Origin of the sequence: Halobacillus sp. B23F22_1 (genome assembly GCF_043497005.1) — a bacterium.
GTDB lineage: Bacteria > Bacillota > Bacilli > Bacillales > Halobacillaceae > Halobacillus_A.
In genome coordinates this window covers 112323-206443 of sequence record NZ_JBIEKE010000004.1, presented here as the reverse complement: position 1 = coordinate 206443, position 94121 = coordinate 112323, and the positions used below count along the sequence as shown (strand labels likewise).

General features: G+C 40.9%; 84 protein-coding genes, 10 tRNA genes and 1 rRNA gene (1 of these 95 only partly in view). 57 read left to right on the top strand and 38 right to left on the bottom strand.

What is annotated here, in order from left to right; translation table 11 throughout:
* Positions 1–12: 12 nt before the first annotated feature.
* The 14 genes from rrf to rocF all read left to right on the top strand — a co-directional run bounded on the left by rrf (position 13) and on the right by rocF (position 8127).
* Positions 13–126 (top strand): 5S ribosomal RNA (gene rrf, locus ACGTNH_RS20040).
* Positions 127–156: 30 nt separating this feature from the next.
* Positions 157–231, top strand: a tRNA-Asn gene (locus tag ACGTNH_RS20035).
* 3 nt (positions 232–234) lie between these two features.
* Positions 235–306 (top strand) — tRNA-Thr (locus ACGTNH_RS20030).
* A gap of 708 nt (positions 307–1014) precedes the next feature.
* On the top strand, positions 1015–5364 hold the full coding sequence (locus tag ACGTNH_RS20025; protein WP_394588806.1) for a S8 family serine peptidase: 4350 nt from the start codon (positions 1015–1017) through the stop codon (positions 5362–5364).
* Positions 5365–5533: 169 nt separating this feature from the next.
* Positions 5534–5608 (top strand) — tRNA-Glu (locus ACGTNH_RS20020).
* Between the two features lie 7 nt (positions 5609–5615).
* Positions 5616–5691 (top strand) — tRNA-Val (locus ACGTNH_RS20015).
* 4 nt (positions 5692–5695) lie between these two features.
* Positions 5696–5771 (top strand) — tRNA-Thr (locus ACGTNH_RS20010).
* A 17-nt stretch (positions 5772–5788) separates the two neighbouring features.
* Positions 5789–5874 (top strand) — tRNA-Tyr (locus ACGTNH_RS20005).
* A 58-nt stretch (positions 5875–5932) separates the two neighbouring features.
* Positions 5933–6007: transfer RNA gene (locus ACGTNH_RS20000), tRNA-Gln, on the top strand.
* Positions 6008–6235: 228 nt separating this feature from the next.
* A tRNA-Lys gene (locus ACGTNH_RS19995) sits at positions 6236–6308 on the top strand.
* Between the two features lie 66 nt (positions 6309–6374).
* Positions 6375–6449, top strand: a tRNA-Gly gene (locus tag ACGTNH_RS19990).
* A 10-nt stretch (positions 6450–6459) separates the two neighbouring features.
* Positions 6460–6535 (top strand) — tRNA-Ala (locus ACGTNH_RS19985).
* A gap of 82 nt (positions 6536–6617) precedes the next feature.
* Entirely contained in the window at positions 6618–7136 is a 519-nt protein-coding gene (locus ACGTNH_RS19980) for an HAD-IIIA family hydrolase (RefSeq protein ID WP_394588805.1), read from the top strand.
* An 88-nt stretch (positions 7137–7224) separates the two neighbouring features.
* The gene (rocF, locus tag ACGTNH_RS19975) at positions 7225–8127 is read left to right on the top strand and encodes an arginase (RefSeq protein WP_394588802.1); all 903 of its coding nucleotides are present in this window, start codon (positions 7225–7227) and stop codon (positions 8125–8127) included.
* 16 nt (positions 8128–8143) lie between these two features.
* Here rocF and ACGTNH_RS19970 read toward each other — a convergent pair whose 3' ends face one another.
* Complete coding sequence (locus tag ACGTNH_RS19970) at positions 8144–8335, bottom strand: Spo0E family sporulation regulatory protein-aspartic acid phosphatase (RefSeq protein WP_394588801.1); 192 nt, start codon at positions 8333–8335, stop codon at positions 8144–8146.
* Positions 8336–8493: 158 nt separating this feature from the next.
* Here ACGTNH_RS19970 and sigW point away from each other — a divergent pair, with 158 nt between their 5' ends.
* The 6 genes from sigW to glmS all read left to right on the top strand — a co-directional run bounded on the left by sigW (position 8494) and on the right by glmS (position 15316).
* Complete coding sequence (sigW, locus tag ACGTNH_RS19965) at positions 8494–9057, top strand: RNA polymerase sigma factor SigW (protein WP_394588800.1); 564 nt, start codon at positions 8494–8496, stop codon at positions 9055–9057.
* Between the two features lie 15 nt (positions 9058–9072).
* Positions 9073–9717: a zf-HC2 domain-containing protein gene (locus ACGTNH_RS19960; RefSeq protein ID WP_394588799.1), complete on the top strand. Its 645-nt coding sequence runs from the start codon at positions 9073–9075 to the stop codon at positions 9715–9717.
* 140 nt (positions 9718–9857) lie between these two features.
* A complete protein-coding gene (cdaA, locus tag ACGTNH_RS19955) occupies positions 9858–10676 on the top strand; it encodes a diadenylate cyclase CdaA (RefSeq protein ID WP_394588798.1) in 819 nt (272 codons plus the stop codon).
* A complete protein-coding gene (locus ACGTNH_RS19950) occupies positions 10669–11643 on the top strand; it encodes a CdaR family protein (protein ID WP_394588797.1) in 975 nt (324 codons plus the stop codon). The genes cdaA and ACGTNH_RS19950 overlap by 8 nt, the downstream gene beginning before the upstream one ends.
* 46 nt (positions 11644–11689) lie before the next feature.
* Complete coding sequence (gene glmM / locus ACGTNH_RS19945) at positions 11690–13039, top strand: phosphoglucosamine mutase (RefSeq protein WP_394588796.1); 1350 nt, start codon at positions 11690–11692, stop codon at positions 13037–13039.
* 477 nt (positions 13040–13516) lie between these two features.
* Entirely contained in the window at positions 13517–15316 is a 1800-nt protein-coding gene (gene glmS, locus ACGTNH_RS19940) for a glutamine--fructose-6-phosphate transaminase (isomerizing) (RefSeq protein WP_394588794.1), read from the top strand.
* A gap of 196 nt (positions 15317–15512) precedes the next feature.
* Here glmS and ACGTNH_RS19935 read toward each other — a convergent pair whose 3' ends face one another.
* The 3 genes from ACGTNH_RS19935 to ACGTNH_RS19925 all read right to left on the bottom strand — a co-directional run bounded on the left by ACGTNH_RS19935 (position 15513) and on the right by ACGTNH_RS19925 (position 18978).
* Positions 15513–16514: an NAD-dependent epimerase gene (locus ACGTNH_RS19935; protein WP_394588793.1), complete on the bottom strand. Its 1002-nt coding sequence runs from the start codon at positions 16512–16514 to the stop codon at positions 15513–15515.
* Positions 16515–16627: 113 nt separating this feature from the next.
* On the bottom strand, positions 16628–17665 hold the full coding sequence (locus ACGTNH_RS19930; protein WP_394588789.1) for a glucose-1-phosphate thymidylyltransferase: 1038 nt from the start codon (positions 17663–17665) through the stop codon (positions 16628–16630).
* 20 nt (positions 17666–17685) lie between these two features.
* Complete coding sequence (locus ACGTNH_RS19925) at positions 17686–18978, bottom strand: UDP-glucose dehydrogenase family protein (RefSeq protein ID WP_394588787.1); 1293 nt, start codon at positions 18976–18978, stop codon at positions 17686–17688.
* Between the two features lie 167 nt (positions 18979–19145).
* Between ACGTNH_RS19925 and ACGTNH_RS19920 the strand changes: the two genes are divergently transcribed.
* Together ACGTNH_RS19920 and ACGTNH_RS19915 are read left to right on the top strand one after the other, a co-directional pair.
* Positions 19146–20258, top strand: coding sequence for a CotS family spore coat protein (locus tag ACGTNH_RS19920; RefSeq protein ID WP_394588786.1), 1113 nt, complete (start codon positions 19146–19148; stop codon positions 20256–20258).
* A complete protein-coding gene (locus tag ACGTNH_RS19915; protein WP_394588785.1) occupies positions 20255–21637 on the top strand; it encodes a glycosyltransferase family 4 protein in 1383 nt (460 codons plus the stop codon). The genes ACGTNH_RS19920 and ACGTNH_RS19915 overlap by 4 nt, the downstream gene beginning before the upstream one ends.
* 189 nt (positions 21638–21826) lie before the next feature.
* Here the strand turns inward: ACGTNH_RS19915 and ACGTNH_RS19910 are convergent, their stop codons facing one another.
* Positions 21827–22792, bottom strand: a complete 966-nt coding sequence (locus ACGTNH_RS19910; RefSeq protein ID WP_394588816.1) for an L-lactate dehydrogenase — start codon at positions 22790–22792, stop codon at positions 21827–21829.
* Between the two features lie 237 nt (positions 22793–23029).
* Here ACGTNH_RS19910 and ACGTNH_RS19905 point away from each other — a divergent pair, with 237 nt between their 5' ends.
* On the top strand, positions 23030–23131 hold the full coding sequence (locus tag ACGTNH_RS19905; RefSeq protein WP_229735425.1) for a putative holin-like toxin: 102 nt from the start codon (positions 23030–23032) through the stop codon (positions 23129–23131).
* Positions 23132–23301: 170 nt separating this feature from the next.
* Here the strand turns inward: ACGTNH_RS19905 and ACGTNH_RS19900 are convergent, their stop codons facing one another.
* The 4 genes from ACGTNH_RS19900 to ACGTNH_RS19885 all read right to left on the bottom strand — a co-directional run bounded on the left by ACGTNH_RS19900 (position 23302) and on the right by ACGTNH_RS19885 (position 26252).
* A complete protein-coding gene (locus ACGTNH_RS19900) occupies positions 23302–23913 on the bottom strand; it encodes a class I SAM-dependent methyltransferase (RefSeq protein ID WP_394588784.1) in 612 nt (203 codons plus the stop codon).
* A 175-nt stretch (positions 23914–24088) separates the two neighbouring features.
* Positions 24089–24511 carry a universal stress protein gene (locus ACGTNH_RS19895; protein ID WP_394588783.1) on the bottom strand — a complete coding sequence of 141 codons (423 nt, stop codon included), beginning with the start codon at positions 24509–24511 and terminating at the stop codon, positions 24089–24091.
* Between the two features lie 22 nt (positions 24512–24533).
* Positions 24534–25994: a SulP family inorganic anion transporter gene (locus ACGTNH_RS19890; RefSeq protein WP_394588782.1), complete on the bottom strand. Its 1461-nt coding sequence runs from the start codon at positions 25992–25994 to the stop codon at positions 24534–24536.
* A gap of 75 nt (positions 25995–26069) precedes the next feature.
* Positions 26070–26252: a helix-turn-helix domain-containing protein gene (locus tag ACGTNH_RS19885; RefSeq protein WP_394588781.1), complete on the bottom strand. Its 183-nt coding sequence runs from the start codon at positions 26250–26252 to the stop codon at positions 26070–26072.
* A 300-nt stretch (positions 26253–26552) separates the two neighbouring features.
* On the opposite strand from ACGTNH_RS19885, the gene ACGTNH_RS19880 reads away from it, so the two are divergent.
* On the top strand, positions 26553–26741 hold the full coding sequence (locus ACGTNH_RS19880) for a helix-turn-helix domain-containing protein (RefSeq protein ID WP_394588780.1): 189 nt from the start codon (positions 26553–26555) through the stop codon (positions 26739–26741).
* Between the two features lie 769 nt (positions 26742–27510).
* Here ACGTNH_RS19880 and ACGTNH_RS19875 read toward each other — a convergent pair.
* Positions 27511–27882 carry a hypothetical protein gene (locus ACGTNH_RS19875; RefSeq protein WP_394588779.1) on the bottom strand — a complete coding sequence of 124 codons (372 nt, stop codon included), beginning with the start codon at positions 27880–27882 and terminating at the stop codon, positions 27511–27513.
* A gap of 142 nt (positions 27883–28024) precedes the next feature.
* Here ACGTNH_RS19875 and ACGTNH_RS19870 point away from each other — a divergent pair, with 142 nt between their 5' ends.
* From ACGTNH_RS19870 to ACGTNH_RS19860, 3 genes are all read left to right on the top strand, one after another.
* Complete coding sequence (locus ACGTNH_RS19870) at positions 28025–28978, top strand: MBL fold metallo-hydrolase (RefSeq protein ID WP_394588778.1); 954 nt, start codon at positions 28025–28027, stop codon at positions 28976–28978.
* Positions 28975–29406 carry a VOC family protein gene (locus tag ACGTNH_RS19865; RefSeq protein ID WP_394588777.1) on the top strand — a complete coding sequence of 144 codons (432 nt, stop codon included), beginning with the start codon at positions 28975–28977 and terminating at the stop codon, positions 29404–29406. The genes ACGTNH_RS19870 and ACGTNH_RS19865 overlap by 4 nt, the downstream gene beginning before the upstream one ends.
* 331 nt (positions 29407–29737) lie before the next feature.
* Complete coding sequence (locus ACGTNH_RS19860; RefSeq protein WP_394588776.1) at positions 29738–30745, top strand: Gfo/Idh/MocA family protein; 1008 nt, start codon at positions 29738–29740, stop codon at positions 30743–30745.
* A 172-nt stretch (positions 30746–30917) separates the two neighbouring features.
* Here ACGTNH_RS19860 and ACGTNH_RS19855 read toward each other — a convergent pair whose 3' ends face one another.
* The gene (locus ACGTNH_RS19855) at positions 30918–32708 is read right to left on the bottom strand and encodes an LTA synthase family protein (protein ID WP_394588775.1); all 1791 of its coding nucleotides are present in this window, start codon (positions 32706–32708) and stop codon (positions 30918–30920) included.
* Positions 32709–32946: 238 nt separating this feature from the next.
* Between ACGTNH_RS19855 and cydD the strand changes: the two genes are divergently transcribed.
* From cydD to ACGTNH_RS19840, 3 genes are all read left to right on the top strand, one after another.
* Positions 32947–34677: a thiol reductant ABC exporter subunit CydD gene (cydD, locus tag ACGTNH_RS19850; RefSeq protein ID WP_394588774.1), complete on the top strand. Its 1731-nt coding sequence runs from the start codon at positions 32947–32949 to the stop codon at positions 34675–34677.
* On the top strand, positions 34674–36389 hold the full coding sequence (gene cydC, locus ACGTNH_RS19845) for a thiol reductant ABC exporter subunit CydC (RefSeq protein WP_394588772.1): 1716 nt from the start codon (positions 34674–34676) through the stop codon (positions 36387–36389). The genes cydD and cydC overlap by 4 nt, the downstream gene beginning before the upstream one ends.
* 105 nt (positions 36390–36494) lie before the next feature.
* On the top strand, positions 36495–37127 hold the full coding sequence (locus ACGTNH_RS19840; protein WP_394588771.1) for an SIMPL domain-containing protein: 633 nt from the start codon (positions 36495–36497) through the stop codon (positions 37125–37127).
* Between the two features lie 206 nt (positions 37128–37333).
* Here the strand turns inward: ACGTNH_RS19840 and ACGTNH_RS19835 are convergent, their stop codons facing one another.
* The 3 genes from ACGTNH_RS19835 to ACGTNH_RS19825 are packed head-to-tail and all read right to left on the bottom strand — an operon-like array spanning position 37334 to position 38769.
* Positions 37334–38200: a permease gene (locus ACGTNH_RS19835; protein WP_394588770.1), complete on the bottom strand. Its 867-nt coding sequence runs from the start codon at positions 38198–38200 to the stop codon at positions 37334–37336.
* 42 nt (positions 38201–38242) lie between these two features.
* Positions 38243–38401, bottom strand: coding sequence for a hypothetical protein (locus ACGTNH_RS19830; protein WP_394588769.1), 159 nt, complete (start codon positions 38399–38401; stop codon positions 38243–38245).
* A 47-nt stretch (positions 38402–38448) separates the two neighbouring features.
* Complete coding sequence (locus ACGTNH_RS19825) at positions 38449–38769, bottom strand: ArsR/SmtB family transcription factor (protein WP_394588768.1); 321 nt, start codon at positions 38767–38769, stop codon at positions 38449–38451.
* A 176-nt stretch (positions 38770–38945) separates the two neighbouring features.
* On the opposite strand from ACGTNH_RS19825, the gene ACGTNH_RS19820 reads away from it, so the two are divergent.
* The 9 genes from ACGTNH_RS19820 (at position 38946) to ACGTNH_RS19780 (ending at position 46777) form a co-directional block, all read left to right on the top strand.
* Complete coding sequence (locus ACGTNH_RS19820; RefSeq protein ID WP_394588767.1) at positions 38946–39290, top strand: ArsR/SmtB family transcription factor; 345 nt, start codon at positions 38946–38948, stop codon at positions 39288–39290.
* A 13-nt stretch (positions 39291–39303) separates the two neighbouring features.
* Positions 39304–40599, top strand: a complete 1296-nt coding sequence (locus tag ACGTNH_RS19815) for an arsenic transporter (RefSeq protein ID WP_394588766.1) — start codon at positions 39304–39306, stop codon at positions 40597–40599.
* A 30-nt stretch (positions 40600–40629) separates the two neighbouring features.
* A complete protein-coding gene (gene arsC / locus ACGTNH_RS19810; protein WP_394588765.1) occupies positions 40630–41049 on the top strand; it encodes an arsenate reductase (thioredoxin) in 420 nt (139 codons plus the stop codon).
* 53 nt (positions 41050–41102) lie between these two features.
* Positions 41103–41456: an arsenite efflux transporter metallochaperone ArsD gene (gene arsD / locus ACGTNH_RS19805; protein ID WP_394588764.1), complete on the top strand. Its 354-nt coding sequence runs from the start codon at positions 41103–41105 to the stop codon at positions 41454–41456.
* 11 nt (positions 41457–41467) lie between these two features.
* Positions 41468–43216, top strand: a complete 1749-nt coding sequence (gene arsA, locus ACGTNH_RS19800) for an arsenical pump-driving ATPase (protein WP_394588763.1) — start codon at positions 41468–41470, stop codon at positions 43214–43216.
* A gap of 15 nt (positions 43217–43231) precedes the next feature.
* Positions 43232–44185, top strand: a complete 954-nt coding sequence (gene trxB / locus ACGTNH_RS19795; protein WP_394588762.1) for a thioredoxin-disulfide reductase — start codon at positions 43232–43234, stop codon at positions 44183–44185.
* A gap of 166 nt (positions 44186–44351) precedes the next feature.
* Positions 44352–44834 (top strand): LPXTG cell wall anchor domain-containing protein, encoded by a 483-nt coding sequence (locus ACGTNH_RS19790; protein WP_394588761.1) that lies wholly within the window; start codon positions 44352–44354, stop codon positions 44832–44834.
* A 71-nt stretch (positions 44835–44905) separates the two neighbouring features.
* Positions 44906–45505, top strand: coding sequence for a class D sortase, LPxTATN-specific (srtD, locus tag ACGTNH_RS19785; protein ID WP_394588760.1), 600 nt, complete (start codon positions 44906–44908; stop codon positions 45503–45505).
* Positions 45506–45655: 150 nt separating this feature from the next.
* Positions 45656–46777 carry an NAD(P)/FAD-dependent oxidoreductase gene (locus ACGTNH_RS19780; RefSeq protein WP_394588759.1) on the top strand — a complete coding sequence of 374 codons (1122 nt, stop codon included), beginning with the start codon at positions 45656–45658 and terminating at the stop codon, positions 46775–46777.
* A 14-nt stretch (positions 46778–46791) separates the two neighbouring features.
* On the opposite strand, the gene ACGTNH_RS19775 is transcribed toward ACGTNH_RS19780, so the two are convergent.
* The 3 genes from ACGTNH_RS19775 to ACGTNH_RS19765 all read right to left on the bottom strand — a co-directional run bounded on the left by ACGTNH_RS19775 (position 46792) and on the right by ACGTNH_RS19765 (position 49975).
* Complete coding sequence (locus tag ACGTNH_RS19775; RefSeq protein ID WP_394588757.1) at positions 46792–47643, bottom strand: STAS domain-containing protein; 852 nt, start codon at positions 47641–47643, stop codon at positions 46792–46794.
* 141 nt (positions 47644–47784) lie between these two features.
* Positions 47785–48447, bottom strand: coding sequence for a type 1 glutamine amidotransferase domain-containing protein (locus ACGTNH_RS19770; RefSeq protein ID WP_394588756.1), 663 nt, complete (start codon positions 48445–48447; stop codon positions 47785–47787).
* Positions 48448–48517: 70 nt separating this feature from the next.
* Positions 48518–49975: a UDP-N-acetylmuramoyl-L-alanyl-D-glutamate--2,6-diaminopimelate ligase gene (locus ACGTNH_RS19765; RefSeq protein WP_394588755.1), complete on the bottom strand. Its 1458-nt coding sequence runs from the start codon at positions 49973–49975 to the stop codon at positions 48518–48520.
* Between the two features lie 241 nt (positions 49976–50216).
* On the opposite strand from ACGTNH_RS19765, the gene ACGTNH_RS19760 reads away from it, so the two are divergent.
* Positions 50217–51710 carry a UDP-N-acetylmuramoyl-L-alanyl-D-glutamate--2,6-diaminopimelate ligase gene (locus ACGTNH_RS19760; protein ID WP_394588754.1) on the top strand — a complete coding sequence of 498 codons (1494 nt, stop codon included), beginning with the start codon at positions 50217–50219 and terminating at the stop codon, positions 51708–51710.
* A gap of 217 nt (positions 51711–51927) precedes the next feature.
* Here ACGTNH_RS19760 and ACGTNH_RS19755 read toward each other — a convergent pair whose 3' ends face one another.
* Positions 51928–52467, bottom strand: a complete 540-nt coding sequence (locus ACGTNH_RS19755) for an HD domain-containing protein (RefSeq protein WP_394588752.1) — start codon at positions 52465–52467, stop codon at positions 51928–51930.
* Between the two features lie 99 nt (positions 52468–52566).
* Here ACGTNH_RS19755 and ACGTNH_RS19750 point away from each other — a divergent pair, with 99 nt between their 5' ends.
* Both ACGTNH_RS19750 and ACGTNH_RS19745 read left to right on the top strand, forming a co-directional pair.
* Entirely contained in the window at positions 52567–53517 is a 951-nt protein-coding gene (locus ACGTNH_RS19750) for a bifunctional riboflavin kinase/FAD synthetase (RefSeq protein WP_394588750.1), read from the top strand.
* A gap of 35 nt (positions 53518–53552) precedes the next feature.
* On the top strand, positions 53553–53780 hold the full coding sequence (locus ACGTNH_RS19745; protein ID WP_394588749.1) for a YuzB family protein: 228 nt from the start codon (positions 53553–53555) through the stop codon (positions 53778–53780).
* Between the two features lie 139 nt (positions 53781–53919).
* Here ACGTNH_RS19745 and ACGTNH_RS19740 read toward each other — a convergent pair whose 3' ends face one another.
* Complete coding sequence (locus ACGTNH_RS19740) at positions 53920–55482, bottom strand: MDR family MFS transporter (protein ID WP_394588747.1); 1563 nt, start codon at positions 55480–55482, stop codon at positions 53920–53922.
* 17 nt (positions 55483–55499) lie between these two features.
* A complete protein-coding gene (locus ACGTNH_RS19735; protein ID WP_394588745.1) occupies positions 55500–55919 on the bottom strand; it encodes a MarR family winged helix-turn-helix transcriptional regulator in 420 nt (139 codons plus the stop codon).
* 187 nt (positions 55920–56106) lie between these two features.
* Between ACGTNH_RS19735 and ACGTNH_RS19730 the strand changes: the two genes are divergently transcribed.
* The 6 genes from ACGTNH_RS19730 to uvsE all read left to right on the top strand — a co-directional run bounded on the left by ACGTNH_RS19730 (position 56107) and on the right by uvsE (position 62535).
* Positions 56107–56952, top strand: a complete 846-nt coding sequence (locus ACGTNH_RS19730; protein ID WP_394588744.1) for an SAM hydrolase/SAM-dependent halogenase family protein — start codon at positions 56107–56109, stop codon at positions 56950–56952.
* A 50-nt stretch (positions 56953–57002) separates the two neighbouring features.
* Complete coding sequence (locus ACGTNH_RS19725; RefSeq protein ID WP_394588743.1) at positions 57003–57812, top strand: DUF4362 domain-containing protein; 810 nt, start codon at positions 57003–57005, stop codon at positions 57810–57812.
* Positions 57813–58015: 203 nt separating this feature from the next.
* A complete protein-coding gene (locus ACGTNH_RS19720) occupies positions 58016–58840 on the top strand; it encodes an aldo/keto reductase (protein ID WP_394588741.1) in 825 nt (274 codons plus the stop codon).
* 305 nt (positions 58841–59145) lie between these two features.
* Entirely contained in the window at positions 59146–59748 is a 603-nt protein-coding gene (locus ACGTNH_RS19715; RefSeq protein WP_394588739.1) for a biotin transporter BioY, read from the top strand.
* A 12-nt stretch (positions 59749–59760) separates the two neighbouring features.
* Positions 59761–60753, top strand: coding sequence for a biotin synthase BioB (gene bioB / locus ACGTNH_RS19710; RefSeq protein ID WP_394588737.1), 993 nt, complete (start codon positions 59761–59763; stop codon positions 60751–60753).
* 831 nt (positions 60754–61584) lie between these two features.
* Positions 61585–62535, top strand: a complete 951-nt coding sequence (gene uvsE, locus ACGTNH_RS19705) for a UV DNA damage repair endonuclease UvsE (RefSeq protein WP_394588736.1) — start codon at positions 61585–61587, stop codon at positions 62533–62535.
* A gap of 30 nt (positions 62536–62565) precedes the next feature.
* Here uvsE and ACGTNH_RS19700 read toward each other — a convergent pair whose 3' ends face one another.
* From ACGTNH_RS19700 to ACGTNH_RS19660, 9 genes are all read right to left on the bottom strand, one after another.
* On the bottom strand, positions 62566–63096 hold the full coding sequence (locus ACGTNH_RS19700) for a YceI family protein (protein WP_394588735.1): 531 nt from the start codon (positions 63094–63096) through the stop codon (positions 62566–62568).
* Between the two features lie 156 nt (positions 63097–63252).
* Positions 63253–63834 carry a CDP-alcohol phosphatidyltransferase family protein gene (locus ACGTNH_RS19695; RefSeq protein WP_394588815.1) on the bottom strand — a complete coding sequence of 194 codons (582 nt, stop codon included), beginning with the start codon at positions 63832–63834 and terminating at the stop codon, positions 63253–63255.
* Between the two features lie 104 nt (positions 63835–63938).
* Positions 63939–65336 (bottom strand): alanine/glycine:cation symporter family protein, encoded by a 1398-nt coding sequence (locus ACGTNH_RS19690; RefSeq protein ID WP_394588734.1) that lies wholly within the window; start codon positions 65334–65336, stop codon positions 63939–63941.
* A gap of 203 nt (positions 65337–65539) precedes the next feature.
* Positions 65540–66037: a PCYCGC motif-containing (lipo)protein gene (locus ACGTNH_RS19685; protein WP_394588733.1), complete on the bottom strand. Its 498-nt coding sequence runs from the start codon at positions 66035–66037 to the stop codon at positions 65540–65542.
* 483 nt (positions 66038–66520) lie between these two features.
* Entirely contained in the window at positions 66521–68155 is a 1635-nt protein-coding gene (locus ACGTNH_RS19680; RefSeq protein ID WP_394588732.1) for a thiamine pyrophosphate-binding protein, read from the bottom strand.
* A 15-nt stretch (positions 68156–68170) separates the two neighbouring features.
* Positions 68171–70969 (bottom strand): EAL domain-containing protein, encoded by a 2799-nt coding sequence (locus ACGTNH_RS19675; RefSeq protein WP_394588730.1) that lies wholly within the window; start codon positions 70967–70969, stop codon positions 68171–68173.
* Positions 70970–71113: 144 nt separating this feature from the next.
* Complete coding sequence (gene chrA / locus ACGTNH_RS19670) at positions 71114–72292, bottom strand: chromate efflux transporter (protein ID WP_394588729.1); 1179 nt, start codon at positions 72290–72292, stop codon at positions 71114–71116.
* Entirely contained in the window at positions 72289–72612 is a 324-nt protein-coding gene (locus tag ACGTNH_RS19665; RefSeq protein ID WP_394588728.1) for a PadR family transcriptional regulator, read from the bottom strand. The genes chrA and ACGTNH_RS19665 overlap by 4 nt, the downstream gene beginning before the upstream one ends.
* A 113-nt stretch (positions 72613–72725) precedes the next feature.
* Positions 72726–73658, bottom strand: coding sequence for an ABC transporter substrate-binding protein (locus ACGTNH_RS19660; RefSeq protein WP_394588726.1), 933 nt, complete (start codon positions 73656–73658; stop codon positions 72726–72728).
* A 235-nt stretch (positions 73659–73893) separates the two neighbouring features.
* Here ACGTNH_RS19660 and ACGTNH_RS19655 point away from each other — a divergent pair, with 235 nt between their 5' ends.
* From ACGTNH_RS19655 to ACGTNH_RS19645, 3 genes are read left to right on the top strand one after another with little or no spacing between them, the layout of a single operon-like run.
* Positions 73894–74883, top strand: a complete 990-nt coding sequence (locus ACGTNH_RS19655) for a FecCD family ABC transporter permease (RefSeq protein WP_394588813.1) — start codon at positions 73894–73896, stop codon at positions 74881–74883.
* Positions 74883–75893 (top strand): FecCD family ABC transporter permease, encoded by a 1011-nt coding sequence (locus tag ACGTNH_RS19650; protein WP_394588725.1) that lies wholly within the window; start codon positions 74883–74885, stop codon positions 75891–75893. Before ACGTNH_RS19655 ends, ACGTNH_RS19650 begins: the two co-directional genes overlap by 1 nt.
* Positions 75894–75905: 12 nt before the next feature.
* Positions 75906–76886, top strand: coding sequence for an NAD(P)/FAD-dependent oxidoreductase (locus tag ACGTNH_RS19645; protein WP_394588724.1), 981 nt, complete (start codon positions 75906–75908; stop codon positions 76884–76886).
* 99 nt (positions 76887–76985) lie between these two features.
* Here the strand turns inward: ACGTNH_RS19645 and ACGTNH_RS19640 are convergent, their stop codons facing one another.
* The 7 genes from ACGTNH_RS19640 to ACGTNH_RS19610 form a co-directional block, all read right to left on the bottom strand.
* A complete protein-coding gene (locus ACGTNH_RS19640; protein WP_394588723.1) occupies positions 76986–77432 on the bottom strand; it encodes a DUF4385 domain-containing protein in 447 nt (148 codons plus the stop codon).
* A 4-nt stretch (positions 77433–77436) separates the two neighbouring features.
* Complete coding sequence (gene glsA / locus ACGTNH_RS19635; RefSeq protein WP_394588722.1) at positions 77437–78387, bottom strand: glutaminase A; 951 nt, start codon at positions 78385–78387, stop codon at positions 77437–77439.
* A 335-nt stretch (positions 78388–78722) separates the two neighbouring features.
* Positions 78723–79748 (bottom strand): cytochrome d ubiquinol oxidase subunit II, encoded by a 1026-nt coding sequence (locus ACGTNH_RS19630; protein ID WP_394588720.1) that lies wholly within the window; start codon positions 79746–79748, stop codon positions 78723–78725.
* A gap of 89 nt (positions 79749–79837) precedes the next feature.
* Positions 79838–81169: a cytochrome ubiquinol oxidase subunit I gene (locus ACGTNH_RS19625; protein ID WP_394588719.1), complete on the bottom strand. Its 1332-nt coding sequence runs from the start codon at positions 81167–81169 to the stop codon at positions 79838–79840.
* A gap of 603 nt (positions 81170–81772) precedes the next feature.
* Positions 81773–82537, bottom strand: a complete 765-nt coding sequence (locus tag ACGTNH_RS19620; RefSeq protein ID WP_394588718.1) for a class I SAM-dependent methyltransferase — start codon at positions 82535–82537, stop codon at positions 81773–81775.
* 195 nt (positions 82538–82732) lie between these two features.
* The gene (locus tag ACGTNH_RS19615; protein WP_394588716.1) at positions 82733–84085 is read right to left on the bottom strand and encodes a glucoamylase family protein; all 1353 of its coding nucleotides are present in this window, start codon (positions 84083–84085) and stop codon (positions 82733–82735) included.
* A gap of 194 nt (positions 84086–84279) precedes the next feature.
* Positions 84280–86436 (bottom strand): glycoside hydrolase family 3 N-terminal domain-containing protein, encoded by a 2157-nt coding sequence (locus ACGTNH_RS19610; protein WP_394588714.1) that lies wholly within the window; start codon positions 86434–86436, stop codon positions 84280–84282.
* A 322-nt stretch (positions 86437–86758) separates the two neighbouring features.
* Between ACGTNH_RS19610 and ACGTNH_RS19605 the strand changes: the two genes are divergently transcribed.
* From ACGTNH_RS19605 to ACGTNH_RS19585, 5 genes are all read left to right on the top strand, one after another.
* The gene (locus ACGTNH_RS19605) at positions 86759–88009 is read left to right on the top strand and encodes a sugar ABC transporter substrate-binding protein (protein WP_394588713.1); all 1251 of its coding nucleotides are present in this window, start codon (positions 86759–86761) and stop codon (positions 88007–88009) included.
* A 149-nt stretch (positions 88010–88158) separates the two neighbouring features.
* Positions 88159–89058, top strand: coding sequence for a carbohydrate ABC transporter permease (locus tag ACGTNH_RS19600; protein ID WP_394588711.1), 900 nt, complete (start codon positions 88159–88161; stop codon positions 89056–89058).
* Positions 89059–89097: 39 nt separating this feature from the next.
* Positions 89098–89928 (top strand): carbohydrate ABC transporter permease, encoded by an 831-nt coding sequence (locus tag ACGTNH_RS19595; RefSeq protein ID WP_394588709.1) that lies wholly within the window; start codon positions 89098–89100, stop codon positions 89926–89928.
* Positions 89929–89998: 70 nt separating this feature from the next.
* Positions 89999–90730, top strand: coding sequence for an alpha/beta hydrolase (locus ACGTNH_RS19590; protein ID WP_394588811.1), 732 nt, complete (start codon positions 89999–90001; stop codon positions 90728–90730).
* A 106-nt stretch (positions 90731–90836) separates the two neighbouring features.
* A complete protein-coding gene (locus ACGTNH_RS19585) occupies positions 90837–91823 on the top strand; it encodes a LacI family DNA-binding transcriptional regulator (protein ID WP_394588708.1) in 987 nt (328 codons plus the stop codon).
* A gap of 232 nt (positions 91824–92055) precedes the next feature.
* Here the strand turns inward: ACGTNH_RS19585 and ACGTNH_RS19580 are convergent, their stop codons facing one another.
* Together ACGTNH_RS19580 and ACGTNH_RS19575 are read right to left on the bottom strand one after the other, a co-directional pair.
* Complete coding sequence (locus tag ACGTNH_RS19580) at positions 92056–92484, bottom strand: BrxA/BrxB family bacilliredoxin (RefSeq protein ID WP_394588706.1); 429 nt, start codon at positions 92482–92484, stop codon at positions 92056–92058.
* A gap of 15 nt (positions 92485–92499) precedes the next feature.
* A complete protein-coding gene (locus ACGTNH_RS19575) occupies positions 92500–93633 on the bottom strand; it encodes a conserved virulence factor C family protein (RefSeq protein WP_394588705.1) in 1134 nt (377 codons plus the stop codon).
* 170 nt (positions 93634–93803) lie between these two features.
* Here ACGTNH_RS19575 and ACGTNH_RS19570 point away from each other — a divergent pair, with 170 nt between their 5' ends.
* Positions 93804–94121 carry the start of an ABC transporter ATP-binding protein gene (locus tag ACGTNH_RS19570; protein ID WP_394588704.1) on the top strand. It continues 603 nt past the right edge of the window, so only the first 318 of its 921 coding nucleotides appear in the window; its start codon is at positions 93804–93806; the stop codon falls past the right edge of the window.

Sequence of the window (94121 nt, the reverse complement as noted above, 5' to 3'; positions counted from 1 at the left end):
CACCTCAATCGATGTGGTGGCGAAAGCGAAGAGGTCACACCTGTTCCCATGCCGAACACAGCAGTTAAGCTCTTCAGCGCCGATGGTAGTCGGGTTTACCCCCGTGAGAGTAGGACGCTGCCACGTCGATTATTATTCATTTTCTGCTATTATTGATCCACAGTAGCTCAGTGGTAGAGCAATCGGCTGTTAACCGATTGGTCGTAGGTTCGAATCCTACCTGTGGAGCCACTTGCTTCCATAGCTCAGTGGTAGAGCACTTCCATGGTAAGGAAGGGGTCGCCGGTTCAAATCCGGCTGGAAGCTCTGGAAGATTAGTTGAATTATTTTTAGATCTGCTTTTGCTTTCAGTAGAAGCTTTTTTTATTTGTCTGCACATAGCACAAGGACCTTCTTACAGGAGCCTTGTGCTTTTTTGTATTGAAAGAAAATGCTTGTTTTATTTCATTCTCTTTATATGAATAACCGATCGTTTCTAAAAATCCATACATTATTATTAACATTTGAATTTTATGTCGAATAATTTGAGTCCTTTATCTTAGTATTATTACAATTACAGACACGAAAATCACAAAAATGGACCACAGATGCTAAAAGTCCCCTAAGAGCCCCATCATGGTGTTGACTTTCACAAGTCGTCAACGCAAATTAAGCTTTTATAATTAAAAATAAAAAGAATGCCGGATTGGAAAAGGACTTTCCCAACTTGACTCATGACTTAACACATTAATAAACCTTGCATATTACTAATGAACTAGTCGCTGAGGGCAGATATATAGTCTGGAAATGTAAAAACATGGATTATTACGATTAATTAAGGTCTAAATATTTAGATTCTACTCGAATATATAGTCTTTAATTCCTTATTACCCTTGGTAATCTAGCGGATTTTGTCACTATAAGATAGGATAATTTTAACAGCCAAGAATCGTAAAAACGTAAATGTTTTAAAAAAAGGAGGACGGAGTGAAAAGACAGGTCTTAGGTAAATTTTACTGAAAGGAGCGTAAACGAATGATAAGAAAGAAGAAGGAAGTTAAGTCGGTAAGCGTTTTACTTATTACTGTTTTGATTCTATCTTTCTTTAATATGACAAGTATTAGTTCGGCAGAGGAATCGTATAATTTGTCGGTGAAAGATAGTAAGCAAACTGCGGGTAAAATAAATGAAGATCTTTCTGTGTCATTTAAAGAAGACAACCAAGTCACCTATTTAGTTAAAATGAAAATACAGGCGGATACGAAAAAAGCAGCAGGCGAAGCAGTTCAGAAATTGAAAGAAAGTAAAGCGTCGGTATCTGCAAAAGAATTAAAACGCGTGCAAAATTCTGCCGTCGTTCATGAATTACGTGCAACGTCTAAAGAAACGCAGCATGAGTTGAATAACTATTTGAGTAAGGCAGAGGATCAGGGTGATGTGACATCTTTCCAACCTTATTACATCGTGAACGCTGTATCTGTCACTAGTAACAAGAAAGTAATGGAGGAGATAGCGTCGTTTGCTGAAGTTGAGAAAATTTTACCTAACCGGACAAGGGAAATTTATCAACCGGTGGAAACTCCAAAGAATGAGGTGAAGGCCGATACACTTGATGTTGCTTCCTGGGGCATAGACCGTATAGGTGCTGAACAAGTTTGGAATGAAACTGGAATAGACGGTTCAGGAGTCGTCGTCGCTAATATTGATACAGGAGTTCAATGGGACCATCCAGGTCTTATGGAAAAATACCGTGGTTATCAAGCGGAAAATCTGGATCAGGTGAACCATGAATTTAATTGGTACGATGCAACTGCAGATGAACCGGAGCCTTATGATGACCAGGGCCATGGTACGCATACCATGGGAACCGTGGCTGGTTCGGAACCAAATGAAACTAATCAGGTCGGTGTAGCTCCAGGAGCCAAATGGATTGCGGTTAAGGCATTTACTGCGGCTGGAGGAACAGACGTAGATTTATTAGATGCTGCTGAGTGGTTATTAGCACCTAAAGATGAAGAGGGAAACCCGCATTCTGAAAAAGCACCTGATGTGATTAACAACTCATGGGGCGGGGGACCTGGTCTTGATGAATGGTATCGAGAGATGGTTCAGAACTGGAGGAACGCAGGGATAGTCCCTGTCTTTTCGGCAGGTAACGACGGTGAGGCGGGGGATGGTAGTATTGCAGCACCAGCTAATTATCCAGAGTCTATTGCTGTTGGTGCAACTGATAATAATGATGAATTAGCTTATTTTTCTTCCGTAGGTCCCTCTCCTTATGATGGCGAAATTAAACCAGATATCTCTGCGCCGGGAGTGAACATCAATTCGACGGTTCCCGGCAGTGATTATGATCATACCTATAGTGGGACCTCAATGGCTGGTCCGCATGTAGCTGGAACTGTAGCTTTACTGCTTGAAGCAGACCAATCACTAACGGTCGATCAAATTGAAGAGTTGTTATATGATACAGCAGATCCGGCTACGAGTGACGATTACCCCGATGATCCTAATGAAGGGTTTGGAAATGGTATTACAAACGCTTATACGGCTGTTTCTGCCGTTGTTTCTGGTATAGGAGAAATCACCGGAAATGTATATGAAGAAGGTGAAGACACAGAAGTTCCAGTGATTGAACATGAGCCGTTGACAGAGTCGTATAAAGGCCTTGAACTGCCGATTGTGGCCGATATTTCAGACAATGTCAGTGTTGACCATGTTGAAGTACAATATCGTGTTGATAGTGAAGAATGGCAGACGGCCGACGCAGAATTAATTGCAGGTAATTTTGAAAATGGCACGTATCAAGCTTCCGTACCTGGTGACCACCTGAATGGGGAATCACTTGAATATAAATTAAGTGCTATTGATTTTGGCGAAAACGAAGCAGAGTCAGACGTTTACTCCATAGAGTTACAAGATGGCATCACAGTAGGGTATTCAGAAGATTTTGAGAGCACTCCTGCTGGCTGGGTGTCGTTTGGCGAAAGCAACTCCTGGGAGTGGGGCGAACCGGATTCTGGACCTGATGGAGCAGCTTCAGGTGAAAGAGTTTACGCTACCAACCTTGAAGGTACTTATGAATCGAATGCCGATATGACACTAAGACTCCCGCCGGTAGAAGTACATGAAGGAGATATGTATCTTCAATTCAAATCATGGTATGAGTTAGAAAGAAATTATGACTATGGACATGTTGTAGTCTCAACAGACAATGAAAACTGGGAACAACTGGCTGAATTTAATGATGAATCTAATGACTGGACGGAGTCTGAGGTTAACTTATCCGAATATGAGGGGCAGACCGTGTATGTGGCGTTTCACGTGGAGACAGATGGGAGTGTCGTGAAGGATGGCTGGTATATAGATGATGTTGCTTTAACAGATCAATCATCGGATACAGCGGCAAAACTTCACACTTCTGAGTCGAAAAAAACCTCCCAAATGAATGAAAAAGACGCTGCTAAGGATGCCAAATCAGATAAAAAGAAAAAACGAGTGAAGTCTAAGAATCTTTTCCCAGGTCCATTTGAGAATGTAGAAGGTCCGTTAATGCAGTCAGGCGAAGTAGACACCTCGCCAATCAGTCCGAATGTGTTACCGCTTGAGGCAACTGTAAGTGTTCTAGAAACTGATAAATCTGTAAGTACTGATCCATCGGACGGAAGTTATAGAATTTTAGCAGCTGCAGGTGACTATACGTTAGAAGCTTCAGCTTACGGTTATAATCCTAGTACAGAGGAAGTTGAAGTGCCTGAAGATGGTCAGGTAAACACTAATTTTACATTGAATCCAACACCTTCCGGGGAAGTAACAGGAACAGTTACGAACGAAAGAACGGGCGATCCAATTGAAGGAGCCATCGTATATGTAGTTGAAGATGCTGCTGTTACACCAGCGGAAACCGATGAAAACGGCGTCTATACCTTAACGGCTTATGAAGGAGACTACACTCTTGAAATTAGAGCTCCTGATTATAAAGGTACAGAAACTTTAGTAACGGTAGAAGGAAATGAAACAGTGACAGTAGATGTTCAATTAGAACCTTTTATTGGATTTCCGGGCGAAATAGGATATGATGACGGCACTGCTGAAAACGCACGTGCTTTCTACGACGCCGGGAATGCCTGGGCAGTTAAGATGTCTTTAGAGGAAGGACAATCTTCAGCGCTAGTCACAGGAGGTCTATTTAGATTTTGGGAAGAAGACTTTCCGGTGCCAGGAGGAACAGAATTTGAAGTGGCTGTGTATGACTCTACTGGAAAGGATGGAGCACCTGGAGAACGTCTGGCTGGACCAATTGAAGCAGAAGCTCTCCGTAATGGGGAATGGACAGAGGTTGATGTTTCAAATGAAGGCATTGTAGTCAATGACGACTTCTATATGGTTTATATTCAGACTCACCCTAATCCAGACACTCCTGCACTTGCCACAGATGAAGACGGGGAAAATGCCGGACGCAGCTGGCAGCAGGTGGGTGGAACTTGGAGTCCATCACCAAGTGCGGAAGGAAACTATATGATTCGTGCAACCGTCGATTATGAAGCAGAAGCTCCTGTTATTGAATCGCCAGCGGACGGGGCTTTTACAAATGAAGAAAATATTACCGTGGAAGGAAGCAGCTCACCGTCAGCTACTATTGAAATTTACAATGGGGAGGAGGAAGCTGCTACTGTTGAAGCAACTGAAGAAGGAAAATTTACTGCAGATCTTGAGCTTAATGAAGGTACAAATGAACTTACTGCTGTAACCGTAACCGAAAACGGAAATACAGATCCGTCTGTCCCTGTTATCGTGACATTGGATCAAACGGAGCCTCAGCTTTCTGTTACATCTCCAGAGAATGGAGACAAAATTAATAGAGAGGTCATTACAGTGGAAGGTACAGTCAATGAAGAAAACCTTGATCAAGTCACTGTAAATGGGGAAGAAGCAAATGTTGAAGAAGATGGAGCCTTTACAAATCGATTGATTATTGATGAAGGGGAAAATATATTAGAAGTAGAAGCGTTAGACAAAGCGGGCAACAGCGTCATAGAAGAGATTACTATAGAAGCCGATTATACAGCACCTGAGCTAACAGATATTAAGCCGGATGAGGATTTATCTCTTCAAGCTGGGGAAAGTGTGAAGATCGAATTTGACTCTGATGATGGGTTGGATGCTACTTTCTATATTAAAATGCCATTGACCAACTTCTCAACACAATCAGATCAGGCCACAGAGCTTCCTATGAGGGAAACAGAAGAAGGTCACTATGAAGGATACTGGACGGCAACCTCGAACTTAGAGGCTGAAGGTGCAGAAGTCGTAGTGAAGGCAGAAGACCAATTTGGAAACGTATCCGAAGAAACGGCAGACGGTAAACTTGATATAAACCAATAATCATTAAAAGGCTGCTGGGTTAACGCTCCAGCAGCCTTTTCTACTTTTAAATTTTTTGAATATAGAGACTTTGAAATTTCCTCTTTACAATTTGCTGTTGGATTGTATATAATAATAATCGTCAGTTTGAACGGGTAACACCAAGAAAACGACAAAAAATTTGTTGATTGGCCCGTTGGTCAAGTGGTTAAGACACCGCCCTTTCACGGCGGTATCACGGGTTCGAATCCCGTACGGGTCACCACTCATATGGAGGATTAGCTCAGCTGGGAGAGCACTTGCCTTACAAGCAAGGGGTCGCAGGTTCGAGCCCTGCATCCTCCACCATATTGCCGGCCTAGCTCAACTGGTAGAGCAACTGACTTGTAATCAGTAGGTTGGGGGTTCAAGTCCTCTGGCCGGCACCATTTTCCTTTTAAATAGTGGAGGGATAGCGAAGTTGGCCAAACGCGGCGGACTGTAAATCCGCTCCCATCGGGTTCGTAGGTTCGAGTCCTACTCCCTCCACCATTTTTTAAAAAAAGATGGAATAAATTAAGATTTTAAGTTAATAATACTTAATGAACATTGGGCTATAGCCAAGCGGTAAGGCAACGGTTTTTGGTACCGTCATGCGCTGGTTCGAATCCAGCTAGCCCAGCCATTTCTATATTTACTGAATAGTATAGCTTTTTTTATTTGTTAAAATAAAGAACAAGCTATCTGTTTTAGTGTGTTAAAATGTCTTTTATGAACCATTAGCTCAGCTGGTAGAGCAAGCCAGCTTCAATGAATAATCTTCTTCGCAGGCTTGCGAGGAGTGAGTCTTCACTGAATGTTCTTGCAACACGACGAGCATCATACCCAAACGTACGAGCACAATTTTTATTGTGAGCCATTAGCTCAGCTGGTAGAGCATCTGACTTTTAATCAGAGGGTCGGAGGTTCGAGCCCTCCATGGCTCATTTATACAGCGGATATTATACATATATATTCGCTGTCCTGTTCACTTAAATTGGCTTATTTTGAGTGCGGGAGTAGTTCAGTGGTAGAACACCACCTTGCCAAGGTGGGGGTCGCGGGTTCGAATCCCGTCTCCCGCTCCATATATATCCAGGGGCCTTAGCTCAGCTGGGAGAGCGCCTGCTTTGCACGCAGGAGGTCAGCGGTTCGATCCCGCTAGGCTCCACCATACATAATAGCTAAAAATACAATTTACTAAAAAGCTGACATCTATGAAAAGATGTCAGCTTTTTTTGAGTAAGGGGGGACTTATGAGAGCTGTATTTATTGACCGAGATGGTACTTTAGGTGGGTCAGATCAAATTGAGTATCCAGGTGAATTTACGTTGTATAAAGGAGTAGAAGAACATTTAAAGAAGTTGAAAGACAGTGGCTTTCTTTTATTTTCGTTTACGAATCAGCCTGGCATTTCAGAGGGAAGATCCTCAAGAGAACAATTTAGAAAAGAATTGCTAGGGTTTGGAATGGATGATGTTTACTTATGTCCTCATAAACCATCAGACCAATGTCGGTGTAGAAAACCAGCTGCAGGGATGATTGAAGAAGCATGTTATGACTATCACTTAAAACTTAATGAATGTTTCGTTATTGGAGATCGGTTAAAAGATATGGAAGCCGGTATACGAGCAGGGTGTAAAACGATCTTAGTCCGAACAGGTAGCGGTGAAGAAGCTCTACTTCAATTAGAGGGGGACCATGAAGGTATTTTTATTCATAATGTAGCTAGCGATATTAATGAAGCCATCAAATGGCTGCTTAGGTCTTTATAACGTATATATATACATAATTATGTCCAGTTGAGTCATTAGGTTGAAAACGTCTACAATTAGAATAGTTTGAAAAAGGAGGAACTATTATATGAATCAAAAGATCTCTATTATAGGTGTACCTATGGACTTGGGACAAAACAGACGTGGAGTAGACATGGGGCCAAGTGCTATTCGCTATGCAGGTATCATTGATCGTTTAGAACAGCTAAAATTGGATATAGAAGACTTAGGGGATATTGAAATTGCCCGGCCTACTCATAACAATCAGGAAAAAGTAGATAATCTGCGTAATTTAAAAGAAGTGGCGGAAGGAAGCATTCTTTTAGCTGAAAAAGTTGATCAAGTTGTACAGAGTGGAGCTTTTCCTCTTGTATTAGGAGGAGATCATAGTATCGCCATGGGAACTTTAGCTGGAGTAGCAAAACATTATGAAAACCTTGGGGTTATTTGGTATGACGCTCACGGGGACCTTAATACAGGCGAAAGTTCTCCATCCGGCAACATTCATGGGATGCCGTTAGCTGTTAGTCTCGGAATTGGGCATGAGAAATTAACCAATATTCTTGGCTATGCCCCGAAGATTAGACCTGAAAACATTGTGATCATAGGTGCCCGCTCTTTAGACGAAGGAGAAAGAGTGTTAATTAAAGAAAAAGGAATACAAGTATTTACTATGCATGAAGTCGATAAGATGGGGATGCCTGCAGTTATGGGAGAGTCGATTAATTATTTAAAAGGCAGAACAGATGGTGTACACTTAAGTTTAGACTTAGATGGTTTAGATCCGAATGAAGCACCTGGAGTAGGAACGCCGGTAATGGGTGGGTTAAGTTATCGTGAGAGCCATTTAGCCATGGAAATGCTTGCTCAATCGAAAATGATTTCCTCTGCAGAGTTTGTCGAGGTAAATCCTATTTTGGATGAAAAGAATAAAACAGCTAATATGGCTGTGGGTTTGATGGGTTCATTGTTAGGAGAGAGTTTACTATAGAAGTTTAAAACGGATATCAGCAGCTAACCTTACGAAAGGGAGGTTGCTGATCCTTTTGCTTAATCGTTTCATATTCATTTAATAAATAATCTAATTTAGAGCTTACATAAACAACGTGTTTAGAAGTTAAAGAGTAACGTTTAGCTAAACGGTTCATTTCATTCCGACACTCTTCTATTTCTTTTAATAGCTTCAATTCAACATTCATTATGATTACACCCCTTGAGAGAGAAACTTTCAGTTCTTACTTTATATCCACTTTTAATAGGGTTTAAACGCTATTTTAGAAAAATGTAATTTTTTTTGAAACCTTTTTACGTACGATTACGTATAGGTGATAACCGCACGAACAGCGGAGGTAGAGAAATGGAAACGATGATAAAGAAAAAAATAAAAGAGGTCAAAAAAGGGGATCAATCCGCTTTTGAAGATATTGTAACTTTCTACCAAAACAAAGTGTTCCATATTTGTTATCGGATGGTAGGGAATGCCTATGAAGCTGAGGATATTGCTCAGGAAGCATTTATCAGGGCTTATACAAACATATCTAGTTTTGATGAGCGGCGTAAATTTTCAACTTGGCTTTATCGCATTGCTACAAACTTAACGATCGATCGAATTCGTAAAAAGAAACCGGATTACTATTTAGATGCCGAAGTTAAAGGTACGAATGGATTAGATATGTACTCCCAGTTAGCCGTCGATCAAGCGTTGCCGGAAGAAGAGGTGGAGAGCCTCGAATTGCAGAGCTTTATTCACCGTGAAATTCTGGCCCTTCCCCCTAAATATAGAAGTGTAATCGTATTAAGGTATTTAGATGAGCTGGCTCTTCAAGAAATAGCTGAAGTGCTGGATATTCCAATCGGTACCGTGAAGACACGAATTCACCGGGGCAGGGAAGCCTTGCGGAAAAGGCTTCGACATGTGTAAAGGAGTTGAGAGGGAATGAATTGTAAAAAAGAAGCTGTAGAGCTTATGCATAAGTATCTAGATGGAGAATTACAAAAAGAAGAAGAACGACGACTGCGTGACCATCTCCAAGCTTGCCCATCCTGCCAGAATCATTTTCATGAGTTAAAGCGCTCGATCGTTTTAATTAAAGATACAGGTGCTATTTCTGCACCATCTAATTTTACAGCTACCGTTATGGCCAATCTTCCGAAAGAGAAGAAGAGACATCACTTTATAAGAAAATTACAGCGTCACCCTATTTTTACAGCCGCTGCGATCTTTTTTGTTCTTATGTTTAGCAGCATCTTTTCTATGTGGAACCAAGATCAGCAAGTTACTGTATCTAAGCAGGAGAATTTGATTATTCAAGACAATACCGTAATTGTGCCGGAAGATGTTACTGTTGATGGGGATTTAGTTGTAAGAAATGGCGATTTAAAAGTAAAAGGTAAAATTGACGGTGATATAACGCTGATTAATGGAGACTTCGTAACAGATGATCCGGAAAATGATTTGAATGGTGAAAATTACCGAGCATATGCAAGCGGCGAAGTGAATGAAGTCAACCAAATATTTGAGTGGATGTGGTACCATACGAAGAATTTTGTATCGGACATCTTTTCTTTTGGTGCAGAATAAGCATAAACCACTGTGGTTGTAACAGTGGTTTAATTTTTTGTATCCTTTTTTAAATCACTTAAAAAAGGGAAGTGTGATATAATAATACAGGCTATGGCAATTTTTAACGTAGCAGAAATTCTTTAGAAGGAAGTGTGAACATGCTTGGTGGGGGACTAGATGTTTTAGACGTACTACTAATTGCAATTGATATAGCCCTTGTCTGGTTTGTTGTATATAAATTAATTATGCTGATCCAAGGCACGAAGGCTGTTCAGCTGTTGAAAGGGATCTTCGTTGTATTAGGTATATGGTTATTGAGTAATTTATTCGGACTGACCACGCTTAGGTGGTTAATGTCACAAGCCATTACTTGGGGTTTCCTCGCTATCATTATATTATTCCAGCCAGAATTAAGGCGAGCACTTGAACAACTAGGTCGAGGAAGCTTTTTTAGTCGAACAACAGCAGAAGAAGAAGATACTGAGAAATCGATACAGGCGATTATAAAGTCGTGTAATTACATGGCGAAGCGCCGGATTGGAGCATTGATCACGATTGAAAGAGAAACTGGTATGGGTGATTATGTCGAAACAGGTATACCAGTAGGCGGTCATTTATCAAGTGAGTTGCTAACGAACATATTTATTCCGAATACACCATTACACGATGGTGCTGTGATACTTAAAGATGATAAAATCATCGCGGCTGCTTGTTATTTACCTTTATCTGAAAGTCCTTTTATTTCGAAAGAGTTAGGAACAAGACATAGGGCAGCTATGGGAATCAGTGAAGTCACAGATGCAGTTACCATAGTGGTATCAGAAGAAACAGGCGGAATTTCATGTACTAAAAATGGCGAACTGCACAGACAATTGGAGCAAGAGACCTTAGAAGATATTTTAAGAAGCGAGCTTAATTCAAGCTCAAAAACCCCTGCCGCAAAATCTTGGAATAGGAGGGGGAAAAAGAATGGATAATTTATTTAAAAATAAATGGTTTATTCGAATTATCTCTTTGCTTCTAGCTGTGCTCTTATGGGTATCTATTAATGTGGATGATAATATGGACAGTGATTCCCAGTGGTTCAACAATACTTCTTCTGTAACAGAAGTAATGAACGATATACCGCTGGAAGTTCAGTTTGATAGTGAAGAGTATGTTGTAACCGGGTTACCGCAAAATGTAACCGTTTCTGTAGAGGGTCCTAACAGTGCCGTAGCTCCTGTCGTCAGGCAGCAAAACTTTACAGCATTTGTCGACCTAAATGATTTAGGCCCTGGCACGCATGAGGTTACCGTTCAACATTCCGGCATATCGAACCAATTATCCGTCAGTATAGAGCCGCAGGTTGTGGAAGTGACGATCGAAGAAAAAGAAAGTCAAAACTTCCCGGTAACTATTGATCTAATTAATGAAAGTCAAATAGAAAATGAGTACACGGTCGGCGAAGCTGAAATCGATCCGAGTGAAGTGACGATTACCGGCTCATCCGCTGCCATAGATCGAGTAGCTTCAGTTAAAGCGATTATGGATGTCGGGGAAGCTGATGAGACATTAGAGGATATTGAAGCACCAGTAAAAGTGTATGATGCACAAGGAAACGAGTTAAATGTTCTCTTAGATCCCACGACTGTTGATGTCACTGTGCCAATTACGAGATCAGAAAAGGATGTGCCAATATCCTTTGAGCCTGCAGGAGAAGCTCCAGAGGGAGTGGAAGTGGATTCTATTAATTCTGAGACGGACAGTGTAACAATTAGCGGTCCGAATGATGTGTTAGAGGAAATAGAGAATTTTGAAGATATTCCTGTAGATGTATCAGAAGTAACAGAAGATGAGACGGTTGAAGTTGATATTCCGCTTCCAGATGAAGTTTCAGGTGTGGATCCTGAAACAGTAGAAGTTGAAGTGGAAGTAGAAGAAGTAACGGAAGAATTAGAATAAAAAGTGACGAATGGATTAAGATAGGATGAAAGAGAGGTCTTTTACAATGGGTAAATATTTTGGAACAGACGGTGTCCGTGGTGTAGCCAATAAAGAATTAACACCTGAACTGGCATTTAAACTAGGTCGATTTGGCGGGTATGTGCTAACTAAAGACATAGAACGCCCGAAAATTTTAATCGGGCGTGATACGCGTATTTCGGGAGAAATGTTTGAAGGAGCTTTAGCAGCTGGACTTCTTTCAATTGGAGCAGAAGTGATGAGGCTGGGCGTCATCTCTACCCCTGGTGTAGCTTATTTGACGAAAGCTCTGCAAGCTGAAGCAGGCATTATGATTTCTGCTTCTCATAATCCAGTAGAGGACAACGGCATCAAGTTTTTCGGTCCTGATGGCTTCAAACTAACAGACGCTCAGGAAGAAGAAATTGAAGCACTGATTGATGCAGAAGAAGACACTCTTCCTCGCCCTTCTGGTTCTGATCTGGGTCAAATAAACGACTACTTTGAAGGTGGTCAAAAATATATGCAGCATCTAAAACAAACAGTGGACTATGACTTTGATGGCTTACATATTGCATTGGATTGTGCAAATGGAGCAACATCTTCCCTGGCTTCTCATTTATTCGCTGATTTAGAAGCTGATATTTCTTCAATCGGTTCCTCTCCAGACGGATTAAACATTAATAAGGAAGTGGGTTCTACTCATCCCGAAGCTCTTCAACAGCTCGTAAAAGATAAGAGAGCTGATATTGGTCTTGCTTTTGATGGGGATGGAGATCGCCTCATCGCTGTTGATGAGAAGGGGAACATAGTAGATGGAGACCGCATTATGTATGTATGTGCTAAATTTATGAATGAAAAAGGAACCTTGAATCATTCAACGGTTGTATCTACAGTAATGAGTAATCTAGGCTTCTATAAAGCGGTCGAAGCGCAAGGGATGAAAAGTGATAAAACGGCTGTAGGAGATCGATACGTTATGGAAGAAATGCGTCGTGGCGGCTATAACCTTGGTGGAGAGCAGTCAGGTCACATTATTTTCTTAGAACATAACACGACGGGGGACGGCATGTTGACGGCCCTTCAACTCGTCAATGTCTTAAAAGAAACTGGAAAACCACTATCTGAATTAGCAGCCGAGATGGAGAAGTTCCCTCAAGTTCTTAAGAACGTACGTGTGATAGATAAACAGGCTGTTCAAACTCACCCTCGTATTCAGGAAGCCATTCAGGCTGTGGAAGAAGAAATGGGAGACAGCGGGCGTGTTTTAGTGAGACCTTCTGGAACTGAACCTCTTGTTCGCATCATGGTTGAAGCACCGACAGAGGAACAGTGTGAAACATATGTTGAAAAAGTTGTGCAAGTGGTGAACGAAGAACTAGGGATGAAAGAGTAATAAGTTATGCGCAGGCCGGGCACAACACGCTCCCCTGCGCATATTTTATAGGGCAGTGCTTTTGCGAAATTCATTGACCTGCCAGCTTGTCTTCGGGTAAAATGAAGCATAGCCTTGAAAAATTTGCCGAACTACGTTTTAATGCACTTTTTTTCGGATAAACGAGTAGAGGCCTTTATTCAAAGAGAGTAAAGGAGGAGCGGAAAAGATCATTTATAAAGCGCCAGGGCTGTGCAGTACGGATCTTAGCACAGTTGACGAGGAGGAGGTTCATCGAGCGTTCGGCGGATGCCTCCCGGTTGCAGCACTTCAACCGCACGTTTGTACGCTAAACCAAAGAGGCGACTCTTTGACCAAATCGTGCAAACAAAGTGTCTAAATAAAAAAACGTGAACGGGAAAGGGGCAAATAACGGCCCCTGCTAAGTTTAGTATGTTCGTTGTTTGCTCCTTTCTTGAATTTAGGAGGAAAACAATTATGTGTGGAATTGTAGGATATATCGGACAAGAAGATACGAAAGAGATTTTATTAAATGGTTTAGAAAAGCTTGAATACAGAGGGTATGACTCTGCAGGAATTGCCACTTTAAATGGCGGTGTAAAGGTTTCTAAAGTAAAAGGCCGTATTGCCACCTTACGAGAAGCTGTAGATGAAAATGTTCACTCTACTCTAGGAATCGGGCACACGCGCTGGGCAACCCATGGGGCGCCTAGTGAAGAAAATGCTCACCCTCACCAAAGTGTCTCCGGCCGTTTTACAATCGTTCATAACGGTGTAATTGAAAATTACCTGGATGTTAAGAATGATTACCTCTCTAATGTAGAAATGAAGAGTGAAACAGATACGGAAATCATCGTTCAATTGATTGAAGTTTTAAACGAGGAACTTCAGGATGTTGCCTCTGCTTTCCGTAAAGCAGTAGACCTTCTTACAGGATCTTATGCAATTGCTCTTATCGATGCTGAGAATGAAGATACGATTTATGTTGCAAAAAATAAAAGCCCGTTACTAGTAGGACTGGGCGATAAATTCAACGCCGTAGCTAGTGACTCCATGGCTGCTCTGCACGTGACTGATCAGTTCTTAGAGCTAATGGATAAAGAAACTGTGCTATTACGCCGCGATGAAGTTATTATCCAATCTCCGGACGGGGAAAGAGTATCTCGTGAGCCATTCACTGCTGAGATTGACTCAACTGATATTGAAAAGGGAACATACCCTCATTTCATGCTTAAAGAAATAGATGAGCAACCATTTGTTATTCGTAAAATCATCCAGGAATATCAGAACGAAAATGATGAAATTAAATTAGACCCTGAAATTCGTGAAGCGATGAAGTATTGTGACCGTATTTATATCATTGCAGCGGGCACAAGTTATCATGCCGGACTTTTAGGTAAACAATTTATTGAAAAAATGGCGTCCATCCCGGTAGAAGTGCACGTGGCTAGTGAGTTCTCTTATAACATGCCACTGCTTTCAGAAAAACCATTATTCGTCTATATTTCACAAAGCGGCGAGACGGCAGACAGTCGTTCCGTACTTGTTCAAACAAAAGAACTTGGTCATCCAGCACTGACAATTACGAATGTGCCTGGATCCACCCTTTCCCGTGAAGCTGATTATACAATGCACTTGCATGCCGGGCCTGAAATCGCTGTAGCTTCAACAAAAGCTTATACTGCACAAATGGCTGTACTTGCCATTCTAGCTGTAGATACAGCCCGAGCTAAAGGTCTGGAGTTAGACTTTGATCCAATGCAGGAGCTGGGTATTGTAGCAAACGCTATGGAAGCTTTAACTGATCAAAAAGAAGATATTGAACAGCTTGCAAGTGATTACTTGCAGACCACACGCAACTGCTTCTTTATCGGTCGAGGCATTGATTATTATGTAGGGCTTGAAGGCTCATTAAAATTAAAAGAAATCTCTTATATCCAAGCAGAAGGATTTGCCGGAGGAGAATTGAAGCACGGTACTATTGCTTTAATTGAAGAAGGTACACCTGTTATTGCACTTGCGACACAGAAGAATGTAAACTATTCGATTCGAGGAAATGTGCAAGAAGTAGAAGCTCGTGGAGCAAACAGCATGATTATCAGTATGAAAGGTCTGAATAAGGAAGGCGATGCTTTCGTTATTCCACATGTTCATGACTTGCTGACTCCCCTAGTATCCGTGGTTCCATTACAGCTAGTATCTTACTATGCGGCTCTTCATCGTGATTGTGATGTTGATAAGCCTCGTAACTTAGCGAAAAGTGTAACGGTTGAATAAAAAAATTGAGCCAGAAGCGGATTCCCGCTTCTGGCTTTTTGCTATTGGTGCTTAGATGCCAATCATTCGAATGGCATATAAAGCCAAGTCATTAGCGTAGTCAAATTCTATTTAAAATAAATAATCCGAGCTGGTTTTTACTGGATTACTCGGATTAGTTTTATGCCTTATTCAGTTTAGCTCCAGCCGGCATTTTTTAAATTCCGTAATACGCTTTATACCAATCAACAAACTTTCCGACACCCTCTTCGATCGAAGTCCTCGGCTGATATCCTATCTCACGTGTGAGTTCATCGACATTTGCATAAGTAGCGATGACATCCCCTTTTTGCATAGGAAGAAACTGTTTTTGAGCTTTGATCCCAAGCTTATTTTCAATGGCTGTAATAAAGTCAAGCAGCTTCACAGGTTTACTATTCCCCATGTTATAGATGCGGTAGGGGGCAGCGCCTCTGCTGGGATCAGGAGCATCTCCTCTCCAATTTGGATCGGGTATAGGCTTTTTTCGGGTTAATCGAATGATGCCTTCGACAATGTCATCGATATAAGTGAAGTCTCTTTCCATCTCCCCCTGGTTGTAAACATGAATAGGTTTACCTTCTATAATAGCTTTTGTAAACGTAAATAAAGCCATATCTGGACGTCCCCATGGGCCATACACGGTAAAGAAACGAAGCCCTGTCGTAGGCAAATTGTATAGGTGGCTGTACGTATGGGCCATTAGTTCGTTTGCCTTCTTCGTCGCTGCATACAAGCTTACAGGATGATCCACATGATCTTGCACAGAGAATGGCATTTTTGTGTTAGCTCCGTACACAGAACTGGAAGAAGCGTAAATGAGTTGTTCCACGTGTTGATGACGGCAAGCTTCTAGTATATTTAAGAAACCTGTTATATTTGAGTCAATGTAAGCCTGGGGATTCTCAAGACTGTATCGTACGCCGGCTTGGGCAGCGAGGTCAATAACGAAAGAAGGCTGATGTTTTTTAAAAAGTTCTACTAATTCATCATGGTTTGATCGGTCGACTTGTTTAAATATAAAGTTTTCATCTTGTAGCCACATCAAACGATCTTTCTTTAATTGAAGGTCGTAATACGTGTTTAGGTTATCAATTCCAAGAACATCCTTGCCTTCTTGAAGCAGCCGTTTAGCTACGTGTGCACCAATAAAACCAGCTGCACCTGTTAGTAAAATCATCTTGTCACCTCTCACGTGCAATCGTGATACCTTAACCGTAATGTATGCATATGTAAGTCATAGAGTTCATAGGGAAAAGCTATGAACCCTCATGGGTATTCATAGCTTTTGAATTAGTTGTCTTTCTTCTTAGGAGAAAAGTTGGAGAAAATGAATGAGGAGTCATCTCCAAACATTCCGTGAATGGAGGGATCTTCCACATCTTCCGTAATGAACTTTGTTTTTTCTCCGAATATACTATCTACAATTTCATAAGGTATGTTCTTAAAGATAGAATCTCTTAGAATAATACTATTCTTAATGCAGCAGTTTTTAATAGTCGTACCCGATTCAACTGAAACATGAGGTCCGATCACCGAATTTTTAATGTTGCATTGTTTTCCGATTTTTACGGGTGGAATAATAGTTGAATTCTTGACTTTATTATGGTTCTTCAGGTCAGGGTCTTGTGCTAACATCCATTGATTAGCTTCTAACCATCTTTCCATTGTTCCTACGTCAAACGTTGGCCGTTCTGCTTTCACATAGTTTACTTTATATTTATGATCAATTAACCACTGGATCGCATCTGTAATTTCATACTCTCCTCGTGCTGAAGGGGCAAGGGCATGAATAGCTTTAAAAATGGTCGGTTTAAAAAGGTACACCCCGATAATAGCGAGATTCGACTTTGGATGGAGTGGTTTTTCTTCTACGTTTGTAATTCGACCTTCTAATATTTCAGCGATTCCGTAATCTTCGGGTCTTGCCACTTTTGTTACCATGACGGTCCCATGCGTGTTTTTCTTTTTACATGCTTCTTTTAAGGGCTCCAGGGACTCGTTTATTAAATTATCCCCGAGAAGAAGTACAAATGAGTCAGTTCCGATAAATCTTTCAGCTTGCTTTACAGCATGGGCTATTCCTCGCTGTTTCTTCTGATAGATGTAATGAAATCGAATATTTTTATTTTTTGTAAGATGTTGTTTAAATACTTCCTTATGATCAGGCTGTATGACAATGCCGATTTCCCGAATCCCTAATTCATATAACATTTCTATACCATAATTAATGACAGGTTTGTTCGCTACAGGGAGCAAAGGTTTTGGTTTTGTATTTGAGAGCGGACGAAGTCTCGTGCCATTACCTGCTGCTAAAATGAGGCCTTTCATAAAATCCTCCTTTCTCGTGTTTATGCGTTGCCTATTCCTTCATAATAGAACCCTAATTGTTTGATTTTTTCTTTATCCAACATGTTTCTCCCATCAAATAAATAGGAACCGTTCATTCGTTCCTTTACTTTCACCCAATTTAAGTCAGCGTATTGTGGCCAGTCAGTACATATAAGAAGGAGGTCAGCTTCTTTCACAGCCACATAAGGGTCCCAGCATTGAGTAACACCTTTCCTTATCCAATCGGTGGATAAAGTCACTGCAGGGTCATGGACATATACTTTTGCGCCTTCTGCGACTAGTTGATTGATGACGGCGAATGAAACAGATTCACGAATGTCATCTGTATGCGGCTTAAAGGATAATCCGAATAAAGTGACTTTTTTGTCCTTTAACAGAGGGTGAGTTCGTTTCACTTTATTTACAAAATATGAAGGTTGAGTACGGTTTATCTTTTCGACCTCTCGTAAAATGGATAATGGATTTCCTAAAGAGTCAGCAGTTGATAATAATTCTTTCACATCTTTCGGAAAGCAGGATCCTCCATAACCGAGTCCTGCTTGCAAAAAGGGAGCTCCAATGCGCTCATCTAATCCCATCCCTTCTGCAACGTCTTTAATTGACACGCCTACGGTGTCACACAACCTTGCGATTTCATTAATAAAAGAAATCTTCGTTGCTAAAAAACCATTCGAGGCGTACTTAATTATTTCGGCAGCCTTTGTGGAAGTAGTTAAAATCGGAGCAGTGGAATTTTTATATAATTCCTTTAGTTTCACGAGGGCTTCAGAGCTTTCGCTTCCAAGTACAATACGACTCGGATGAAGAGCGTCATTTAATGCGCTTCCTTCTCTTAAGAACTCTGGATTCATAGCAGTATGAACAGAAGCTTCATTATTACTGTATTCATAAATCCACTTCTCCATCTCATCCGTTGTGCCGATAGGAACCGTGCTTTTTACAACAACTAATTTCTCTTTGTTTTTATATCGTCCGATCATTTCCGCTGCCTGTCTAATGTAGGATAAATCGGCTTTTCCATTTTCTAAAGAAGGAGTTCCTACAGTGATAAAAATGATGTCATGATCTTTTACAGCTGTTTCTGGATCGCAAGTAAAAGAAAGGTTATTTTTTTTAATTTGAGAAGACAGCATTTCTTGCAAGCCCGGCTCGTGAAAGTATAGTTTTCCTTTATTTAATAATGCTATCTTCATTTGATCTATATCCAACCCTGTGACTTTATGACCTTGATGAGCGAAGACCGCTCCAGTAGTTGTTCCTACATACCCCATCCCAATAATTAAAATTTTCATAACAGATTCTCCTCTTAACATAACGAACCGTTCTATTACTACTGTATTTAAAATCCTTAAATAAGTAACGGCAAATTCCAAAGGAGTAAGAAAAAAATTCATTGATTCAACTTCCCAAACAAAATACGAGGAAGTGAATAAAATAGGTATACTATGGAGGTGAAAAAATGAAGGATGAAATCATGATTAAACCATGGCTGGATGAAGAAGGACTAGAAGAATTAGAAGAGTTGTATGTACCTGAATATATTGAAGACATCGGCCGAGAGGTTCTCAAGTATTATGACTTTAACACTCATGGAATGACGGTTATGGCTACGAAAGACGAAAAAGGAGGGGCTATCTGGAGGATTGACACAGATAAAGGTCCTTTTAGTCTAAAGCTATTACACCGGAGGCCGACGCATAGTAAGTTCAGTCTGGGGGCACAAGAATATTTAGTGCATGAGCAGAAGATGAGAGTTCCCGCTATTATTCCTACGAAGGATGGCGAGAAATACGTGAAAATGGGCGGGAAATTATGGTTTGTTGCCGATTGGATCGAATCACTTCATCAGCTCCCACAGGATTTAGAAGGAACAAAGGAGCTGTGTACGGCTTTGGGAGAGTTTCACAGGTTAACGAAAGGGTACGTCCCTCCTGAAGATGCTGAAGTAGTATCCAGGCTTCATCGATGGCCAAGAACATATGAACGTATGGAGAAGAAGATGGATTGGTTCAGGGATATCGTTCATGCTTATAGTGAGATGCCTGCAAGCTCTACTATACTCTCTGTGCTTGACATGTTTCAGGAACAGGTTCGAGAAGGGCGTCAACGGTTAGAAAATTCAAGGTATGAAGAAATTGTCGCTAAAGGAAACGAGGTGGCTGGGCTAGTTCACCAGGATTATGGCTGGTCCAACGCTCAGATGGCTGACGATGGTATGTGGATTATTGACTTGGATGGGGTTTCTTATGATATTACGATTCGTGACTTACGTAAACTGATAATTGACCGAATGCACGCGAATGGAGAATGGGATATTCATTGGATCAGGGAAATGCTTGCCGCCTATGAAGAATCCCTTCCTATTACAGATGAAGTTTACGAAATGCTGTTAATCGATTTATCCCTGCCAAACCTCTTTTATAAAAATATAAAGTATATGGTTTACTCGCCTGCTGAATTTTTAAATGAGGAACTTGAGTTAGAGGTCCAGTCTATTATTAAGCTGGAGGAACAAAAATGGGTCGTTTTAGAAGAATTAGCTAATGATCGAAATGGAGGTGTTTCAATATGAAGGTATTAATCATTTGTACAGAAAAGCTCCCTGTACCTGCGATCCGCGGAGGTGCTATTCAAACCTATATTGATGGGGCAGTTCCTGTCCTGAAAAAAGAGCACGATATTACCATTTTATGTAGAAGTGATGAAGAACTACCGGCAGAAGAGACGAGAGATGGCCTTCGTTACGTCCGTGTAGAAGGCGGGCTTTTAGAGGTCTACCGGGAGCACGTCCTTCATTTCCTACAATCTACAGACGAAGTATATGATCTTATTCACATCTTTAACAGGCCGCGTTTAGTGAGTGGTGTTAGAGAGTTGGCCCCAGATGCTAAGATTGTACTAAGCATGCACAATGACATGTTTAAACCTGAAAAAATTGACCGGGAAGAAGGGGCTCAAGCGGTTCAAAAGGTAGATAAGATTATTACCATTAGTAACTATATAGGCGAGACGATAAAAGGCTTCTATCCGGAGGCAGCGCCTAAGCTGCAGACCATTTATTCTGGTGTAGATTTAGAACGGTTCGCTCCCTCATATTCCAGCAGCGCCCGCCAGATGAGGAATAAAATAAGAGAAGAAAATGGGTTATCTTCTAAGAAAGTTATATTATACGCTGGAAGGCTTTCTCCAAATAAGGGAATTGATGTTTTAGTTCGAGCGATTCCCGAGTTAGCCAAAAAGCATGATGATATTGCGCTCGTCATTATGGGAAGTAAATGGTTTAGTGATAACTCAATAACTGACTATATTGCATATGTTCGCGCCCTCGCTGAGCGTCTGCCGATTCCTGTCATTCAAACAGGGTATGTGTCCGCTGATAAAATCCAAGAATGGTTCGCAGCTTCTGATATTTTTGTTTGTACTTCTAGATGGCAGGAACCTTTAGCTCGAGTTCACTATGAAGCTATGGCTGCAGCTATTCCAATTGTTACGACAAATCGCGGTGGAAATACGGAAGTAATGGAGTCGCATAAAAATGGGTTAATTGTAGAGGATCCTGAAAGTACAGATGAATTTGTGAAGCATTTGTCCTATTTGCTTTCTCATCCAGAGAAACGGGAGGAGATGGGAAGGTATGGGCGCTCCCTGGCAGAAAAACATTATACTTGGGATCGAGTTGTTTCTGATATTCGTCAAGTATGGCTGCAAGTGGAAAGGTCTGAGCAAATGCCAGTTTCTTTAAACGAAGATGTGATCGTTGAGGAACAAGGTACCGAAGAAATAACGGAAGTAAGTACAGAGCCTGCATTTGAAAGCTTAGAAGTACCTGTAGAAATCGAAGAATCTATACAAGAGCCTACTTTTTCTTTCAACTTGAAGAACAAAGAAAATGCAGCTAATATTGTACTATTATTAGCTTTATTCTATATGAGAGAGAAAAAGTGGATTTAATTATAAAATAGTGATTTTTCGTTATGAAAAGAGACTGGGCGATAAGTAAAGCAATGATGTCAAAAAACGAATACTCGCATGACGGAGCGGTGGTGTGGAGTTTCATTAACTTAAATAATCCGAACCGATTTCTCGAGAATCGTTCGGATTATTTTTATGCTTTATGCAGTAATGTCCCAGTCTCTTAATTTATTGTGTTATTTTTTCAAGGGCTGGATTCATTGTCTCTTTTAATGTTTTTACACTATGACGTAATTGCTGTTGTTCTACATCAGAGAGTTCCATTTCAAGAACTTTCTCCACACCTCGGCGATTGACGACGGTAGGAACACCAACATATACGTCTTTTTCTCCATATTCTCCATCAAGATACGTACTTACTGTCAAAATACTGTTCTCATTACCAAGAATAGCTTTTGTAATACGAACCAGACTCATTGCGATACCATAATGGGTGGCCCCTTTTTTCTGAATGATTTGATAAGCGGCATCTCGCACATCTTCAAATAAATGCTCAAGATCTTCCGTGGTGTAGGAATCGTTCGTTTTTATATATTTAGTTACGGGGACCCCGCCAATGGTAGCGTGACTCCAAACTGGAAGCTCGGTATCCCCATGCTCACCAATGATATAAGCGTGAACGTTTTGTGTGGCTACGTTAAAGTAATCGCTTAACATGAAGCGGAAGCGTGCCGTATCTAATGTTGTGCCGCTTCCAATAACTCTTTCTTTAGGAAGTCCGCTAAATACTTGAGTAGCATGTGTTAAAATATCAACAGGGTTTGTTGCAATTAAGAAAATTCCATCGAACTTGTTCTCCATAACATGATCTACAATAGTTTTAAAAATTTTCATGGTCTTCTCGACTAGGTCAAGGCGTGTTTCCCCAGGTTTTTGATTAGCTCCTGCACAAATACAAACAATATCAGCATCTTCGCAGTCTTTGTACTCTCCATACCATGTATTTGTTGAAGAAGGAGCGAAAGCTTTCCCATGATTTAAGTCCATTGCATCACCGATTGCTTTTTCTTTGTCCAAATCAATAATAACCAATTCTTCCGTTACGGCCTGGTTGATTAGGGCAAAAGCATAGCTGCTTCCGACTAATCCTGCACCAATCAAAACAACTCGGTTTACTTTTTCTTTTTTATTCATGTTCATAGTACTCACTCCTAATTTTAGGTGGAAAAGTATAATGTGAATTACTTCACAATTATATTGTGCAACACTTCACAAACTAATGCAAGAGTTTTTTGATTATTTCTATGTAATTACATTAATCAGGAACATATGTTCTGTTTTGTGGTGGGATCTATCTTTATTCTATGGTACAATTAATAATAGATAATGTTCTTTTAGGGTGGTCGGCTAACCCCACGATAGAAGGGGGTGATGCCTATTAGCGTGTATGAGGTTATGATGGTGCTGTTTTCATTTGGTACGCTGCTCATTGCTTTACTCGCTTTGATCATTGAATTGATCAATAAAAAATAGACCTCCCTATTAACCTGCAAGTTGATTGGGTGAGGTCTATTCTCAACGAATAGCTGATCCCCTGGGGAATCATTATCTGCGGGTCGCAGTGGCAGCTGCGACCTTTTTATTTTATGTTTTTCTTATCTCCATCATACCATCGTTGATCCTTTTTTACCACAAGAGAGGCCTTACTTCCTGCAAACGGCCACACCTAGTGGGTAATAAAGACCTTCACGAGGAGGTTCTATTGTTACTCCGTTTTGATAAAAAAGTTCTACTTTAGAAAAATCATTAAACAATCCTTTAAATTCTTCTTCAGTCATTTGAAAATAATGAAAAGGGGAACCGCTCGGATGATCCATCCCTTGACCGAAGGGCGTAGAGAGAACCAAGGTGCCGCCAGGGGCTAAAAGGTTATAGATATGATTCATAAATGTCTGAACGCTGGGAACGTGTTCAATCGTTTCAAAGCTGACAATTGTATCAAATTGCCCGACGCTTCTTACCCACCTCTCATCCATGATATCTCCAACCTGCAGAGAAAGAAGAGGATGATAATAATTATGGATAGCGTATTGAATTGTTTGTTCACAAATGTCTACTCCGAGAAATTCACTGATGTGCTTTTTTTTCTTTTTTGCAAGGTGAGCTGCTCCATAACCAACCCCGCAAGCAATGTCGAGAACTCTGCCCTCTACGTAGGGTTCAGAGAAGTGGTAACGGGCAATATGTTCAAGGAGAAGCCCATTCATTGGGTCCATCTCTTTAGGAATCACGCGCTCTCCTGTATCTTCCAGCATAAAAAGTCACCGCTTTTTGTATTTGATTTATTTAAACTATTATACCATACAAGGTGTTTCTCAATTTATTAGCAAAAGAAGCGACAGTAATACATAAGGCGATGGCTTTTTAATGGTCTAGGCAAACTGTAGATATTTATTAAATAGAGCGACATGCAGCGCCCAGACACTTGCATTATTTAACAACCATAACGGGGGCTTTAATATATTTCATTAACTTATGACTGACGCTGCCTAATATTAAGGTCTGCAGCTTATTGCGTCCCCGACTGCCTACCACTACACAATCGTAGCTTCGGTCATTCGCATATTCAATTATCGCTTCGGCTGGTTCTCCGTGTAATATAGTAATATCAGATTTTATCCCTGAAGCTTCAATCTCTTGAATAACTTCATAGAATTTTTCTTTTCTTTTCAATGTTGCCGTACTGGAGTCTCCATGCTTAAGAATATCTTCTTTAGAAGTGTCTCCATCGACAGCGTACACAAGTTCTAAGGTAACTTGCTCTTTATAGGGTGAGACCATTTGGATGGATTGTTCAATTGCACGCTTAGAGTGAGCTGAACCGTCCGTAGCAAGTAGAATATTAGTAAACATACGCGAACTCCTTTTTTATTTTTTAGTGACCGGCTCCTTTAGAAACACCGCCTAAACGGTTTAGCAATCGATTGCTCTCGCCATTTAACCCTTTAAAGTGAACCTGTATCCCTCGTTGTTCAAACTTAGCTTCAATGTTATCAAGGGCGCCTATTGCTGAATCATCCCAAAGGTGTGACTGGGTGAGGTCAATTTCCACTATATCTACATTATCTTTGAAGTTAATAGAAGAAACAAAATCGGTAACAGAGGCAAAGAATAACTGTCCTTGTACATAATATATTTTTTTGCTTCCTTCGTTTACATAGAGTGGTAAAACACGTACTTTGGAAATCTTTACAGCGAAGAAAACCATGCTTAAGACTACTCCTGCTAATACGCCATACGCTAAGTTATGTGTATAAACGACAGTAGCTACTGTAACCACCATCACAGCGGCATCGGTTTTTGGAACAAGGTGGAGGTTACGCAGCGAGCTCCAATCAAACGTACCAATGGAAACCATAATCATTACTCCTGCTAGTGCAGCCATAGGGATTTGTACGACAACATTCCCTAGAGCAATAATGAGAAACATTAAAAATACACCGGCAACTAAAGCAGATAAACGGCCTCTTCCGCCTGATTTTACATTGATGACAGACTGTCCAATCATGGCACAGCCTGCCATTCCCCCGAAGAATCCGGCGACAATGTTTGATATCCCTTGTCCACGACTTTCCTGATCCTTGTTACTCTCAGTGTCTGTCATGTCATCAACGATGGATGCAGTTAGAAGAGATTCCAGCAGTCCTACAATCGTTAAGGCAAGGGCGTAAGGCAAAATGATCATAAAAGTCTCCATATTTAACGGAATATTAGGTAATGCAAATAACGGCAAAGTTTGGCTGAGGTTCCCCATGTCCCCTACATTACGCACCCCTGCATTCATGTAAATGGCTATAAAAGAAACCACTACAATAGCGACAAGCGGTGAAGGTACCGATTTTGTTAGTAACGGAAATAAATAAATAATAGCTAGTGTAAGTCCGACTAGGACATAAATAATCCAGGATTCGTTCACAAAGTGCTGCAGTTGAGAGGTGAAGATTAAGATAGCTAATGCATTCACAAATCCAACCATAACAGATCTAGGAATAAACTTCATAAAGCGAGCAAGCTTGAATACGCCAAATATAATTTGGAATATCCCTGTTAGTATAGTTGCTGCGAGCATGTATTCTAAGCCATGCTCTGCAACGAGCGTAATCATAACAAGTGCCATTGCGCCTGTTGCGGCAGAAATCATTCCTGGACGTCCGCCTACAAAAGCAATGACGACAGAGATACAAAAGGAAGCGTATAAGCCGACCATAGGGTCTACGCCTGCGATAATGGAAAAGGCGATTGCTTCTGGAATTAATGCTAATGCTACTACAATTCCTGCTAAAATATCTCCTTTTACATTACCGAACCATTGTTCTTTTAATGATGATGTAAACATTGCAAACCTCTTTCTTTATTATATTTTTAGATTGCTGACTTTCACAGCAATCAAGTTTTATTTACAATTAAAAATTTATAATCGCTCTCCGTTTTTCAATCGTTCGATACAGGCATGTAAATCGTCTTTCTTCACACGCCAGTGGCTGCCGATCTTAAAAGCTGGGATCGTACCTTTTTGGACTAATTTATAAGTTGTCATTTCACTTAACTGTAAGTATTCCGCCACTTGGGCTACCGTCATTATTTCTCGCTGCATGTTACCCCTCCAAATGCTTTACTCACTCTTATTATCTATTTTAAATAACGATTGAATAAAGCGTTAATAAATAGAGTAATTTATAATTTGTTATAACAGACTATAATAGATTATAAGAAAATACAGTGGAATGCAATGCCTTTATAAATTGATTCAGTGACGTTTAATAGAGTAGATATTGTTATTTAAACAAAGGTAACGCTTACAAAAGAGTTGAAAATATTTTTACCCAGTGAGTTGTTATCCGTCTAGTTACCATTTAAACTAGCAGTAAGTCTAATACGTTAAAGGAAGATTTAGTTGGAGGAAGAGCGTGAAATTTTAACAATCTCTCAAGTCGCTGACTATTTGCAGATTAGTGAAATGACGACATACAAGCTTGTTCAAAATGGAAAAATACCTGGTTTTAAAATTGGACGTCATTGGAGAGTGAAGCTTGTGGATTTGAGGGAACACCTTTCAAAATTGGAGCACGGTGATCATATATAAAAAACGGCCTCCTCGGAGGCCGTTTCAGGCTGTTGAGAAAATCTTCGTCAGCCTGATTTTTTCTGATTTCTTTTATTTTATGGATTTATCGTATGAAAAAAGAAGTTTGAGCGGAGCTCTGCAGATGTAAAAGAACTGACGTTTGTGTGGAAAAGAGAAAGTGAATGAACAGGCGCTGTTGACGGCTGCCTGCCAGAACATGAAAAAGGCTGTCCTCCATCTAGCCAGGGTGTGAGCCAGGTGAAGGAGAGTCTATTTCTATCTTAAAGAAATTCCAAGGAGTTAGTCCCCCTTCACTCCTGCGGAAGAACGAGTGAGCCGAGGCTACTGAAAAACTAAAGGTCGATGAAATAGAATTAAAAAAGCGTCCTGTGTGGAATTTAATTTCCACACAGGACGCTTTTCTTCTAACTATTAAGAGTTTTGTACCTTCTATTCCTACATAAGTTTAACGATTCGTTTTCATAGTAGTGATTTAGCCAGACAACGTATAGATGGGTTTTAGATTGATCTCATTTGATGACACGAGGAGCGTTCGCGGATGACAGCGCGAGCCGAAGATCCACTTGGTCAAGTGATCTTATTGACCAAGTTAGCTGAGGCCGTGCCCGCGGCAAGCATCCAGCGACAAGCGATTCGTGACGTTCTTTAAGATTAGATAGGACTTAATCAGTGACCTCAAGGGGCTTTTGCTCATGACGACAAGAAAAAAGCTTGAAGAGAAACAGGGGTTTCTCCACAAGCTGAGAGAGGGTATAGACCCTCTCTATTAATAATAAGGATAATACGGGTAATAAGGATAAGGGGCAAAGTACGGATATAATAACAAGGATGTAAGACCAGCTAGGGGTAAGATCGTTCTTCTGAAACGTCTAGCTCTTCTTCTTCCATATCCCCCTCCATATCCTCCGCCATAAAATTGCCTGCTTTCGTCTTCTGCATTCCCGTTCTCATCAACCGTTACATCTTCACTCATGAGCATGGTGACGTTCTCATCGTCAGCATCCAGGATGATGCCATCAAAGGACTGTCCGTCTTCCATCGTGCCCATTACATGATAATATTTATATTTCTGACATTGGTGTTGAGTGGGCTTCATTTGCTGGTGGTATTGGGGATGCATATTTCGGTTTTCTGTCATAGTCATCAACTCCTCAAAATCATGATACGCACCCAGCCCATAAGTGTGACAAATTCAAAATCAGAATTATGTGACATTATTCGTTACATTCCCATCCCATATTTAGTAAACTAGAAGTAAGAATTTAAATGGGGTGATCTGATTGAAGAAAAAAGATCCTGTTAATCTTGGTAACCGGATTCATTTAATTGACGGGTTTGATTTAGGAATACCTGGGCGTACAGGCACCTATGTGATAGAAGCGGAGAATTTAACACTTGTGGAAACAGGACCCAGCCCTTCTGTCCCGCGAATCGTAGAAGGATTGAAGGACTTAGGTTTAGATCCTGAAGATGTTCGTTATTTGATCTTAACGCATATCCACCTGGATCACGCGGGAGGAGCAGGTCTTCTTCTTAAAGAGTGCCCTGATGCCGAAGTTATTGTACATAAAAAAGGGAAACGCCACCTAGCAGATCCTTCTCGTTTAATAAAGGGAGCACGTGCTGTGTATGGGGATTCATTTGACCGATTATTTGATCCAATTTTATCAATTGAGGAAGAAAAGCTTATTGTAAAAGAGGACGGGGATATTCTTGAAATCAGCTCTGATTGTTCGCTGAAGTTCTTTGACACTCCAGGGCACGCTAATCATCATCTCGGTATTTACGATCCAGTTAGTAATGGCATTTTCACAGGGGATACAGCTGGTATTCGCTATCACCAAACGATGGATCATGGAGTGACGTTTTATCTTCCTAGTACTTCACCGAACCAGTTTGATCCTGAAGAAATGAAGCAATCTATTCAACGATTTAGAGATTTAAAAGTCGATCATATCTATTTTGGTCATTTTGGAAAAACAGATGAGCCTGAAGCAGCATTTAACCAGGTGTTGGAGTGGATTCCAAAGTTTATCGAAGCGGGTGAAGACGCTCTGGCAGCTGGAGAAGGAATAGAGGGCGTGAAGAATCGCTTGTATGAAAAAGTGAATGCGTACTTACGGGAGCTCCAAATCCCTGATGATCATCCAGTATACGAAGTTATACAGCTGGATGTCGAGGTTTGTGCTATGGGGCTGTATGATTACTTAAGAAAAAAGGAGAGAAACCGATGAACAGAGTGAATTTAATTACTCTTGGTGTAAAGGATATGGAACGATCGGTTACATTTTACCGAGATCGTCTTGGATTTTCTACTTCCGAAACGGAAGATAACCCTGAAATTATTTTCTTTCATACCCCTGGATCTAAGCTTGCTTTATACCCATTAGATGAGCTCGCAAAGGATATTGATGAGCAGCAGCCTCCGCAGCTAAGCGGATTCTCTGGAATCACATTGGCTTATAATGCCAAATCTGAAAAGGAAGTCGACGACATAATGAGGAAGGCAGAAGCGGCTGGGGCTCGAATTGTAAAGCATCTGGAAAAAGTGTTCTGGGGTGGATACAGCGGCTATTTCACGGATCCTGACGGCTGTTATTGGGAAGTGGCTTATGGGGAAATGTGGGAATTCGATGAGAGTGATATGCTGATTATGGACTAAGGGTGGGATTTCATCGATATAAAAAATTTCCTTACGCTGTTAATAAAAAGTGGACGAAAAAAGGATGGAATTCAGTATTTCCGTATACCTGAAAAGGAAATATGTCCGTTTAGAGGTAGACTATATCACCATAGAAAAGGGAACGCTCATTCCCCGAAAAAGTTTTATTTTAATCGAGTGAAACTGGCAGAAGTAAATGACGTCATACTCTTGAAAATGTAAAACGGCGAGGAACAGGAGAGTTATACAAATTGGTTAAATGCTAAGGAGACGAAAGAATTAAGAATCTCTCTAATAGAGCGGATTAATACATAGCGTAAGGGTGGTCCTAATGATTAAAGTAGCATTATTAAGTAAATGGCACGTACATGCGGTTGATTACGCCAATCAAGCTAAGGAAATAGAGGATGTATCGATTGAGTTGGTTTGGGATGAAAATGAGCAGCGCGGAGAAGAATGGGGGAAAGAGTTAGGTGTAGCCTATGAAGCGGACTTAGAAACTGTGTTATCAAATCCATCGATTGATGGTGTTATTATAACTACTCCTACTGTGGATCATAAGCACATCATTATAGAAGCAGCAAGACATGGAAAACACATCTTTACTGAAAAAGTTTTAGCTTTGACGATAGAGGACTGTGACGACATTCTTTCTGAGGTGGAAAAATCCGGGGTAGAATTAATGATTTCCCTTCCAAGGTTAGTAGAGGATTATTATTTATATGCTCAAAAAGCAATCGACAATGGGTGGCTTGGCCAGTTAACGATGATCCGCTGTCGTGTTGCACATAATGGAGCAGTTGCTACAAGTGAGAATCCTGAAGGCTGGCTGCCTCAACACTTTTATGAACAAGAAAAAACAGGAGGAGGAGCTTTAATTGACCTTGGGGCTCATCCAATTTATTTAGCAAACCGACTTGCAGGTACCCCGCAAGCAGTTACGACTCGTTTACAGTCAGTCTTTCACCCGGGGATCGACGACCAGGCCGCAGCGTTCGTAGAATATGATTCGGGTGTTCTTGGAGTCCTGGAGACAAGCTTTGTCTCCTTTGGAAGTCCTTTTCAGCTGGAGGTTTATGGAACAGAAGGGACTTTACTTATTGAACAGAACACAGTTCGGATGAAGAGCATTCAATTTGAGAGTGATCAGTGGATTTATCCTGAGGATTTACCAGCTCCATTACCAATGCCTATGGAGCAGTGGGTAAAAGCGATTAAAGAAGGATATGAGCCAACGATCACGAAAGAGGATGCTCTTAAATTAACACTCGTTAATCAAGGCGCAGTAAAGTCCCAAGAAAATGAACAGCGAATAGATTTGAGCCAATTAAAACAATAAAGTGAAGCCGTGTCCATGGCAAGAATTCATCGAAAAGTGATTCGTGAAGCTCTGTAAGATTAGATAAAACTTATCTTAAGTATCATCCTTTCTTGACCTATAAATAATCCAAACTGATTTCAATAGAATCGTTCGGATTATTTTTTCTGTTTTATTCAGTTTTGTCCCGACCTCATTTAGTTATATGGTTGAAATTCGACTTTATTAATCGTTCAGATACTTCCAACGTTTCATAATGGGCGGGTTGATAATCGGTTACTTTGTGATCTTGTCCGATTACAATACGTTCGCCATAATCCCCTCGCAAAAGAAAAACGTCTTCGTTCATAAATCGGTTCATATTGTGGCCAAGAGCAGTCGATTCTTCTGGAAGACCGAACCAATCACGAAGAGTGGGAGCTGTATCGATTTGACCGGCCACATCAGTCACATGTATTGGTTTCTTTAAGTCATTACTTGAAACGATAAAAGGAACAGAGGTGAAATCAGTACGCCATTGCTCTTCTGTAATGGACTGGCCGTTCCACTGCTCAACTTCGTTTTTTGTTTCTTTAAAAACGCCGTTATGGTCTCCATAAACGACGACCACCGTGTCTTCCATCTCCCCCTCTTCTTCAAGTTTCTTTAAGAATTCACCTAAGTAATGATCGGTGTAGTGTATACTTTCAAAATAGTTTCCGAGTGATGAATGCTTTGTATCGCCGACATTTATTAACTTCTCTTCTTCCGGAATTAAGAATGGCGTATGGGATGTTAATGTAATAAGGCTAGCCATGTAAGGCTTCGGCAGCTCCTGCAAGTGATTGAACGATTGTATGAAAAAAGCTTCATCGCTAAGGCCCATGCCTAGAGCATGGTCCTCCACATTCTTGTAATCATCAATGTCGTAATATCGTTCAAACCCCATCGAAGGATAAACAGCATCACGGTTCCAGAATGTGCCTTCATCGCCATGAAAAGCGGTGGTGGTGTAACCTTCTTCTTTAAAATCTTTGGCTATAGAAGGGTAATCTACCATTGGATAGCGAAAAAAAGTACTTCCTTCTTTTAATGGATAAAGACTGTTAAAAACGAGCAGTTCGGCATCTGAACTGTTGCCTTCTGCGGTTTGAGGATAATAATTTTTAAAGGAAAGACCTGATTCCACAAGCCGATTTAAAGTGGGAGTGATTTCTTGGCCATTCACTTCTTGCCCAATAACAAACTGCTGAAGGGATTCAAACTGAATCATCAGCAGGTTTTTACCTTCAAATAATCCAGGCATGAGTAAGGGGTCTTCTCTGGGCACCGCCCGATCCTCACTTGTCAATAATTCATTAATTTCTTCTTTTTCATCTGCTGAAAGTTCCAGAACTTGCTGAGACGTCAAAAATTCGATCCAATCAATGGCTTGATGTCCCACCAGTCCATAATTACTCAGGTGAGAGTCAGAGGTATATTTCTTAAGCAAAAGATGACCTTTGCCATTTACTTGCATCGATATAGGCTTTAAAGATAAAAAAAGGACTGCAAGGACAACAACAGCAGCGAAGGGCTTTAACCGTCTGTTTAAAGCGGTGGCTGTGTAGGAGGTGTTCAGTTTCTCATACAGCATCCATCCTGCCAACAGAATAAGGTCTGTGAAAAACAGGACATGCCATCCGGCCATTTGGCTGAAAATACTCTCTGACATCCCGGACAGGTTTGACGTTTGCAGCGCCACATAGGAAGAAAACGGAGTATGAAAGTAATCCATATATAAATAAGATGACCAACAGTAAAAGCTGATGATTAATGAGAGAATGGCTCCGTACCAGAGGAAGTACCTCTTCATGAGAAGCATGACGCAGAACACGAGGAGGGAGAAGCTTAATGATACAAGTAAAGCTCCTTTCGACAGACTGTCTAGCAGATAATGACTGACGCCTGTTAATTTAACGAAAGCAGCCAGGGTGAATAGGCAAAACCAAATCAAACGATTCAAACAAAACACGTCCTTTATTAGTATATGGTTTTAGTATGGGTTTGCAGGAGAGATTTATCAGAGAAGCTTTACATCAAGACTTGAGAAAAAGCAAGACTACCCAGAAAATCGAATATAACAGTAACACTTTTGATAGAATGGAAGTAGACCAAACAAAACGATTCACAAATAGATCATGACTATAATATAATCACTATGTGAAATATTTCACTAATTGAATTGATAGGAGCTATTCCTTATGAAGCACCTAAAACATATTGCCTTCTCGCAACGGTCGGTTATCTTTACGCTCGTGTTGATATCACTTTTTATAGGGGCAGCAATTATTGCTCAAGCCTATTATTTCGTTGCGGTCATCGAAGGTGTTTTTCTTAATAACGCAGCGTTTCAGTCTGTTATCCCGCTTTTAATTGGGTTATTCTTTGTGCTGGTTGTAAGGGCATCGTTGACCTACCTTTTAGGAAGAACCGGGGTAAAGCTCGCAGCTAAAGCGAAAAACGAGTTCAGAAAATTACTAATAAATAAGTTTTCCAAAAATCCTGTTCAGGCTTCGATGCAAGGCCAGTCGGGAAGAAAAATTAGTGTGTTAATGGATGCAACTGACGATGTAGACAGTTATTTCAGCAGCTACGTGCCACAAATGATTCAAACAGCGGTTGTTCCTATTATTATCTTAATTGCTGTGTTTACGCAGCACATCTACTCGGGAATCATTATGCTCATTACTGCACCGTTTATTCCTTTTTTTATGGCTCTTATTGGAGTTATGACAAAAAAGAAATCAGAAGAACAGTTAGAAAAGCTTGCTGCTTTTTCAGGAAGGTTTCTTGATACACTGCAAGGATTAACAACGCTTAAGTTGTTTGGAAGGGCCAGAAAGCAGAGAGAACTTATCGAAGAAAGCAGCCTCGGTTTCCGGGACGCAACGATGGAAGTGTTGAAAGTGGCATTTGTATCATCCTTAATGCTGGAGTTTATTTCGATGCTCAGCATTGGTTTGATTGCGATGGAAATTGCCATTCGCTTAGTTGTGTATGAAAACATATCTTTTTTCTCCGCTTTTTTTATCTTAATTTTAGCTCCTGAATTTTATCAATTGTTAAAGGACGCTGGCAGTGCTTTTCACTCCGGAAGAGGGAGTATTGTAGCTGCTCAAAAAGTGACGGAGGAATTAGAACAACCAACACCTCATGTGGAATGGGGAGGTTCATCTTTAATATCAAGCACGACTCCTCCTGCTATTGAGCTTGCTGGAGTAAGCTTCAGCTATCACGAGAAGGGCTTTGCTCTAAAATCAATAGACGCTCAAATTGCTCCTTATCATCAGGTCGCTATTGTTGGACGGACGGGCTCTGGAAAAACCACGCTGCTTCATATTATAGCTGGATTAATGGCGTCTACAGAGGGACAAGTAAGAGTGAATGAGCAGCCTCTATTCGAATACAAAGAACAAGACTGGTTTAATCAGCTTAGCTATATATCTCAGCACCCTTATTTATTCTCAGGGACAATTGCTGACAATATTGCCGTCGGCTCACATGGGGCGAGTCGGGAACAAATCGTAGAAGCGGCTGAAAAAGCTGGAATTGCTTCATTTATAGAATCTCTTGAAGAGGGCTTTGACACATGTGTTGGAGAAGCGGGGAGAGGTCTTTCTGGAGGAGAGAAACAACGGGTAGCCATTGCTAGAGCCTTTTTAAAACGTCCTTCTGTGATTTTGTTTGATGAACCGACCACAGGCCTTGATCTGCAAACGGAAAAAATTCTCCAACGTTCGCTGGTAGAATTGTCTCAATCGTCTACTGTAATTACGGTGGCTCATCGCTTACACACAATACAGACCGCAGATCAAATTTTGCTGTTAGACGAAGGACAGTTAATTGGATCCGGAACCCATGAACACTTGCTCCAAACAGTTCCATACTATCGAAATATGATTTCCGTCCAGCAAGGAGGGGAAGCACGATGAGAGATTTAGGTATTGTAGTCAAGCTTGTTATGCTTGAGAAAAAGGATATAGTGCTTTCTATAGTTTTTGGATTTTTAGCCGGGATGGCAGCTGTCGGTTTGTTTGCTTCGAGCGGATATCTGATTTCTCGGGCTGCGTTAGTACCTCCGTTATATGCGCTGACGGTGGTCATCGCTATCCTAAAATTATTTGGGTTTACGAGAGCATTGAGTCGATATGCAGAGCGGTATTTCTCACACCGGGCCACCTTTTCCATTCTTAGTCACTTACGGGTTTCTTTTTATAAAAAGATGGAACCGCTCGCACCGCAGATTTTTCAAAAGTACCGAAGCGGAGATTTATTATCCCGGATCGTCGGGGATGTAGAAAGTTTGCAAAACTTTTTCCTGCGCGTGTATTATCCACCGATTGTGCTCGTTATTGTTTTTTTAAGTACGATTGTGTTCACTACGTTTTATTCTTTGGCTATAGCCGTTGTGCTGCTGCTCGGTCTATTGCTTACTGGGATTGTTGTTCCGGCTTTATTTACCATCAGACAAAAGCGGATTAATGCTCAAGTGCGTGAAAACAGAGGAGTTCTTTCTACTGAGGCAGCAGAAATGTTCTACGGTTATCGTGATTTAAAAATTTATCAAAAACTTGAAGAAAAAGAAGCAGAGCTTCTTCAAGCTTCACAACAATATGTGAATGAACAAGAAAGAGAAGGGTTACACTCCACATTCAGCCATTCCATGAACACGATGGTCTCGCTTATTATTTCTTGGTTTGTTCTTGGACTTGGAGCATGGTTGGTGGTGCAAGGTGATTTAAATGGGATTTTTCTTGCGATGCTTGTGATGGTCTCGCTCACTGTATTTGAAAATGCCACGCCGATGGCCGTTTTTCCCATTCATTTAGAGGACAGCAGACGTGCATCAAATCGATTGTTCTCTGTAGTTCGAGAAGAGCCTGCTAAAGAACCGGAATTACCGGTGCGCCTTTCTGAAAATCAGCCCCCTTCGATTCGCTTTGAAAATGTGAGTTTTTCGTTTAATGGAGAAAATAGGAAAGCTTTAGAAAAGGTGAATGTAAGCATTCCCCAAGGTTCAAAAGCTGCGATAGTAGGAGCGAGCGGTTCCGGAAAATCAACGCTGCTTCAATTACTGCTCAACATTCATCCCTATCAGGAAGGTGACATTCAATTAGATGATGTAAGTCTGAATAGAGTAGATCGAGAGGATCTTTGGGCTCGCTCGAACGTGGTATTACAGGAAAATCACTTTTTCTATGGAAGCATGCGGCATAACTTAGAAGTCGCTGCAGAAGGGCTCGACGAGTATGTACTCAAAGAAACACTGCAAAAAGTAAAGCTTGATCATTTTTCACTAGAAGATGAAGTACTGGAACGCGGTGAAAATCTGTCCGGGGGAGAGAAGCAGCGTTTAGCGATCGCGCGTGCTATGCTTAAGGGAGAGAGGTTATGGCTGCTCGATGAACCAACGTCTTCAGTGGACGCCTTAACGGAGAAGGTGTTGTATGATGAGTTATTTGCTCAGGCGCAAGAGGATACGGTTCTTCTTATTAGTCATCGTCTAGCCGGCCTTGAGGAAATGGATCAGATCATTGTGATGGAGCAAGGAGAAGTGGTGGAATCTGGGACGTTCCGTGAGCTTATGGCTCAGCAAGGTTACTTCTATGAGATGAAGCAGATTGAAAAGAGCGTTTTTCTATAAAGAAGCAGAGCGACTTCGGTCGTTCTGCTTTTTTTATGTGAGGAATAGATTGTTTATGAGGGATGTGTTTTGTGGTCGGATGTCTAAATAGAAAGGTGGATTGGAATGAACCATCAAAGCATGCAGAAGCGCGTAATGACAGTAACGGGAGAGGGGTCCGCATCGTCTCAGCCGGATGTTGCTTCTCTTCAGGTCGGTGTGGTTACAGAATCGATGAATCTTACGCAGGCACAGCAAGAGAATGCACGAGTGATGGAACGAGTCATCGCCTCGATTGTAAGCTTAGGAGTGCCCCGGGCTTCCATTCAAACGAGTGAATATACGATTCTTCCTCAATACGACTATGACAGCGGGAGCCAAGTGTTTAGAGGATACGAAGTAACTAATATAATTACCGTCAAAAATGAAAATATTGGTCAAACTGGGGAAATTATTGATACCGCCGTGCAAAATGGAGCGAACCGGGTTTCTACGATCCAATTCTCTGTAAAGAATCCTGAAGCACTATATCAGCAGGCGTTATCAGAAGCCTTGAGAGATGCTTATCTCAAAGCTAATACACTGGCCGGAACGATGAGGGCTCAGCTCGATCCAGCTCCGATGAAAGTGATGGAACGTGGAAAAGATGGTCCCGTCCCTTTGGCTAAAGCAGGTACATTTGCGTCATCAACGCCGATTGAGCCGGGACAGTTAGAGGTTGAAGCGGCTGTCGAAGTACAGTTCCAGTTCTTTGCGTAGAAATGCCGCAGAGTAAATCTGCGGCATGGGTTATTCTTTTAATCAAACGTTTGTTTAACTCAAAAACTGGCTTATTCAAAAAGTACTCAGCTATTTTTTAGTACAGCATCGTTCCTCTTTCACTTCTTTAATTTCTACTTTACAGCAGGGCTTATCATTCTTTTTACCAAAGATCTTTTTTATAAGATTCATTGAAAACTCCTCCTTTAAATAATATAAAATAGGAAACCGGAAATAGAAGACATAAATATGACAGAACCCACAAAGGCGATGACAAGTTTCTTTTTAAATATACTATGAAGCATGGTTACTTCAGGGAGACTGGCTCCTGCTGAACTAATCATAAGAGCCATTACCGGACCTAGAGCCATCCCTTTAGCGACCATAATTTGAGAAATAGGTATCATTGTAGACAGCCTGATATAAAGAGGGAGGCCAATAATAGCGGCTATGGGGACGAGCCACCAATGCTCTCCTCCCATATAACTTGTAATCCAGGTGGTTGGTACGGCTCCGTGAATGAGAGCGCCTATAGCCGCCCCTAAAATAAGAAACGGATAAACGGTTTTCACTAACTCCCATGTTTCCTTAGCAGCTAATCTAAAATTAAGCCTTTTCTCCTGACTGGAAGGCATGTGTTTTACTACGACGTTTTTTAATTGTTTTTCGAATCCTAAAGCACTTAAGGAAAAACCAATAATAATGGATAGTGTAATCGTAATCAGGCTGTAAAATAGACTGACTTTCCACCCTAATAAATAAGTCATGAGAGTAAGGATGGTTAAATCAAGAACAGGTGAAGCAAATAAGAAAATCATGACGATTGAGAATTTAACTTTATTGCGAAGCAAGTTAACGACAATAGGAATCGTTGAACATGAACAAAAAGGGGTAACAAAAGCGAAACCTACAGCAACACCCGCTTGCAGGACGGCGTGGCTGTTATTCATTAGATCTTCTATTTTTTGATAAGGGATCAATCCTTGTAAAAGGTTAACAACAAATGAAATACCAACAAACAAAAGAGTAAGTTCGAAGGCGATCTTTAAAAAGCTTTGGATAATATCTATCATAAATTCGCCTCTATTCATCAAATAATTTTGATTAATTAGATGTTATGAGCAACAGACACAGCAATCTGGCTGTTTTCTAGAAAACAGCTTAAAGATTTGGTTTAGAGAAAAATGCGGGAATCGAAGGGATTCCTCATGACGGAATTGGCGGATCGAGTGGGCGATTTCTTCTCTGTGGATTTTTAAAAGTTCTTGATTCATCGTAATTCCTCCTTTAATCAAATATTTTTGATTAATAAATAAAAAAATTAATCGCGACGAAATAAACAACAAAGCTCTTCTGATAACAAATGGTTAAGTTCAGCATGGTTCAGAGTATAATAACTCCAGGTACCGCGTGTTTCTTTTTCAATCAATTCAGCATCCATTAACATCTTAAGGTGATAAGAAAGCTTTGATTGAGGCAGATCCAGCTGATCCGACAAATCACAAACGCAGACTTCTTTCTGCCGTGTTATTTCATTTAGAATGTGGAGTCTTCTTTCATCGGCCAGCGCTTTAAACTTTTTCTCGTATTTACTAAAGGTGTGCTGTAATGATACGTCCGTCAGCTGAAAATCTTTGTTCACAATAATTGCTCCTTTCATCAAGTTTTATTGATTAATTACATAAACTTTACATTCTTATGGTGTACATGAACGTATAAGTATATTATTATGTGTTTGTGTTAAATTAAACAAAAAGTTGATACATTACACTTGCATATATAAGTATATGCTTATATTATAATGAATGAGGTGAGGGCATGGAAAAAACATTCATCGATATTGAAACAGCGGCACAGACACTTAAGCTATTAGGGGATAAGACGCGTTTGACGATCATCGGCCTCATTAGTGAAGGGGAGTGCTGTGTATGTGAATTTGTTGAGGTGCTGCAAATGAGTCAGCCATCAATCAGCCAGCACTTACGTAAACTGCGTGATGCAGGGCTGGTCAGAGAGAATCGGAAAGGTCAGTGGATTTTCTATTCATTAAATCAAGACCATGAAACCTATCCAATCATTCAGCAAATCTTAGAACAAATTCCAGATCAGATAGAAAAATTAAAGGCATTGGAGAAAGCAGGTTTGCGCATCCAATGCGATTAGTAGGGGGATTCTTTTGGGTTCAGCAATTTTAGCCACGGTTATATTTTTACTTACTTTGATTTTAGTGATTTGGCAGCCGAAAAATTTAGGGATCGGCTGGTCAGCCTGCGGAGGAGCCATACTTGCTTTACTCGTAGGTGTCGTTGATTTTCAAGATGTTCTCGCCGTTACCGATATCGTATGGAATGCTACGCTGGCTTTTATTGCCATTATTATTATTTCACTCATTCTTGATGAGATTGGGTTCTTTGAATGGGCGGCACTCCATATGGCGAGAATAGCGAAAGGCAACGGAACAAAAATGTTTGTTTACGTTACACTCCTTGGAGCTGTGGTTGCCGCTTTATTTGCGAACGATGGAGCTGCGCTTATTTTAACGCCTATTGTTTTAGCGATGGTAAGGAACTTGAATTTTAAAGAAACGATGATTCTTCCGTTTATTATGGCAAGTGGATTTATAGCTGATACCACTTCCTTGCCACTCGTAGTCAGTAACTTAGTTAACATTGTTTCGGCAGACTTTTTCGGGATAGGGTTTGTTGAATATGCTTCAAGAATGATTGTTCCAAACTTCTTTTCACTAGGTGCAAGTATACTCGTGCTCTATCTATTCTTTAGAAAAGATATTCCGAGCAATTACAATTTAAGTGATCTGAAAGAACCGAAGGAAGCACTATTAGATCATAAAATGTTCCATCTTTCCTGGGTGGTTCTTGCTGTGTTACTCGTTGGTTATTTTGCGAGTGAGTCATTGGAAATTCCGGTCTCAATCATTGCTGGCATTGTTGCCATTTTCTTCTTAATAATGGCGCGCAGAAGTCCAGCGGTAGAGACAGCAACAGTGATCAAAGGAGCACCATGGGCCATTGTATTTTTCTCTGTTGGAATGTACGTCGTCGTTTACGGATTGCGAAACGTTGGGTTAACTGATGTGCTGGCAGCATTAATTCAGTACACAGCTGACCAGGGAATGTTCGTAGCTACGGTTTCTATGGGGTTCATTGCTGCGATTTTATCATCCGTTATGAATAACATGCCGACGGTTATGATCGACGCTCTTGCCATTGCCGATACAAATACGACGGGAACGATGCGTGAAGCTCTGATATATGCCAATGTAATTGGTTCAGATTTAGGACCAAAGATTACACCTATTGGCTCGCTGGCCACATTGTTATGGCTGCATGTTCTTTCAACTAAAGGAGTTAAGATTTCCTGGGGATACTACTTTAAAGTAGGGGTGATCCTCACCGTACCAACCTTGTTTATTACATTAGTCGGTCTTTACTTGTGGCTGCTAATTATATAATTATTTTTTAACAAAAAGGAGAAATGCATCATGTCTAAACCAGTCATTTACTTTCTATGTACAGGAAACTCTTGCCGCAGCCAGATGGCTGAAGGATTTGGTAAAAAATATTTAGGAGATGAATTCGATGTCCGTTCTGCGGGTATTGAAGCACATGGGTTAAATCCTAATGCCGTCCGAGCGATGAACGAAGTGGATATTGATATTAGCGATCAAACATCCGATATTATCGATCCGGATATTTTAAACAACGCGGCTTACGCTATTACACTGTGTGGGGATGCAAATGACAAATGTCCAATGACGCCTCCGCATGTAACACGCTTCCACTGGGGATTTGACGATCCTGCTAAAGCAGAAGGTACAGACGAAGAAAAGTGGACGGTTTTCCAAAGAGTGCGTGACCAAATTAGTGATCGTATTCAAACATTTGCTAAAGATAAAGAATAAAAACAAAAGCCGGGAGATCCTCTCGGCTTTTCTTAAAAAGGAGAGATTCTCGTATGAAGAAAATCGCAATCTTTGATCCGGCAATGTGTTGTTCTACAGGTGTTTGCGGCCCAGGCGTAGACCCTGAGCTGACAAAAGTAGCCAATAATCTAGGCATCCTGGAAAAAGAAAATATTGAGGTAGCACGTTATAATCTTTCAACTGAACCTCAGCAATTTGTAGAAAATTCAGTGGTCCGCCAGCAGCTTGATGACCATGGGGAACAGGCTCTGCCATTAGTTTTAGTAGATGGAGAAGCAGTTAAAGCAGGGGGATACCCAACTGCAGAAGAATTTTCCGAATGGTCAGGCATTGAAAGAAAGAAATTCTCAGCAGAACCTAAATCTCAATTTACAATTCTTGAGTAAGGAGAATTCCTATGTATGAATGGTTCGATCCAACGAAGCTAATTTATCCTCGCTTTCTCTTTTTTACCGGGAAAGGTGGTGTAGGGAAAACTTCTACCGCTTGTGCTACAGCTATCTCCTTAGCCGATCAAGGGAAAAGAGTTCTTCTTATTAGTACGGATCCTGCTTCAAATTTACAAGATATTTTTCAAGAAGAATTAACGAATGAATGGAGCTTCCTGGACGAGGTTCCAAGTCTGGCCGTAGCGAACCTTGACCCAGAAGAAGCAGCCGAGCAGCACCGCGAGAATTCGATCGCACCTTATAAAGGTAAGCTTCCTGAATCTGTAATTGCTTCGATGGAGGAACAAATGTCAGGAGCCTGTACGACAGAGATTGCTGCTTTTGATTCCTTCACAACGTTTTTAAGTGATGAGCAGCTTCAGGAACAGTTTGATCATATCGTATTTGATACTGCTCCAACCGGTCATACGCTTCGTTTGCTTCAGCTCCCGCAAGCATGGTCAGGATTTATGGAAGAGAACCCTAATGGAGCTTCTTGTCTCGGACCGATGTCTTCGTTAAAGGGTAAAAAGCAGGTGTACGACCAAGCGGTTGCCAGCCTGAACGACGACGAGAAAACCGTACTGTTTCTTGTAAGTCGTCCAGATGAATCGTCATTATATGAAGCGGATCGCTCTTCAAAAGAGTTGGCTGAGCTAGGTATCGATAACCAGTTTCTTATTATGAATGGTTTGATCTCACACCCTGCAGTCGAAGGTGATGAAGTATCCCAGGGCTTTCGTAATAATCAGCATCGTGCTTTACAACAGCTCTCGAATCACTTAAAGGCTTTAGAAACGTATGAGCTGCCTTTTGCTCCACTATCTTTAAATGGAATCAGTTCCTTGCGTCAATGGATAGCAGGTGACACAGAATTAGATGAGAATGACCAAGAGACTGAGGTTAATGATGCTCCTGATTTCCAAGATGTTATTAATGATTTTGCAAAAATGGAGAAAGGTCTTATTTTTACTATGGGCAAAGGCGGGGTCGGCAAAACGACGACGGCTTCGTCTATTGCTTTAGGATTAATACAAAAAGGTTTTCGAGTACGACTCACCACAACAGATCCAGCAGATCATGTCAGCCGGTTGTTTGCCGATAATAAAAAGGAGCAGTTAAGCATAAGCTGCATTGACCCAAAAACAGAAACTGAACGATATAAGGATCAAGTTCTTCGTGAAACGGGTAGTAGTTTAAATGGGGAAGAGCTGAAATTTCTCAAAGAAGACTTAGATTCTCCATGCACAGAGGAAATTGCTGTCTTTCGCGCATTTGCTGACGTTGTAGAGCATTCTAATGAAGACTTTATCGTAATTGATACCGCGCCAACCGGGCATACTTTATTATTATTAGATGCCGCACAGTCGTATCATAAAGAAATACAGCGGACGGCGGGTGAAGTGCCGGAGTCTGTGAAGAAACTGCTCCCGACGCTTCAAGATGATACGTATACAAAAATATGTATTGTGACCCTGCCTGAAGCTACGCCTGTATTCGAAGCCGAGCGGTTAGAGACTGATTTACGAAGGGCTGGGCTACATCCGAGCTGGTGGATCATGAATCAATGCTTATCAGCGACACAAACTGTAGATGCTTTATTAATAACGAAAGCTAAAGCAGAAGGTAAATGGATCAAACGAGTACGAAAAGACAGAGAGCGAGCAGCTGTGCTGTCTTGGAGCACCCAAACACTATTCAAAGAAGTTCTGCAATAAAGGAGGAATTCGATTATGCCACATCAAGCGATTATTTTAGGGACAGGACCTGCTGGATTAACAGCAGCGGTCTACTTAGCGCGAGCAAATATGGAACCCCTTGTCATTGAAGGACCGGAACCAGGCGGCCAGCTTACACTAACGACAGAGGTGGAGAACTTCCCGGGGTTCCCTGATGGAATTATGGGGCCGGAATTAATGGATAACATGAAAAAACAAGCCGAGCGTTTCGGAGCAACATTCAAAAGAGGATGGGTAACGGACGTGAATATGGACCAGCGCCCTTTCAAGTTATCTGTTGATGGTCTTGGTGAGCTTGAAACACAATCTCTCATTATTTCTACAGGAGCTTCCGCTAAACTTTTAGATATTCCAGGAGAAAAAGATAACATCGGAAAAGGTGTAAGTACCTGTGCGACATGCGACGGTTTCTTTTTCCGCGGAAAGAAAGTATTGATAATTGGTGGGGGAGATTCTGCCATGGAGGAAGCAAATTTCCTTACGAAGTTTGCGGATGAAGTTCAAGTAGTCCACCGCCGTCATGAACTGCGCGCTTCTAAAATTATGCAGGACCGTGCGAAAGCGAATGATAAGATTACTTGGGCGCTTAATAAGTCTCCTGTAGAGATGATATCTGATGGCATGAAAATAACCGGATTAAAAGTTAAAGACGCAGATACAGAAAAGGAAGAGCTTATCGAAGCGGACGGGATTTTCGTAGCAATTGGTCATAACCCAAATACAGAGTTCCTTAAAGGAAAACTGGACATGGATGAGAAAGGTTATCTACTCGTGGAGCCTGGTACAACAAATACGAATATTCCTGGAGTTTTTGCCTGCGGGGATGTTCAAGATCAAAAGTATCGTCAAGCCATTACAGCAGCAGGCACAGGGTGCATGGCTGCGATGGACGCTGAGCGCTTTTTAGAGGGTGAAGCGACAGTGGATTGGAGTCAAAGCTTATCTTAATATAAATCCGCAGATGCTATCGCATTTGCGGTTTTTTTGCGCGTTAGTAGGAGAAAAATGAATTATTAACAGAAAATTTCGCCTTTTGTGTATACTTCACTGGTAAATTGTTGTAATATGGCAGTACAAAGGGATGGGAAAAAATACTTAATAAGGGAGTTTTTTCTTGAAGAAACTGTTAATGGTCTTATGCAGTGTTGGTTTTTTGGCAGGTATTTTTCTGGGATCTGGTGTAGCGTTTGCAGATCACAGTGGAGATAAGAACTGTGGTGATTTTGAAACAGGAGAAGAAGTCATGGAATTCTGGGAATCCCATGACTACAGTGCTGAAAATGATCCCTCAGATTTAGACCGTGATAGCGACGGGCAGCCTTGCGAGTCGCTGACAGACGGGGTTTATGAAAACTATAATGGGGAAGAGTCTTCCGAAGAAGATGAGGAAAGCTCAGACGAAACTGAAGAAGCATCAGAAGAATCTGATGAGGACGCAGATGAATCGGCAGCTGGAGACGGAGATGATGGTACTTCTAGTGAAGAAGGCGGAGAATTGCCAGATACTGCAACAAATCAGCCATTCATGATGTTAATGGGGGCTCTTATTACAGGTGCTGGCGGACTGCTGGTTTTTCGTAAAAAATCACTAAACTAATTCATCATTCCCCATCCCTTAAGAAGGCAGGCGAGAAAATGCCTGTCTTCCTTTCTATGGAGGTTTTGAAGATGAAACGAAAGATCGGAATTCTCATAATGGTCATCGGCTTTTCCATTGTCGCTTACTTTGGGTATGGATGGTGGGAACAACGTCAGGTGATTCAGTCCATGAGTGCCAGCGAACTGAACGATTATTTGGAATATGACGATACCGTTTTAGATACAGAGACTGTGGCGGAAGAAAATGGGGATGCCAGTTTTGTGAAAGGTGAAGAAATGGCTGAATTGAAGATTCCTTCTATCGAGCAAAAATACCCTGTCTATTGGGGCACAGATGATGAGACCTTAACCCAGGGTGTTGGAATGCATGAAAGTGAATGGACGGAAACTCCTGATGTTAACGGACACACTCTGCTGTCCGGGCACCGTGATACGGTTTTCTCTGAAATGGGAGATTTAAAAATAGGAGATCTTGTGTATGTGGATTATGGAGGAAAAGAGTATGCCTATCAAATTCGAGAGCTTTTTCTCGTTAAGGAAGATGATAAAAGTGTTGTCGTAGAAAAAGATACCCCTACTTTAACGATCTCCACCTGCTATCCTTTTCAATTTGTAGGAGATGCTCCATATCGTTATATCGTGGAAGCAGATTTAGTGAAAGTAGAATGAGTAACACTGAGAGGTGAAGGGGCCCGGTGTTACTTTTTTATATGGAATGACTAATATCACCCCTATAACTTTCCCTCGATTAGAAAAACCCTCATATATCCTGTAAAATGAGAGCTAGACTTAAATTTATGAGAGAAAAGGTGTTCTAGATTGAAATCATATATTGTAATAGGCTCAGGAATTCTTGGAGCATCCACAGCGTACTATTTAGCTAAGTCAGGTGCTCAAGTAACGGTTGTGGATCGCAATGATAGAGGTCAGGCTACGGATGCAGCAGCAGGGATTATTTGTCCGTGGCTATCTCAGCGAAAAAACAAAGCATGGTATGAACTAGCTAAGGGGGGAGCGCGCTATTACCCAGATTTAATTAAAGAGCTGGAATCGGACGGAGAAAAAGAAACAGGTTACAAGCGTGTAGGAGCACTGCGCCTTCATACAGAAGAAGAAAAATTAGAAGAGATGTTGGAGCGGGCGCTGGAACGGAGGAAATCTGCACCTGAAATGGGAGAAATTAAGCGGCTATCTCCAGAAGAAACAAAATCTATGTTCCCTCCTCTAGATGAAAGTTACGGATCCATCTTTATTAGTGGAGCAGCCAAAGTAGATGGGCGTGCACTTCGTGATGCTTTAATTCGTGCTTCTACACGGAGAGGCGTTCAATTTATCCAAACAGGTGCAGATTTGAAAGTGGAAGGCTCCCGTATCGTAGGGGTAAATACGACGAATGGGCCGATCCATGGTGATGCAGTTATTGTTACTGCTGGAGCATGGGCTAAAGAACTTATTCTTCCTCTTGAAGAGGAATTTCTTGTTCATCCACAAAAGGCTCAAATTGTACATTTAGAATTGCCGCAAACGGAGACAGCAGATTGGCCGGTCGTTATGCCTCCCACTAATAAATACTTGCTGACATTTGATCATGGACGAGTTGTCGCAGGTGCGACACATGAAACAAAGGAAAAGTTTGATGCGCGAGTTACAGCTGGAGGCTTACATGAGATTTTTCATAAAGTACTTGGGGTAGCTCCAGGTCTGGCGAAAGGAACGTTCGTAGAAACGAGAGTTGGCTTCCGGCCGTTTACTCCTAATTCACTGCCTGTGTATGGTCCATTGCGAAATTATGATGGACTTTATTTAGCGAATGGTCTAGGAGCTTCGGGATTAACCTCGGGACCTTATATAGGAGCGGAGCTTGCACGCATGGTATTAGGAGAAACAACAGAGTTAGACCCGGATCATTATCGCATTGATTTAGCATTAGCTAAAAAATGAAGCATAGCTTAACGCTATGCTTCATTTTTTATGAGTGAAAAACCGATTTGCTGTAAAGCCTGCTCGAGACTGGCAGCCACTTTTATTTTGTTGAAATTAGTCCCTTGGTTTACTTGAGCCATTGCAATGTCAGGGCGTACTCCTGTAACCACAGGAATGATACCCATTAATTCGAGAGCATCAATAATATGGATTAAATGATTGGTGAATAAATTATTAAAGGTAATAAGACCGGATAAATCTATAATGAAGTAATCCAAATCCTCTTTGTGCGCCTGGTGAAGGATATTCTCTAAAAGACGGGAAGAACGCTCCTCGTTCATTATTCCTACAAGAGGTAAAACAACAACACCCTCAGTTACAGGAACAATCGGCGTCGAGAGAAGGTCAACCTGCTGTTTCGTTTCATCCAGGTTAATAATAAAATTAAAAACTTTGCCGACCGACTGCAAAAAAGAAAGTTCTCTTTCTGTGAATTGTTTCTCCTCAAGGTCCATTACACATAAGGTTCCAAACTCTTCATGATCCTTACCGTAGAGTTTAACTCCCATAAAGGCTTTAGCTCCAAGCTCTTTGGCTAGTTTCATGTGTGTGGTGGCTTCTTCGGTAGATAAGTTGAAAGTTTTAAAGTGATTATCGGTCGATTCCATCACAAATTGACAGTATGAATCTTCATAATTTACTTGTAAATCTGAGTCCACGACATGTTTACTTTTATTATAGGAATCGAGGACCTGCATATAACTTTCTTCTTTTTTTGCGATGTAAACAGTATTCACTCCGATAAATTCACTTATTTGCAATAACAGCTCGTCTGCTGCTTCTTCAACAGAATAGTATTCTGGGTCGTTTGGTAACTGAATCATGATACCTTTTCTCCTCACTATAAAGATAAACTCTTAGTAAAAAACTTTTATAAAATAATATTAACAGAAGTGGTTCATCTTTCAAATGAAGACGAATGATACAAAAATAAATCCGGTGCGAAGATCGCACCGGATGACAGTTTATTGGTTGAGTTTTTTAACAAATTCTTTAGAAACAGCCAGTGTAGATTGTGGATTTTGTCCAGTGATTAAGTGACCGTCTACTTCTACGTGTTCAGACCAATTTGGACCTGAATGGAAGGTGGCCCCGAGCTCACTAAGTTTGCTTTCTAATAGGAAAGGCATATGCTTGTCCAGTGTAGTGTCTGCTTCTTCAGCATCTGTAAAGGCGTTTACTCGTTTACCTTTTACCAGCGGCTCTCCATTTGAAAGGGTAGCTCCTACTAAACCAGCTGGTCCGTGGCAGACCGCTGCTACTACTTTATTGGATTCATAAAATTCACGAAGCAGCTGCTGCAACTTTTCGTTATCAGGAAAATCAAACATTGTCCCGTGACCCCCTGGAAGGAAAACAGCATCAAATGACTCTGCTGAAATTGAATCAATTGGAACAGTGTTTTCTAGATATACTTTCGTATCCAGGATTTCTGCTGGTTCGTCTTCACTTACACTGTTAGGATCTACGGGAGCTTGTCCGCCTTGTGGGCTGGCTACTGTAATTTCATAGCCGTGTTGTTTAAATTCATTATACGCTTCACCAAATTCAGATAACCAAATGCCTGTTGGTGTATCTTCATTTATTTTTTCATGATTGGTTACGACCATTAATACGTTCTTAGACATAAATAGAGACCTCCTGAATAGGTTTGATTTCTCTCTATTTATTTCCCTCGAGTTCAAAGGATCAAACGTATTATTTTTCAGGAGTTTTCTCTTTAAAAAACAGGACGGTTTCTTTATCGGAATGAGAAGGATAGTGATAAGTGTGCTGATAGGCTTGGTGTCCCTTTCCTGACACCACAATCCAATCTCCCTCTTTGCTCATGGACAATGCCTTTTCAATGGCAAGCGTTCGATCTGCGATAATTTCACCTTTTTCATTGCCAAACTCCTCATCTAGTTCTTTTAATGTGTGGACCATCTCATCTTTAGGAACACTATTTAAATTATCCAAGGTGAGGATATAGTAGTCACTGATCTCAGAACTGATCTTTACCATTTCTTTTCTTTTCTCAGTATCTTTGTCTCCTTTAAATCCAAAAACATGATAGAGTTTACCGTTTTTAGATTCAGAAGAGGTTTGTAAGCAGTTCAAAACGGCATCAGGGGTGTGAGCATGATCAATGACCACTATTGCTCCGTTTGGAAATGTAATCATGTTGAATCTGCCTTCCACTCCTGGAAAACTTTCAATAGCTTCGTTAATTTCAACTTGGGAGCTGTGCAGGACTTTAGCACAGGAATAGGCGATAGCAACGTTAAATAAATTATGATAACCAGGAATTGGGGAAGTAACCTCATACGTGCGAACGCCATCTTTTAACCGCACCGAATAAGGATGGGACAGTTTCAAATCTTTCATTTGAACATCAGCATCTGCCGTCTCACCGAATGTAATGGTTGAGATTCTTTGAGTTTGCAAGCGGTGAAGAAGTTTTTCCCCATAATAGTCGTCAGCATTTATAATCGCTGTTCCTCCCGGTTTTAACTTAGAAAAGAGCAGTGCTTTGGCTTCAAAATACTGTTCAAGTGAGCCATGGTAGTTTAAGTGTTCATGGGAGAGGTTCGTAAACAAGCAAATGTCAAATTCTATACCTTCTAATCGATATTCCGCCAATCCTTGTGAAGAAGCTTCCATAATAATAATGTCATCGTTACTTTTTGAAAGTATTTGATTTATTTTTAATGCATTTGGTGTAGTATTCTGAGTCGCCGTTTGTTCACCGTTTACAATGTTTTGAATGGTGCCGATGAGGGAACAAGAATAACCAATATATTCGAGAATATGCTTCACCATGTAGCTGGTTGTCGTTTTTCCATTTGTTCCTGTAATCCCAATCATAATCTTGTTTTGGGAAGGGTTTTGGTAGTAAGCCCCGGAAACGATTCCCAGCGCTTTTTTACTGTTTTCTACTTTAATATAAGGAATAGAGGTAACGGCCTCATCTTTTTCTCCTATAACTGCTGCGGCACCTTTTGAGACGGCATCATCTATATAGTCGTGCCCATCCGTTTGATATCCTTTAATAGCTACAAAAATGAAGCCGGGCTTAACATCTGACGAAGAGTCGGTCACTCCATTAATGGGTATATTAGTCAAGGGTTGCTGGCATTCGAACAATAAGTGATCTAAAAGTTGTTGTAATTCCATGAATTTATGTTCACGCCTTTTTTATTGAGGGTTAAGTAAGTTCAGAATAATTTTATCAAACTTTTATAGGCTATACGGTAATTTTGAGTGAAAATGATTCAATTGATTCATGGCAGAGCCCGGTAAAAAGTGGATTACTAAAAGTAAGGTCACAGTCCATAATAAATAGCAAAACGTAAAAAAACAAAGATAAAAAATCATGAGACGATTTACAAACTAAGAATGTGAGTAGGGAAGAGATATGAAAAATATACCGTTTCATCAAATAAACGATGTTGAATTAGAGCACGTGTTTGGACCAGAGGAACAGTTTGTTACCGGCCTTGTATTTCATTCGAAATACGTAAGTAAGGGATCTATATTCTTTAGTATCAAAGGAGAGAATGAGGACGGTCACCGATTTATAGAAGAAGCTGTTCAAAACGGAGCTGTAGCCGTTGTAGGAGACAATGAAGCGCATTTGCACACACTGAGTCTTTGTTACCCGCTCTGTTCATTTATTGTAGTTAAAGATGTAAGAAAGTCTATGGCTTATCTTGCTAAATATTATTATAACGATGTAAATGAAAAGCTGAAAACGATAGGAGTAACAGGGACCAATGGAAAGACTACGGTGTCTGCTTACGTGCGTTCTTTATTAAACTTGCTGGGAATGCCTGCCGGGTTAATAGGAACAACTGGAATATGGAATTCAAGTAATAAACTGCGCTACAAGAAAAGTACGCCGACTACCCCTGAGGCAGTAGATCTACATCATATTTTTGATGAGTTTGATAAAGCGGGTGACGTAGCTGCCTCAATGGAAGTTTCCTCCATTGCCCTGGATCAGAAGCGTGTAGAAGGCATTTTATTCGATGTAGCCATTCATACGAATTTTTCTGAAGAGCATTTAGAATACCATCATACATTAGAAAATTACAAAGCTTGTAAGCTTAAATTGTTTGAACAAGCGAAGAGTGCCGTTATAAATATAGATGATGATGGGATGGGAGAAGATATACTCGCCCTTTTTAAGGGGCCTAGACTTACGTACAGTTTAAATGAAAATTCACGAGCCGACTTAACAGCCAGACAGTTATCAGTCGCAGAAGACGGTTCTCGGTTTTATCTTAAGTACTTAGGTAAAGAATACCCTGTATACGCCCCTGTATATGGCACGTATAATATAGCAAATGTCCTATCAGCTGTTGGGGCTGCTTTATTACTGGGTTATCAAATAAATCAAATTTTGAATGCATTGACTTATCTGCAAAGCCCTGAAGGTCGGTTCCAAGTGATACAAGCTCCAAATCATTCAAAAGTCATTTTAGATTATGCTCATACGCCAGTGGCGTTGTCTCGACTTGTAGAAGAAGTGAAAAAGCTCCATCATCATCGTTTAATTGTCATGATTGCAGGAATTGGGATTCGTGACTTTAGAAAAATGCCTAAGATGGCTTCTATAATTGAAGGAAAAGCAGATGAAATTATTGTAACTGTCGATCACCCTGGTTATCACGACCCGCAGCTCATTATAGATCAAGTGATGAGTGGTTTTTCGAATCCTGAGTCACCGAGCATTCACACGGCTTTAACGAGGGAAGAAGGCGTGAGGAAAGCATTAATACTTGGACAGCCTGATGATATTATTTTATTAACGAGCGGATGTATTAATAATTCTCAAATTATAAAAGGGAAAGAAGTCCCGCATTCGGATGAGCAGATTATTCAAGAACATTACTTACAATCCTCCTAAAAAAAGTTGTTTGCAGCTTTTCCCAAGCTTTTTTATGCTGTCAGGAACTAAGGCCTTTAGGCCACTGAAAAACGAATTTAAAAGCAGCCTCGTGTGGAATTTAATTTCCACACAGGCCGCTTTTCTTCTAAATTTAAGAAATTTATGCCTTATACTCCTTCATAAGTTTTCGTTAGCGGTAAAAGTCGCCATTGTACCTTGTAGCATACGACAGTGTTTACGTAAAGAAACGCTGAACGGTTTTAGAATAGGTATGGAAGAACTCAGGTGCCTCTTTTTCAGGGAGACCTACCCACATGTTTTCGGCTACAGATTGGTAATACCACTTCTGTTGGTCGTAAGTGGAATTAAAGTAAGACCAAATCATTTCGCCCATTTTATGCTGTCCTTCTTCTATTGACTGAAGGTTGTCCCATTTATCAGCCACAATTAGGGATTTAACTTCTAAGTTTCCAGTTCGTACGACTTCGATGGTGCGGGCTTTACGGTCAAGCCAAAACTTTGTTTTATCTTCGGTGTGTGAAGCCACTAGTTTTTTTACAGCAGGACCGAATTCTTTTTCGATATCCTCTAACTCATAAGGAGTGTCCTCTACTACATCATGGAGAAAGGCTGCGCAAATCAGCTCTTTTGAAGACTGAGCTTGTTGTAAGGTATGGGCTACACGTATCGGGTGAACGATGTAATCTTCATTTGAAATTTTCCTTTTTTGGCCTTTATGAGCTTCTGTTGCAAAGGCTTTTGCTTTCTCCAGCATAAGATCTCCCTTTCATTATGCAGATTAGTTGTATCCCGTCTTCATTGGTAATACTATGGCAATAGAGTAGTCCGAGCGTAAACGGGGGAGGATAGGATTATGGAAATAATTGATGTGACGGCTATACCACCGAAAAATGAAAAAAGCACTATTTTATTAATCGGTAAATTCGATGGTCTTCATCTGGGCCATCAACAGCTTATAAAAGAAGCCGGTGCCTGGCGCCAACAGAATGAAGAGATAGCGGTTTTTGGTTTTTCTGAACATCCGCTGTGGGTGTTAAAAGGGGACCCTGATTATAAGAGAGCTCTATCCTCCCATCAAGATAAAATTCACTTGTTAAGTCAAGCAGGTGTAAACCGTTATTATCATATTAATTTTACTAAAGAATATGCTCAAATTACACCAGAACAGTTTGTACACGAACACATCGCTCAATTAAACGTCAGCCGCATTGTTGTAGGCGAAGGTTTTCGATTCGGCAAAGGTCGTAATGCTGATGCCAATGGATTAGCTCAGCTTTGTGAAAAGCTTTCAATTTCCGTTTCTATCGTACCTCATCTTACCGTCCAACATAAAAAAGTAAGCAGTACGGAGGTACGACGAAATGTTGCACAAGGTAGGATGGAGGTTGTCCATTCTTTACTAAATCGTCCTTTTGAAATGACAGGAGTTGTAGAAAAGGGCGAAGCGCTCGGTAGGCAGTTAGGATTTCCAACTCTTAATGTAGGAGAAATCGAAGAGTATGTACGGCCTAAACCAGGGGTGTATCTAGGAGTCGTTAAGCTGCATGAAGAGCGAGCAGCTGAGTATTATTATACGTTAATCAGCGCGGGTTATCGTCCCACAGTAAATGGAGAGTCGTATAAAGTGGAAGCTTATTTACTGGATTTTTCCGGTGATTTATATGATAGAACCGTAACAGTGAAATTTCTGCGTTATATGCGTGGGGAAGAAGATTTTAATGGATTAGACGACCTTGTCGAACACATGGAAAAGGATGAAAAAGCAGCACGGGAGATTTTAGGACTTTCCAACAACGAAGAATAAAGGAGTAATGACATCATGGGGTAGTTGTTGTTGAAGTGTGTGATGGAAATTTGATAAATGAACTGGATATTGAGACCATTTTAGAAGAGGAGTATCCGGATGTTGCTGTATTAATGAATGAATGCCTCTCCTTTTGCGGGTTATGTGCCATCAAACCATACGCTATGGTGAATGGTACCCGTGTGTTTGCTGACTCTTCAGAATCCGCTCTCGATAAAATACGTCTCAAAATAGAAGAAGAATTAGCTTTTTACGCAGAGTAATAGATCAAGAGACAGGGTAAAGGTACCAGGTACCGAAGCGATGGTGTCGAGGCTCATTAACATAAATAATCCGAACGATTTCGCCAGAACCGTTCGGATTATTTTATGTTTTATTTATGATCCCGGTCTCTTTTTCTTTCTAAGAGCTTAACTTTTCTTCTTTATTTGATTCAGTCGATTGATTCGTTAATCGTAATGGAATTTCTTTTAAAAATAAAATTAAAACCCACGCGCCGAGTAAGATGAACGTACCGAACAAAAAAGACCCGTTTAAGGCATGACTTAAGACCTCTCTCATTGAGGTTATGACTTCATCAAACTGACTAGAGGAAAGAGATGAGGTCGTTTCTTTTAACGTACTGATCTGGTCTGGATCCATTAAGACTTGCGGGTCTCTTAATTCTGCTGTGCTGGACGAGTTCATATCAGCCATTTCTCTTCCCATAATCATATTCATAATGGAACCCATAATAGAGACGCCCATTGTGCCGCCGACTTGACGAAAGAATTGGGAGGCTGAGGTGGAGACCCCAAGATATTGGTGATCGACTGCGTTTTGTACAGTTAACGTTAAAACAGGAAAAGTGAGGCCGAGGCCTAATCCCACGAGAATTAAGATGCGCACCACTCCAGCTACCGTTGTTTCAATAGTCATAAAGGACATGGAAAACATGCCACCCGCCATAATGAGAAGCCCAAGGATAGCAAATATTTTATAACGCCCTGTTTTAGTAATTAATTGGCCTCCGATCGTGCTTGTGAGCACCATACTGAGCATCATAGACATCATAATAAAACCGGTGCTTGTGGCTGAAATACCAAGAACGCCCTGAATAAAGAAAGGCATATACATAATAGCCCCAAACATTCCCATCCCCATCAGCAATCCAGTCATATTGGAAATGGAAAAGATACTATTTTTAAAGAGGTGGAGTGGAATGACGGGATTTTCAGCTTTCCGCTCGGTTATAATAAATAAAATTAAAGTTAATGTAGACCATGAGAATAATCCTATAATGACGTAGGAATTCCAAGCATAATTCTGCCCGGCCCAAGAAAAAGCCAATAGCAGAGGAACAATTGTTGCCGTTAACAATGTAGCCCCAAGGAAATCCACCGCTTTCTTTTCGTTTTGAGAAACCGTCGGGAACATCTTCCAAATCATAACATAAGCGACAACACCGAATGGAAGAAAAACCCAAAATACCCAGTTCCACTCCCAAGTATCTACAATGTAGCCGCCAAGCGTTGGTCCGAAGACACTAGCTAAACCAAATATTGATCCCATCATTCCCTGCCAGCGTCCGCGTTCCCGAGGGGGAAAAAGGTCCCCAATGGCTGTAAAAGAGGTGGAGATAATCATTCCGCCTCCCAGGCCCTGGATGGCTCGGAAAATAATCAGCTGAAAGATATTGATAGATAGGCCGCAAAGTAAAGAAGCGATAATAAACACAGCGATCCCTGTAAGTATGAACGGCTTTCTTCCATATGTATCAGATAACTTTCCGACTAGTATAGCCGTAATACTAGAGGCAAGCATATAGATGGTAAAAACCCAATTAAAATAGCTCATTCCACCGATATCGGCTACAATAATGGGCAAAGCTGTTCCTATAATTGTCTGGTTCAGAGCAGCAAACAACATGGCAGCCATAATCGCAACCATGATCGTTACTTTTTGTTTATGTTCCAGGTGTTCCATAAGATTTCACCCTTCGTTTATAAAATATGAAAAATGCGAAGCAATTCTTCGAGGTCTTTTTTAGATAGCTTTTTAAATCTTTCTTGCATATAGACTGATCTTTTTTCATGAAGTCTTTCAAAGATCTGTGCACCGCATGTGGTCAGTTGAAAAACTACTTCTCTTCGATCTTGTTTGGATCTTTTTCGTGTGATCAGTTTCTTTTCTTCGAGACGGTCCATTATAGAAGTGGCATGACTGTTCGATACATTAAGAGTTGAAGCTAAACATGACACATTTTGTTCACTATTTTCGCGTATGGCGCGAAGAAAGGCGAATTCGCTGCTCGTAAAACCTTCCCCTAATTGCTCATTTAGTTGACGTCTGAACTCTTTACTAAAACTTCTCATAGTCTCTTCAAGCTCCGTAATCAGGCGGATTTTTTCTTGGTCACTCATCTTTCTTTCTCTCCTTGAAAATCTCATTAAGTTAATATTAAACCTGGTTAAATAATAAAGCAAATGTAGGTAAACCGGTTAATTTATACATTAAGGTCGAACGAATCCCATTGTTTTTTTGCCGAAGATTCTGTATCATAGCTATAATCAAAGAAAAGGTCGGTTTGATAGATTGGGAGGAAGCAGCATGAAGAACGCATTAGTTTTGCAGTCAGATTTCGGTATTAGTGATGGAGCGGTTAGTGCCATGCACGGGGTCGCGAATTCAGTTGATCATGAGCTGAAAATATTTGATTTGACTCACGACATTCCTCCTTACGATATTTGGGATGCTTCTTATCGGTTGTGGCAGACCGTAACCTATTGGACGAAAGGCACAGTATTTGTTTCTGTTGTCGATCCGGGTGTGGGGTCAACGCGAAGAAGCGTAGCTGTTGAAACGGGGTCTGGACAATATGTGATTACGCCTGATAATGGAAGTTTGACGCATATTTCACGTACGGAAGGTATTGTTGCTGTAAGGGAAATTGATGAATCGATTAATCGTTTACCGAAATCCGGTGAATCTTACACGTTTCACGGTCGGGATATATATGCCTATACAGGAGCAAGATTAGCTTCTGGTGTTATCTCTTTTGAAGGTGTAGGTCCAGAGCTTCCGATTAGCAGTATTGTTCAACTGCCAGTTAAAGAAGCGAGGGCTGAGGAAGACAAAGTAGAAGGGATGGTCGACATCCTTGATATCAGGTTTGGGAATCTGTGGACAAACATCAGTCGAGAGCTATTTAAGACGTTAGCCATTCCCTATGGAGGAACGATTGAAGTAGAAATTAAACATGATGGACGCAGTATTTACAAAAACATGATGACATTTGGACGTTCATTTGCTGATACCCATAAAGGGGAGCCGCTCGTCTATATTAACTCGCTGGACAATATGGCAGTGGCTATTAATCAAGGTTCATTCGCTAAAGCATACGACATAAGAACAGGTTCAAATTGGGTTGTCATTTTTAGGAAAATAGAAGAATAGGAATAAAAGCTCAAGTTAATTTAATAAATAGGTAGAGGTGAAAAAACCCAATGAAACTCCAGTGGTTGGTGTGGGTGGGGTTGTTTTTTGTTGCTGGCTGTTCAAATCAAATCGCTGGGATTTATGATGAATCTGAAGTTTACGGAAAACACGACAAAGATGTCGTTGAAAACCATGGAAAAGTCACGAATACACAGTATTTAGATGACTTTATTAAAAATGTTCAAGAACATGAGGACGATGAAGTTCGTGTGGTTCATTACACGACTGAAGGTGATCTCATTTTTACTTACTTATCCTATGATGGTGAAGAAATCGACTATGAGCTTGATACATCAAATGACCGCTATAGTGCAGGAGAAAAAGTGGAGAAAACGTGTGAAGGAATAAATCGTAAAGACCGTTCAGAAGAAACCGTTTATCAACTTACCTGTGGCAAAGGTGAAAAGCCAGTTGACGTCCTGACTATTTCACATGATTCTAATACTCAAGACCAGTTTGAACTGAAGTTTTCTTATAATAAAGGGAATCAAGTGACCGTAGACACAGTGGATCATTCTTTATCTGTACAATCTGAATCAAATAGCATGAAGAAAAAAGATTTCTATTTTACCAAAGAAGAACGAAATAAAATCTACAAATTACTCGTAAAGGAAAATTACATGCAAGGAAAAGACTTGGCAGGCAGTTGTCGTGCAAAGCCGGAGTATTCATTGAAGGTAATCGTAAATGGAAGTGAAAAGAAATTTGAATGGTCAAGCTGTGATTCAGGGGACGATGTTGAGAAAATGACTGAAATGGTAAAAGAAATGATCGATATCGTAGAAAAAACGGATTCATATCGAAAAGTATTTAGTTAAAGGTGGAAGGGCGAGGCGCCCCATAGATAGTTTACTCATAAAATGTGATGGGATTTCGACGACTGTCGAAATTTTTCTTTTTTTATATGTTTATTTTTCAAATCTAATTCACCATTCTTCCTCAAGCAAAAAAGAGGATGGTGAGCCCATCCCTATGCTACACTACCACTGTAACCCTTTACAAGAAAGGAAGAGATTTTCGTATGAATACAGTTAAATTACATGACAAAATTGAAATGCCTCAGCTTGGTTTTGGGGTATGGCAAGTAGACGAAAAGGATGCCGTGCCTGCTGTAACAAAAGCGATTGAAACAGGCTATCGTTCGATTGACACAGCTGCCATTTATAAAAATGAACGTCAAGTCGGTGAAGCTATTGCGAAAAGCAATGTTCCTCGTGAAGAGCTTTTTATTACAACAAAAGTATGGAATGCGGACCAAGGCTATGAGCAGACGATTAAAGCGATGGATGAAAGTCTTGAAAAGCTGGGTCTTGATTACGTGGATCTATATTTAATCCACTGGCCTACTCCAGAATATGATGATTATGTAGAAACTTATAAAGCACTTGAGCAGCTGCAAAAAGATGGGAAAACAAAAGCAATCGGTGTTTGTAACTTTAACATTGATCACTTGCAGCGTTTATTGGATGAGTGTGATGTTAAACCTGCTATTAACCAGGTAGAATGCCATCCGTTTCTTGCACAAAATGAACTAAAAGAATTCTGCCGTGAGAATAACATTCTCGTAGAAGCTTGGAGCCCTCTTATGCAAGGCGGCGAAGTATTAAAACAGGATACGATTCAGTCAATTGCTGAAAAGTATGGTAAAACGCCGGCACAAGTTATTATTCGCTGGCATTTACAAAATGACACGGTAGTGATTCCTAAATCTGTTACGCCGTCTCGTATTGAAGAAAACTTCGATGTCTTTGATTTTGAGTTAACAAATGAAGAAATGACTCACATTAATGAACTTGACCGTGGAGAACGCAAAGGACCTGAGCCAAGTGAAATGAACGTGAGATAATTAAAGGGCATGACGAGAAAGACCCGACCCATTCGAAATGGATCGGGTCTTTCTGTATTTTCAAATACCAATCCGCCCACATCCATCGCTTTTAAGCCAGGTATGGACTCAGCTGCCTTAGAAAGCTTAGGAGTCTCAGGACTCATGGAAACGTAAGCAGCACTTTTTCTTATTTCTTTTTAGTTAGAAGGGGGACCAATGGAAGTCTTTATTTTATAGGGTTAATGTTAACCTTTTGTATTTAAAGTTGACATAATGGAGGTGTTTCTTCTATGCTTAATTTATAAATGAGGAGGAGGAAGAACATGAGAACGAAGAGAAGCTTAAGTGCTCTGGAAATAACGATGGGGAGTCTTTTTGTGGCGATGATGGCAATCGGAGCTAACATTACATCAATTGCTCCTTTTATGGTGATTGGTGGAGTACCTATTACTTTGCAAACTTTTTTTGCAATCCTGGCCGGGTTAATCTTAGGGAGTCGTTTAGGTGCGTTGTCGTTGTTTGTGTATATGATGCTTGGGTTAGTAGGAGCGCCTATATTTGCTCAATTTAAAGGAGGGTTAACTGTGTTGTTCACCCCAACCTTTGGATTTATTATTTCTTATATTCTCATTGCTTACATAGCTGGAAAAATGGCAGAACGCCAACGAAGTGTAAAGATGTATGTAATCGCAGCGTTAGGGGCGATGGTGCTCAATTATATTATCGGGACCAATTGGATGTATGCCGCATACCTTTTCTGGTTCGAAGCTCCAGAAGGATTGACCTACCCACTTGTATGGTCGTGGATGATGGTACCTCTGCCAAAAGATATTGTGCTTTCAGTCTTTGCTGGATTGCTGGCGTATCGCTTAGAACGAAGTGTGGTAAGAAAAAGTTCATTTCGTAATCGTGAAAAAATTGCATAAAGGTGGGGAAATATGCGAGATTGGAAACTGTTAGCTGAAAAAGTCCTTCAAGACGAAGAAATTACCGATTCTGAAGCATTGGAAATTCTTGAGTGTCATACCGATGGACTCTTAGAATTGCTTTACAGCGCGTACCTCGTTCGAAAACATTATTACGGAAACAATGTTAAGCTCAATATGATCATTAACACAAAGTCTGGGTTTTGTCCTGAGAACTGCGGATATTGTGCTCAATCAAGAGATTCGAAAGCTCCGATTCAAAAATATCGAATGATGGACCGGGAACAAATCATTGAAGGCGCAGAACAAGCACATAAGTTGAAGTCAGGAACATACTGTATCGTGGCGAGCGGCAGAGGCCCTTCGAAGCGTGAACTTGACATCGTAACATCAGCTGTAGAAGAAATTAAAGATAAATATGATATGAAAGTATGTGCATGTCTGGGTTTATTAAAGCCTGACCAAGCGAAGAGGTTAAAAGAAGCTGGAGTGGACCGTTATAATAACAACATTAATACGTCAGAGAACCACCATGATAATATTACGACCAGCCATAGTTACGACGATCGTGTTGATACCGTGAATCATGCTAAAGAAGCGGGCATCTCTCCTTGTTCAGGAGTCATCGTCGGGATGAAGGAGACGAAACAAGACGTTATTGACATGGCTCGTGCATTAAAAGAACTGGATGCTGACTCTATTCCTGTGAATTTTCTTCATGCGATTGATGGGACGTTATTAGAAGGTACAGATGAATTAACACCAACATACTGTTTAAAAGTACTGTGTTTATTTCGATTCATTAATCCATCGAAAGAGATTCGAATTTCAGGTGGTCGAGAAGTGAATCTGAGAAGTTTACAGCCGTTGGGTCTATATCCAGCCAATTCTATTTTTGTAGGTGATTATTTAACTACTGCAGGTCAGGAAGGCACGAAGGACCATCAGATGTTAAAAGACCTGGGGTTTGAAGTGGATTACGTTACAAGTGAGGAACCGGTATAAAATTTATTATATGAAAAAATAAAAAAGAAGCCGCGTGCGTCTTTCAGCTTGTGGAGAAACCCCTGTTTCTCCACAAGCTTTTTTCTTGCCGTCAGGAGCGATGCCCCTTCCCTTTCCGCGGACGAGCGCCCGAGCTTCCTCGCGAAACCCACGCTCGGCGATCTCGGCTCCCTCGTTCTTCCGCAGGAGTGGAAGGGGCATCGCTCCTTGGAATTTCTTTCAGATAGAAAAGGACTCTTTTCACCTACCTCACCTGGTTAGATAGAGGACAATCTTTTTCATGTTCTGGCAGGCAGCCGGGTCTGCGAACTGCGGGATTTCTCCCCTATGCTTGTCCCGCAGGAGTCGGCACTTTTTCCGTTCCTTTGATCAGATTGGAATCTTGAAACATTCGTAATGTGAAAGTCCTTTTGCAAACGATGTTTTCATAAGGGAGCAGCTTTAGTAAATGAAGGTTCATGATTTATTTCGAAAAAGGGTTTGAGGAAACGATGAGACTCCTGCGGGAAATGGGAATAAGGGGTGACCCCGGAGGGCTGATAAAGCCCGAGGAGGCACACCATTCGCCCGCGGAAAGGGAGTCGTTTCCTACAATCCTTTACACTCTCTAACGCAAGGACTTTTACACTCTTTAAGGTTTCTCTACAAGCTAAAAGACGCTGCGTGCGTCTTTTTTTAAAATGGAATGAAGATGGACAGAGGCTTAACTTAACGCCTTAAAAAGCTTTTATTCTACATCGGCCCTTAAAACTGCCCAACGAGCTCCTGTACTTTTAAAACGATAACGAATAGGGAAATATACTAAGCAATGAATAATAAAGGAGTCCTTTTATGAAAATTCGCTTTGGCTATGTAGCGAACGCATTAAACTTATATGAAGCTACCCCTTCAAAAACGATGACATTCGCACGTTATCAAAAACTCTCCTCCCCTGAACGTGAAGATCAGCTTGAGCGTATTACGCGGACGAATCTTCAGCATACTATGCGCGCGCTTCACTATAATATTGGACACGAAATTCCGCTGTATCGGTTTTCATCATCTTTAGTTCCATTGGCAACCCATGAGGAAGTGGAGTTCGACTACATCACACCTTTTCAAAAAGAATACGAACTGATTGGCGGTCTTGTACGAGAGCATAAGTTAAGGACAAGCTTTCATCCAAACCAATTTACGCTCTTTACGAGTGATAAGCCTCATGTGACAGATAATGCGGTAAAAGATATGGAATATCATTATCGTTTACTTAAAGCCATGGGATTAGAAAGGGAAGGGCATATTAATATTCATATAGGAGGAGCCTATGGAGATAAAACAAAGGCACTTGAACGTTTTCATGAGAACCTTAAGCAGCTTCCAAACCGTATTAAACAGCAGATGACGCTGGAAAATGATGATAAAACGTATATAACTACAGAAACACTCCAAGTCTGTGAAAAAGAAAGCATCCCGATGATGTTTGATTATCACCATTACATGGCTAATCACGATCAAAAAGAAAGACTGGAAGATGTGCTGCCTAGATTCTTTCAGACGTGGAATCACATGCCTCCTAAAATTCATGTATCTTCACCAAAGTCACAGAAAGAGTATAGAAGTCATGCTGATTTTGTAGATTTGGAATATATTAAACCGCTGTTACATGAATTAAAGAAACGGGGACAGGACGTTGACTTTATGATTGAAGCAAAACAAAAGGACCGCGCGGTACTGAAACTGATTGAAGATATCTCATCCATCCGAGGTGTGAAGAGAATGAGTGGTGGCTGTGTGAAAATATAAAAATCCCGCCTAAAGTGGCGGGATCTCCCTCTATTCAGCTACAATAAACTCGAAGTTACCTTCAAATTTTACATCCTTACCAAGAAGCATACCGCCAGTTTCGATGGCCGCGTTGTAAGTCATGCCGTACGCCTCGCGATTTACTTTTCCGCTTACATCAAAACCGGCAACTGTGCTTCCATCCATTGGGCTTTTGGATGTACCGTTGTATTCTACAGTAAACGTTTCTTCGTTTGTCACGCCTTTAATTGTGAAATCTCCTGTTACTTTGTATTCGTCATCTGAAATCTTTTTAATCGTTTTGCTTTCAAAAATCATATTAGGGTATTGCTCAGCTTCAAAGAAATCACCAGAACGTAAATGTCCGTCACGATCTTCATTTCCTGTATTAATAGATGTCACCGGGATGGTGACTTTCACACCAGCCGACTCGATGTTTGCCAGGTCTCCATTGAATTCAACTTCAAAATCCTCGAATTCACCTTTTGCTTTGGACACCATCATATGTTTAATTTGAAAATCTAAAGTACTGTGGACTTTGTCTAAAGTCAGTGTAGTCATAAATAAATTCCTCCTATATAAGTTATAAAATAAAATCTGGTTACTTTATGTAACTAATTATATGCTTTAATTAGTTTGAAGTCAAGATATTTTTGGGTGAAAATATTATGGATTTCTTCATTCGAAGTCCAAATGGCGAGAACGCAGCAGCCCCTTTTATGATAATATACGGCGCGCTTCTATGAAGCGTTGGATACCGGTGAATAATTCGACTACAAAAAATACAAGGGTAGACCAATACAATAAACTAGGGAACAACAGCATGATGCTGAATATTAAGAAGCCTTCTGTTCGTTCTGCTAAGCCTGCTTGATAATAAAAAGATTTTAACCCTGCTTTTTCAGAAACACTCCCTACAACTAAAAAGATAGTCATGGAAATAACGATCGAGACTGTCAGTAACAGCAGCGGCCATAACACTTCTGGATGAACGTATGCAATCGCTACTATTATACTAACTTCAACGACTCGGTCAAAAGTGATGTCCATTACTGTTCCAAAAGGGGTTGTTTTTGAGTGTCGGGCCATTGTGCCGTCCACCGCATCAAGAAAGCCTGACAACCATAAGATAAGAACGGCTGCTACGGGATAGCCGAGTACATATAGAAGGCTCGTTCCTAATCCTGTGAACAAAGCAAGGATAGTTACTTGATTGGCCGAAAAGCCTTTATTAAGAAACCATCTAGCTGTATGTTCGATGGGAGCTTGAACCATCTTACGTGCGTGTGTATCTAACATCCAATCACCAACTTTAATCAAATAGACTTTCAAGTTGCAGTATATCATGAAAAATTCTTTTATTATAAAACCCCCTGCTCTCTAGAAGAGAAGCAGGGGATAAATTAATCACCATCTTCAACAAACAGTTTCACTTTTTTGTCTTTTGTATTCTTCTTATACACACGATTAACGTAATCATCTGTCAATGATGCTATTTCTTTGTGCAGGAAGAGAAGCGGTATAATATTAGCCAGCAAGACAAAGGCGAGCAGTAAATCTAAGAATTGCCATACGAATTGCAATCCGCCGATGGCTCCCAGGAACACTGCGACAATATATACAATTCGCATAAGCCGGGCTGCTTTTAAGTTAAATAAATATTCCGCTTGTTTTTCTCCGTAAAAGATGAGAACACCGATTGTCGTGATAACAAAGAAAATAAGGAAAACGGATATAAACACTCCACCAAATGTGTCTCCAAATTCAGTAGCCAGGGCGACGTTGATCATGTTAGATGCATTATCTGGACCAACATCCTGCCAGGCTCCAGTGACTAATACAACAAGACCTGACATCGAACAAATAATTATGGTATCTACAAATACAGCGAAAATACCCCATAATGCCTGTCTCGATGGGTGATCAGTTTTTGCTGCTGCGTGTGCAATGGGAGCTGTTCCAAGCCCTGCTTCGTTAGAGTACAAACCGCGAGCAATACCCCACCTTAACGCTTCAGCTACCATAGCTCCGGCAAACCCGCCCGTTGCGGAAATTGGAGTAAAGGCATGGGAGAAGATTAAACCAAATACATTTGGAATCTGGTCAATATTCACGATTAAAATGTATAGACAAACGGATACATAAACGATAACCATAAACGGGACCATTTTATCGGTAACTTTACCGATTCTCTTAATTCCTCCAAATACTACGATGGCTATGACTGCACACATAATTAAACCTGTAATTTCAACAGGCCATCCGAAGGCACCCTCTGTTTGTGTTGCAATTGAGTTCGATTGCACCATCGTACTAGGGATTAATTCAATCATAAGGAAAAAGGCGAAAGCAGAAGCTACCCAATGCCAGCCAAGTGCTTTTCTTATGTAATACTGCGGGCCGCCAACCCATTCATTTTTTTCATTTTTCTCACGGTATTTTAACCCTAGCAATATTTCTGAGTATTTAGTTGCCATTCCAATAAGGGCAATAACCCACATCCAAAATAAAGCACCAGGTCCTCCAAGGGAAATTGCGACTGGGACACCTACTATATTTGTAGCGCCGGCTGTTGAGGCTAAAGCAGAGGTGAAAGCCTGAAATGGAGTAATCGTACCTGTTTTTTTTGTCTTTTTAAAGATTTGGCCAATTGTTTGGTGCAGTACGTGGCCAAAAAAACGAAATTGAAAAAATTTAAGACGTATTGTTAAGAAAATGCCTCCAATAATTAAAATTATAGCAAGGGGGTAATTCCACAAAAAGTCTGATATTGTTGCGATAAAATTCTCGAACGCTTCCAAAAAGCCATCTCCTTTCATCTGTCAATTACACTGAATATTCCCTAAATTCCACATGTTAAACAAGGAGTTATTCAGACAGCAGGAGTGACCTATATTGGTGAGTTATAATAAAAGGGACCATAAAAAGGAGAAAGCTGCAGGATCTTTAAAACGCAAAAAAAGCATTCGTTCTCCTGTTAAGGGAGTAGGAATGCTTTTCTGCATTAAATTTCAGGGGTGGGGGTAGGTTCTACCTCTCGATTTTCGTACTGCTGGTCAATGTTATCGCGGATGTCTTTAATTGATTTTCCTTCCTGGTAATCAACAATAGCCTGAGCTGCAATTTCTAAGCACACCCCGCATTTTGTTCCGTGATCATCCCATACCAAAGATCCATCTTCCCGGTTTTCGTGAACAAAGCAATCATAATTATCACGGTGTCCTACTGTTTCTCCGCAGCCGCAATAGCAAGGAATGTGCTCTAATAAGTCTTTATTTTGGGCAACGGCGACGTAGATGTTTTGGATATCTTCATGTTTTTCTTCTAAAAAAGCAGGCAGCACTTCATAGCTGGAGGTTTCTTCTCTTATGTCTCCGCCCTCCGTAGTCTCATGGCTGTGTCCTTCATGGTTTTGATTTGTATCTTCATTTTGGTCTTCTGCACACCCAGTTAAGAAAGTAGTTAAAAGTAAACTTATGATAGCGAAAAGCTTTAATTTCATATTGGTCATTCCTTCCGTTAAATCAATTATATTTATGATAGAAGGAAACGAAAATAAGTACAAGAGCGTTTAGCAGGTTTCATAAATTAGACATAAATAAGCAGCCTACTTCAATTATGCTCAGGCTGTCGAAAAAGTTAAGGCGGATATAATATTGGATTATATGGTGGGCCCTGCATTGGGGGGAGAAAAGGAACAGGAACAAGCAGAAGCACTGCTTTAAGCAGGAATAATTGTTGATATCTTTTTCTTTATAAGAGGAAAGAGTGGCGGCATTTGTTTTAATGACCTCGTATCGAAAAAGGTTGTAGGAAACGGGGAGACTCCTATGGGAGATACGAATAAGGTGTGACCCCGGAAGGCGTTAGCCTGAGTAGGCACACCATTCGCCCATGGGAAGCGAGTCGTTTCCTACAATCTTTACTCTTTCTAAGGTCTTTTAAAAAGTTTTTAGGGAATAGGTTGTCTCCAAAATGTCCTTTTTTATTTTCCAAATGATGAGAGGAACTTAACACGATCACCCATAGGAGGAACTCGATCGTCGACTAAAGAAATTTCTAAAATAGTCGGACCGTCATGATGAAGCAAAGTATGAATAGACTCTTGATTTAAGTCTTCCATGTCGTCGACACGAATGCTAGGAATGTCGAGGGTTTCTGCTAATGATGAAATATTTACGGGTTCTTGGGAAAAGCGGTTATGAGCACGTTTATATTGTAAAGAATGACCGTGATGAACCATACCTAAGCGAGCATTGTTCATGACCACAAACATAACGGGAATCTGGTATTCCTTTGCTGTAAGGAGTTCCATCCCATGCATAAAGAAGCAGCCGTCCCCTGTAATGCTGACTGTAGGCCGATTAGGTTCAGCTAACTTTGAACCTATGGCACTGCCTATACCGCTTCCCATGGCACCAAAATGCACATTAATATCGAAACTATCATTTTCAAGTACGTTCATGTGGTGAATCACGTAGGCCATGAACTCTCCTATATCAATGGTATATCGAGTATCTGTAGGTAGTAAGTCCTGAAGTCGCAGGAGCACGTTTTTGGTACTGTATTCTTCCGTTAGGTTTTCAAAGTGACGGCTTTTAGGAGAAGAAACGTTTCTTTCATATCCTAAAAGGTGCAAACTTTGGTTAAGGTAAGAAAGAGCCACTTCTGTATCTCCTAAAATGGCAGTATCTACAGGATATTTGCGATTAAATACCTCTTCATCAAAATCGATTTGGATCATTGTTTTGTTATGGGAAATGTTTGGATTATAATTGTTCGTTGCTGTTTCTCCAAGGCTCGAACCCACAACTAAAACCGTATCAAAATCTCCATCATTAATAAGTTCTGAAGCTGACTCATGCCCTGCAAAACCAAATATTCCTATACGTAACGGGTGGTCGTCAGGAATTAAGCCTTTTGCCTGAGGAGAAGTAACAATGGGCCACTTTAACAATTCTGCTAATTCTAATAAGTGCGGAACCGCTCCACGTATGCCTTGTCCTGCAAAAATAATTCCTTTAGAAGAGGACGTTACCTGTTTAATAGCTTTTTCTATCACAGCGTCCTCTGGTAGAAGAGGAGTACGTTTAGGGAAAAGAGGGAGCGTGCACTTCTCCACTTGTTGAAGCTGTACATCAATGGGCATAGCGATATGAACAGGGCCAGGTACGCCTGAGACAGCAATCTCTACAGCTTTATGAACTTCAGTCAATAAATCTTCCGCGTTATCCACGCGCTTGCTATATTTGGTGACAGATTCATAGATAGGGTGGGCGTCGAGTTCTTGCGAAGCATTTAGCCCTACTGTGCGAACGGGTACAGACCCTGTAAGAAAGAGGATGGGTAAATGCTCTCTCATCGCATTAGCTGCTCCTGTAAGCAGGTTGGTTCCGCCTGGACCGCTGCTTCCTATACAAACACTAATCTTATTTGAGTATTTGGCATAAGCGGCGGCCATGTAGGATGCAGCTCCTTCGTGTTTCGTTACAATAGGTGTAATTTCAGGGGTTTCATATAGTTCGTCAAAGAAGGCATTAACTGAACCCGCAGGTATGCCGAAAATATAAGATACATTCCCACTCTTTAAATAATCTACTACAGCTTTAACAGATTTCATGTATAACCCTCGTTTCTAATGATTTTGACTATACATTTGTTGCAAAATATTTTCTGCCTTTAGAGGCCTGCTGTAATAATATCCTTGGATGAGGTGGCAGCCGTGAGCGTTTAAATATTCTAACTGCTCTTTCTTTTCGACTCCTTCGGCAATCACATCTAGTTGCAGGCTGTTAGCCAGGGTAATGATGGTATTTGTGATTGCTGCGTTGTTTGGGTTTTCTGGGAGGTCATCAATAAACGTTTTGTCTATTTTCAGCGTGTCCACAGGAAAGTCCTTCAAATAGCCTAAAGAGGAGTATCCAGTGCCAAAGTCATCAATTGATATTTTCACTCCAAGCTCCTTAAGCCGGTGTATGACCGTAAGGGTTTTTTTCGTATTGTGAATGATTAAGTTTTCCGTCAGTTCAAGTTCCAGGCAGGAAGGAGAAAGCTCTGTATCCTCTAAAATTTGTTTAACTTTGGTGAAGAGCTCCTCCTGGTTAAACTGTTGGGGAGATAAATTTACAGATACAGATATATGCTCAAACCCCTGGTTGTGCCATTCCTTCGTTTGCGCACATGCTTTACGTAAAATCCATTCTCCCATTGGAATGATTAAACCTGTTTCTTCTGCCAATGGGATAAATTCCTTCGGTTTAATCACGCCTTTATTTGGTCGATTCCAGCGAAGCAAAGCTTCAAAGCCAATGATGGCATTTTTAAGGGAATCATATTTCGGCTGATAAACAACGGTTAACTCGTCATTTTTCAACGCTCGATAGAGGTCATTTTCAAATTCAACACTTTCAACGGTTCGATCTTCTAATACTGGCTCGTATAGCTGAAACTGGTTTCCTGATCGTTTTTTTGCTTTGTACATGGCTAGATCCGCGTGTTTTATTAGTTGCTCGGAAGTCATACCATTTTCGGGAAATATGCTGATTCCAATGCTTGTCTTTATTGAGACTTCTTGCCCGTTTATGTGCAGAGCTTCTGAAAATACTTGTAATACTTCCCTGGCACAGTCCTTGGCTTCCTGCTTTGATTGAATGCTGGGAAGAAGGATAATAAATTCATCACCACCCTGTCTTGATATTGTAGTTTCCTTTGGAAGCGCGTGAAGAAGACGATCAGCAATTTTCTTTAACACTTTGTCTCCAAAAGTATGCCCAAACGTATCATTAATTTTTTTAAAGCGATCCAGGTCAAGAAAAAGCACGCCAAGATTTCGTCCGTAAAGCTCAGCATATTTAAGGGCTTGATGCAGTCGGTCTTGAAAAAGGACACGGTTAGGTAAGTTCGTGATGCTGTCGTAATAGGCGTGGTATTTAATTTTTTCTTCCATTTGTTTTCGAGTAGTAATATCTTTGAAGGTAACGACATAACCCACCGTTTCATTATTTTCAATCTGAGGAGCAATAACAAATTCGACAGGGAAATGACGGCCATCCTTTTTATAAAAGAATTCTTCCTCAGCTCCTTTATTATTTTCAGTTGAGATGACTGAGGGGATTTTACCGGATTCATCCAGCATACATTTAGGGAAAATTTGGTGGCTTGAGTGGCCGATTAATTCGTGTTCATGCTGGCAGCCTAATAAATTAGTAGCAGATGGGTTGCAGAACGTAATCTTTCCGTAAAGGTCCAGACCGAAAATTCCATCACCTGCTGAGTTTAGTATAAGCTCTTTTTCACGGCCTATTTGTTTAACCTCTTTAAGCAATCGTTTCAGTTCATTGTTTTTTTGGGTTAGTTCAGAGGTGCGTTCAGATATGATGAGTTCTTGCTTTTCAATATATAATAAATTGGAAAGTACAGGAGCAGTTGCATCCACAATTGATTCAGCCAGCTGCATCGCTGAGTCAGGATAAATATAATTTTTTTCTTTAAGATTAACGATGGCCACAGTACCGAGAACTTTACCAGTAGCGATTAACGGAATTATATATATCCCTTTAATGCCAAAACGCTGACAAGCTTCATGATTAGGGCGTGGGTCGTTCGCTGTGTCTGTTATGAAAATGGATTTTTTCTTTGAAAGAACCTCTTGGAAAACTAAATCTTTTTTAAAGTCAACATCCAGATGACGGTGAGTTTGTATCCAATCTTCTTCTGACCAATCGCTATCTTTACTAAGACTTGTAGGATTAATATGCTGATGAGCGACTGGATCTAAAAGGTGTGCTCCAATATTTGAGTTGCCTAACACTCCCCCTAGGTATTCAAAGCATTTATCCATTACTTCTTGGAGAGTAGAACATAACGATAATTCTCTTGTGACATTCAACAGTAACTGTTTGTCAGCAATTAACGACTCCTTCTTCGTTAAGTTGTTTGCATTTCTTACAGCTACGGCGGCCATGTTAACATAGGCTTCTATGGATTCAATTTCAGAGGGCTGTAAATTCATCGGAATACCATAATCGAAAAGAAAGACAAGACCATATAATTCAGCTTCATAGGCCATAGGGAGAACGAGTAGAGATTTAATACCAAACGCTTCCACAGCTCTTCGGTCAGGCCTTGAATCTTTAGAAGTGTCCGGGATATAGATGGGTTCTTTTGTTTCTATCACTTCTTTGGCTAAGTGGTCATGAGTAGTATCTACGACATGCATATCAAGCGACATTCCATTGATTAACTCTGGTTTCCCGACAAATCCGCGATATGTTCCATCTTGCTGAGGGAGGTAAATACCCACAGAATCACAGCTGACAATTTCTTCAGAGATAGCAGTAACTACATGCTTTAAAGCCTCTCTCAATTCTAAATTCGTGTTGATTAACTTAGTAATTTGAGCTAATCGAGAATAACGAGTTTGTTCATTCGTCATAAACATTCCCCCAAGAACTGTAGATTTATATCAAACTAACTCCTTTCATGCTTCATCTATTTGATAAGTATTTACCTCTATTATCGACAAGGAAAACAAAAATTGAGCATGAAACGATAGATTTCATGCTCTCAATTAGTTCTATTATATCAAATTTATAATGAACCCAGCACCAACACCGATTAAAACAATCGCCCAGGCGGGTACTTTAAAGAAATGCAAGCAGGCAAATAGAATAGCGGCTAACGCAAAGTCTGCATTACTTGTAATGGAACTTGTGATGACAGGATCATAGAATGCAGCTAAAAGGATTCCGACTACGCTTGCATTTACACCCATAAGTACCCCTTGAAACTTCGAGCGTTTTCTAAGTTCATTTAAGAAAGGCAGAGCAGCTATTAGAAATAGGAATGAAGGGAGGAAAATTCCGATTGTAGCAACAACTGCCCCCGTGACTCCTTCAATCATTGTACCTAAATAGCTGGCAAACGTGAAAAGGGGTCCTGGTACAGCCTGAGCCATCCCGTATCCAGCAAGAAATTCTCCAGAATTGATCCATCCAGTAGGCACAACTTCTCGTTCAATCATCGGTAAAACCACATGCCCGCCTCCGAAAACGAGGGAGCCCACACGGAAAAAAGTATCAAATAGTTGAACAAGCATATGGTCTGTCGCGCGCGCAATCAAAGGTAGTAAGGCGAGCAGACTCACTAATATTGCTAAGGAAGCAGCTCCTGCTTTCTTAGAAAATGTAACAGGAAAAGGTTCAACTTTTGTATCAGCTATTTTAGCAAAAAGCTTAGAGCCTAGAAGTCCTGCAGCTAAGATGACAGTAATTTGCATCCAGGCTGAAGGAAAGAGCAGCATTATAAACGCAGCTGCCATGGCAATTCCGACTCTTGTTTTATCCGGTGTTAACTTTTTCCCTAATCCAATCAGCGCATGGAGAACCACTGCAGCAGCTACTACTTTTAAGCTTTGAATAAACCCGGCGTCACTAAGGTCGTAGGACTGGTACATAAGCGCGAAGAAGATGAGCACCAATATCGAAGGGACGGTAAAACCAATCCATGATACAATTCCTCCTAATAAACCTCCGCGAAGCATACCAATAGCAATTCCTACTTGACTGCTCGCAGGTCCAGGTAAAAATTGACATAATGCAATAATGTCAGCGTACGTTTTATCATCCAGCCACTTGCGGCGGTCGATGTATTCGTCTTTAAAATAAGCCAGGTGGGCAACCGGACCGCCGAAGGAAGTTAATCCTAACTTCGTGGAAGCCAATAGAATTTCCTTTAAAGAGCCTTTCGGTTTGCTCATCTTTCATTCCTCCAATTCCAATCATCGTGTAATACTTCTTGTGCGAGTTCGCGCACTTGCTGCTTTCCTTCTTCAAGCACACGTTTGCCTTCCTTGGTAATTGTGTAATACTTACGTACTTTGCCATTCACGGTTTCGTCGTATTTGTAAAGAAGACCGTTCTCGTTCAAGCTTTTTAAAGTAGGGTACAGGGTGCCTGGACTAATGTTATATCCATGTGATGCTAATTCCTCCATTAAAAATGCTCCGTAAATAGGTTCAATATCAGCATGGTATAAGATATGAATTTTAATAGACCCCAGAAAAAAATCTCTTAACATTCAATTCCCTCCATTACATCGATATCCGATATCAACATACGATATTAAGAATTAATATTCAATAAAAAATGCGTAAACTTAACAAAGTTTACGCAATCTTTACTTTTTCATCTTTATTCGGTTAAGGCTTTTTGTACGGCATCAAGAGTCATTTCATGAGCGAGGACACCATCGATTGTCCAGTGACTGGGGTCGTTCATAGTGTACACTTGATCTTTCTCTGCAGCGGGTGTACTCTGCCAAACAGAGCTTTCCTCTAAAATTTCCAGTCCTGGTTCATTTTCTTCTGCAATAACGAAAACATGATCGGCATCCATTTCACCAAGCTTCTCCATTGAAATCGGGTTCCACTGCTCCTCCTGCTCCAGGTTTTCTACAAATTCAGGCTGAGTCAGTCCTACCTCGTTATATAATACCTCCGCGCCGTAGCGGGTTGATTCGAAGATATAAAACTCTTCTCCCATCGTCCATAGAAAAGCCACAGACTCATCCCCAATGGACTCTTCAACAGCTGTTTGAGTTTCTTCGACTTTATCATCAAAATCGGAAAGAACTGTTTCAGCTTCTTCCTGTTTATTCAAAATTTCTCCCATTTGTGTAAGCTGCTCACGCCAGTCCATACTGACTTCTTCTTCATACACATATGTAGGAGCAATACTTTCATAATCCTCATACGAGCCGTTTTGTATAGAAGAAGGGGAACTGAAGATGATCAAATCCGGGTCTTGATTCAGTGTTTCCTCTAAAGGTAAATCCCATTCGATTGTTGGAACATCTTCTAATTGAGGTTGAAGGTAGTCAAGAACACTCTCTCCAATGGACCACTGGGCTGCCGGTTTCTCACCGAGGGCCAGCAGTGAATCCTCCAGGTAAGGAGCAAGAATATTTTGCGGGTCCTCTGGAATTGTGACTTCACCGGAAGCATGCTCCAGGGCGCGTTCACCGCTTTCGTTATCATTTTGATCACTAGATGGCTCCTCATCGTTGCTGCAGGCAATTAAGCTGAGGATAAGTAAGATGCTTATAAAAAATATAATTTTCTTCATTGTGAATTTCCTCCTATGATATATTGATCACTCTTATAACGATAATGATAATCATTTTCATAAACTTAGTCAATTTTTATTTTATATGGTTTACTTGAACATTTGTAACAACTCTCATATACTTGTAGTGATAATCATTCTCAATTTAAGAGTTACATAACTTAAGAGGGTGTAAGAAGGGTTGAGGACATTGGGGGATGTAAAGAAAGAAAATAAAGAAGGTCAGCCTAAACGGATTGGGAGAGCCGCTCTCGTCTTTCTTTTATCAGCAGTTGGGTTGGTTTTTTCGTTAGGGTGGTCGGTTGCACTTGGGGCAGCGGATATTGACCTGCCAACTGTATGGGAGGCAGTTGTGTCGTTTGATCCGTTAAATACGAACCATCAAGTGATTCAAGAACTGAGACTTCCAAGAGCTGCCGGAGCTGCATTAGTGGGGGCATTTTTAGCAGTGGCGGGGGCGGTTATGCAAGGGTTAACTAGAAATCCGCTAGCTTCACCTTCTGTGATGGGGGTAACTCACGGAGCAGCTTTTTCACTCATTGTTGCGCTCGTTTTCTTCCCATCACTCTCCAATTTTGGGATGATGGTTGCTTCATTTATTGGAGCAGGTTTGGCTGTGCTGCTAGTTATTGCTGTAGGTTCTTTTTCAAAGGGAGGACTCACCCCCGTTAAATTAGCGCTTGCAGGGGTAGCCATTGGCGGAATGCTCAGCTCATTATCTACTGCGATCTCTCTTCACTTTCAAGTAGCCAAGCAAATGAGTTTCTGGTATGCAGGCGGACTGGCTAACACGAGCTGGACCTCTGTAAAAGTGCTTCTCATTGCTGGAGTATTAGGAGTAATAATTGCTCTGGCCATATCCAGATCAATGACGGTTCTTAGTCTTGGTGAAGATATTTCAAAAGGTTTGGGCCAAAATACGATTTTGATTAAATCTCTAGGTGTAATTGTGGTTTTTTTATTAGCAGGTGCTGCAGTTTCGGTGGCTGGAACCGTGGGGTTTATTGGATTAGTCATACCTCACATTACTCGGTTCCTGGTTGGTTCAGATTATCGGTTAATTATTCCGGTATCAGCTGTTCTTGGAGGCTGGCTCCTTGTGGCTGCCGATACAGGAGCAAGACTTGTCAATGCTCCTTATGAAACGCCTGTTGGTGCTATAACAGCTTTAATAGGTGTTCCCTTCTTTCTTTATTTAGCTCGCGGTAAAAGGGGGGGCATGTAATGGAACATGGGCGCATTCGATTCATGGTATGGATATCAGTACTGGTGATATTAAATATAGGGCTTTTTCTTTTGAGTTTAAATTTAGGACCCATTCAAATAGCACCCTGGGAAGTTTTTCAAACCTTCATAGGGGAAGGTAACGCACGCCAGGAACTTGTCTTATTTCAGTTTCGGCTTCCGGGTATTATTATTGCTTTGTTAGTAGGAATGGCGCTTAGTTGTTCTGGAGCAATATTACAAGGAGTTACAAAAAATGACCTGGCTGAGCCCGGAATACTGGGGATTAATACAGGGGCCGGGTTTGTTGTTGTATTATATATTTTCTTTTTTCAATCTTCTATGAGTTCTCTTAGCGGGTGGAGTGTTTATATACTTCCATTATTTGCTTTAGCAGGAGCATTTATAGCGGCATTGATTGTTTATGTATTGGCTTGGGAAAGAGGCATTGAACCGATACGTTTAATATTAGTAGGGATCGGTGTAAATGCTGGGTTCAGTGCTGCGCTTATTCTTTTTCAAGTTCAAATGGATCCACAAGATTTTATGCAGGCGATGGTTTGGCTTTCCGGGGATATTTGGAGTGCTAACTGGAATTTCGTCGGAGCCACAGCACCATGGATGATGCTACTTATTGTCTATAGCTTGTATAAAACCGCTTCTTTAAATGTTTTAACTTTAGGGGATGACCTGGCTAAAGGTCTTGGTGCTCCTGTTGAAAAAGAACGGATTACTTTACTTCTATTAGCTGTTGGTTTAGCAGGTCTCTCGGTAGCTGCAGCAGGAGGGATTGCCTTTTTAGGGTTAGTCGCTCCTCATATGGCTAGAAGGATCGTCGGTCCCAGACATGAACGTATGCTTCCAACGGCAGCGCTGCTTGGGGCAGCGATCTTGCAAGCTGCTGATATTTTAGGCAGCAACTTAATTGCCCCATCAGAGATTCCGGTGGGTATTGTTGTAACAATTGTCAGCACCCCCTATTTTATTTACTTGTTAATGAAAACAAGATAAGGAGAGTAAGCTATGAATGAACAATATGACCTCACGATTATAGGAGGCGGAACAACAGGTTTATATACAGCTTTCTATGCGGGTATGCGTGATATAAAGACGAAGGTAATTGAATATCAGCCTGATCTTGGCGGAAAAGTTTCTTTTTTTTATCCAGAGAAAAGGATTTATGATGTCGGAGGCTTTCCAGGGGTCACCGGTGAGGAATTAGTATTAAATGTAGAAAAGCAAGCTATGAGCGTCGATCCTGCCATAGTTACTGGAGAGAAAATTTCATCCATTGAAAAAAGAAAAGATGGAAGCTTTCTGTTAACTTCCTTTTGCGGGGCAAAGCATTATTCAAAGACAATTATTATAGCTTCTGGTTTGGGAACTTTTGATATGGAGTCAGTAGACATTCCTGGAAGTGACCGATACAAGCATAACATTCACTATACGATTCAACGCATCAATCAATATCAAGGGAAGAAAGCAGCTGTCATCTCGGACAGCCGTGTTGGAGTTGATTGGGCATTAGCACTAGATGGTGTGGCTGAAGAAGTACATTTAATCAACCACGGGAGTGAATTTAAAGCCGTATATGAACATGATATCGATAAACTCGAAGCATCCACTGTGCATGTTTATAGAGATACTTCTGCAGTTGAAATGAAAGGTTCAACTAATCAATTAGCTGAGCTGGCGTTAGATTCTGGAGAGTACCTGCACATAGATGACATACTGGTGTACCAGGGACTGAAAATAGAGAAGAGTCTATACGAAGAGTGGGGGATAAAAACTGAGAAAGGCCGTATTTCTGTAGGGCAGGATATGAGCACGAATGTAGAAGGGATATATGCTGTAGGGGACGCTGCGATCTACCCTTACAAAACAATGCTCATTGCTTCAGGATTTTCGGAAGCAATGACAGCTGTAAACAGTGCAAAGCAGACCATAGACCCTAAAGCGAAGTCTCAAGTTTACAGTACAGTGATTTACAAGCATTCCAAGTGAATCTTTGCAGGGAAGACCTGGGAAGTCTCCCAGAGTGCCCTGCAGGAGTGCCCCTATCCGATGGAGGCAGCAATCGGTTCTGGTTATAAAAGGGTTATTCTATCCGTGCTTTTTTTGATGTTCTTTTTTTAACTTTAAATAATCCTTGTCTTCACGTGCTCTTATCCACTTCTCTTCAAATATCGCGGCAGACTCGGCCTTTACTTTATCGATATGAAGTTCATTTACTTCTCCATTTTTACTATACTTCTTTCCGCCTTTATAATTCGCATATCTTCTAGACCTTGTGTAACCCATTTGCAGAAATTTCCTCGCCATATCCATGCCTACAAAGTCATCCTGCTTTTTATAATCAAGGAACATTTTATAAATTTTGTTGGATGAATCTTTTGCGATGTCTGGTGTTTTAAACCGCCAATGCGGCAGAATTTCACTTTTGTACGGTTCAACCATTAATACACCTTGCTCTCCGCGGCCTACGCGATACTTTTCCGGTTGTTCCCGAAAATCAATGTTATCAAAATCAATCGAATAATCAAAAGCCATCGTATTACTCCCCTGCCGTGTTTTCAATGCCGAACATGTTTAATTCTAAGTCTTTCGAGAGCTTTTTAATGAGAGCTCCTCCGGCTGTACTATTACCTTTACTATCAATAGCCGGTCCGACAACTCCAATTCCCATTTTTCCAGGAACAGATCCTATAATACTTCCTGATACCCCGCTCTTGCATGGAAAACCAACCTCAACAGCGAATTGGCCGGAGGCATTGTACATACCAGAAGTAAGCATAATAGCTTTGACTGTTCGCAAATGGTGATCTGGAATCAGTTTATTGCCGTCAGGATCTATTCCACCTTTAGCAAGAAAAAGACCAACTCTAGCAAAATCGTTGCAGCACATCATAATAGAATTCATTCGAAAGTAAAGGTCGAGCGCTTCTTCTACATCCGTTACTAACGTTCCTGTACTTTGCATAAAATACGCGAGTGAACGGTTTCGTGCTCCATTAGCTATTTCTGCTTGATAGACGGATTCATCCATATCGAGCTCATCGTTTTCTGTAATATCTCTTAGGAAGGTAAGGTAGCGTTCAAATCGTTTATCAACACTTTGACCTTTAATAAGGGAAGCGACGGAAATGGCGCCGGCATTAATCATTGGGTTAAAAGGTTTATTTGTATCAGGAGATTCCAGTGAAGAAATGGAGTTGAAGAAATCACCCATCGGCTCCATGCCTACCGTTTGGAAAACACGATCTTTTCCAAAATCCTGTAATGCGAGCATGAGTCCAATAATCTTTGAAGTGCTCTGTATTGGCACATTTTGCTTGTAGTCACCAGCTGAATAGATTTCAAAGTCTTTTGTTATAATCGTTACACCTAAAAGGTCTTTCATTGTGCCGTCAAAAGTCGGGATGGTCGCATTGACATTTCCCTGGGAAGCAAAAGGTTTGCTATCCTCAATGGCTTCATTTAAGTATTGCGTACTGAGTTCTGGCATATTATAGCTCCTTCAATTTAATTTAAGCCGTTTCATTTGTTTCTTATTCCATAAGGAGTATGGTTCCAATTTATGTACCCTTTAGAGAAGGAAGAATAAACCTTCCGCTATTCCTTGTTAAACAGGGAGATAAGTAAAGCTTGGACCTCAAGAAACGAATGATTAAAGCGCGGATCTTTCGCTTAGTCAAAATGCACAAACATAATTATAAAGCGAAGTGTGTAGCCGGGCCGATGGTGAAGGTCTTTTTCTTGGTACACAAATCATCCGAACTGATATAAACAGAATCGTTCGGATGATAGGAAGCTCTATTTAGTTTTGTTCAAGGAGGTCGGCTATGGTTGTTTTAAGTAGCGTTGATCCTTAAGGAACAGCCTCCAGAATAAAATAAAGGCAGGAATTAGTATCGCAAATCCTCCAGCATAAACGATTAGCAGCTTATAAAATACGGTGGGATTTGTAAAGCTGGCCCCTACAGTTAAATCTGGATAAATTAAATAAGGAAGATGGGCTGAGCCATAGGCGTAAATCGCGATGCCATACTGAATGATAATGGACAATACGGCTAATCGTGCGATACCTTTTCTTCCGTTCTTTCCTTTTACAAAAAGGAAAGCGTACCCAATTAGAAAAAAGAGTAATGATAACCCAAACCAGAGGGGGGTTCCTTTTACATTATCGACGAACCAGGCAGCATCTGCGGGCATGGTTTCAATAGTGAGTATCGCGATAATAATGGATACGGGACCTAACCATAGAGCATGCTTTCGGTAAGTTTGATAAGCTGACCAATCCTCCGCTTCTTTAGAATAATCCATAAGAAAGACAGCCGAAATGAACAATTCAGTGGTAAGTCCGAAGGCAATGTGCATGTATAATGTAGGGTGAGTTAGTAACTCACCATAAAGCAGTTGAGGGTAGTCGTCTACGATCTCGACGAACCCTCCGAGTGTTATCGGAAGCATACTAACAAGTAAAGCAGGAATAATCAGCCCGGTAAGGCCGGAAGTGATAATGAGCAGGTCTCTGTATTTATTCGCATGATTTGCGAAAACCATAAAAGTCGTTCGAATTGTTAATAAAAGAAGCCCCATACCAACAGGGATTAACAATAAACTTCCGAGCATCGTAGTAGCAAATGGAAAAAAGCTGACGAGTGCTACGACAAAAATTACGAAAAATACGTTCGTTACTTCCCAGGTCGGCGAAAGAAAACGGTTGGCGATTTGAGAAGCACTTGTCTGATCATTTTTTCCATAAATCATTCCCCAGAAACCAGCTCCGAAATCTAGTGAGCCGAGCATCGCGTAGATAAATAGAAGACTCCATAAGATCGTAATCGCTAAAATGGAAGGTTCCACGAGGACTCACTCCTTTCTAAAGTAAAATAGTTTTGAGTATATATGTGATGGTTGCTCCGTTAAACCTTTTATCCGGGGATAAGAAGGTTCTAGACATTTCCAGTTGTTAACTCTTTCTCAACGGGGTTTCGTTTAAAGTAGTATCGCATCACAAAGCCAGTAACAAATAACAATACGACATACAATGTTAGAAAAGAAAACAGCAGAATGCCGACACTGCTTGATCCTGTAGCAGCTTCTGCCGTTGGCAGCACATCAGTGATGGTCCAGGGCTGACGTCCGATACAGCTGAAGCACCACCCGGCTTCAATTGCAATAACGGCTAACGGACCGCTTACAACTAGAAGGGAAAGCATCCATCCTGGAAATTCTCGTTTTAATACGTGCCTCCAGAAAAGGGCAGCTATTGATAAAACAATTAATAGCGTTCCAATTCCTACCATGATATTAAATAAGATGTGGACGTAAAGGGGGGGCCAAAGTTCCTCAGGATATTCATTTAACCCGATAACTTCTGTATCGAAGCGGTCCCCTGCTAAAAAGCTGAGCGCATTGGGGATCTCTAGGGCATACTTGACTTCTTTATCCTCTAAAGAGGTGTATCCCCCTATGGATAATCCAGCATAGCGCGTCGTTTCAAATAGCCCCTCAGCTGCTGCTAGCTTCCTAGGGTTTTCTTCATGAAGCATTTGAGCTGTTTCATGTCCATTAATAGCTGTAGCAAGAGACATAGCGGCGCCGAAATATAAAGCAATCATTAAAGCTTTTTTATGATAACTCTTCTCCTCGATAGACAAGTGACTTTTCATTAAGCGAATGGCAGCGATTGAAGCAATAAGAAAGGCGACAGTCATATAAGCTGAGAGAGTAACATGTATGGCGGTGACTCCGAAGCTTGGATTAAAAAAAGCTTCCCATACATTCACATTTGTGATGGTGCCATCTGCTGAAATATCAAACCCAGCCGGTGTATTCATCCAGGCGTGCACATCCGTAATAAGGATGGCCGAGGCTGTTGCTCCCATAGCGACTAACGTAATACTTAAAACACGCAGCCCTTGAGGTAAACGATCAGCAGCATATAAGTAGATTGACATGAAAACTGCCTCAATCAGAAAAGCAAAAATTTCTAACTGAAAGGGGAGAGAAATAACTTGACCGACGATCTCCATAAAGTTCGGGAAAAGCAGCGACAGAAGTACTGCTACAATCGTTCCTGAAGCAATGGAAACGGCTAGTAATATGGCAAAACCTTTCGTCCAGCGTTTTGCCATTAACGCATAATGTTCGTCCTTTTTAATCCAGTACATGATTTCTGCCAGAATAATCATGATCGGAAGACCAACACCGATCGTGGCGTATATAATATGGAAGCCCATCGAAGAACCAAACAACACTCGAGCCATTACTACGATATCCATAATGTCACCTCATACTTTACAAACTAATCTAGCTTCAGCCTGTCCGTTAAAGGGTAGAAATAAACATAAAAAAACCTATAACTTAGAGTTATAGGGCAGTGTGTCGAAAAAGCTAAGATGTACTTCATATAAGTATGGAGAAAGGAACAGGAAAAAGCGCCGTTTTCCGCTGGGCAAGACGGAAAATCTCCTCGGTCTGCGACCTGCGGGGCTTCTCCTGTCTGTCCCGCAGGAGTCGGCACTTTTTCCGTTCCTTTGACCAAAATGGAATCTTGAAACCTGAGTAATGTGAATGCCCTTTTGCAAACGCTGTTTTTAGGGCACAGCTTGAATAAATGATTTTGCCAGTGATCTATTTCGAAAAAGGGTTTGAGGAAACGGCGAGACTCATGCGGGAAATGGGAATAAGGGGTGACCCCGGAGGGCTGATAAAGCCCGAGGAGGTCTTAAATAGGAAGTTCGATTAAGTTCGGCACGTCGTGTGCCAACATCGAACGACCCCACGTCGTGTGGGGCCGCGGAAAGGGAGTCGTTTCCTCAAACCCTTTACACTTTTTAAGGTTTCTCTACAAGCTGACCTATAACTAAAGATTTAGGGAGGTGCTATTTCTGACAGAGAACCATCCATTCGTCAATAGAGAATGAAATGATGTGCTTCTCTTGCTGCACTAAATTAAAATAAGATTGTAGTTTCGATGCACTTTTTAAAAAGTAGTCTTCTACTTTTTCAACTTCGTCAACTTCTAATGTGCGATGAGCCCAATCAGAAAAAGGAAGAGTCTTCTTACGAGTCGTTTCTTTTTGTAAAGAGAGATGATTGGCTCGAATGATCTCTTTCCACTCAGATATTCTTAAAGCTCTATGGTGGCTCGAATCGCGCATTTTTTCAAATGTGTTGTAAAAGTGATCAAGCTCCTCATCCTCTGCAGCAATATTATCAATCATTAGGAATTGCCCGCCTTTTTTCAATACCCGTGCCACTTCTTTAATAAATTGAGGAGGATTCGGGAAGTGATGGGGAGCAATACGACAAGTGACAGCATCAAAACTTTCTTCAATAAAAGGTAATTCTTCTGCATCAGCTACTACGTAATGAATATTTGGAAAAGGTTTAAGGTGACGGGCAGTGTTGACCAGCATGTCTTTCGTTAGGTCTGTTGCAAATACGAGATTAACTTTTGAACACAGCTCTTTAGCGACATGCCCTCCTCCTGTAGCGATATCAAGTACAGTCCAGCTGGGTTGAGGATTAAGCCAGGTCGTTATGGCTTCTAAGTCACTTGGATTGTTGTGAGTCGTACTTGTTACGTAAGCTTCTTTACTTTTTGAAAATGTCTGTTGAACCTGGCGTTTTATGGAATCTGACATAGGATCGCCTCTTTCGTTTTTAAAGGTTACTTTTATTATACTTCGTTGCTCGTGATAAGGGGAGTAACGGTTTTATATCAGATATGATAATTATTTATGATCACAAGTATGTGATAGTGAGAGAAAATAGCTGACAGCTAAATACGGAAAGACCCGAGCAAATTCAAATGAATTGCTCGGGTCTTTCCTCGATTTTTATTGAATTGAAAACTCTTCACGCTCTAACAGATCTTCAGGGTGTTCTCCAATTTCATCCTGGTGGAAATACTCTCTAATCACACCATCGTGAAGATAATTAGCAATTGCAACTACAGACATTCCTTGGTCTAAAGCAAGGTAGGCTTCAGTAACTTCACCTGTTTCAACGTTTACAGAATCTTTAAAACCGTATTTTCCGTAAGTGTCAAAGTTCTTCAACGTTTGAATATTTTCAAATGCTTCCATGGGGGCATATTCAAGTGCTAGAAATGTCGCATGTGGTGTGACAGTACCGTCATCTTCATAACCTTCGTGCCCTAGAGGAGCAGCTCCAAATTCTTTATAATCATCAGGCGTAGCGGCAGGAGACATCCCCCATGCTTCATATCCTTGTTCTTCCGCATATTCAATCTGAATATCAACATGTCGTTGGTTGTTTAAACCAAGGGCATCTTGACCTAGTTCCTTTTCTTTCATAACGAGCTGTGGCATAAGAGCTTCGAACATGCTGCCGCCCCAGCTTGGTACATACTTTTGATCGTTGTAAGTGTAATGTCCTTCAAATACTTCGATGCCATCATATGTTTCCGAGTAACCTTCTGGAGTTTGCGACTGCCAATCCCACTCAGCCGGCATTGTTCGCTCCATTTCCCACCAGTGAGTTTTAGGTACATCGCCTTTACCGATTGACAAGTAGCTAGCGACACGCGGCTCCGTGTAAAGGGCGCCGTAGTGGTGGTCGGTCAAGCTTTCGACTGCCACATCATATCCACCGTGCATTTGCCCGACTTCAGGGTCGTAGAGGGTAGAGTAATCCATAGCTTCGACAAGTTCACTCGTTTCCTCATTAAGTTGTGGATATGCTTGGCCTGCCACCATAAGACCTGCCGATAACCAGCCGTTATCAACAGTAGAAATAAATTGTCCCCAATCGGTCATGAGGGAGCCGTCATCTGTATAGTACCAGTTATAGTACAGGCCGTTCCATGTTTCCATTTCCTCTAAGGTATCTAAAGTGGTTTGGATTTTAGAAATGGCCTCACCCTCTGAGAGATTACCTGATTCTTCAACTGCAATGGTGCTCATGATGTACATTCCAATATTAGTAGGGGAGGTGTGCTTCTGAGGATCTAATTCTCCCTCATCTGTTCGTACCGCGTCATAAGTTAAGCCGGTATCTTCATCTGTAAAATCTTCAAAATAACGATAGGTTTGCTTCGAAATCGATTCTAACTGTTTGGAAAGAGCTATTTCCTTTCCTTTTTCTCCGGGGGTGGCTACGGAAATAGAAGGCAATGCTGTGGTTATCAAAAATGTTAAAACGGCTAAGATATACAAAGGTTTCTTCAAAATAACACTCCTTTTAATTTAGTGAAACGTTTCGATTAGAAGTATACATAAAATCAATGAAAGCGTAAACATTTTTAAGTGAAAAATCAGAATATTTCAAAAATAGGTTATAAAGTAGTGGTTCTATTAAACGAGGAACGGGTTCTATAACAAAGACGTCGTTCTCTTAAGAATAAAGAGAACGACGTAAAATATTATTTAACTAACTGAAACGCACTGCTTGAAGTCTGTTTACTGTTAGGGCCGACCAGAACTTCAAAATGACCTGGATCACTCTTATATTCTAGATTGGAATGATAGTAACGCAGATCTTCTTCTTTTAACGTGAAAATTACTACTTTCTCTTCACCGGGGTAGAGGGAGACTCGTTCAAAATTTTTTAATTCCTTCATTGGACGCACAACTTCTCCTGCTGTATCTCTCACATAAAGCTGTACAACTTCTTCCCCTGCTTTTTCGCCAGAGTTTGTAATTCGAGTCGTAATTGTTAATGTCTCTCCTTCTCTTAATTCTTGGCTGGAAATTGTTACTTCACTATAAGTAAAGGTTGTATAGCTTAGTCCGTAGCCGAACGGGAAAAGTGGCCCGTTCGGACTATCTAAATATTGAGAGACAAACCTTTCTTGGGCATCCGGTGCGTTCTTCGGCCGGCCTGTATTGTAATGATTATAGTAAACGGGTACTTGGCCGACGGAGTGCGGAATCGACATCGCTAATCGCCCGGATGGATTACTTGTACCATACAATAAATCAGCAACTGCTTGCCCTCCTTCTGTACCAGGGTACCAGGCTTCAAGCAGGGCATCTGTTTCGTCAATAACTCCGTGAAGCTCAAGAGGGCGCCCGTTAAATAATACGGTTACGATTGGTTTATTAAGTTGTTTCATCTCTTGAATGAGCTCCAGCTGAACTTGTGGTAAACGGATGTCAGCCCGGCATCCAGCTTCACCGCTCATATCCGAACTTTCACCTAAGGCTAGAACAATCACATCGGATTGTTCCGCAGCCTTCAGAGCCAGGTCGAGCTGGACACTTGAACTTGATTCAACACTAGAACCTTCTGCAATTTTTACTTCACTAGCATAAGATTGAATTCCCTTATCCAGTGTAATTGTATCTTCCTGCGCCCCAAGCCATGACCACGGTCCGAGAATGTCGTGATTGTCTGCAAAAGGACCAATTAAGGCGATCTTCTGGGAACGTTCGAGAGGTAAAACTTGTTCGTTTTTTAATAATACAGCAGACTTTGCTGCTAATTCTCTAGCCGAGTCCCGGTGTTGTTTACTTAAAATTAATTCTCTTTCTAGTCTTTCGTCGGCTCCTCGATAAGGATTATCAAATAACCCTAACTTTTGTTTTAACTTTAAAATTCTTAATACTGCTTCATCTACAAGATTCTCAGTGAGGGAACCTTCCTCGATGAGCTGTTGAACGTGATTCACATAGCATTCCGTCATCATTTCAATATCTACGCCGGCTTCTAAAGCTTTGCGCGCTGCCTCCTTTTCTCCTTCAGCAACACCGTGAGGGATTAGCTCTTTAACGGCGCCCCAATCTGAGATTAATACTCCGTCAAATCCCCATTCATTTCTCAACAAATCACGCATTAACGTCTTATTTCCAGTGGAAGGTACACCATTTAAAATGTTAAAAGCAGTCATCACCATTTCACAGCCTTCATCTAATGCAGCTTTATAAGCAGGTAAATAGTTTTCGCGCAGCTGCCATTCGGACATATCAACTGTGTTATAATCCCGCCCGCCTTCTGCAGCTCCATAAGCTGCGAAGTGTTTAACACATGAAGCGACTCGCTGGTTATCATTTGCAAAGTCCCCCTGGAATCCACGCACAAAAGCACGGGCAAACTCACTGTTTAAGTATGGATCTTCCCCTGTGGACTCCATCACTCTTCCCCAGCGTGGATCACGTACCAAATCCACCATAGGAGCAAACGTAACGTGTATGCCTGAGACAGCGGCTTCAACTGCGGCTATTTCTGCACTTCTTTCTGCTAGATCTAAATCCCATGAGCATCCAATCGCTAGTGGCACAGGGAAAATTGTTTTATATCCATGAACAATATCAGACATAAATAGAAGGGGAATCCCTAATCGATTATCTTTTAAATGAGATTCCTGGATATTCTTAATTTCTTTAGCACCTGAAGCACCGAGCACGGAACCTGTATTTTTCACAACTTCTTCAGTAATGCCCATGCCTACCATGGGTCCGGTAATCTGCCCGCCATCAGACGCGCCTTTTAAGAAAGGAGTAGCTAATTGAATAAGCTGTCCCACTTTCTCTTCAGTTGTCATTTGTTCAAGTAGAGATGTTAATTGGTTTTCATTCATAGAGAGACCTCCATCAGCATATTTAGTGAAACGTTTCGAATTAGATATAGTTGGAGTATAAGCGCTTTCATCTCATGAGTCAAACATAATTTCCCCATATATAAGATGACGATTCATTGTGAAAATATAAACTAAAATATCTTTATAGTAGTATTTTAAATTGTGAACATCATAAGAATATTTATTTAATTAGTACCAAATCGAACGAAATGTAAAAAAATTTAGAAAAAAGTATTGAAAGCGGATACAGAATTGATTACAATCAAGTTATCGAAACGTTTCAATTAATTTCGGCAATATAATTGAAAAGGGGTAGGGTGTAATGAAGAAAATGAAGAAGGTTGCATTAGCTTCGGTTATGACAATGTCTATGTTCCTTGGTGCTTGTGGCGGGAACGATGACGCTTCTGGAGATGACGATAAAACTATTTCCGTATGGGCAATGGGAGAAGAGGGGAAGCAGTTAAAAGAGTTAGCTGAAAAGTTTGAGGAAGAGAATGAAGATGGTATTAAAGTAGAGGTGCAAGCCATTCCCTGGGAAAGTGCCCATGATAAACTCCTCACGGCTGTAGCTTCACAAGACGGACCTGATGTATTCCAATTAGGAACCACGTGGGTTCCTGAATTTGCTGAAGCAGGAGCGATGCTGGATCTATCAGAGTACACAGATGATTATCCTGAATTTGAACCTGATAATTATTTTGAAGGTGCCAGAGAAACGATGCAATACGAAGGGCAACAAATTGGTATTCCATGGTACGTAGAAAGCCGCGTTCTTTACTATCGTGAGGATCTTCTTGAAGAAGTTGGGTATGATGAGGCCCCTGCTACCTGGGATGAGTTAAAAGATGCTTCAAGCCAGCTCGCAGACCGTAGTGAAGACGATTACGGGTTAGATATTGACCAAAATGATCAAATCACTCCATTTATTTTTGCGTGGCAGAATGGTTATGAAGTAAGTGAGGAAGAAGCTGAAAACGGTGATTTTAACTTTGACGGCGAGGAATTTGTAGGAGCTATTGAATACTATCACAGTTTCTTTGAAGAAGGAATCAGTCAGACTTCAGAAGGTGAAGATATCACCAAGGCTTTTGAAAAAGGAACCAAGCCTATGTTCTTCAGCGGTCCATGGATGATTAGTGTGTTAAATGATCAAGCTCCTGATATTGAAGGGCAGTGGGCAACCGCTGTAATGCCTGAACAGGAAACAGGTACATCCAGTATTGGAGGAGCTAACTTCTCTATCTTCCATAATACCGAGAAGGTGGACGAATCCCTAGAGTTTCTGTCTTACATTAATGAAACGGAAACACAGCTGGAGTGGTTAGAGATGTCTAATACTTTACCATCCCGTACAGAAGCGTGGGAAGATCCAGTATTGCAAGATGATCCAATGTACGCTACATTCGGCCGTCAGCTGGAGAATGCTCAGCCAGGTCCGCAAATTGAAGAGTGGGATCAGTTAACTCAAGAACTATTAGACAGTATAGAAAGAATTAATGTTGGAGGCGCAGATGTAAAAGAAGAAATGGCGAACTTTAATGAAAAAGCTGAGGGATTATTAGCTGAATAAGACAAAGTACAAGTCTATTCATGAACGCTCAGTATGAGAGATGGATATGGAGTGGATCAGGTTATGGGTATGGTTCGTATTCATGAACCGATCTGCCGTATTCATCTTATTTTTTGTAAGTACGCGCAGACTTCGTAAGGTGGGATAACATGACGAAAATATTCAAACAGGCGTATAGAGAACGGCACCCTTATTTTTTTATAGCGCCCGCAGTAATTTTATTAACCGTGTTCAGTATCATCCCTATTCTCATCGCCTTTTTCATAAGTTTTACAGATCTAGATTTAAAAGGATTAGCGGATTGGTCGAACATTAATTTTATTGGAGTAGAAAATTATAAACAATTAGTAAGCGACGAAACCTTTACCACTTCCTTAATTAATACAGCTTTTTATGTAGTAATCGGTGTTCCTTTAGTTATTATTTCTTCACTAAGCATTGCCCTATTACTGAATTATGGAAGTAATATGCTGTTTAGAGTGTTTCGTTCTGTCTACTATATGCCATCTATTACTAATATTATCGCAGTTGCAGTTATTTGGGGTTATCTTTATAACACGGAATACGGATTATTTAATTACCTCTTATCGATCATTAATGTGGATAATGTTCCCTGGCTTGAGGAGCGGACCATTGCGAAAATCTCATTGATTATTTTAGCTGTGTGGAAAGGGATTGGAATCAACATGATTATCTTTCTTGCTGCATTGCAAGGAATTCCGCGGGCTTACTATGAAGCTGCTGAAATCGATGGGGCCAACCGTTTTCAAGTCCTCTTTAGAGTCACGCTTCCTCTGTTAAGTTACGCCACTTTTTTTGTTACCGTAACTACTTTAATTGGCTGGATGCAGTTCTTCGAAGAGCCATTTGTCATGACGGATGGAGGCCCTCTTGATGGAACGATTTCCATTGCATTATTTATCTATAAAGAAGGTTTCCAATATAGTCAATTCGGATATGCAGCGGCAGGTTCATTCGTGTTATTCATATTAATTATTATCATGACACTGATCCAATTTAAGTTTAAGAAATCGGATACTCAATACTAATAGGTAAGAAATTAAAAGAAGTAACGGAGTTGATGAAGTATGGCAACTGTTACAAAAAAGAGTAAGTTTGAAAAAAATTTAGTTACAATTCTTCTTATTATAGGAGGAATTATTGTCTCGATTCCTTTTTTATGGATGATTTCGAGTTCATTTAAACCTGAGAGTGAAGTTCTAAACATTCCACCGACTATTATTCCGGAAAACTTCACTCTTGAAAATTACGTGAACTTGTTTGAGAGCTTAAACTTTGCCGTGTATTTAAGAAATACATTAATCATTGTAGTGTGTTCATTTGTCGGTCTCTTGTTTAATGCCATGGCGGGGTACGGGTTCGCAAAGTTTGATTTCCGTGGAAAAGAGAAGGTTTTTTACTTTGTGCTGGCTACCATGATGATCCCTGGACAAGTTACAATGATTCCGGTTTACTTGCTGCTCAATGAAATGGGTCTTACAAATACAATGGCAGGTATTGTGTTGCCAGGACTTGCTGTTGCTTTTAGTATCTTTTTGTTCCGTCAGTTTATGACCACCATTCCAACTGACTTGATTGAAGCGGCGCGCCTCGATGGAGCTGGAGAATTTTATATCTTTTTCCGGTTGATCATGCCTGTTGCTAAGCCAATATTCGCGGTGCAGGGGATCTTAACTTTTATCGCAGCATGGAATAGTTTCCTGTGGCCGCTTATTATTGCGAACGACGAAGGACTTTATACTTTGTCAGTAGGTTTATCCTTACTTCAAGGGCAGTATGCGAACAACTTTGCCCTTCAAATGGCTGGTGCAGCCTTTATGGTCGTTCCGATTATCATTATCTTTTCATTTTTTCAGAAGTATATTGTGGAAGGATTTACGATGTCTGGAATTAAGTAAACCTGGAAGCTGTTTATTGATAGAAATTTATCCATCTACTTTCCGTAAATCATAAAGGAGGCAGGAATCGATCGCTAAAATAAACTGTCAATTTCATTCGCAAATTTTAGATTTAGATGTTTCTATGAATGTGATTTTACCAGAACATACTGCCCTCCCTCAAAATGGGTACCCAACTTTATATTTACTTCATGGCTTATCTGATGATGATAGTAAATGGCTGCGCAATACTTCAATTGAACGATATGTAGAAGGGCGGGAACTTGCCATCGTTATGCCGGCTGCAAATCGCAGTTTTTATACAAATATGGAGCACGGACCTGACTACTTTTCCTATATAAGTGAAGAGGTGCCTGAGGTAGCCCGGTCTTTTTTTCCTCTATCGCAAAAAAGGGAGGATCAATATGTAGGCGGGCTGTCAATGGGAGGGTATGGCGCTTTTAAAATGGCATTGACTTATCCTGAACGTTTTAGCGCAGCTGCCAGTTTGTCAGGTTCACTCGATATCAGCAGTCGGATCGATTCTTTTCCTGAAGACTTTGCTAATATATTTGGAAACCGGCCTATTCAAGGGACGAAAGATGATCTTTATTTCTTAATTGATCAATTAACCGAGGATAATATAACTCTACCAAAACTATATCAGGCTTGCGGCACAGAAGATCATAACTATCAAGCAAATAAAGAGTTTTATCAATATGGAAAGCGATCAGGTTTAAACATAGAATTTGAGGAAGGTGCTGGAGGGCACGAGTGGGAATACTGGGATCAACAAATTAAACGAGTGCTAGAATTTTTGTGAATGTGAGTCGTTGGAATTATAGCTGAACAAACGATATTCTATAAGTAGAGAGAGTTGTAGTTATAAAGACTTGCATTCTTATAAGAATAGACGGGAGATTTTGAGGATGGCAACGATTAAAGATGTAGCAAAGCGGGCTGGTGTTGCCGTATCTACGGCTTCCTATGCTTTGAATGGGATTAAGAAAGTTAGTCCAGCTACAGTTGAAAAAGTTCAAAGGGCTGCAATCGAGCTTAATTATCAAAAGAACGGATTTGCCTCAGACTTAAAACGAACAAAAACGAATACGATTGCTCTGATATTAAGTGATTTATCTGGTCCTTACTACTCTGAATTAATTAAAGGTGTCCAGGAAGTCACTTCGGCAAATGGTTACGACTTAATTGCCTGCAGTTCAATTGGCGGCGAACTCTCAACAGCAACGAAATTCTTAAAAGAAAAGCGTGTTGATGGTGCTATTATCCTGGCTCATAATATTAGTGATGACCTTATTAAAAAGTCTGCACGAAAGGATTTTCCTATTGTCGTACTTGATCGGGAAATCGATAGTGAGTTCGTCCTGGAGGTGCAGGTGGACAATATACAAGGGGGCTATGTGGCCACTGAGCATTTGATTAAAAAAGGTCATCGTAATATTGCCTATGTGAGCGGTCCATACAATTCTCATGATAATGAAAAACGTTTCCATGGGTACAAGTCAGCGATGTTAGATCATGAGGTCAGCTACCAATCTCGTTTGAAGATATCAGGAGATTTCACGCGTGAGAGCGGGTACAGGGCTACGAAGATGTTAATTGCACAGCAAAACCTCCCGGATGCTGTTTTTTATGCGAATGATGAGATGGCTATAGGAGGACTCCAGGCTTTTTCTGAACGCAGCATTGGTATTCCAGAAGACATTTCAGTGGTAGGGTTTGATGATATTCAACTAGCAGAGTATGTGGCACCTCCATTGACGACAATCCGCCAGCCTAAATATGAAGCAGGGGCCCTTGCAGTTCATCTCATTTTTCAACTGTTGGCTGGGGACAAAGCAGAGCGGCACTATAGTTTATCAACTGAACTTGTGGAACGGAAATCTGTCAAAGGTTAGTGTATCCCCTTCAGGAAGCTGCACAAAAAAGTGGGCGGAACATAAGGAAAGTGAAAAAACGAACTTTCGAAAAAACGCAGCTCATTAGTGTAGTCAAAGTCCCCAAGGAAAGTGGAGTATTTTGACGGAGTGATGGTATACTTCGATTTAATAAAAATAATCCGAACTGATTGCAATAGAATCGTTCGGATTATTTTTTGCTTTATTCGGTTTTTTGTTTTGTTTTATATTATTAACAGTACTGTTTATAAGCTTTAGTTAAATTCTCTACGATTTCTTCAACTTCATGATCCTCTATTTCTTCACGCGGAATAAAATGAACAACTTGCCCATTTTTAAGCAGTGCCATGGAAGGAGAAGATGGTTCATATCCTTCAAAGTAATCTCTCATGCGGCTTGTCGCCTCACGATCCTGACCAGCGAAAACGGTAACAAGATGATCGGGTTTCTTCTCAAAATCAAGAGATTCACGTGCAGAGGGACGCGCCAACCCTGCAGCACATCCACATACAGAATTAACAACGACTAAAGCTGTACCTTCACTTTCGCCGATAAATCCGTCGACTTCTTCGGGAGTTGTAAGTTCAGTAAAACCAGCGTTTGTTAGTTCATCACGCATCGGTTGGGAAATTTCTTTCATATAAGCTTCATATGGATTCATAATTAAACCTCCTCATTATTTTTGTTTCGCAGCCTGAGTCATCTGCTGCCAAACGGAACCTTTAGCTTCTTCACCGCCTTCGATTCGTTCAATGGCCATGTTTATTTGCAAGCGTACTTCGAACTCAGGGTCATCGCTTGCTTCTTTTAACGCAGGTAAAGCTGTTTCATCACCCAGCTCATAAAGGAACATGGCGGCTCTCCAGCGAACGAGACGGTTAGAGTCTTGCAGCGTTTCAATGACGTGCGGCATCGCTTCTTTAAACCCTAAATCGGATAAACAATCACCTGCCGTTCGTCGTACGGTTACCGTTTTGTCTTCCAAAGCTTTATACAAGTATGGTAAAACTTCGGGCTCTTCAATCATCCCTAGATAAGCCGTGGCTAGGCGGCGGATAGAAGCTTTGTCGTCGCTAAGTGCCTTTTCTAACACTGGTAGATCTTCAGTAGTTGGATCCATACGATCAAGAGCAGCATATCTCACTTTCCAATCTGGATCATCTAACGTTTCTAGGGAAACCTTTGGAGCGTTTGACTCCATTGGCTCTGGTGTAGCTTGGTCAAACGCTTGTTTAACAAGAGCTTCTAGCCGTTGATCGTCATAACTGGCTGATAACTCTTCTTTCACTTGTTCACCGATATCCTCGGGAGTACCGTACCGGGGGCTTTGTTCTATCCACTTACGTTCCATAATCATATTCGGAGACGCCGGGGCCGCTTTCATGGAAGCTTCCATAAATCGTTCCGAAAGTCCAACCCTTTTTTCTTCATCGCCTTCTTCGAGTTTCACTTGCATTGGGATCCCTCGGAACATTTGTACAAACACTTTAACTTCGCCAAACGAATCATCATTTGACTTTGAGGTGGAAGGCGAGTGTTCATCGGGTTGTTCAGACCCAAATATGGTGCGCACCTCTGGTAAGATATCCTCCCAGGGGGTTTTTGCACTGCGTTCTAACGCAATAAAATCAGCTACGCGATACAGACCTTTTACCCCGCTGATCTTAAAGAGCGCGGAAACGTAATCAGGTGCATCTTCAAGTGAATCCCCTTGTTTATAATTTAAACTTTCCCCAAAAGGAAGTTCTTCATTAACGTTCACTTTCATTGAGTGAGGACTCGGCGTCGGTTCAATAGACACGATCTTCATTTATAGTCCCTCCCTTTTTCACTTTGTCTAAATTTTATCAAATTAAACGAGCTTAATCCATTATGAGAGGTGGTAATGTTATGTATTGTAGAAATGTTATCTTAATGTGAAACGCCTGTGAATTTCATTCGTAGAATAGATAGTGATGACGATAGGGAGGTTATGAGGTAATGACAGGATCGGTCATGGAGTTAAAAAATCTAAAGAAAACGATGAAAGGAAAGCCGATTATTAAAGGACTTAATTTTTCAATACACAGTGGTGAAGTATTTGGCTTTCTAGGACCTAATGGGGCGGGTAAAACGACGACAATCCGTATGATGGCTGGACTTATGAAAATGAGTGAAGGGGATGTGTACATCAAAGGCCATAGCGTCAAAACGAACTTTAAAGAAGCGATTCAGCATGTAGGAGCCATTGTGGAGAATCCGGAAATGTATCCTTTCATGAGCGGCCGTAAAAACCTGGTCCACTATAGTCGCATGGTC

Bases quoted from the DNA above. Each gene is read 5' to 3' on its own strand.
- ACGTNH_RS20025 (WP_394588806.1), top strand. From the start codon at position 1,015: ATGATAAGAAAGAAGAAGGAAGTTAAGTCGGTAAGCGTTTTACTTATT.
- ACGTNH_RS19980 (WP_394588805.1), top strand. From the start codon at position 6,618: ATGAGAGCTGTATTTATTGACCGAGATGGTACTTTAGGTGGGTCAGAT.
- rocF (WP_394588802.1), top strand. From the start codon at position 7,225: ATGAATCAAAAGATCTCTATTATAGGTGTACCTATGGACTTGGGACAA.
- ACGTNH_RS19970 (WP_394588801.1), bottom strand. From the start codon at position 8,335: ATGAATGTTGAATTGAAGCTATTAAAAGAAATAGAAGAGTGTCGGAAT.
- sigW (WP_394588800.1), top strand. From the start codon at position 8,494: ATGGAAACGATGATAAAGAAAAAAATAAAAGAGGTCAAAAAAGGGGAT.
- ACGTNH_RS19960 (WP_394588799.1), top strand. From the start codon at position 9,073: ATGAATTGTAAAAAAGAAGCTGTAGAGCTTATGCATAAGTATCTAGAT.
- cdaA (WP_394588798.1), top strand. From the start codon at position 9,858: ATGCTTGGTGGGGGACTAGATGTTTTAGACGTACTACTAATTGCAATT.
- ACGTNH_RS19950 (WP_394588797.1), top strand. From the start codon at position 10,669: ATGGATAATTTATTTAAAAATAAATGGTTTATTCGAATTATCTCTTTG.
- glmM (WP_394588796.1), top strand. From the start codon at position 11,690: ATGGGTAAATATTTTGGAACAGACGGTGTCCGTGGTGTAGCCAATAAA.
- glmS (WP_394588794.1), top strand. From the start codon at position 13,517: ATGTGTGGAATTGTAGGATATATCGGACAAGAAGATACGAAAGAGATT.
- ACGTNH_RS19935 (WP_394588793.1), bottom strand. From the start codon at position 16,514: ATGATTTTACTAACAGGTGCAGCTGGTTTTATTGGTGCACACGTAGCT.
- ACGTNH_RS19930 (WP_394588789.1), bottom strand. From the start codon at position 17,665: ATGAAAGGCCTCATTTTAGCAGCAGGTAATGGCACGAGACTTCGTCCG.
- ACGTNH_RS19925 (WP_394588787.1), bottom strand. From the start codon at position 18,978: ATGAAAATTTTAATTATTGGGATGGGGTATGTAGGAACAACTACTGGA.
- ACGTNH_RS19920 (WP_394588786.1), top strand. From the start codon at position 19,146: ATGAAGGATGAAATCATGATTAAACCATGGCTGGATGAAGAAGGACTA.
- ACGTNH_RS19915 (WP_394588785.1), top strand. From the start codon at position 20,255: ATGAAGGTATTAATCATTTGTACAGAAAAGCTCCCTGTACCTGCGATC.
- ACGTNH_RS19910 (WP_394588816.1), bottom strand. From the start codon at position 22,792: ATGAATAAAAAAGAAAAAGTAAACCGAGTTGTTTTGATTGGTGCAGGA.
- ACGTNH_RS19905 (WP_229735425.1), top strand. From the start codon at position 23,030: ATGCCTATTAGCGTGTATGAGGTTATGATGGTGCTGTTTTCATTTGGT.
- ACGTNH_RS19900 (WP_394588784.1), bottom strand. From the start codon at position 23,913: ATGCTGGAAGATACAGGAGAGCGCGTGATTCCTAAAGAGATGGACCCA.
- ACGTNH_RS19895 (WP_394588783.1), bottom strand. From the start codon at position 24,511: ATGTTTACTAATATTCTACTTGCTACGGACGGTTCAGCTCACTCTAAG.
- ACGTNH_RS19890 (WP_394588782.1), bottom strand. From the start codon at position 25,994: ATGTTTACATCATCATTAAAAGAACAATGGTTCGGTAATGTAAAAGGA.
- ACGTNH_RS19885 (WP_394588781.1), bottom strand. From the start codon at position 26,252: ATGCAGCGAGAAATAATGACGGTAGCCCAAGTGGCGGAATACTTACAG.
- ACGTNH_RS19875 (WP_394588779.1), bottom strand. From the start codon at position 27,882: ATGACAGAAAACCGAAATATGCATCCCCAATACCACCAGCAAATGAAG.
- ACGTNH_RS19865 (WP_394588777.1), top strand. From the start codon at position 28,975: ATGAACAGAGTGAATTTAATTACTCTTGGTGTAAAGGATATGGAACGA.
- ACGTNH_RS19860 (WP_394588776.1), top strand. From the start codon at position 29,738: ATGATTAAAGTAGCATTATTAAGTAAATGGCACGTACATGCGGTTGAT.
- cydD (WP_394588774.1), top strand. From the start codon at position 32,947: ATGAAGCACCTAAAACATATTGCCTTCTCGCAACGGTCGGTTATCTTT.
- cydC (WP_394588772.1), top strand. From the start codon at position 34,674: ATGAGAGATTTAGGTATTGTAGTCAAGCTTGTTATGCTTGAGAAAAAG.
- ACGTNH_RS19840 (WP_394588771.1), top strand. From the start codon at position 36,495: ATGAACCATCAAAGCATGCAGAAGCGCGTAATGACAGTAACGGGAGAG.
- ACGTNH_RS19835 (WP_394588770.1), bottom strand. From the start codon at position 38,200: ATGATAGATATTATCCAAAGCTTTTTAAAGATCGCCTTCGAACTTACT.
- ACGTNH_RS19830 (WP_394588769.1), bottom strand. From the start codon at position 38,401: ATGAATCAAGAACTTTTAAAAATCCACAGAGAAGAAATCGCCCACTCG.
- ACGTNH_RS19820 (WP_394588767.1), top strand. From the start codon at position 38,946: ATGGAAAAAACATTCATCGATATTGAAACAGCGGCACAGACACTTAAG.
- arsC (WP_394588765.1), top strand. From the start codon at position 40,630: ATGTCTAAACCAGTCATTTACTTTCTATGTACAGGAAACTCTTGCCGC.
- arsD (WP_394588764.1), top strand. From the start codon at position 41,103: ATGAAGAAAATCGCAATCTTTGATCCGGCAATGTGTTGTTCTACAGGT.
- arsA (WP_394588763.1), top strand. From the start codon at position 41,468: ATGTATGAATGGTTCGATCCAACGAAGCTAATTTATCCTCGCTTTCTC.
- trxB (WP_394588762.1), top strand. From the start codon at position 43,232: ATGCCACATCAAGCGATTATTTTAGGGACAGGACCTGCTGGATTAACA.
- srtD (WP_394588760.1), top strand. From the start codon at position 44,906: ATGAAACGAAAGATCGGAATTCTCATAATGGTCATCGGCTTTTCCATT.
- ACGTNH_RS19775 (WP_394588757.1), bottom strand. From the start codon at position 47,643: ATGATTCAGTTACCAAACGACCCAGAATACTATTCTGTTGAAGAAGCA.
- ACGTNH_RS19770 (WP_394588756.1), bottom strand. From the start codon at position 48,447: ATGTCTAAGAACGTATTAATGGTCGTAACCAATCATGAAAAAATAAAT.
- ACGTNH_RS19765 (WP_394588755.1), bottom strand. From the start codon at position 49,975: ATGGAATTACAACAACTTTTAGATCACTTATTGTTCGAATGCCAGCAA.
- ACGTNH_RS19760 (WP_394588754.1), top strand. From the start codon at position 50,217: ATGAAAAATATACCGTTTCATCAAATAAACGATGTTGAATTAGAGCAC.
- ACGTNH_RS19755 (WP_394588752.1), bottom strand. From the start codon at position 52,467: ATGCTGGAGAAAGCAAAAGCCTTTGCAACAGAAGCTCATAAAGGCCAA.
- ACGTNH_RS19750 (WP_394588750.1), top strand. From the start codon at position 52,567: ATGGAAATAATTGATGTGACGGCTATACCACCGAAAAATGAAAAAAGC.
- ACGTNH_RS19740 (WP_394588747.1), bottom strand. From the start codon at position 55,482: ATGGAACACCTGGAACATAAACAAAAAGTAACGATCATGGTTGCGATT.
- ACGTNH_RS19735 (WP_394588745.1), bottom strand. From the start codon at position 55,919: ATGAGTGACCAAGAAAAAATCCGCCTGATTACGGAGCTTGAAGAGACT.
- ACGTNH_RS19730 (WP_394588744.1), top strand. From the start codon at position 56,107: ATGAAGAACGCATTAGTTTTGCAGTCAGATTTCGGTATTAGTGATGGA.
- ACGTNH_RS19725 (WP_394588743.1), top strand. From the start codon at position 57,003: ATGAAACTCCAGTGGTTGGTGTGGGTGGGGTTGTTTTTTGTTGCTGGC.
- ACGTNH_RS19720 (WP_394588741.1), top strand. From the start codon at position 58,016: ATGAATACAGTTAAATTACATGACAAAATTGAAATGCCTCAGCTTGGT.
- ACGTNH_RS19715 (WP_394588739.1), top strand. From the start codon at position 59,146: ATGAGAACGAAGAGAAGCTTAAGTGCTCTGGAAATAACGATGGGGAGT.
- bioB (WP_394588737.1), top strand. From the start codon at position 59,761: ATGCGAGATTGGAAACTGTTAGCTGAAAAAGTCCTTCAAGACGAAGAA.
- uvsE (WP_394588736.1), top strand. From the start codon at position 61,585: ATGAAAATTCGCTTTGGCTATGTAGCGAACGCATTAAACTTATATGAA.
- ACGTNH_RS19700 (WP_394588735.1), bottom strand. From the start codon at position 63,096: ATGACTACACTGACTTTAGACAAAGTCCACAGTACTTTAGATTTTCAA.
- ACGTNH_RS19695 (WP_394588815.1), bottom strand. From the start codon at position 63,834: ATGTTAGATACACACGCACGTAAGATGGTTCAAGCTCCCATCGAACAT.
- ACGTNH_RS19685 (WP_394588733.1), bottom strand. From the start codon at position 66,037: ATGAAATTAAAGCTTTTCGCTATCATAAGTTTACTTTTAACTACTTTC.
- ACGTNH_RS19680 (WP_394588732.1), bottom strand. From the start codon at position 68,155: ATGAAATCTGTTAAAGCTGTAGTAGATTATTTAAAGAGTGGGAATGTA.
- ACGTNH_RS19675 (WP_394588730.1), bottom strand. From the start codon at position 70,969: ATGACGAATGAACAAACTCGTTATTCTCGATTAGCTCAAATTACTAAG.
- chrA (WP_394588729.1), bottom strand. From the start codon at position 72,292: ATGAGCAAACCGAAAGGCTCTTTAAAGGAAATTCTATTGGCTTCCACG.
- ACGTNH_RS19665 (WP_394588728.1), bottom strand. From the start codon at position 72,612: ATGTTAAGAGATTTTTTTCTGGGGTCTATTAAAATTCATATCTTATAC.
- ACGTNH_RS19660 (WP_394588726.1), bottom strand. From the start codon at position 73,658: ATGAAGAAAATTATATTTTTTATAAGCATCTTACTTATCCTCAGCTTA.
- ACGTNH_RS19650 (WP_394588725.1), top strand. From the start codon at position 74,883: ATGGAACATGGGCGCATTCGATTCATGGTATGGATATCAGTACTGGTG.
- ACGTNH_RS19645 (WP_394588724.1), top strand. From the start codon at position 75,906: ATGAATGAACAATATGACCTCACGATTATAGGAGGCGGAACAACAGGT.
- ACGTNH_RS19640 (WP_394588723.1), bottom strand. From the start codon at position 77,432: ATGGCTTTTGATTATTCGATTGATTTTGATAACATTGATTTTCGGGAA.
- glsA (WP_394588722.1), bottom strand. From the start codon at position 78,387: ATGCCAGAACTCAGTACGCAATACTTAAATGAAGCCATTGAGGATAGC.
- ACGTNH_RS19625 (WP_394588719.1), bottom strand. From the start codon at position 81,169: ATGGATATCGTAGTAATGGCTCGAGTGTTGTTTGGTTCTTCGATGGGC.
- ACGTNH_RS19620 (WP_394588718.1), bottom strand. From the start codon at position 82,537: ATGTCAGATTCCATAAAACGCCAGGTTCAACAGACATTTTCAAAAAGT.
- ACGTNH_RS19610 (WP_394588714.1), bottom strand. From the start codon at position 86,436: ATGAATGAAAACCAATTAACATCTCTACTTGAACAAATGACAACTGAA.
- ACGTNH_RS19605 (WP_394588713.1), top strand. From the start codon at position 86,759: ATGAAGAAAATGAAGAAGGTTGCATTAGCTTCGGTTATGACAATGTCT.
- ACGTNH_RS19600 (WP_394588711.1), top strand. From the start codon at position 88,159: ATGACGAAAATATTCAAACAGGCGTATAGAGAACGGCACCCTTATTTT.
- ACGTNH_RS19595 (WP_394588709.1), top strand. From the start codon at position 89,098: ATGGCAACTGTTACAAAAAAGAGTAAGTTTGAAAAAAATTTAGTTACA.
- ACGTNH_RS19585 (WP_394588708.1), top strand. From the start codon at position 90,837: ATGGCAACGATTAAAGATGTAGCAAAGCGGGCTGGTGTTGCCGTATCT.
- ACGTNH_RS19580 (WP_394588706.1), bottom strand. From the start codon at position 92,484: ATGAATCCATATGAAGCTTATATGAAAGAAATTTCCCAACCGATGCGT.
- ACGTNH_RS19575 (WP_394588705.1), bottom strand. From the start codon at position 93,633: ATGAAGATCGTGTCTATTGAACCGACGCCGAGTCCTCACTCAATGAAA.